This is a genomic window from Actinoplanes sp. GCM10030250 (assembly GCF_042666575.1).
Classification (GTDB): domain Bacteria; phylum Actinomycetota; class Actinomycetes; order Mycobacteriales; family Micromonosporaceae; genus Actinoplanes.
In genome coordinates, this window is sequence record NZ_JBHTDO010000018.1 from 1 (window position 1) to 115,343 (window position 115,343).

Sequence of the window (115,343 nt, forward strand, 5' to 3'; positions counted from 1 at the left end):
GGGTGGGACTCGTCGAGTGAGCCGTTCGGTGAACCGGTGTACGGCCCTCCGCCGGTCTGAGAGAGCGCCTGATTCACTCTGAGCGGCACTCACACCAAGCCGCGCTCAAGCCGAGTCGCACCCAAGCTGAGCCGCACTCACCCTGAGCCCCGCTGGTGGATCGCTGGTTGAAAATGTTTATCGCATGTCCGGAACTGTTTCCTTTCGTTGACATCACACATGTGACTGCGTCAATGTGGGCGCAACGTGTCGTTGATCGAAGGGAAACACTCGATGCCACGAACGCCCTTACGACCATTCCTGTTCGCCGTCCTGCTGGCCCTCTCCGTGTTCGTGGCGCCCGCGGGCGCTGCCACGGCCCAACCGCAACAAGCCGCCGTGCACGGTCTCAAGGGTGAGTATTTCCGGATGTCGGCGCCAGGTGCCCGCGACTTCGCCCAGCTCGGCGGCATCGTGCTCGACCCGAACATCGACCTGCCCGGCCTCGCCGGCACGTTCGAGTCGCTCACCGGGCGCACCGAGCACACGACCGCCCGCTGGACCGGAAAGATCACGGCGCCGGCGACGGGTGACTACACCTTCTCGATGATCGGGGACAACGGTTTCCGGTTCCTGATCGACGAGCAGCCGGTGATCGACCACTGGGTCGGTGACTGGGACGTCGAGCAGACCAGCGCGCCGGTGCACCTGGTGGGCGGTGAGGCGCACACCGTACGCATAGAGATGTTCCAGGATGTCGGCGGCGCCAACCTGTTCCTGCGGTGGGCGGGTGCCGGGCTGGAGAAGCAGCTCGTGCCCGAGTCGGCGTTCACCCCGCCGGACGGTTTCCAGGTCTTCCCGGTCACGTTCACCGTGGGGCAGGACGGTACGACGGTTGTCGCCGATTTCGACGACAGAATCAACGACGTCGCGCAGGTGACGCAGCATCTGGTTGTCGAGGTCGACACCACGCCGTTCCCGATCAAGTCGGCGCGCATCGACCGCCGCGACGCGACCAAGCTGGTGGTCACGCTCGCCGAGGCGATCCAGCAGGACCAGCGGGTTCGGATCAACTACGACGGTACGGGCGGACTGGTCGTCGGCGGCGAAACGGTTCCGCAGGTCATCCGCTCCGCGACCAACACCTCCACGCACCGCATGACCACGCCGTGGGGCGAGCGGCTCAACAGGAAGCACCCGCTGCCGGAATATCCGCGCCCGCAACTGGTCCGCGAGGACTGGCTCAACCTGAACGGCCCGTGGGAGTTCGCCGGCGCCGAGGCGGGTGAGCAGCCGGTCTTCGGCAAGGCGCTCGGCGAGCGGATCACCGTGCCGTTCCCGGTCGAGTCGCTGCTGTCCGGCATCGAGCGGCGCGAGGACCACATGTTCTACCGCAAGCTCGTCACCGTGCCGTCGGACTGGCGCAACCAGCGGATCAAGTTGAACTTCGGCGCCGTCGACTATCAGGCGAAGGTCTGGGTGAACGGCACGCTCGTCACCGAGCACACCGGCGGTTACACGGCCTTCACCGCCGACATCACCGACGCCCTGCGCGGCCGTGGTCAGCAGGAGATCATCGTCGGGGTCACCGACGTGACCGGGCCGAACCAGCCCAAGGGCAAGCAGTCGCTCAACCCGGGCGGCATCGTCTACGAGCCGTCGTCGGGCATCTGGCAGACAGTTTGGCTCGAGCCGGTCGCCCCGGTCGCCGTCGACCAGGTCATCAGTACGCCGGACGTGCCGACCGGATCGGTGATCGTGCGGATCGCGTCGGCGTCGAACGCGACAGCCACCGTCACGGCACGTGACAAGAGGGGCCGTGTCGCCGGCAAGGTCACCGGCCGGGCCAACACCGACCTGCGGCTGAAGATCGACAAGCCGCGCCTGTGGAGCCCGGACGACCCGTACCTCTACGACCTCGACGTCAAGCTGGGCAAGGACTCCGTGCGCAGCTACTTCGGCCTGCGCGAGGTGAAGGTCCAGAACGTCGGCGGCTTCCCGAAGCTCGTCCTCAACGGCAAGCCGGTCTTCTCCCTGGCCACCCTCGACCAGGGTTTCTGGCCGGACGGCCTCTACACCCAGCCCAGCGACGCGGCCCTGCGGTTCGACCTGGCCGAGACGAAGAAGCTCGGCTTCAACGCGGTCCGCAAGCACATCAAGGTCGAGTCCGCCCGCTGGTACCGGCACGCCGACGAGCTCGGCCTGCTGGTCTGGCAGGACTTCGTCTCCGCCGACATCAACAGCACCGCGGGTCAGGAGGCGTTCCTCAGCCAGGGCCGGGAGATGATGCGGCAGCTGCACAGCTTCCCGTCGATCATCGGCTGGATCGTCTTCAACGAGGGCTGGGGCGAGTGGAACCGGGAGGAGACCGGCCGCATCGCCGAGCAGGTCAAGGCCGCGGACCCGTCGCGCATCCTGAACGCACACAGCGGTGTGAACTGCTGCGCCTCCAAGGGTGACTCCGGCAAGGGCGACGTGATCGACCACCACGACTACGTCAACAACGATCCGCCCTATCCGGACGCGACCCGCATCGCCATGGACGGTGAGCACGGCGGCTTCACCCTGCGCACTCCCGGGCACATGTGGCCCGGCCCGCCGGCCGTGATCTACAGCGGCGTTCCGGACAAGGCCGCGCTGACCGCCAAGTACGTCGACAACACCGAGCGGTTCTACCTCGAGGCCGCCGGCGCCGAACTCTCCGGCTCGGTCTACACCCAGATCACCGACCTGGAGACCGAGCTCAACGGCCTGTGGACCTATGACAGGCGGGAAATCAAGGTCAACACCGCAGATGTACGGGCCATCAACCTCGAAGTTGTCGCAGCCGGAGCAACCGCCGGCGCCGACGCCACGTTCCCCGGCCGCGGCGACTGGTCCCTGGACGAGGGCACCGGCACCACCGCCCAGGACACCGCCGGCGACAGCGACCTGACGCTGACCGGCGACACGAAGTGGGCACCGGGCCTGTCCGGCACCGCCCTGTCCTTCGACGGTGACGGCGACTCCGCCGACACGGCCGCACCCGTGGTCGACACCACGAAGGACTACACGATCGCGGCCTGGGTCACGCTGGACAAGCTGCCCGGCAACTACGCCACAGCCGTCAGCCAGGACGGCCGCGCCCGGGAGAATCCCTTCTACCTCCAGTACGGGCAGGGCGCGTTCGCCTTCAGCACCCCCGGCGGCAACCGGGCGCGGCTGGCCGTCACGCCCGAGCTGAACCGCTGGTACCACCTGGTCGGCGTCCGCGACCACGCCACCGGCGAGGCCCGGCTGTTCGTCGACGGGCAGCGGGTGGCCGCGGTGCCGGCCGGTTCCGACGTGGTGAGCACCGGGCCGCTGTCGGTCGGCCGGGCGAAGTACGCGGGCAACCGGACCGACTACTGGTCGGGGTCGGTCGATCAGGTCCACGCGTACGACCGCGGCCTGACCGACGAGGAGGTGGCAGCGCTGTACTCGGCTGAAAAGCGCTGACACGACTTACCGGAAAACGGCTCACCTCACAGCTCGTGGGGTGAGCCGTTCCGCTTCGTGCGAACCCCAGCCGGCTCCCAGTGCTGCCTCACGGCGTTGAGACAGCACCCACGACCAGCCGAGGTTGTTCGGCCGGCTCTCGGCGGGGCCGGGCTCAGTAGGCGAAGGGCCAGCCGGCGGAGTCGTAGCCGAGGAGGTTGATGCCGAGGCGGGAGGCTCCGTTGTCGGCGTAGTAGTGGTAGACCAGTACGTCGGCGTCGGTGTCGGCGATGACGGCCTGGTGGCCGGGGCCGTGGATGCTGCCGTGGCCGGCCATGACCTGGGTGCCGCCACCGGAGCTCATCGTCTTGCCGCTGCGGTCGACGAACGGGCCGTTCGGGCTGGTCGAGCGGCCCACCATGATGCGGTAGGTGCTTGCGGCGCCCTGGCAGCAGCGGTCGAACGAGACCCACAGGTAGTAGTAGGAGCCGTGCTTGAACATGTGCGGTGCCTCGATCGCACCGCCGTTACGCCCGGCGATCAGGCGCAGGCTGGAGTCGGAGCGCAGGCCCGTCGACGGGTTCAGGGCGATCTGCTGGAGGCCGGACCAGAACGAGCCGAAGTTGAGCCACCAGCGGCCGTTGGTGTCGACGATCAGGTTCGGGTCGATCGCGTTGTAGTTGTCCGAGGTGCGGGACTCGATCACCAGGCCGCGGTTGGTCCAGCTGCCGGAGGCGCCGCTCGGGCTGGTGGCCAGGAAGATCGCCGACCGGTTCGAGCCGAACGTGGAGGCCGAGTAGTACATGAAGTACTGACCATTACGGTACGAGATGTCCGGCGCCCACAGGTTGGCGCTGCCACCGGTGTAGGTCGTGGTCCACGGTGCACCGCCGGGGAAGGCGGCACCGGCCTCCCGGAACGCGGTCCGGTCGGTGGACGTGGTCAGCCGGATGTTGTTACCGGTCTGCGCCACGATGTAGGTGCCGGCGGGCGTCTTGACCATCGTCGGGTCATGCGTTCCGGTAGCGCCCGACACCGCTCCCGGGTTGGGGTAGGAACCCGGCGGAGTGGTCGGTGTGGCCAGCGCGGCCACGGGTGCTGCCTGGTTCGCCGTGGTGCTGGTGCCGCTGAGCGGTTGCACGGCGGCTTCGGCGTGCAGTGCCACTGCGGACATCGCGACGACGACGGCGGCGACCGGTATGACGAGCTTCGCTCGCCGGGGAATCCGGTACTTCGGCATGGAGCCCTCCCTGTCAGCGCCCGTGCGACCCGGTCCCTCAGGGGGATGAGGACCGGGCGGCGAGCGCGGCGGATGTTAGCGTTCACAACGAACGCCAGGGTGCGGCCGACGCCCACGGAAGGCCCGGTGGGGACGGGCCGGAACGCCGAACAGCGCTGTGGGGTCTGGATCCGCTCAGTGCCCCAACGCTTCACGCGGCACTTAGTTTGCCTCCCGAACATTTAACTGTCAATCGAGTGATGTTGATGTGGCGGTCCGACTCGCCGCACACGGGCGTCGGAGCGCTGCTCGGGGGCGTTTACAGTCGGGGGCGGAATTTCGTCCCAGGCACCCGTCCTAGGCACCCGTCCTAGGCACCCGACCCAGCACCCGTCCTAGGCACCCGACCCAGGCACCCGTCCTAGGCACTCGCCCTAGGCACCCGACCCAGGCACCCGTCCGACGCACCCGGAGAGCTCTCTGTGAACTACCCGTTCGACATCGAGGAGATCTTCACCGGCGAAGGGGCGGGCGCCGTCCGGCTGCCGCGGCGGCAGAGCGGCAGCTCGCCGCAGGGCCTGGCCATCACGCTGCTGGCCGACTACACCGTGCGCACCGGAGCCTGGCTGCCGTCAGCGGCCATCGTGGCGCTGCTCGGCGAGTCGGGTGTGAGTGCCGCCGGCGCGCGGACCGCGATCAGCCGGCTCGCCCGCCGCGGCGTTCTGGAGAGCAGCCGGCACGGTCGTTACTCCTCCTACCGGCTCAACCGCGCCGTCGCGGCCCATCTGAGCGCGGGCGGAACCTGGGTCGTTTCGTACGGTGCCGGCACCGGCAGCTGGGACGGCTGGTGGACGCTGCTCGCGTTCTCGCTGCCCCAGGAGGCGGCGGTGCAACGGCGTGCGCTGCGCAATCACCTGCGGTGGACGGGGTTCGCGCCGCTCTACGACGCCCTGTGGATCTCGCCGCGGGAGTTCGCCGCGGAGGCCTGGACCGATCTCGCCGAGGTGAACCTGGACGCCGTGACGGTGTTCCGCGCCCGGCACGTAGATCTCAGCACCGGCGCCGGGCGTAATCCGATCGACGCCTGGGATCTGACTGCTATCGCGGCTGAATATGAGGCGTTCATCCAGCACTGGAGCACGGTCCTGCCGGGGGTGCGCGCCGGGCAGTTCGACGGGGCGCAGGCGGTACAGGCCCGGACGGCGGTGATGGACACCTACCGGCGGTTCTCCACGCTCGATCCGCAGCTGCCGGAGGAGCTGTTGCCGGCGGGGTGGCTGCGGCTGCCCGCGCGTGAGGTTTTTACCGCGGTCTATGACGGGCTGGCTGCGGTGGCCGGGGATCACGTGCGGGCTGTTGCCGCGGGTCACAGCAGCGGTACGGCGCCGGAGATCCACGCGAACACGGTTGCCGATCTGCTGGCGGGTGAGGTTTCCGGGTAGGCGCGGCCGGAGGCGGGCGGTACGCGGCGGTAGCAGGTGCCGGGGACAAGTGCCGGGGACAGGCGGGCGTCTTGACAACCGCCTATGTTAACGATAACACTCTCGCGGAACGGCTGGTTCAGATCCCCGAAACAGAGCCGTGATCGCGTCCCCCGCTGCGCATTGACGCCGATGACCGCCTGGACGCCACTCTCGCGTCTCTCCGGTCGCGTCGACCCGTCCTCTCGTACGAAAGCAGGTCTTTGATGTTGACTTTGTGGATTTTCACGGCTGCTCTGGGCACCGTGCTGGCGGGTGCGACCTTCCGACCGCTCCAGCGCTGTGCGGAATCCTGGTGCTGCCCTGGCCACCGTCATGTTCCGCAATCCCGGTGTCTCCCCCGCCGGTGGGAGTCGGCGGCATGAGCGCCCATCACAACCCGTTGGCCATCCTAGGAGGCTAGGTTCCAGCGGGGGCTCCTAGGATCGGCCCTCACTGGTATCGATATGCCGTCGCCCGACCGGCCGGGGACGAGCGACTCGGCTACTACGCGCTATTGCCGGCCCACCCAGGTGGCGACGCACGCCTCGTTGCCCTCCGAGTCGGCGAGAATCCACCACTTCGGCGCGTGCGCGTCGGAGACCAGGCGGCCTCCGGCGGCGAGGGCAGCGGCGACGCGCGCCTCGGCCTGATCGTGCGGGACGGCGACGTCGAGGTGCATGCGGTTGCGTTGTGGGCGCGGCGCGTCCATCTGCTGCAATCCGAGGCCGGGGCCGCGGCGCGCCGGGTCGGACAGGTAGTCGTCGCCGATCTGGCGATACCCGAGCACGGCACGCCAGAACGGCAGCACGTCCGCGCCGGCGAGCGCGTCGAGGGTGACGTGGACGAGCTGAACGGCGGCCGGGTCGGCGGGGATGTCCAGCTTCCTGGCGGCGGCGGAGATCCGCCGGGCCAGCGAGATGTCGCGCAGAGTCAGGCTGACGGTGACGCCGGTGCCCCGCAGGTCGATGGTGAGATGCTGCTGCTCGGCCTCGCCGGCGAGCCGGCCGATCTCGTCGACGAACGCGATGCCCTCGGCCAGCGAGCCGGTGGGGAAGTGGGCCGAGACCAGGTGATAGAGGGAGCGCCAGTCCTCGACACCATCAGCCGCGTGGAACTGCCCCGCCGTGATCTGCGCAGTCATGCCGGCGAACCTAACATCGGCGCGGCCGACCCGCTGACCGCCGATGGGTGTACCACCAGTGCATCCCAGTTCAGCGACCAGCGCCGTACCGTCGAGGGTGTGAACAACCGAGCCGAAGTGCACGACTTCCTCACCACGCGCCGCGCGAAGATCACCCCGGAGCGGGCCGGGATCCCGGCCGCCGGGCAGCGCCGCGTGCCGGGGCTGCGCCGCAGTGAGGTCGCCGCGCTGGCCGGAATGAGCGTCGAGTACTACGCCAAGCTCGAGCGCGGCTCGCTGGCCGGCGTCTCGGCGGGTGTCCTGGAGGCGATCGCCCGGGCGCTGCAGCTCGACGACGCCGAACGCGGTCACCTGATGCGCCTGGCACAGGAGGCCAACGGCACCAGCGCGCTGATCCGGCCGAGCCGCCGGCCCCGGCAGTGGACCGTACGGCCGAGCTTGTTGTGGACACTCGACGCGATCACCGCCCCGGCGATCGTGGTGAACCACCGGCAGGACCTGCTCGCCGCCAACCTGCTCGGCCGCGCCATGTACAGCGACGTCTACGCCACCGCCGCCGGTGTGCCGAACTTCGGCCGGTTCACGTTCCTCGACAGCGGCGCGCACCGCTTCTATCCGAACTGGAGCCTGGCCGCCGAGATGCTCGTGGCGAACCTGCGCACCGCCGCCGGCAAGGACCCGCACGACAAGGGCCTGCACGATCTCGTCGGCGAGCTGTCCACCCGCAGTGACGAGTTCCGCCGCCGCTGGGGCGCCCACAACGTGCGTATCCACGGCACCGGCGTCAAGACCTTCCACCACCACATCGTGGGCGACCTCGAACTCGCCTACGAGACGATGGACATGCGCGCCGAGGACGGCGCCAACCTGACCATCTACGCGGCCGAACCCAGCTCACCGACCGCACAGGCTCTCACCCTGCTCGCCTCTTGGGCAGCCACCAGCGAGATCGTCCCCGCGGTCTCGGACCGCTGACAGGCGTCCGGAGGACGTGCGAGGAGGTAACGGCATGGAATTCACACGACTGGGCCGGACCGGGCTCAGGGTGAGCCGCATCGGTCTGGGGTGCATGAGCTACGGCAGTGCCACGGCCGGCATGCACCAGTGGACGCTGGACGAGGACGCCGCCGCGCCGTTCTTCCGGCAGGCCGCCGAGCTGGGCGTGACGTTCTGGGACACCGCGAACGTCTACCAGGGCGGCACCTCGGAGGAGTTCGTCGGCCGGGCGATCACCAGGTTCTCCCGGCGGGAGGAGATCGTGCTCGCCACCAAGGTCAGCGGGAAGATGCACGACGGACCGGGCGGCAGCGGCCTGTCCCGCAAGGCGATCCTCGAACAGGCCGACGCCTCACTGCGACGGCTGGGCACCGATTACATCGACGTGTACTACCTGCACCGATTCGACGCCGAGACACCCGCCGAGGAGACCATGCGGGCCCTCGACGACCTGGTGCGGGCGGGCAAGGTCCGCTATCTGGGCGCGTCGTCGATGTGGGCGTGGCAGTTCGCGAAGCTGCAGCACACCGCCGCGGCAAACGGCTGGACGACGTTCTCGGCGATGCAGGACCAGTACAACGTGCTCAAACGCGAGGAGGAACGGGACATGATCCCGATGTGCCTCGACCAGGGTGCCGGCCTGACCCCCTACTCGCCGCTGGCGAAGGGCCGCGCCACCCGGCCCTGGGGACAGCAGACGGCCCGATCGTCGTCGGACAACGTCGCCAAGGCGTTCGACCGCGACGCCGACGAACAGGTGGTCAACGCCATCCAGCGAGTCGCCGAGGGCCGCGGCGTCGCGATGGCCCAGGTCGCTCTGGCCTGGGTGCTGTCCAAGCCCGTGGTCTCCTGCCCGATCGTGGGCGCCACCAAGCCGAACCACCTCCAGGACGCCGTCGCCGCTCTCGAGGTCGGCCTCACCGCCGACGAGGTCGCCGAGCTGGAGGCTCCCTACCAGGCGCAGGACAACTACTGGTGGTGATCGGCACCTGTCTAAACTGACGTCCCCCGGGCGTACCCCCGCCCCATGGACATCAGGGAGCGCCGATGGGAGAGAAGATCGGGCGGTTCCGCAGCGAGGAGGGCCGGGAAGCCTACGTCCGCGCCTATCACGTCGCGATGGCCACCCTCCCCGAACCGGCGGAGACCTTCGACCTCGCCACGTCGCTCGGCACAGTCCGGTCCTATCGATGGGCCGGGAACGATCCTCGTCTCACGCCCGTCGTGCTCCTTCCCGGCCGGAGTTCCGGCGTCCCGATGTGGGCCGAGAACCTGCCCGGCCTCCTGGAGTCCGGGCGCACGCTCATCGCCATGGATGCCGTCGGCGACGCCGGCCTGTCCGTGCAGACGGCACCGATACGGACCTCCGCGATGCAGGCGAGGTGGGTCGACGAGGCGCTCGAGGCGATGGGCATCAACAGGGCGAACACCGTGGGGCACTCCTTCGGGGGCGCCACAGCAGCCCTGCACGCCCTTCACCACCCGGCCCGAGTAGCGACACTCACGCTCCTCGAGCCGGTGTTCGTCCTGCGATGGCCACCGGCGTCCACGTTTTTCTGGGCAACAGTGTCGATTCTTCCCGGCCCGCGGAGCTGGCGGGACCACGCCCTCGCCGCCATCGGCGGGGTGAGCGTCGACGAGGTCCGCGCCGACTCCCCGGTCGGCACCATGATCTCGGCCGCCGCCCAGCAGTTCCGCGCCGACCTGCCGAATCCCCGGCCCCTGAGCGACGACAACCTCGCACGACTCACGATGCCGGCCTACGTCGCGATAGCCGGCGACCAGTCGCTGGCCGGCGGCGAGCGCGCGGCCGCACGCGCGCGGCACCTGCCCCACGCCACCGTCCAGGTCTGGCCCGGAACCACGCATTCCCTGCCGATGCAGGTCCACGAGCAACTCGCCGGCCGCCTCCGCGCCTTCTGGGACGCGAATCCTTGACCTAGGCCCACCACTACGTTCGATGTCGTTCGGTACAGGAGACAACGCCATGCCCCAGCATCAGACGATCATCATCACCGGCGCCAGCGACGGCATCGGTGCCGCTGCCGCCCGGCAGCTGGCCGCCGAGGGCACCACGCTCGTGCTGGTCGGCCGGTCACCGGCAAAAACTGCGGCTGTCGCCCGGGAGGTCGGTGCCGACCACTTCCTGGCCGACTTCACCGATCTGGCCCAGGTCCGTGAGCTCGCGGACCAGTTGCGAGCCGGGTACCCGCGGATCGACGTGCTGGCCAACAACGCCGGCGGCATCATGGGCGAGCGCGTGGTGACCCGTGACGGGTTCGAGAAGACGTTCCAGGTCAACCACCTAGCCCCGTTTCTGCTCACCACCCTGCTGCTCCCGACGCTGACCGCGAGCAAAGCCAAGGTCATTCAGACCGCCAGCGTCGCCGCGAAGCGGTTCGGCCGCTTCGACATCGACGATCTGCAGAACGAGAAGAACTACGAGCCGCAGGTGGCCTACGGCAACGGCAAGCTGGCGAACATCCTGTTCACCCGGGAGCTGCACCGCCGGTACGCGGCCCAGGGCATCAGCGCGGTGTCTTTCCACCCCGGTGTGGTGCGCAGCGGCTTCGCCAGCGACACCACCCACCTGATGCGGTTCGCCTATCACAGCCCGCTGAAGTACCTGATCACGATCAGCCCTGAGCGGAGCGCCCGTGAGCTGGTCCGGCTGGTCCGGGGCACGCCGGGCAGCACCTGGCAGTCCGGCGAGTACTACGAGAGGCGCAAGCCCGCCGCGTCCAGCGCCGCATCCCGCGACATGGACCTGGCCCGGCAGCTGTGGGACCGCAGCGCCCAACTGCTGTCCATCACCACGCCCTGACCCGCTCCCCCTGCCGAAAGGCCCTGCGCACAGGTGACCGTCGGGTGCGCCATCACGGCTATCAGCGCAGCACCCCCGAGCAGGCCGGGCTACCGTCCTTCGGCGGCACACGCCGGGTGGCCGGCCGGCGACGCGCTGCGGGTGCTCGCCAGCTGGGCCGCGACCCAGTCAATCCGCCGAGGCTCCCGCCGATCAACCAAGGTTGTAGAACGCTTCGGCTCATTGAGCCCGCACGGCTCGCATGGTAACGATGGATGTCGATGGAGTGCGTCGACATCCACAAGGGAGTGCCATGCGAGTCGCACGTCCGAGAAGAGCTGTCATCGCCGCCTTCGCGTGGCTGATCCTGACGCCGGTCGCCGCCGTCGCGCAGGAACCGAACACCAGCACCGCCGGCTCGCCGGCCCCCTGGTCCGACGCCTGGACCGGGTCGGCGCAGGGTGTCTACCCGGTCGGCTATTCGGTCGCCCAGCCCGGGCTGCCCGGACCGGCCGGCCCCGGCAACCAGGCGCCCCTGCTGACCGCCGCGTTCCCCGACAACCAGGCGCGGAACCAGACGCTGCGCATGATCGTGCACCCGAGCGTCGAGGGCACGAGCTGGCGCATCCGGCTGACGAACGAGTTCGGCACGCAGCCGGTGACCTTCGGCCGGGCGTACGCGGGCCTGCAGTCGAGCGGCGCCACCGTCAAGCCGGGCACCAACCGGCCAGTCACCTTCGCCGGCCGGCCGGCGGTCACGGTCGCGGCGGGCCGGACGGTGCTGAGCGACCCGGTGGCGATCAGGGTCACCGACGCGCAGGCGCAGCACCTCGCGGTCAGCTTGCACGTGGCCGGGGCCAGTGGACCGATGACCTGGCACGCGGCGGCGTTCACCACGTCGTACCTGACCGGCCCGAACGCCGGCAACCACACCGCCGACACCGGCGACGCGGCGTTCCCACACTCCACGACCTCGTGGTTCTTCGTCTCCGAGGTCCAGGTGCAGCGGCGGGACACCGCCACGGTCGTGGCGTTCGGCGACTCGATCACCGACGGCTTCTTCTCGACGGTGAACGGCGACGACAGGTGGCCCGACGTCCTGCAGCGCAGGCTGGACGAGCGGCGCCCGGGCCATCGCCGGATCTCCGTGATCACGGAGGCGATCGGCGGGAACATGGTCACCCGCATCGGGCGCACGCCGGGCGGCTGCACCCCCTGCGACGGCCCGCCGGCACTCGACCGGCTGAACCGCGACGTCCTCGAACGGCCCGGCGTGAAGGTGGTCATTTTGCTCGAGGGCATCAACGATCTGGGTGGCGGCGGCGCCACAGCGGAACAGGTGATCGCCGGCTACCAGGAGATCGTCCGGCGGGTGCACGCCCGCGGCATCAAAATCATCGGCGCCACCCTGACACCTTCCGCCGGCACCGCCTTCGGCCTCTACGGCACACCGGAAACGGACACCAAACGCAGAACAATAAACACCTTCATCCGTACGGGAGGAGTGTTCGACGGTGTCGCAGACTTCGCCGCGGTGACCGAAGACCCGGCAAACCCGGGCCACCTGCTGGCGGCGTACGACACGAACAGCTCCGCCGGCGGCCCCGGCGACCATCTCCACCCGAACCGGGCCGGCTTCCTCGCGATGGCCGGCGCCATCGACGTGGCCCAGATCGAACGGTTCGCCAAGGAGGCTAGCGGCAAGCGGGCCGCCTGAGGCGATCGGCCCAGGCGGGGCGCTGGTCAGAAACGGCCACGTGGCAGTCGCGCTTCACGCAGCGGCAGCCGCTCGCATTTGCGGGCGGCTGCCGCTCGCACTGCGGGTGGCTGCCGCTCGCACTGCGGGTGGCTGCCGCTCGCATTGCAGGTGGCGGCCGGCGGCGGTTGGTCAGACGCGGGTGGCGGTGACCAGGGTGGGGTTTTCATAGAAGTCGTTGCCGGCGATTGTCAGGGTTGTGCCGTCCCACTGGGTGTCGCAGGTCTGGCTTCGCTCCTCCAGCGCCCAGCCGAGGATGAACGCGCCGGCCGGGATGGTAGCCGGTATTCCGCTGCCCGCGAAGACGAGATCTTTCTGCGTGTACTCCACCTGATTTTCCGGCAAGCCGCGGAGGGTGACGGACAGGGCGTCCCCCGTGATCTTGTACTCCCCGCCGGCGCCGTAATCATCGAAGAACAGCCCCCGCTCGGCGCTCCACTTGCCGGCGCCGATGGTGAGTTCCCCGGTGGCGACCGTGGGCTTGTCGTAGCCGATCCGGGTGACCGTCGACGTCACCTTCCACTTGCCCGCCGCGAAGGCCTCCACCGCCAGGGCGGCGACCGTCGGGCTCTGCCCCGCCGACGTGCCCGGCGTCGTCTTGTTGCTGCACGCGGCGACCGTGGCCGCGACCGCGCCCAGCATCAGGTACTTGAGAGTGGCCCGGCGGCCGATCACTGACGAGGCCGCCCGCAACTGTCCGATCATCGAAATCCCCCCATGTTCCGACCACGTTGGACAGATGATACGAGTCTCCGAGGGTTGACCGTTAATTGCCGGTGGCCGGTCATTTATCAGCCCATTTTCTGTCCGGGGTTGCCCGCTGCCGGAACCCAGGCCGACAGACATGCTGAATGAGACCAACCCGGTGCACTGCACGCGTCAGCGCAAGACAGCTGAGCGGAAGCGCAAAGACGAACGATGGAGGTTCCCATGAACGCCCCTGTGATCGTCGGCTTCGACGGTTCCGCGACTGCCCGCGCCGCCGTCCACTACGGCGCCCGCGAGGCGCTGCGACGCGGTAGCGCCCTGCAGATCACCCACGCCCTGGGCTGGCCGGTCATCCTGCCGCCCTTCCACGCCGGCTACGACCTGCTCGGGCAGGGACCGCGCGTGGCGATGCTCGAGCTGCTGGCGAAGGCCGCGCACGAGGTCCAGGAGGAGCACCCTGATCTGGCGGTGAGCACCCGGCTGCTCGACGGCCCGGCCGGCGCGATCCTCGTCGACGCCTCCCGCGTGGCACAACTGATCGTCGTCGGGCACCGCGGGGCGGGCGGGTTCGCCGGGCTGCTGACCGGCTCGGTCGCCACCCAGGTCGCAGCGCATGCGCACTGCCCGGTCGTGATCCTGCGCGGGGATGATCACCTGTCCGACGACGGGCCGATCGTGGTCGGCACCGACGGTTCCTCTGGTTCCCGTGCCGCGGCCGAGGCCGCCTTCAGGCAGGCTCGGCTGCGCCGTACGGAACTGGTCCTCGCCTACCACTCCCCGCGCAAGAGCTCGGCCGGCGCGATCGCGACGAGCACCCTGCCGTTCTGGGCCACGGTGGGCGACTCCGCGGCGGGCGCGCACGGTGTGGGCGCGCGGTACCCGGACGTCGAGTACCGCACCGAGGTCATCACGGGTGAGTCGGCCGCCGCGGCGTTGATCGCTTTCAGTGAGCGCACCGGGGCCGGCCTGCTGATCGCCGGTTCTCGGGGGCTCGGCGGGTTCCGCGGCCTGGTGATGGGGTCGACGTCGCGCACCTTGATCGACCATGCGCCGTGTCCGGTGATGGTGGTGACGGCGGGCCACGACGCGGATCGCTGACCGGCCGTCACGTCGCTTCACTGATCCGGGGGCGGAGGTGCCGAGTTCCTCACGGACGAGCGCCACGAACTCCTCGTGGGCCGCGCGCATGCGGTCCTCGCCCTCGCGAACAGCCAGGTACCAGGCCTCAGCGGCGCGCCTCGGATCCGCGCTGCACGCCAGTTCCGGTTCAGATCTGTGTGGATCAGACCTCCGGGCCGCGGCCGACCGCCGATCAGGTCGCTTCCCGCAGCCAGGTGCGGCACAGCCACCAGGCGTTGGTGGCGCCGAAGGTGCTGACCGGGTCGATGCCGGTGACCTCGGCGAAGCGCTGAACCCGGTTGCGCACCGTGTTGGGGTGCACGAACAGCTTCCCGCCGGCGACGGTGACGTCCCGGTCGCTCTCCAGCCAGGTCAGGACGGCGCGCGCCACCGGCTCGGCGTTGGATCCGAGGGTGGCCCAGGCGCGCTGGTGCCGGTCGAGGAGCACCGCGGCCAGGTCCGCTCGTTCGGTGAGCGCGGCCAGCCACGCCACGTCGGCGATGTGGACCACCCCGGTGCGGCCGGTCGTTTCGGCGGCGGCGAGTGCGGCGGCGGCAAGGCGCTGTACGGGTGCCAGCTTCTCAGGCTCGGCAGGACCAGCGAGACCCGCGGTCGGCACAGGAGAGGAAGGCACAGGAGAGGAAGGCACCAGAGAGAAAGGCACCAGAGAGGAAGGCTCCCGTGACAGGACGCCGATGAGCAGGTCGTCAACAACAGCGCACAGCACCGGTAGATGTTCGCGCAGCGCTCGTTCAGCGCCCGGCCGGGTGACCAGCACCCACAGCCCGTCGGCGACCGGCAAACCCGCCTCCGCGACCGCCAGCGCAGCAGCCGAACCGCCCTGGAGCAGCCGCCGCAGAATCGCCGCGTCCCGCCCGCCCCGCTGTGGTTCCGTGCCGATCTTCGCAGCCCGGTGCGCGGTGATCAGCCGGGCCCGTACGGCATCGGCCCAGTCGTCGTAGAGCTCCCGCGCGTCGAGCAACCGGTCGGCCCCGACCCCTTCGGAGCCGGCGAGTTCCCGCGCCCGTGCCCAGATCGCGCGTTCGGCGACGTGGATGGCGCTGAGCACCGCCTCGATCGGAACACCCTGCCGGGCCCGGGTGACACCGAGTTCCTCGACGAACGACAGCTCGGCCTCGGTGGGCCCGCGCCGGGCGGCCAGGGCGCGAGTCGCGGCGACGAGAAGCGCCCGCGTGTGCCCGGCGATGTCGGACGGTGGCAGCCCCGCGACCTCACGCACCGTCGTGCGCACCCCGGCGATGACCGACGGCAGCAGGTCCTCGTCGCCCACGACCCGTTCGATGAGTTCGACCACGGCCGTCCAGTCGTCAGCGGGGTGCATGCCGCCATGCTGCCCTGGCCTTGTGGTGGCCCACAACTAGATCCCCGAACGGCATGGCCCGCACCATGTCCAGGCTCACCTGGCAGGACCTACGGTTTGGTCACCGCTACAACACCGCCAAGGAGAGATCGCATGGCCCCTCCCCCACGTGTCGCCGTGATCGGCGCGGGAGCCGCCGGCCTGGCCGCGGTCAAGGCCCTGCTCGACGCCGGCTGTGAGGTGACCGGATACGAGAGGGGTGACCGGCCCGGCGGCCTGTGGGCCGGGGAAACCTATGCCTCCCTGCACCTGAACACCAGCAAAGGCCGTACCGAGTTCGCCGACTTCCCGATGCCGGCCGACTGGCCCGACTACCCGTCGGCCGGCCGTGTCGCCGAATATCTGGCCGGCTACGCCGAGAGGCTCACACCGCACCTGCGGTTCGGGAGCACGGTCACCCACGTCGAACGCGACAGGCACTGGGTGGTGACGACCGAACCAGGTCACCGGCAACGGTACGACGCCGTGATCGTCGCCAACGGCCACAACTGGGATCCCCGCCTCCCCGATCCCGGCTATCCCGGCACGTTCGGCGGCACCCAGATGCACGCGCACGACTACCGCTCCTCCGACGTCTTCCGGGACCGGCGGGTGCTGGTGGTCGGGATGGGCAACTCAGCCATGGACATCGCCGTCGACGCCTCCTACACGGCGCGAGGCCCGGTGCTGCTCTCCGCCCGCCACGGCGTTCACATCGTCCCGAAATACCTGTTCGGCCGCCCCGCCGACGCGACCGGCGCCGCCCTCGCCGCCTTGCCGTGGCGCCTTCGCCAGCGCGTCGCCGAGACGATGCTGCGGCTGGCAGTCGGCACACCGCAGAGCTACGGCCTGCCCGCTCCCGCCGGCGGCCTGTTCCAGAACCACCCGACGATCAGCGACACGATCCTGCACCGCCTCACCCACGGCGAGGTGGCCGCACGTCCCGGCATCGACCGCCTCGACGGGGACCGGGTCGTGTTCACCGGCGGGACCGCGGATCCAGTCGACGTGATCGTCTGGGCCACCGGCTATCGGGTGAGCATCCCGTTCCTGTCGCCCCGCTGGCTGGGGCCCGATCCGGAACGCCTGCCGCTCTACCAGCGGGTCTTCCACCTCGACGACCCCAGTCTGGCCTTCGTCGGGCTGATGCAGTCCACCGGAGCGGCTCTCCCGGTCGTCGAGGCGCAGGCGAAGCTTGCTGCCGCGTACCTCTCAGGCTCCTATGCCCTTCCGCCCTTGCACGACCAGCAGCGCGCCGTCGCGCGTGCCCTGCGCGCCGCCGTCGAACGCTGGGGTGAGAACGCGCGCCCGCACATGCGCATCGACTTCGACCAGTACGTTGCCGGCCTGCCCCGGGAGATCGCGGCCGGCCGGAGTCGCCTCGTCCGCGGCGCGAGCCCGTTCAGCCCCGAGGAGACCCTGGTATGAGCACCCGCCGAGACCCCCGCGGCATGCGTGTCCTCGTCACCGGCGCGTCCGGGACGTTCGGCCGGGCGGTCAGCGCCCGGCTGGACGCGCTCGGCGCCCGCGTCGTCGGCCTGGACCTGGCGCCCCGCCCGGACGATCCGGCCTTGGTCCTGGCCTGCGACATCACCGACGACGACGCGGTGCCGGTGGCGGTGGACGCGGCGATCGGCCGGCTGGGCGGGCTCGATCTGCTGATCAACAACGCCGGGATCGGTGGGCCGGCCCCGGCCGAGCTGCCGCCGGGCGCGGAGGTGCGCCGGCAGCTCGACCTCAACCTGCTCGGCACCTGGCGGGTCACGGCCGCCTGTGTGGACGCCCTCGTCGCCTCGCGCGGCCGGGTCGTCATGGTGTCCTCGCGGATGGCGGTCATGCAGTTGCCGCTGGCTGCCGCTTACGGAGCGTCGAAGCGGGCGCTGGTGGCGTACGCGGATGCCCTCCGCCTCGAGATCGGCACCCATGTCGGTGTCACCTGCGTGTACCCGTCCGCCGTACGCAGTCCCATCCACGACTCGACCGCCGCGGCCGGGCTCTCGCTGGAGGGCATGAGCCGATACGAACCGCTGGAGGGCGTCGTCCGTACCGTTGTCAATGCCTCTTTGAGCGCTCGCCCGCGCCGAGACCTGCCCACCACCCGCCGGGGTGCCGTTGAATTCTTCCTGGCCCGCCACCTGCCCGCGCTGACCGACCGGATCGTCGCCCGCACGCTGGCACGCCGGGTCCGTTCCGGCGCGTTCGAGGGCGCCGACCTGGCCGCCGGCGTCGTCGCACGCCACCGGCCCGCCGGATGAGAACCAGGAGAAAGGACCTTTTAGCGTACGCCTCCGGCTCGATCGGCATGGGCGTGTGGGTGACCGTCCCCGGCCTGCTGCTCCTCTACTTCCTCACCCACACCCTCGGCGTCTCGCCGTTCCTGGCCGGCCTGACCCTGCTGCTGCCCAAGATCGTCGATGTGGTCGTGCATCCCTTGCTGGGCAGCCGATCCGACCGGGACGCACGCCGCACCGGCCACCGGCGCGGCATGATGCGCGTCGGCCTGCTGCTCGCCGCGGTGATGGTCGCGATGTTCACGGTCCCGGCCGGTCTGTCCGGCGCACCCGCGGCGCTGTGGGTCGGCGGCTGGTTCATCGCCGGCAACCTGCTCTTCGCGTGCTTCCAGGTGCCGTACCTGACCACACCCTCGGACCTGCGCATCGACTACCACGAGCGCACCCGCGTCTTCATGTTCCGGATGCTCTTCCTGACCCTCGGCCTGCTCGGCGCCGGTGTGGCGGCACCGGCGCTCGTCGCCGCGGGCGAGCGGGAGAACTACGCCCGGATGGCCCTGCTGCTCTCCGGTGTCATGGTCATCTCCGGCGTGGTCGCCCTGACCGGGGTGCGGCGCCTCACCGCCCACGCCGGTTTCCGGACGCCCGGCGAGAACGCCCACTCCGTCCGCGGTGACCTCGCGATCGCCTGGCGGGATCGCGACTTCCGGGCGCTGGCGCTGTCCTACCTGTTCACCGGCACCACCACGCACCTGTTCCTCGCCGCGCTGCCGTTCTACACCGAGTACGTCTTCGGCGACTCCGGCCTCACCGCCGTGTTCATGGGTGCGTTCCTCGGTCCCGCGGTCTTCGCCGGCCCCGTCTGGACGAAGGTGTCACGGCGGATCGGCAAGCAGCGCGGCCTGCTGATCTCCCAGGCGGTCTTCCTGGCCGGCTCCCTCGCCCCGCTGCTCGGCTACGGCACCGTACCGGCCGTCGCCGTGGTCGTCGTCCTGGGCATCGCGTTCGCCGGCCTCCAGCTGTTCGCCTTCTCGATGGTCCCGGACGCCGTCGCGGCGGCCGAGACGCGCGGCACGGCCCGGGCCGGCGCCTACACCGGCGTCTGGACGGCCACCGAGGCATCCGGCACGGCCATCGGGCCTTACCTGTACGCGGCGGTGCTCGCCGCCGGCGGCTTCGTCTCGACCACGGAAGGTCGCACCGTGGTGCAAGCGGACTCCGCCCACACCGCTCTGCTCATCGGTTTCACTGTGGTTCCGGCCGTGCTGATGGCTGCGGCGCTCACGTTCCAGCTCCGGTGGACCCTTGACCGAAGCGGAATGCCGGTCGGGTGATGGCCTCCACCCCGCCTGAGGGCGGACTCGTGGGATCGCTCAGGCAGTCGCGTGGGTCACGGGCCGGCTGGCGGCGTCAGTAGCCGGCGCTCCCGGGGTACGGCGGCCGGCGCGCAGGCTGCCGGCCACGCACAGAACGGCACCGAAGGCGAGCCAGGCCAGCAGGACAGTGAGCCCGTGGGCGGCGCCGTGGCCGTCGAAATAGGCGGTGGAGCGCAGCAGCTGCCCCCCGGCGCCCGGCGGCAGCAGCTGGCCGAGCGCCCCGGACCAGCCGGGCAGCATCTGCGGTGCACTCCCGATGCCGGAGAGCGTGTTGCCGACCAGCATCATGACCGCCGCACCGATCCCGAATCCGGCGTAGCCGAGTAGCGACTCCAGTCCGAGCAGGGTCAGCGAGATCGCGGCAGTACTGAGGGCGATGGCACCGGCATTGGCGAGATAGGACCCGTCGAGCGAGCCGAACCAGAATTGAAGGATCGCGGTCATCGCCAGGCCACCGGTGACGGCGAAGGCGACCGCGCCCGTGACGCGACGGCTCGCGCCCTTCAGCAGGTTGGTCAGCAGGACGGCGGCAAGCATGCCGCCCATGACCATCGGCAGGCCCGCCGCGGCCAGCCCGGCGCCGCGAGGGTCGTCCGCGGGCAGGGCGACGATGTCGCGGACGGCGACCTTCGTGGCGGTGCCCGACGACTGAGCCTCACCGAGGGCGGTCGCCACACCTTGCAGCGTCTGTGCGATCGAGGCGCTGCCGGCGGAGGCGGTGATCACCTGAGGGGTGCCGCTGCTGAAGTCGATTGCTCCGTACACCTCGCGGTCACGGATCAGTTCCTCGGCCGCGGAGGTGTCGGCGACACGGGTGATGTCGAAACCACCCGGCATCCGCTGATCGAGGACGGCGACGACCTGATCGGCCGCGGCGGCGGGACCAGCGACGGCGATCGGCACATCGTGCAGGGAGGTCCGCACCGACGGCCAGGCGAACGCGATGAGCAGGATGCTGATGATCACCGTGAGCAGGGCGACCGCTGCGCCCACCTTGGCCCATGGTGACGGCGCCGTGGCACCCGCGTCCGGCGTGACAGTCGTAGTCATGACCCCTCCAAGAGAATGAGTGTTCGTTTTTAGTGTGCCCAGGCGCCGCCTCGTTGTCAAGAATGAACGTTCGCTTTAAGGTTGGCCCGTGCCCCGGGTATCAGAGAAGTACCTCGCCGGCCGGCGCGCGGAGATCGTGACCGCCGCCGCGCGGCTCTTCGCCACCAACGGTTTCCACGCCACCTCCATGGCCGACATCATCAGCGCGGCAGACCTGTCCGCCGGCGCCGTGTACCGGTATTTCCGCAGCAAGGAGGAGCTGATCGCCGCAGTGGCGGAGACGGCTCTGACCACCGCCGACGACATCTTCACGAACCTGCTCGCCAACGGCGCCACACCCTCGCCCGCGCAGGCCGTGACGATGCTGACCGAAGGCATCAACGCCCGGGTCGCTCTCGACCCGGCGAGTAACGCCGACCTGACCCGCATCGGGGTGCAGGTGTGGGCCGAGGCGCTGAGGAACCCCGAGCTCGCCACACGGGCCAACACCGTCTACCTACGGCTGCGGGGCCACTTCGCCGAGATCGCCCGCCGCTGGCAGGGGGCCGGAAACCTGCCCGCCGACGCCGACCCGGACCAGGTCGGTGCCGCCATGCTCAGCCTCGTCCAGGGCTTCATGTTGCAACGCCTGCTGATCAACGGGACCGGAATTGACGGCTACCTGGCCGGCGTGAACGCCCTTCTCGCCACGCCATCCGCCTCCCGGCCCTCATCCTCGGCGACCGCCCACCTCACGGACTCGCCCACCTCTTCGACGGAAGCGGTGTGACCATGGGCGGATGAATCAGCGCATCCTCGTCACCGGCGCCCGCCGCGGCATCGGCGCGGCCCTAGCGGCCGGGCTCGCCCGTCCCGGCGTCACCCTGCTGCTGCACCACTTCGACGCCGCCGAGCAGGCCGACAGCGTCGCCCGGCAGTGCCGTGACCTCGGCGCCCAGGCCGAAACCCTCGACGCCGACCTCGCCGACCCCGCCGCCGTCGCCGGTCTCGCCGAGCGTGCCGGCGACGTGGACGTGCTGATCAACAATGCGGCCCGCGCCTCGAACGTCCCGATCGAGGCGATGACCGTCGGCGAATGGCAGGCCACCTTCGCCGTCAACATCACCGCGCCGATGCTGCTCGCCCAGCAGCTCGGCACCGCGATGGCCGAGCGCGGCTGGGGCCGCATCATCAACGTCGTGTCACCGACGGTCGTCCTGGGCGGCCCGTCCGGTCCCGCCTACGTGGCGAGCAAGGCGGCGCTGATCGGCCTGACCCGCTCGCTGGCCCGCGCCCTGGGCCCCGGCGGCGTCACCGTCAACGCCCTGTCCCCCGGCGCGATCCGCACCGAGGGCGAGGACGAACTCGAGGAGAGCGACCGCGCGGCCGGCCGGGGCGGGAACGATCATCAGGCGCCGGTGGTGGCCCGGCAGGCGATCCCGCGCACTCTGGTCCCGGAGGATCTGGTGGCGACCGTACGCCTGCTGGCCTCGGACGGCTCGGCCGCGCTGACCGGTCAGGTCCTCGAGGTCGGCGCCGGCCTGGTCTTCCGCTGACCGCGCTTCATCGGGCGATCTTGGGTGTTTCAGCACCCTCCGGTGTGGTCAATCATCCAAGATCTCCCGGATGTTCGCGCAGCGCGCGAGACATGAGCACCAGCGGCACCGCCGCGAGCGCGATCCCCGCGCCGACCAGCAGACCCGCCTCCTCGCCGGCCGTCTCGGTCAGCAACCCAGCGCACGCGACCGCCGTCGCGTGTGCCGCCAGGGACGCCGCTGTCAGCGTCGTGTAGCCACCGGCCTCCGTACCGGCCGGGATGTGCGCTGCCACCAGTGCGAAACACGCCGCGGCCAGCGGCCCGAGCAGCAGCCCGCCGCAGAACATCGCCACACCGAGCACGGCGAGCCCCGGCGCCAGAGCACATCCGATCACCGCGGCCGCGAGGCCTCCGGCCATCACTGCCAGCCGGCGTCCCGGCTCCCCCGGCCCCAGCCGCGCACCGCCGGCCACGACACCGATCAGGCTGCCCGTGGAAAGCGCCGCGTAGAGCCAGGTCGCTGACGACGGCATGCCGAAAGAAGCGGCGAGCGTCACGGCCGAGAACTGGACGCAGCCACCCACCGCGCCGACCATCGCGGCCAGAACCGCCAGCACACGGACGCCCGGACTGGCGAGCGCCCCCGCCGGCCCGGCACCGGCGGGCGAACCCGGCCGCCACCCGCGAGAGGCCCCGCTCGACGCCAGCAGCAGCCCGCCGGCCGCGAACAACAATCCGCAACACAGCACCCCACCGGCCGGACCCGCCACCGCCATGGCCGGGATCAGCAGCAGCGGCCCGGCCAGCACCGCGGACTCGAAGATCACCGAGGTCCACGCGTGAGCCGCACCCCGGAGCCGTTCCGGAGCCAGCCTCGGCCACAGCGCCCGCACCGCACCGCCCACCTGCGGCTCGCACGCGCCGGCAACGAAGGCGAGCAGCACCGGCAGCCACGCCGGCCCCCACCCCCGCACGGCGAACACGACGACGCAGAGGGCCGGAAGTTGCACCATCACTGCCGTGTTCAGCACCAGCGTCTGGCCGAACCGGTCCATCAGCCTGCCCTGAGCGAGGATGCCGGCTCCCGTGCCGAGGGCGAGCGCGCCCGCCACCAATCCGGCGAGGTCGTAGCGACCGGTGGAGGCCTCGACCAGCAGGACCATCGCCAGGCTCAGCGCGCCGATCGGCACCGAGGCGAGTGCGACGCCGGCGAGGGGTCGCGCGGCACCGGGGAGCCGGAGCACCTCGGCGTAGGAGCGCATGACGGCAGCAGGGGACGCGAGGACGCGCATTTCGCCGGTGACCTTTCAACGCAGTTCACCGGCGCCCCATGCGGGGCCCGCGCACGGAGCGGCGAATGCGCCGCGCCGAGGGGCACCGCGAGTATATCGGCGGGCCACGACGGGCGACCAAACCGTGCCGGGCGCTCGCGAACCTGCCGCGCTGTCCTCACATTCCGCGGAGCTCGGCCGATCGTGTTCCCCGTTGAGCAAGTGGGAGAGGCTGGGCATGGAGAGTCGGCGAAGTCGTTTGCGGAAGGCAGCCGTGCACGCGGTCGAACCGCTGCTGGCGCTGCCGGTCGTGCTCGCCCTGCATCCGTTCGGGCTGGTCGGGCATGCTCCGTGGGCTCTGACCATGGCGCCTTTCGTGCTGTTCGCGATGATGGAGCAGCCGGCCGTACTGGCCCGGTTGCGCCGCGGCCGGCTGGGCCGGTGGCCGTCACTGGGTGCGGTGCTGCACCTGCTCGTGGTGGGCTGGATCGTCTACGTCCTCGGGTGGGGCCCGGTCCTCCCGCTGGCCTTCGCACTGGTCGCCACCCAGCACATCCGCATCAGCGGAGCCTGGATGTGGCGTCCGATGGCCGCCTGGACAGCGTTGTGCATGGTCATCGGTCAAGCCGGGATCGCCCTGGATCTGGTGTTCAGCTACCTGTCGCCGGTCGCGTCGCAGATCGCCGGCCTGCTCGGGCTGATGCTCACCGTCTTCTTCATCCGCGTGCTCGGCCACTCCGCCGAGGGCCGCGAACAGGCCGAGGCCGAGGCCCGCCGCAACGCGGCCCACTTCCAGGAGCTGGTGCAGGACTCGACGGATGTGGTCGCCGTTCTCGGCGCCGACGGACTGCCCACCTACCTGAGCCCGGCGATCGTCAACGTCACCGGATACCCGCCGGAGGTCTACCACAACTCCTATCGGGAACACATCCACGACGACGACTCCGCAGCGATCGAGCAGGCTCTGCGGAAGGTCGCCGGGCAGCCGGGTGAACAGGTCGAGGTGCAACTGCGGGTTCGTCACGCCGACGGCGGCTGGCGGTGGCTGGAGGCGACCATGCGGAACCTGACCAGCAACCCCGCGGTGGAGGGCATCGTGGTGACCTATCGAGACATCACCACCCGCCGCGCACTGCAGGAGCAACTCGCGTACGAGGCCCGCCACGATCACCTGACCGGCCTGATCAACCGGGCCGCCTTCCTAGGCGGCCTCTTCGACGCCCCGCTGCACCGCGACGGCGACCATGGCCCGGCGGTCCTCTTCATCGACCTGGACGGCTTCAAACAGATCAACGACACCTACGGGCACCGGTACGGCGACGCCCTGCTCGTGGCCGTCGCGGGCCTGCTTCGGCGGTGCGTTCCGAGCACCGCCCTGGTCGGCCGGCTCGGCGGCGACGAGTTCGCGGTACTGCTGTGCTCAGTCGCCTCAGCCGGTCAAGCCGTCGCGGTCGCCGACCGCATCCTCACCGAGATGAAGACGCCGGTCGTCGTCGACGACACCGAGTTGCAGGCCCGCGCGAGCATCGGCATCGCGGTGACCGGCCCCGGCCTCAACGATCCAGCCGAGCTGCTGCACCATGCCGATCTGGCCATGTACGGCGCCAAGACCTGCCGCGGCCGGCAGGTGCGGGTGTACGACGCGGAACGGGCTACCGGCACCACCGTGGTGGCCCGAGGCAGAGAGGTCACAGCGTGGTCTGAAAAAGGCGCACATCAATGAACCGGCGATGTTACTGACTCGTAACCAATGCCGAGGAGGTGGCGCCGTGACCATGGCGGAACCGGAAACACACCCGAAGACGCATCGCGATCCTTCCCCGGCGCGCGGTGGGCGCCGCGGATGGATCGTCTGGACGGCAAGCGGGATCGCCCTCTGCGTGGCACTGAGCATGATGGCCTACACCCTGCCCCTGCCGATCCTCGACGGCTATCTGCGCGACCGGATCGTCGACCAGGTGAGCAGCCAGGTCTCCTGCCCAGGTGGGGCGGGAGTCCGCACCGAGGTGACCGTCGGCGGCGGGCCGCTGGTGCCGCAGGCGGTGCGGCAGCGACTGTCCGAGATCCGGCTCAGCGTGCCCGACGCGACCCTGAACGGGGTGCCGCACGCCAGCTTCACCGCCACGATGCGCGACGTCACCCAGCCATCCGGCGGCACCCACGTCGCCAGCATGGACGCCGCCATCACGGTCGGCTTCGATCACCTGCCCACGCCGGAGGGCGCGCCGCAACGTACCTATCAACGGGCCGACGACGGTGGCCTCTCCGTCGGCCTGGTCATACCGCCTTCATCGTCCGGCGGCGTCCGGGCCAAGCTGTTCATGACGATGCGGCTGCGCGGGGACACCGCCCAGTCGGTGCCCGAGCGCCTGGAGATCTTCGGCCGGTCCATCCCGGCCGATCAGGTGCGCGATCTGGCCGGCGGGGTGCGCAACCAGCAGCTTCCGCCGCTGCCGGACGGCGTCGCGTACCGATCGATCGTCCCCCGCGACGACGGCGTGCACATCGAGATCGGCGGCGTCTCCACCACGGCCCTGAACACCCTGCCCACCCAGGTCGGTGACCGCACCGTGTCCTACTCGGTGTCGAACGGCCTGCTCGGCATCAACACCAGCGCGATCGGGCTGCCGCTCACCATCCTCACCGAACCGGTGCTCGGCGGCGGCACGCTGACCCTGGTGCCACGCCGGGTGCGCCTGCTCGGCGCCGACCACGAACCCGACGCCGCGATCGCAAAGCTGGTGCTCGGCCAGATCGACCAGGAAGCCCTGAAGCGTGAACTGCCGGTCCTGCCCGACGGGGTGTCCTACCGGTCGGCGAGCGTCGATGTGCGGGGCATCAAGGTGGTCATCGGCGGAGTGACGACGCGGCCGTTCTCCGTGCTGAAACAGCCGGCCGGCGCCCCGACGGTGTTCGGCGCCGAGAGAGGCCTGCTGACCGCCACCACGACGCGCACACCCGAGGACGGCACCCCGGTCGTGCTGTACGGCCGGCCCGTGATCAAGGGCAGCACCCTGGACATCTCACCGGACCAGATCGAGATGTTCGGCGTCCGGTTCCCGGCCGTGAACGTCCTCGCGGAGGTCGCTCCGCAGGAGATGACGAGCGCGCTGCAGAAACTCCCGCCCGGTCTGACGTACGCGGGCGTCGAGGTGCTGCCGGACGGCCTGCGGATCCGCCTCACCGGCCAGGACGTCACGCTGCAACGGGGATCGCTCACCGGGAACGTTTGTTAACGAGCGGTCAACATATCGACAGTCATCTCGGTACAGTGGGCGGGCACGCTGGTCCGCACATCACGTCACGGGAGGAGCCACCATGAAGGAAACGACGACCGAGCTCGCGGAGATGACACCGGCCGAGCTGCAGGAACTGCTGGAGGACGAGCTGGGCCTGGCTGTCGGGGACACCGGCTGCGCCGCCTGGGCCGCCCCCATCCGTCAGGACTGACACCTTCACGTCAGGACTGAAACCTTACGACCGGCCGCGGCCGGTTCTCGCCGAAGGGCCGACGATGATCCGCGAGAAGGCTCCGAAGCAGAACGGCCGCGGCGCCCATCGGGAGGTGGGTGCCGAGCAAACCCTTGATCGGGTACGCCCACACCTGCGCCGCATCGGCATCACCCGGATAGCCGACATCACCTGGCTGGACCGCATCGGCATTCCGGTGCACAACGCGATCGTCCCGCGATCCAACGACGTCCTCTCGGTCTACACCGGCAAGGGCGTGACCCCCGCCGACTCGATGGCCTCCGCCGTCATGGAGGCCGTCGAACGCTACGCCGGCTGGCTGCCGATGCGCCCCGCCACCGTTGCCGCCTACAACGACCTGGACGTCCCGGCGATCCGCCCCGCCGACGTGAACATCGAGCTGCTCCCCCAGTACGCCGACCACCTGCCCATCCATTGGGTCACCGGGCACGACCTGATCAGCGGGGAGACCGTGCTGGTGCCGCAGAACGCCGTCACCTACGGCGGCGACACGGGCGCCCCGCCCTGCTTCCGGATCAGCGGCACCAACGGCCTGGCCTCCGGCAACACCGTCGAGGAGGCGATCTGCCACGCATTGTGCGAGGTGATCGAGCGGGACGCGCTGACCCTGTCCGAGATCGTCAGCGGCCGCCTCAGCCACATCCTCGCCGAGGGCCTGACCGGTTCCCGCGCGCCGGCCGAGCAGGTCGCCCGCCTGCGCCAGCTGCACCCGCACATCGACCCGGCCACCGCACCGCCGAGCGTGCAACGGCTGCTCGCCCGGTTCGCCCGCGCGGGCGTGCACGTCCGGCTCGTGTCCATCATGTCCGACCTGGGCATCCCGAGCATTCTGGCGGCGTCCGCCGAGGACAACGGACCGGCTACCTCGCAGGGCTACGGCGGTTATGGCACCCACCCGGACATCGAGGTCGCGATGCTGCGCGCGGTCACCGAGTGCGCGCAGTCGCGGGCGGTCGACATCCAGGCGATGCGTGAGGACATCAACCTGCCCGACGCCGACGTGCCCAAGCATCGCCATCACACCAAACGGGCCTCGGCGGTCGACGCCAACAGCTGGGCGTGGCGCCCGGCCCAACGGCAGGTGACTCTCGCCGAGCTGCCGTCGTATCCCGCCGACGACGTCGTCACCGACATCCGGCTGATGCTCGACCGGCTGCGCGCCGGCGGCCTGGAACGGGTGGTCGCCGTGGATGTGTCACCGCCCGACCTGCCGGTCTCCGTGGTCCGGGTGATCGTGCCGGGGTTGGAGTCGTGGGGCGTCGACCACTCCAAGTTGGGCCGCCGCGCGGCGGCCGCCTGGAACAGCGCTGTCCGCGAGCTGGTGGCGGCATGAGCCGGCCAGCTGTCTTCGCCGGGCCCAGCCTCTACGGCACTGACTCTCTGCAACGTGCGGACGTCGAGTTCCTGCCTCCGGTCCGCCGCGGCGACCTGGACCGCCTGCTGGCCCGGCCCGCGCCGCCGCGGGTGATCGGCATCGTCGACGGCGCGTTCTTCCAGAGCCTGAGCGTCTCGCCCAAGGAGGTGCTGCGCGCCGTCGACGCGGGTGTCACCGTCTACGGCTCGTCCAGCATGGGCGCGCTGCGGGCCGTCGAGTGCGCGCCCTACGGCATGTGCGGTGTCGGCCTGATCTACCAGGAGTACCAGTCCGGCCGCATCATGGCCGACGACGAGGTGGCCATGACGTACGACGAGGAAACCGGCCGCCCACTGTCCGAACCGCTGGTGAACATGCGCTTCGCCGTCGCCACCGCGGTGGCCGCGGGTGTGGCCGGCGAGGAGCTTGCCGACCGGTTCCTCACGCTGGCCAAGCAGCGCTACTTCCCCGAGCGGACCGTCGCCCTGGTCCTGCGCGACCTGGCCGAGGACACCGCGCCCCTGCGGCGATTCCTTGCCGAGTCAGCGCCCGACACCAAGCGCGACGATGCCCTGCTCCTGCTGGACATGGTCACCTCGGGCCGGCCGCCCCAGGTCCCGGCCGCAACGCTGAACTGGCCACCACCGGCCTGGTGACCGTCACCGAGCGGGCGCCATGTCAGCCGGTGCCCGGCGAATCAGCAGCGACAGCAGCCCGGCCACCATCGTCGCGCCGGCGGCCAGGACGAACGCGGCGAGCGCCCCCTCCCCGGACAGGTGGATCAGCTGGCCGGCGAACCCCGAGCCCAGCCCGTAGCCGGCCCACGTGGCAGCGCCCATCCACGCGTACGCCTCGGTCCGGTAATTGACCGACGCCGCCTCACCGAGCAGCAGCTGGTACATCGTGTCGCGCGGCCCGCCCAGCAGCCCCGCACCGAGCAGTGCCAGTCCCGCGACCAGCAGGATCGGCGCGACACCCGCGGCCGCCAGCAGCGCCGCCGACCCGAGATTGAGCACCGCCAGCTGCACCCGCGCGGACCCGCCCCGCGCCCGGCTGCCGTAGACCAGCGCGCTCACCACCGCCCCCAGCGAGATCGCACCGACCAGGATGCCCGCGGCGTCCCGCCGTCCCGCCGCCGCGGCGGCAACCGGCGCACCCACGACGATCGCCCCGAACGCCACCGCCTCCCCGGTGATGATCGTCAGCAGCACCCGCACCTGCCCGCTGGTCAGCGGACCCAGATAGTCGCGGCGCCCCACCGCCCGGGCGGCTCGCCGCCGCCGGAATGCCGGCACCCCGAGCAGCACCAGAATGCCCGCCGTCATCGTCGCCGCGACCAGCCCGAGCACCACGATCGGCTCGGTCAGCACCAGCAGCGCCGACACCACCACCGGCCCGAGCACGTAGAGGGCCTCGTTGAGCACCCCGTCCAGCGCGAACGCGGTGTGCAGCCGCTCCTCCGGCACGAATGACGGCCACGTCGCCCGCACCACCGGCCCGGCGGGCGGCGCGGTGACACCGAGGGCCACGGTGGCGGCGATCAGCGCCCCGGCCGGAAGATCAAGGGCAAGGGCGGTCATCAGTACGCCGTACGCGATCACATGTCCGGTCAGGCAGCCCAGCAGCACCCGGGAGGGCGCGTAGCGGTCGACCAGCCGGGCGGTGACCGGCACACACAGCGCAAGCGCCGCAGCGTAACCGGTCAGGGCGAGACCCGCGGTCGCGTACGAGCCGGTGGCGTCGGCAACCGCGAGCAGCACGGTGAGGGTGAGCATCGGCGGGGCAATGCGGGTGAGGACCGCGGCGAGCAGCAGCGCGGGTACGCCCGGAACGGCGAGCAGATCCCGGTAAGCACGCAATTCCGGACCCCCATGACCTACAACGACAACCGTCGATGCTAGTCGTTCCGGCACGGCCTCCACGCCTCGACCGGCCGCCGCGATGCCCGAACGGCCGATATGTCGGGCGGGCGCCCGGGTGAGAGCCTCGAAATGCATTTACTGATTTGAATGCGAAGCGGGGGCTCTCGTGCGAACCAGGATGCTGGGCGGAATCTTGACCGTGGCGCTGGGCGCCGGGACGGGCGCCGTTGCGCTTCCCGCCGGGATGGCGCAAGCGGCGTGGGCGGCGCCGGCGGTCAGCCTCGTCGGAGCGCGGACGTCGTTCTCCGCGGGCGGCTCCACCGGCACGGTCAGCGCGATCATGCCGGCCGGTGCCCGAACCGGCGACACGGTGATCGTGTCGGTGACCGCGGAACGCACCCTGAAGCCGACTCTGAGCGGCGTGTCCGGCCTGACCACCGTGCAGAGCGTCACCGACGACACCGCGGTCACCGCGGTGACGGCATACAAGACCCTCACCGCCGCCGACACCACCGCCACCGTGGTAGCCACCGTCACGACGATCCGGCGGATGTCGCTGGTGGTGGTCGTCTACCGCAACGTCGGCTCGGTGGTCACCGCGATCGGCGGCCCCACGGTGCAGGCCTCCGGCGCCACCGCGGTCACCGCGCCGCCGGTCACCCCGAACCGGAACAACGCCGTGCTGGTGTCGGTCACCAACTACCTGGTCCACTCCACTCCGTGGACCACCACGACCACCCCCGCGGGCGGCTGGACCGAGCGCGCCGACGTGATCAGCACCCACCCGAGCGCCTGGAACGCCGCGACCTGGCTGACCGAGCGCCGGTTGACCGGCGGCGCGGGCACCGCGCAGACGGGCGGCGCCGGCACCACCAGCTACACCGGCGGCGGGCGCTACTTCGCCAGCACGCTGGCACTCGGGCCGCGCACCGAGGCGGAGTACCGGTCCACGCTGGTCGCCGGCGTCGACCGGCCGACCGCTGACCACACCGGCGTGCTGCCGGACGTGCCGCTGGCCTGGCACGACAACGACCTGAAGATCAACGCTCCCGGCCTGTACCAGAACCTCGAGGTGGAGGGCCGGGTCCAGATCCGCGCCTCCGGTGTGACCCTGCGCAACGTCCGGGTGCACGGCGCCCACGACGTCCCCAACCCGCAGAGCTCCCTGATCGACGTCCTCGGCGACTACAGCAACGTGGTCGTCGAGCACGTCACCGTACGCCCCGACGTGCCGCACAGCGGATGGAACTCCGGCGTCACCGGCCACGACATCACCCTGCGCTTCGCCGACATCTCCGGCACGATCGACGGCGTCAACGTGTTCAACTTCGACGCCCAGAAGCGCCCGCTGCCCACCGGCACGGTCCTCGAGCACAACTACATCCACGACCTGGTGTGGTGGACCGCCGCCGTCCCCGGCGTCGTGCACCCCAGCGACCTGTTCTCCCACAACGACACGCTGCAGTTCCAGGGCGGCTACGGCACCGTGGTGCGCGGCAACGCCCTGCACGGCGGCCCGTACGCCAAACAGACCGGGCACTGGCGGGTGACCAACCCGAACACCGAGCCGTACGCCCTGGTGCCGCTGCACAGCCTCCCGGACGGCGGCCCCCACCTGCCACTGCCCGACCGGGGCACCGGCACCGAAGCGAACGGCCGCTACAACCAGGGCTCGCAGAACACCGTCATGATCAGCAGCAACAAGGACAAGATCCCCAACTACGGCTTCACCTTCACCGACAACTGGCTCTTCGGCGGCAACCAGTCGGTCAACGGCGCCGGCAACGCGTACGAGACGGGCCTGCACCTTGGCAGCTTCCTGCGCAACCGGTTCGACCGCACCCAGGGTGACCAGGGCAGCGGCGGCGACAACACGTGGACGCTCAGCTTCGGCGCGGCCTGGTCCGGCCACGTCACCACCGGCGCCGGCACCCCGAACCAGAACACCTACCTGGACAACGGCAACCCGGTCCGGGTCCGCTACTGAACCGGGCGTCCGGGTTCAGCCGCATTGAGGTGCGGTGCCGCTTCCGTTGTTGCGGAATGTTGTGGTGCCCAGGACCGCAGTGATGTTCCGCGGACACCAACGTTCCGCACTGATCTCCACCGGAGCGACCCGGACGAGAAGAGCAGCCGCATCGTCCCCGACGGGAGTGACCGGTGGGACAGAACCCACCACCATCAGCCCACGCCGGATCGGCGACATCGCCGCCGCCGCGCTGCACCTGACCCATTTCGAGTACAAACACCTGCCCGAATGAGCAATTTTCAACCTGACATCGGGCCTGAAGCCGCCGGGCCGTTGTCCGGCGCCGGCAGCCGAGGCCCTCGCCACGTTGAAAAAGGCTCAATGTTGCTGAGATCGCTTCAATGGAGCCGCCAAGCGCTATCGATAGTCAGCCAATTCAACCCTCACCACCGCTATGGACCACGTCACGAGATCCGCCGGAAGCCGATTCCCCAGCAAGTCGATCGACAATTCGCCGATTGAGGACTTGTGGTAGTGCATCAACTCCCCCCCAGTCTGGGGCGTCAAATCCCACACCTCAGCTATCCACCCATCAGATTCCCTGTCACTTAGCACAGTGATCTCAATAAGGGCATCGCCGTACTGGTGAACCGTCATGATCTAACTCTCCCTGAAGGAGTGGAGTACCCAGTCACCGACACCACCGGATTGCCGGAACTGCACGCCCCTGTCAGGCAGGAGAAATTCCTTCACATTGTCGCCGGCCCTATTGACGTAGCTTTGGGTTGCCGTTTTCGGATGCGTGAGAATGTCTTCCAGCGTGTCTTGCCCGACGCCGTTCCAGCCTTTCGGGTTTCGCGTTCCGGCAGGAACGGCCCACTGGCCATTATTCGTCGCCCGATTCCCATGCTTTTGCTGCTCGAATCCTGCACGAGTAAAGCCATTCTTGTCAGGCGCCTTACCTGCTGCTGCAAGGTCGTCGAGCGACGACCCGCAGTTGTGCACGAGCACCGGCGTGCTGTCGGCGAGCACATAGTACGTGTGGATGTCGGCGACCGTGAGGTTGTAGGCGATCAGGTCCTCGCTGTACGGCGACAGCGCGGTGACACCCACCGTCCCACCGGCCGGCGTCCGCAGCCGATCACCGATCCGCAGATCCTCGGCCCCGCGATAGGTCCCGCTGGTCGCCTCGTAGAAGGGGTGCCGATCAGTCGCCTCGACAGTCGCCCCGCCCTGCACGGTCACCGCGACCATCGCGTGCGGCCCACCGTGCCGGATCAGGTCAGTAACCGGTCTCGCGGCGGTCCGGCCCGTCCTCGCATCCGTCGCGACGACTCGATCACCCACCCGTACCGCCTTGATGGGTTTCTTCGTGCCGTCGGCCATCAGCACCGGAGTATTGCCGGTGAAGCTGTTGTCCGGGCACTTGCCCGGCCGGAACATGCTCTTGACCCGGCCGAGCATCGCCTGGGCCCGGCCGAGTTTCTTCTCGGCCTGGAACATGCCCTTCATGCCGTCGTACAGATCGCCGCCGAGTTTCCACAACAGCTTGGCGAGGGCTTTGCCCTTGCCCCACCGCACGGCGTATTTGGCGACCATTTTCGCCGCCATGCCGCCGATCGCGGACATCAGCAAGTTGACAGCGGTCTCCGCGCAGGCGCCGAACTCGCCCTTGGTGATGCAGTCCAGGCCGGCGCTGATGCCGAGTTCGTCCATCAGGACCTTGCCGAGCTTCTTGGCGGTCTCCACGAGCCGCGCCTTGATCTCGACGCTCTTCTGCCGGGCCGCGTTGAGGTTGCGCTGGGCGGTCTCCACGGCGGCCTTCTGCGCGGTGGCCGGCTCGTTGTTGTCGTAGCAGGTGCCGCTGCAGGCCTTCTCGGTGCCGGCCCGCATGCCGTCGTCGTGTTTGGTGCAGGCCGGGGTGCGGCACCAGGAGCCGGGCTCCAGCCCGGACGGGTCGCTCAGGGTGATCGGGTTGTTCTGGCTGTAGACGTACGGGTTGAACGTTGCCGGTGCTTCGGCGCGCATGACCGGGTCGACGGAGAGGAAGCGGCCCGTCGACGTGTCGTATTCGCGGGCGCCGAGATGTGTGGTGGCGGTGGCGGCGTCCTTCACACCGTCGACGTAGCCGCGCTCCCCGGGCCAGATGACCGGGGTGAAGCCGGTGCGCTCGGCGCCGAACGGGTAGTAGCGGCGGCGTTTGACGTCGGTGGCGGTGGCGAAGTCGGCGGAGAAAATGGGCGACTCGTGGTTGTCGCCGAGGACGGCGCGCAGACCGCCGCCGGATTGGCGCATCGCCACGGTACGCCCGTCGAACTCGTAGTACCGGGTGGCGCTGACGGCCCCGGTGCTCGTCGTGAGCTGCACCTCGGTGTTGTCCAGGTACAGCGTCTTCACGCCGCCCTCGGTGCGGATCAGCCGTTCACCGTCGGCGTCGTAGACGTACGCGCTGTTCGTGCCGTTGGTGGCCGCCGCCGAGACCCGGCCCTCCTCGTCCCAGGTGAAACTCTGGCCGGGCGCCTTGGTCATGGTGTTGCCGGACTTGTCGTAGGTGTACGCGGTGGTGGTCGCGGCGCCACCGGCCGGTGTGCTGACCAGGCTGGTGAGGGTGTGCGGCTGACCCTTCCCGGTCGAGCTGACAGCGGGATAGGTGTAGGCCCGGGTCGTGTCACCCCACGACGAGTAGACAGTCTCGGTCTTCCGGTTCCCGGCCGTGTCGTAGGTGTAGCCGTGCCAGTAAGGTGCCGGGCCGGCCAGCGCCGACCGGTTCGGTGCCGTGCTGCACGCGACGTTGGTGGCCGGGGTCCACGCCGCGGTCAGCTGCGCGGCGGCGTCGTACGTGTAGCACTGCTTCTCCGCGGTGGTGCCGCTCGCCGAAGGGCTGTCGGTGGCGGAGGTGACGTTGCCGCCCTTGTCGTAGGCGTAGCTGAGGCTGACGTCGTATCCGGTGGCGTTCTCCCGCTGGGCAGTCTGGCCGAGCAGCCGGCGGGTGCCCTCCTCGTAGGCGTACCCGAAGGAGATCCTCTTGCCGTCGCGCCCGAGCCCGTAGATCAGTCCTTCGCCGTAGGAGGACCGGAGCACTCCCCCGACGATGGACTCGGTGGCTGTCGAGGCGAGGGAGGACGGATTGCCGACCAGTGCGTCGTACCCGAAACGCAGTTGTTCGGTGCCGAGGCCCGCCTGCGGAACCGGCGGCAGGTCGGTGGTGGCCACCGACCCGTTCCCGGTGTAGCTGTTCTTCGTCTGGTAGGTGCCCTGGAGTGCCCCCTCGGCGGCCGGGATGACGATCTCGCCGCTCTTCGGCCGGTACGCCTCGTCGTACTCGGTGATCCGCTGGACGTACTGCTGCCCGTTGACGTAGCGGGTGGAGGAGACCGGTTTTCCCTTGGCACCGGCGATCGAGTCGTAGGTGCGCGAGGTCAGCTGGGTCCCGCTCGCGTTCGTCCTGCGGGTCTCGGTCACCCGGCCGAGCAGGTCGTATCCGGTCCAGATGGTCTGCCCGCGGGCGTCGGTGCTGGTGACGACCTGGTCGTTCTCGTTGTAGGTCATCGTGGCGACGCCCTTGTCCGGGTCGTCGGTCCTGATCAGCCGGCCGCGCTTGTCGTAGGCGTAGTCCCAGCTCGCCCCGGATCCGGCGGTGAGCTTGGTGAGCCGGCTGAGGGCGTCGTAGGTGTACTTCGTCTCGTCGGTGGCCCCGGCCGGGCTGTTGCCGGCGTAACGCCACAGCGCGGTGGTGCGGCCCCGCGCGTCGAACCACGTGGTGGTGGGCTGCTGTCCGTCCGGCGGGTCGACGGTGACATAGCTGCCGCCGTAGCTGGTGCTGGTCCGGTACTTCTCCGCGCCGGCCGACATGAACACGTCGAGCGTCGGGCGTTCGGCCTGGTCGTAGGTGATCTGGTGCCAGGCGGACTTCTGCACGTCGGTGAGCGCGACGAGGGTCCCCGCCGGTGCGCCGTCGGCGTAGTACGGGCCGCCGGTACGCACGGCCAGGCCGCGGGAGTCGTATTCGGTGTCGCTGACGATCCGGCCGCCGGCGGCGGTGGCCTCGGGGGACTGGGCCTGCCTCGGCCGGAGCATGCCGTCGAAGATCTCGTACTCGGTCCGGTAGGTGGGCGGTTCCACCTCCGCCGCGACGATCTCCTGGGACCACACGTAGGACGGCTTGCTCTTGGTGACGGAGTAGCCGAACCTCATGCTCGGTGTGTTCGGGTAGGCCGTCTTGGCGCGCGAGGGTGTCCACATCGCGGTGAGCCGGCCCAGCCCGTCGTAGGCGAGCGAGGTGGCCCGGTTGTTGATGTCGAGTTCGCGGACCGGCACGCCCCAGGCCGGGTTCACCTCGCTGGTGGCCTTGTTGCTCAGCGGGTCGGTGGTGGTCACGGTCACGGTCCCGCCGGGATGGGTCTGCCCGGTCACGGCGAGCTGGGTGTACGCCGTCTGTGTGGTGCGGTCCATCGCGTCGGTCGAGGACTTGACCCGGCCGTACGCGTCGTAGGTGGCCTTGGACCGTACGCCGAAACCGGCCTCCCCCAGCTGCTGGACCTCGGTGACCAGGCCTTTGACCGGCGTGTCGCCGTAGGCGCCGCCGTCGAGGAGGCTGCGCGAGTGGGCGACCGGCGTGGCACTCGCCGCGCTGCCGCACGCGGTCCCGAACTGCTTCTCCTCGCTCGCGGTCGCGGTGATCCAGGCGGTGGTGTTGCGGACGTAGGCGTACTGGCTGCACATGTCGTCGGCGGTCGTGCTCGTGTCGCCCTGGTCGTCGATCCGGCTGGTGGTGCCGTAGACCGGGTCGGTGGTCACGGTGACCCGCGTGTGCCGCTCGCCCGCGCCGAACACGGTCGTGTACTCGTCGGTCACACCCGCGCCCATCAGCGTGGCGGTCTTGGTGCCGGAGGTGGCGGTGGGCGCGCTGATCCACGGCTTGTTGATCGTGGTGGAGACCCGGTCGGCACCGTTGAAGACCTCGGTCTCCAGGGCCGTGCCGTTGGCCCGGTCGGCGTCGAGGGTCTCCGTGTTCGTGGAGTCCTTCACCTTGACCGCCGGCACGGTGGAGCCGTTGGCGGCCCGGTTGCCGTCCATGCCGCGCAGATAGGTGGTGCGGGTCAGGGTCTTGGGCGTGCTGGAGTCGCCGCGGCGGACCTCGACCTTGCCGTAACCGCGCCAGTCCGACCAGGTGCGGTGCCGGGGCGGTGTCATCTCGTTGTCGTCGTAACGCCAGGCGGCGTCGCCGAGATAGGCGATCGAGGTGACCGTGTCGACGGCGCCGCCGACCTGGTCCTTCTCGTTGACCTGGGTGACGACGTACTTGTAGAACCAGGTCAGGGTGGGGTTGGCCGCGCCGACCGGTGTCCAGTACGAGGGGTAGCAGCGGGTGGTGTTGGTGGCCGGGGACGACGGCAGGGTGCTGCTGCTGCACAGGCGCCCGGCACCGACGGTGGTGTCGTAGGTGGGGGATATCTCGCCGCCGGTCTCGTTCTTGATCAGGGTGAGCCGGGGTTTCCACATCACCGGGCCGTCGATCAGGCCGGTGACCCGGTTGCGGAACGACTCGTAGGCGAAGGTCACCGCCGGCATCGCCGTGGTGGCGCCGTACCTGCCGGTGTGGGTGATGCCTTTGAGCTGGAGCCCGCCGGACGAGCCGTCGGCCGGGTCGTAGAAGTCCTGCGCGAAGTCCCACTGTTCGACCGGGGTGTGCTGGTTCGCCACGGTGAGGATGTTGGTGACCACCGAGGTCAGCCGCCGGCGGGAGAAGAAGGTGGGCGAGCCGTTGGTGCCGCAGGAGGTGGCCGAGGTACAGATCTGGTCGAACGGAACGTCCGGCCAGCGGGCCGCGTTGGCCGCGGTGAGCTTGGCGGGCGCGCAGTCGAAGACATCGGGTACCGGGGTGCAGCGCTCCGCCGTGGTGAACTGGACCAGGGCCGGCGCCTTCGCGGCCTCGGTGGTGGTGCGGGTGCCGTAGGAGATCTCCGCGAGGTGACCCCCGGCGGTGTAGGCGACCGGCTTGGCCTCGCCGGACATCGCCGCCTGCTGCTGGTAGCGGTTGGTCTCCCGGGTGTACTTGTAGGTCATCGTGTTGCCGTTCACGTCGATCACGTGGTCGACGTACCAGCGCCACGCCTGGTCGCAGAACGAGTCCTTGAACGCCGCCGCCCGGCAGGGCTCACCCGCCTGGTTGCCGGCCACCGGCACCGTCCAGGTGGCGTTCGAGTCGGACCGCTTGCCGAAGAAGTACTGGGTGCCGTCGGAGGTGGTCAGCTTCCAGTGCTCGCCGTCGTTGTCCGGGCTGCCGGCCGCACCGGTGACCCGCTCGATCCGTGACCCGTCGTCATTGACCAGCCGGTACTTGCCGGTCGCCGCGTCCCTGATGACCTCGCCGGAGTGGCCGGCCAGCGCCAGCTGCACGTCATCGGTCTTGTAACACAGGTCGCCGGTCTTGACGCTGTTGTTGCCGCCCGCCTGGTCCTCCTGGCAGGACACGTAGTTGCGCTCGATGTAGCCGGTCGTCAGGTCGAACCCTTCACCGAGCCAGGACGGCTGGGCGTTGGTGGAGGCGGTCCGGCCGTCCACCGAGCCGGAGTCGTAGGAGATGCTCAGCTGCGGTGCCGGTCCGTTGATCCCGGGCGGCACGCGCAGCGGGTATGACCAGGAGAACGACCCGGACTGTGAGCCGGCGCTCCAGGTCGACGACGGTGCCAGCGGGGTCGCCGTGTAGGAACCGGCGGATCCGGAGGCGCCGGCGACCATGGCCAGCACGGTGGGTGACTTCCGCAGCGTCACCGCGGCGTGGGCCACCCGGGCGCCGTCGGCCTGCGAGCCGGGCAGCACGGTGGATTGCCGGCAGGCGGCAACGCCGGGGGTGGTGAGCGCGCAGGCGGGCAGCGACACCAGGTGCAGGCGGGTGGCCCATCCGCCGCCGACGGCCGAGGCGAACGACGAGCCGTCCACCGCTACGCGCACTTCGTCCCGGTCGGTGCCCGCGCCGGCCCGATCCAGTTGCAGGAGCAGGCCGGTGAGACCCAGGCGGTCAGCTGACGCTTGCGGCAAAACCTTTGTGCGTACGCCTAAAAGCCCTTGATCTGCGTCGTGAGCCGCCGCCGGGCGTGTCAGCCGGACCGGCAGCGAGCCCGCCCCCTGTTCCTTGCCCGCCGGAAGGTTCACGGTGGCCTCGCCCGGCGCGGGCCAGGCCACCGGCCGGACGACGGTGGGCTGCACCTGCGGCTGCAGAGGGCCGCGCACCCGGCCGGCCACCGGGCGCACATCGAGGGGCGTCTCCTTCGGCGCCCGCGCCGGGCCGTTCGGCTTCGGGCCCGCCTGGGCCGGTTCCTGTACGGCGAGCAGCGTGCCTGTCATCACGACGGCGAGCCCGAAGGAGATCCGCCGCACTGTCGAGTTCCGCATCGGGGCTCCTCTGGCCTACGGGGTGACGACCGGCGGGTAACGCCACTGCTCGCGCTGGGTGGCGTCGAAGAGCCCGGCAGCGGTCACCGCCTCGTCGATCGCGCCGTGGAAGTAGCCGGCGACGCCCCAGTTCTTCGCCTCACCGGCGATCCGCACGTAGGACGTGGTCGCCCGGGACGGGTGGTAGGCGCCGCCGAAGGTGGCCGAGTCGTCGATCTCCGACGGGTCGGTCTCGGTGACGGTGTACAGGTGCAGCTCGATGTCGCCGCTCTCCAGGTTCTCCAGGGTCGCCGTGCCCTGAACCCAAACACCTGCCTCGACGATGCGGCGGCTCGGCACGGCGACAGCGACCGTCCCGTCCGGTTTGTAGAGGGTCGCGGTGAGCCTCGGCGCGACCGGACCGGCCGTACCGGTGGCGTCCTTCGGCCCGGCGATCGACTGGACGGCCAGGCTGAACGAGGCGTTGCCGGTGTCGGCGTCCTGCGCGATCAGTACCCGCTTACCGGTGACGGTGGTGGGCCGCGCCCAGATGCTGACGGTGAAGTTCTCCCCGTTGACCGGCCCGGCCTGACCGATCCCGAAGCCGGAGGCGTCAGTGCCGTTGAAGACCATCGCCGAGCCGCCGGCCATCGGATATCCCGGCGAGTTCCAGGAGACGCCGCCGTTGGTGAACAAGCCGTTGGCCGCGCTCTTCTGGTTCGCGCTGGTGGTGCCGGTGCCCTCGTCGAAACGCCACCAGTCCCGCGCCTGTCCCCCGGCCACCATGATCGGGTTCTCGCCGCCGCCCCACACCGCCGGTGAGCCGCGGTTGCCCGCCGCGTCGTACGCCCACACCCGCAGCAGGAACGGCCCGGCGGCCCGCAACCGGACAGTGGCCTTGCCGTCGAAGACCGGCACCGGCCCCTCGGTCGGGACGTCGTTGCCGATCGCCCACCGGTACTGGGTGACGTCGGTGCCGCCGCCGGTGAAGTGGAACCGCACGTCCTGACCGACCTGGAAGGTGCCGCCGTCGTACCAGATCAGCGGCGGCGCGGGCGCCGTGTTGTCGACGGTGAAGTTGCACCAGCTGGTCCACCCGCCGGTCAGCGGCGGTGTCTGATTGTCGATGGTCCGGGCGATCCAGGTCCACGAGCCGGTGGCCAGGTTCGGCATCTGCTGGCGGAACGTGCTGCCGGACGCGCCGGGGCCGACGGTCCACCGGTGGGTGTAGGACGAGGCGCCGCCCTTCCAGATCTGGAACTCCACCCTCAGCTGGTTGGCGGTGTTGTCCGGGTCGGTCGCCTTCACTTGCATGATCGGCATGTCCAGGGCGGGCACCGCACCGCCGCACTTCACCGGCGGCGAGGTCATCTGCGGCGCCGACGGCACGTTCGGAACGGTGTTGTAGACGACCTCGAGGGTGGCCTCCCTCTGGGTGAACCGCCGCCACCCGTTGCTGGTCGTCTCGTCGGCCGCCCGCATCATCAGCGTCGTGGTCGCCCAGTTCGACAGCACCGACTTGATGACCTGGTTCGTCACGTTGAAATCGATCATCGAGCCGCCCGGGCTGCATCCGGGCCGGCCGGCCGTCGCCAGGTTGCGCTCGGTGTAGGGCAGCCCGCTGGTGGACGGCTGGTTGTTCCAGGTGGTGTTGCTGCTGATGCCGTTGCTCAGCCACACCTGCATCCGGTTGGTGGTACAGGTGTAGGCCCACACCTGCTTCGCCCGGAACGTCGACGAGACGATGGTGCGCCCGGGAACCCGCAGACGGGAGGTGTCGTAGGCGAAGTACAGCCGTTTGAGGTGCGTGCCGTCGGCCGCGGTGCTGACGTAGCCCATGCCCTCGTCGGCGTTGTTGTCGCCTCTGCCCCAGTCGTAGCCCGGCGAGCTGGGGAAGGAACGGTTCACCATCGTCCAGTGCGGCCGGCCGGCGTTGAACTGGGGGTCGATGAAGACCGGGAACACGGTGGCCGGGTCGGTGAGAAGGGACCGGTCCGGGCGTACGGTGACCGCCGCCCTGTCGACCGCAACGCCCATCACCGCGGTCCGGTTGCCCTCGACCGGGCCGATCGCCGACGCGTGCCCGGCGCCCACCGCGGCCGCCGAGCCGGAGCGTGAGTCCCACATCGTCGGCGCCGCCCCGGACAGCAGGCGCAGCCCGGTTCGGTCCCGAACCTCGACGCCGCCTTCGCGGGTGCGGCCGGCGGCCAGGCCGGCACCGGACAGGCCGAACCGCAGCGCTGCCAGGGCCGGGTTCGCGGCGGCGGTCCGGCTCTTGACCACGACGACCTCGCTGAACCCGGCGGTGTTCGCGGTGATCACCAGGTCTACGCCGGGCAGCACCTCACGGTAGGTCGCGGCCGGGCCGGCCAGGTCCGGCGCCGGCAGCGTCATCGGCGCGCCCAGGCCGAGGTGGGCGTTGCCGTCACTGACCCGGGCGAGGGGTCCCCGGCCGCCTGGGGAGAACGCCATGTCGACCAGGGCGGCGCGTGGGCCGATTGTTCCGTCCGCGCGGCGTACCAGGGTGGCGTCTGCTGCGGTCCAGCCGGCGCCCTGACGGATCCGCACCGGTGAGGAGGCCATGACGACGGCGGTGGTGCCGTCGGGGTTGGCGTAGGTGGTGTCGTACTCGGTCCGCGATTTCTGCACCTCGGCCCGCTGCCCGGAGCGGCGTGCGGTGTCGTACGGGGTTTCGGCCCGTGGCGCGGGTGCGGCGGGCGGTGCGGCCGCGGCGGGTTCGGCGGCTGTTGGCACGCCGATCGACGCGATGATCATCAGCAAACTCAGGGCCGGCTTCATCGGCACGAGACACACTCCAGCTGAACGTCGTTGCGTATCGGCCGGGGGGAGCGCGACGTGGATGACCATCGATCTGGGTGAATCGGATGATGGTGCGCCACCACGACGCTTGTCAATGCCCAGATCCGGTAGCCGACGACGGCCCACTTCCACGCGTCCGTGCGTGTTGCCGAGAAGTGCGGTTTCCTCCAGGTCCGCGACTTCATGTCCGAGACCGACAGGCAACCCGACGGAAGCCCGGTCACCATGCGGCTCTACGTCCACGACGTGTGACCCCCAGCCGCCGGCCAACCGCCCACCGCCTTCCGCCGGCTCTTGTGGCCAGCTGGCCGTGAGAGGGGTCCGGCGGGCCGTCAGGCCCCGCTGAGTGCCAGCCGACACGAGCAGCTGGGCGTGAGAGGGGTCCGGCGGGCCGTCAGGCCCCGCTGAGTGCCAGCTGGGCGTGAGAGGGGTCCGGCGGGCCGTCAGGCACCGCTGAGTGCCAGCCGAGGTGAGCGGCTGGGCGTGAGAGGGGTCCGGCGGGCGGCCGGGGCCCGCTGAGAGCCAGCTGGGTGTGAGCGGGGGTGCGGGTGCGGGAGGGGCGAGTTGCGGGAAATCCTCAGACGGCGGCGTGGCGCGACGATGGGCAATCAGGATGAGCCTCCACCCGCTCGCAGCGAGAAGGAGTGGCCGCAGGTGTCGCGACCTTTCACCCTCGGTGTCCTGACGCCCTTCATCGGTGGCTGGTATTTCGGCGGGCTGCTCAGTGGCATCACCCGGGTAACCAACCGCAACGATGCCGCCATGGTCGCCGTGCACACCCTCGACGCCGGCACCGAGCAGGGTGAGGTGACCGATCCCCCGTCCACGGGGAACCACATCGCCACGGATCACGCCGACGGTTTCATCGTCATCATCAACGCGGCGCGGGCCGACTATCTCGCCCAACTGCGGGACTCCGGCACGCCGGTGGTGACGCTCAGCCACGACTATCCGGGCCTCGGCTGCCCGCTGGTGCTGCCGGACAACACCACGGGCATCCAGGAGGCGGTCGCACACCTGATCGAACACGGTCACCGGCGGATCGCGTTCGTCGGATACCTCGGCGCCGACGACGTGCGGCTGCGGCACCACGGATATTCTCAGGCGCTGCTGGATCACGGCATCACCCCCGACCCCGGCCTGGTCTTCCGGGCGCCGGACAACATGAGCGAGGGCGGTGAGGAGGCGGCCCGTTCGATGATCGCGGCCGGCCTGCCCTCCACCGCGGTGATCACCGGCACCGACGCGAACGCGATCGGGATGATGCGGGTGCTCACCGCCGCCGGCTACCGGATACCGGCCGATCAGGCGATCATCGGCTTCGACGACATCCAGGCAGCGTCGTACTGCAATCCACGGCTGTCCAGCGTCAAACAGCCGGTCGAGGAGCTTGGCGCGACCGCCGCGGAAATGCTGTTGCACCAGCTGCGGACGGGGCGGGCCGCCGCCGGGCAGCGCCAGTACGTCGATACGAAGCTGGTGGTCCGGGAGTCCTGCGGCTGTGTCGGCGGCGCTCCGGAGACCCAGCTCCCGCCCGATCTGGCCACCATGCTGACCGGGCCGATGAGCCCGGACGCCCGGCACGACCTGGTCCGGGACCTGAGTGGCACCCGGCCGGAAGAACTGCTCGGGATCGCACACCAGGTGCGCGAGACCGCCCGTAACGCGCTGGGCAGCCTGGGCTTCGACGCACCAGCCCGGCAGCACGCGGTGACCAACGTGGGCGAGCTGATCCTGTCCCTCATGGAGGCGCAGGGCCGGGCCCAGTACGCCGACTCGGATTTCCTCCAGCAGTCGGCCGGCATGCAGTACGAGGTCAGCTTCGGCCTGCTGCGCAGCTACGAGGAGGATCCGCGGGGATTGGGCTGGTTACGCCGTACCCCTGTCTGGGCTGGATGTCTTGCCCTGTGGCGCCACCCTGGAGAGCCATCCGGACCCGGGCGGTCGCTCGAGGTGGTGGGCACGTTCTGCCAGGACGACGACGCGATGGTGGACCACCGTGAACCGCTCGCCGGGCTGGTCGGCTCGACAGTGCCGGTCGCCGCCTTCCCACCGCCCGAGCTGCTCGACCTCGCCCGCAGGCACCCGCAACGGGCATTATTCGTGGCGCCGGTGAAGGTCGATGACAACGACTGGGGGCTGCTGGCCGTCATCGACGGCATCGGGAGCAGGGTGAGCAGCGGGCGCGAACCGCTGAATCAGTGGGCGGCGCTGCTCACCGTCGCCCTTCAGCATCAGGCCGTGCTCGGCGCCCTGCGCATCCAGGAGGAGCGGTTCCGCATCGCCGCCCTCTACGATCACCTGACCGGGCTGCCCAACCGTGCTCTGTTCGTGCAGCGCCTCGGCGAGGCCGTCCAGCGATGCGGCGGCCCGAGTGGCAGCCGATTCGGGGTGCTCTTCCTGGACCTCGACGGCTTCAAGCTGGTCAACGACAGCCTCGGCCACGACGCGGGCGACCGGCTGCTGGTCCAGGTGGCCGGGCGGATCTCCGAGCAGTTGCGGGTGTGCGACACCGCGGCCCGCTTCGGCGGCGACGAGTTCCTGCTCCTCGTCGAGGACGTCGACGAGCCGGGCACGCTGGAGGAGATCGCCGACCGGCTGCAAACCGTGCTGTCCCAGCCGTACCACCTGGAGGGACACGACGAGACCGTGGTGGTAGGCGCCAGCATCGGCATCACCGTCGGCACCTCCCGCTACCGGAACCCGGAGGACGTCCTGCGGGACGCTGACATCGCCATGTACACCGCGAAGTCCCGCCGCAAGGGCTCGTACGCGATCTTCGACGAGGCGATGCACACCCGCGTCGTCGACCGCCTGCGCATCGAGACCGACCTGCGCGCCGCGCTGGAGAAGCGTGAGTTCGAGCTGTACTACCAGCCGATCGTGGAGCTGCGTACCGGCCGGGTCCAGTCGTTCGAGGCGCTGCTGCGCTGGCGGCATCCGGGCCGGGGGGTACTGGCTCCGGACCGGTTCCTTCCGGTCGCCGAGGAGGCGGACCTCATGCAGCCGATCGGACAGTGGGTCCTGGAGGAGTCCTGCCGGCAGCTGGCCACCTGGCAGCGGGAGGCCGATCGCCCGGAACCCGCCCATCTCGCGATCAACCTGTCGGACCGCGAATTCTGGGGCCCCGGCCTCATCGACAACATCGCGGCCTGCCTGGCGGTGCACGACCTTCCGCACGGCAGCCTCGCGGTCGAGATCACCGAGGGTGTCCTGCTGCGCGACGCCGGCGAGGCGCGCCGGATCCTGGACCGGCTGCACGCGCTCGGGTGTGAACTGCACATCGACGACTTCGGCACCGGCTTCTCGTCGCTGGAGGCCCTGCTCAAGCTGCCCATCGACGCCCTGAAGATCGACCGGTCGTTCGTCGCCGGCCTGGGCCACGACCCCAAGAGCGAGGAATTGGTGAAGACCATCCTGCGGATGGGCCGCAACCTCGACCTGGACCTGATCGCCGAGGGCATCGAGACCGAGGAGCAGCGCCGAATGCTGTTCGACCTCGGTTGCACCTACGGTCAGGGGTACCTGTTCGCCAGGCCGGCGACGCCAGAGGTCGCCATCACCATGATCACGAGCACCGCCGCCGTCTGAAGCCTCACGTCACTGGCGCCTCACCTCACTGACGCCTCACCTCACTGTTGTGACGGCGGCGCGGCGGCGACCATGCCGACGAGCCGGGCGCGCAGATCGGCGGCGTTCATCGGCCGGGCGAAGTGGAAGCCCTGGGCTCGCTCGTAACCCAGCTGGGTCACGCGGGCCGCCTGCTCAGCGGTTTCGACCCCCTCGGCTACCGCCTCCAGGCCGAACGCCCGGGCCATCTGGGCCACCGCGTCGGCGATCGCGTCCGAGCCGCCGTCCGGCATGAAGGAGCGGTCCAGCTTGATCTGGTGCACCGGGCACGTCGCGAGCAGGGTGAGCGTGGACGCTCCGGTGCCGAAGTCGTCAAGCGACAGCCGTACGCCCAGATCTCGCAGCTCACGCAGGTTGTCGCTGGTCACTCCCCCGCCGACAGCGACCGATTCGGTGATCTCCACGGTCAGCCGGCGGGCCGGTAGCCCGCTGTCGCGCAGCGCTGCCGCGACCACGGCCGGGAAGCCGGCCTCGCGCAACTGCCGGGCCGACACGTTCACCGACACCGTCAACTCGCCGGGCCAGGTCGCCGCCTCGCGCGTCGCGGCCCGCAGCACCCAGGCGCCGAGCTCGATGATCAGGCCGGTCTGCTCGGCGGTGTCGATGAAGGCGCCCGGCCCGAGCAGGCCCTCGATCGGGTGCTGCCAGCGGACCAGTGCCTCGGCACCGGTGATCCGGCCCTCCGGCAGCGTCACCACCGGCTGGAAGAACGTCACCAACTGGTCCTCGAGGATCGCCGTACGCAGGGCGGCGGCCTGCCGGCTGCGCTCGGCACCCCGGGCCTCCATTCCCGGGCGGTACCGTTCGTAGCCGCCCTCGCCGCGCTCCTTCGCCTCGTACATCGCGATGTCCGCCTGCCGGAGCAGGTCACCGGCGTCGTCCCCGCCGCGGCCGTCGACAACCCCGAAGCTGGCCCGCACGATCATCGGCTCGCCGTCGATCACGGCCGGCTCGAGCAGGGCCGCCGCGATCCGGGTCAGTACCTGGTCCACGTCCGTGCCGGCCGAACCGTCGAAGAGGATGGCGAACTCGTCACCGCCGAGCCGGGCGACCGTGTCGGCGGCCCGTACGCCGGCCCGCATCCGCTCGGCGACGTGCACCAGCAGCGCGTCGCCGGTGGCGTGCCCGAGGGTGTCGTTGACGATCTTGAAGTCGTCCAGGTCGACCAGCACGATGCTGACCTGCTGGTCCCGGCCCGCCCCGTTCACCGCCGCCGCGACCCGCTTGCCGAAGAGCGCCCGGTTGGCCAGGCCGGTGAGCATGTCGTGGCTGGCCTCGTAACTGAGCCGGTCCTGCACCTCACGCGTCTCGGTGATGTCCCGGGCGTTGCTGACGATGCCGTCCACGCTCGGCTCGCCGGTCAGGTTCGCGCTGATCACTTCCAGCCAGCGATACGTACCGTCGGCGTGCCGCAGCCGCATCTGATACGTCGCCGTGTTGCCGGGTGCGCCGGCCACCGCCGCCATCCGCTCGGTCACCGCCGCCAGGTCGTTCGGGTGCACCCGCAGCGCCAGGCCGGTGCCGATCATGTCGTCCGGGTGCGAGCCGAGGATGCCGTGCGCAGCCGGGCTGACGTAGGTCAGCGCCCCGCCGGGACCCGCGATGGTGACCATGTCGGTCGAGTTCTGGACCAGCAGCCGGAACCGCTGCTCCTGCACGCCGATCCGGGCCAGCAGGGCGTCGTTCTGCCGGAACGCGATCAACTGGCGGATCACCACGAGCGCGGTCAGCGTCACCGCGACACCGTCGATCAGGATGCCGTTCCCGGTACCCCGGATGTTGTGGTAGGCCACCAGGCCGTCGACCGCCGCGATCGCCACGTACGGCATCAGGCTGTAACCGCGCGGCGCGCGCCGCAGCCGGTCGCCGGCCGCGGTGTCCACCACCTGCACCCGGGCGCCGACCGCCGCCGCGTACGCGGCCAGCGGAAGCACCACCACCAGCAGGTTGCCGCCGGGCTGCCACGGGTGCAGGAAGGCGATCGCCGAGCCCAGCCCACCGATCAGCGCCGACGTGCCGATCCAGTAGAGCCCGTGCCGGGCGAACGAGTCGACCCCGGCGAGCACCACCCTGGCGGCCAGATAGACCCCGTTGAGACCGGCCCCCATGATCACGATCGCGGAGAGCACCCCGGCCACGGTGACCGTGCCATCGGCGAACTGGGCGGACGCGACGAAGTGCCAGAGCAGCAGACCGGCCGCGCACGACAGAGTGCCGAGGTCCAGCCGGACCGCCAGCCTGCGGGCCCGGCCCCGGGCACTGAACGGCAGCCCGAGAAGCGGCCACGTGAGAACCAGGCCGCCGACGGCGTGCAGCACCACGGAGAACGGCAGCAGCCAGCCGCCCGCGCCGAGCTCGGACAGGACGCGCAGTCCCGCGACGCCGACGAACATCAAGATGCCGACCTCGGCGGTACGCCAGTAGCGGCGCACCACAGGCGCGGACGCGGGGTCCGCCCGCACCCGGCGGCACAGCAGCAGGGTGGGAACGATGACCGCGATCAGGAGCAGCCAGTTCACCCAGGCGGGCCACAGCGGGCCGGTGCGCTCCTGCACCAGGAACGCTGCGACATCGATGACCGTCAGGGCCGTTACGGCCTGGAACGCCCGGTCGGCGAAGAGCGGCAGACGGCCGGGCGTGTAGGGCACGCCCTACCATCGACGCCGCCGCACCGTACTTGAGATGCCGTTCGGGAGCACCGCCCTGTTCAAGCGATCTTGGACATCTGAACCGGCCATGACCGGTCTATTTGTCCAAGATCTATCTATGAACCGCGATCCCGGGCCGCTCTCGACGCCCACCTGACCGAACTCCGCGACCTGATCACCCACCACGGCTGACCCAGGTCCGGCTGGCTGTGGGTGCTGTGCCCGGCGCCGCGAGTCAGCACCCACAGCCAGCCACCGTGATCCAGCGCTCAGCCGAGGGCTCGCGGGCGCGCCGTCTGAGCGGCGAAGGTGCCGGTGATCCAGGCCGGATCGGTGATCGCGGTACCCACCACCACCGCCGCCGCACCAGCCTCCAGAGCGGCACGGACGTGGCCGGGCAGGTGGTAGCGGCCCTCAGCCACGATCACCGCCGACGGCAACGCAGCCGCCAGAGCGGCGACAAGCGACAGGTCAGGCCCGTCGGCCTGAGCGCTGTAAGGCGTGTACCCGGACAGGGTCGTGGCGATCAGATCAGCGCCCGCCTCGGCGGCCGCAACGCCCTCGACCAGGGTCGAGACGTCGGCCATCACCAGGCCGCCGGCCGCGTGGACAGCTTCGACCGTACGGTGAAACGGTGCACTGTCCGGGCGCCGCCGCATGGTCCCGTCGGTGGCCACGACGGCCGCGCCCGCCTCCAGCACCTCCAGTGCGTCGCCGACGGTGGGTGTGATGAACACGCCCGACGCGCCACGCTTGGTCAATCCGATGACCGGCACGGTCACGGCCGCGGCGACCGCCCGGACGTCGGGGACGCCGCCCACGCCACCGCACCTCACCGCGGTCGCGCCGCCGAGGACCGCGGCCCGGGCCATCCGGGCGATGGTGGGTGAGTCCCGCAGCGGGTGGTCCGGGCCCGCCTGGCAGGACACGATCAGGCCGCCGCGGATCGCCGCGACGAACTCGCCGATGGTCATACCCACGTCTCGTTCCTCATCTCCCTGGCCAGTTGAGCGGCTCCCAGCAGCGGCGCGTCCGCGCCGGTCCGAGGCACCAGTACCGGCACCGAGCGCAGCGGCGGCAGTGCCTCGGCGTGGAAGGCCTCGCGGACCGCCGCGTCGAATCCGGTGATCCCGTGCACCACTCCCCCGCCGAGGGTCACCGCGTCGACGTCGACTGCCGCGACCAGCCCGGCGAGTGTTCGCCCGAGCAGGTTCGCCGCGGACCGGATCACGGTGGTGGCGTCCTCCTCGCCGGCGCGCATCCGTGCGGCGACCTCGGTCAGCGGCAGCACCGGGGCCGAGGTCATCCGGGCGTACGCGGCGGCGATCGCCGGGCCCGCGGCGACCGCTTCCAGGTGGTCGTACCGGCCGCATCCGCAGGGCAGCGCCCCCATGGCCGGGACCAGCAGATGGGCGATCTCGCCGGCCACCGCGTGCGGGCCCGGCAGCGGGCGGCCGTAGCGCAGCAGTGCTCCGCCGACGCCGGTGCCGACGGAGACGTGCAGCACGCTCGGGCAGCTGTGCAGCGCGGGGTCGCGGATGGCGCCGAGGGCGGCGGCCCGCACGTCGTTGGCGACGGCGACCGGCAGGCCGACCCGGTCGGCGAGCCGGCTGCGGATCGGGGTTCCGGCCCAGCCGGGCAGGATGTCGGTCGCCGAGCGCACCACCCCGGCGGCGCTGTCGATCACCCCCGGTGCGCCGACGCCGACGGCCCGCACGCGGCGGCCGAACTGTTCGGCGCGAGAGCGCAGCGTGGTGATGAGCTCGGCGGCGACGCTCAGGATGGCGGGTGCGCCGCCGGGAGTGTCGACCTGGAGCCGTTCCCGGATGACGTCGGTGTCGTCGACGAGGGCGGCGGCGATCTTCGTACCGCCGATGTCGACGGCGATCACCTCACCGACCTCGCTCACACCAGCCCCGCGGCGATCAGCGTCCGGCGCACGTGGTCGATCTCCGGCTCGTTCAGCGGGATCTGCGGCGGCGCGGTGACCGCGTGGTCGATGATCCCGCGCAGCTGGAGCGCGGCCTTGAAGGCACCGAGCGCTGACGAGCCGCGACCCATCCGGGCGGGCGGGGCCGCGCGGACGATGCGCATCAGGCGCAGCAGCCGCTCCTGCTCGCGGACGGCCAGGTCCCAGGCGCCGGCGCGGGCGTGGCGGTAAAGGGTGGCGTAGCCGTGCGGGTCGACGTTGCCGAGGCCGGGTACCACGCCGTCGGCGCCCATCCGCAGGGCGCTGTCGACGGTCAGTTCCGAGCCGGTCAGCACGCTGAAGGTGGTCAGCCCGGCGTCGTTGCGGGCCACGAGCAGGTCGCGCAGGCTCCCGTCGTCGCCGGTGGAGTCCTTCAGGCCGGCCAGGACACCGTCGGCGGCCAGGCGCAGCAGCATGTCGTGGTCGAGGTTGCTGTGTACGGAGACGGGCAGGTCGTAGGCGTACAGGGGTGCCTCGCACTGCTCGGCGATGCTGCGCAGGTGCACCTCGATCTCGGCGGGGTGGGTGCGGGTGTAGAACGGCGCGGTGGCGACGATCCCGGCGCAGCCGGCCCGCACGGCCCGGCGGGCGTGGTCGAGGACCCTCATGGTGGTCATGTCGATCACGCCGATCAGCACCGGCACCTGCCCGGCGACGTGCCGCAGAACGGTGTCGACGACCACGGCCCGGTGGCTGTCGGGCAGGAAGGCGACCTCGCTGGACGAGCCGAGGATGAACAGTCCGTCGACACCGCCGGCGATCTGGAAGTCGACGAGCCGCCGCAGTGAGTCGACGTCGACCTCGAAGTCCGGGGTCAGCGGGGTGCACACCGGGGGGACGACGCCGGTCAGGGCCGGTGCGGCGCCGCCGGGGAACGCGGTGGCGGTGGTGGTGGCCGTGATGGCGGTCATGCGTGCTCCTGAACGGGCAGATCAGAGGGGTCGGTGATGGGGTGGAAACAGCGGTACCGGTCGGCCGGGTCGGCGTCGTCGGTGGCGTACGGCGGCATCTCGGTCGCGCAGACGTCGGTGGCGCGCCAGCACCGGGTGCGGAACGGGCAGCCCGACGGCGGGTTGACCGCCGACGGGACGGGCCCGGTCAGCGGGATCGGGCGCATCGGGGTGAGCAGGCCGGGCGCGGCCGAGAACAGGGCTTGGGTGTACGGGTGGCGCCCGTTCTCGATGCGGGCGGCGGGTAGTTCCTCGACGACCCGGCCGAGGTACATCGTGACGATCCGGTCGGAGACCCGCCGGACGGTCTGCAGGTCGTGGGAGACGAACACCATGGCCAGACCGAGCCGGGTACGCAGATCCAGCAGCAGGTTGAGGATCTGCGCCCGTACCGACACGTCAAGTGCCGAGGTGGGTTCGTCGGCGACGAGCAGGGCCGGTTCCAGTGCCAGGGCCCGGGCGATGGCGACCCGCTGCCGCTGGCCGCCGGACATCTGCCCGGGCAGGGCGTCGCGGGCCGAGGCGGGCAGCCCGACCAGGTCCATCAGCTCGGTCACCCGGTCACGGCGGTCCGCGGCGGCACGCCACCGCTGCACGTCCAGCGGGTCGGCGATGATCCGCTCCACGGTGAGGCGGCGGTTCAGCGACGTGGCCGGGTCCTGGAACACCATGCCCACCAGCCGCCCGATGTGCTGCCGGCGCCGGGTCGTGCTCAGCGCCCAGATGTCCTCGCCGCCGATGCTGACCGTGCCGTGGGTCGGGCGCTGCAGGCCGACGAGCACCTTGACCAGCGTGGACTTGCCGCAGCCGGATTCGCCGACCACGCCGAGCGTCTCGCCCGGCGCGATCGTCAGGTCGGCCCGGTTCAGGGCGTGCACCCGGGCCCGGTTGAAGGCGGAGCCACCCGGCGCGCGGAAGTCGACGCTGACCTCGCTGAGGTGTGCCAGTGGCTCTCGGCGTTGTTCAGTCATTGACGGTCACCTTCTCGGCCTCGACCTGGGCGGGGTGATGACAGGCGGCCGGATGCCCGTTGACCTCGGCCAGCGGCGGCCGCTCCCGTACGCAGACCTGGGTGGCCATCGGGCAGCGGTCGGCGAACCGGCAGCCGGCCGGGAAGTCGGCCGGTGACGGCACGGTGCCGCGGATCTGGACCAGCCGGGGTGCCTGCGCCTCGAGCGAGAGCACCGAGCCGAGCAGCCCGCGGGTGTAGTGGTGGGTGGGCGCGGCGAGCACCTCGGCGGTGCGGCCCTCCTCGACGATGCGGCCGCCGTACATCACGGCGATCCGGTCGCAGACGTCGCTGACCAGTGCCAGGTCGTGCGAGACCAGGATCAGCGCGAAGCCGAGCTCGGCGCGCAGCCGCAGCAGCAGCTGGATGACCTGCGCCTGCACCGTGACGTCCAGTGCGGTGGTCGGCTCGTCGGCGACAACCAGTTGCGGGTCGCGGGCCAGCGCCATCGCGATCACCACCCGCTGCCGCTGGCCGCCGGACAGCTCGTGCGGGTACGACGACAGGGTGCGGCGCGGGTCGAGCCCGACCAGCGTCATCAGGTCCTCGGCGGTACGGGTACCGCCACGCCGGATGACCTGTTTGAGCTGTGCCCGTACGGTCATCGACGGGTTGAGCGCGGACAGCGCGTCCTGATAGATCATTGCGATGCGCCGCCCCATCACCTGCCGCCGTGCCGCCCCGCCCAGCGTGAGCAGGTCGGTGCCGGCGAACTCGATGGTTCCGCCGGTGCGCGAGCCACGCGGCTGCAGCCCCATCACGGTCAGCGCGGTCAGCGACTTGCCGCACCCGGACTCACCGATCAGCCCCAGCACCTCACCGGGACGCACGTCGAAGCTGATCCCGTCGACGATGTCCACGCCCTGGTGGCTGCCGGCGAAGCCGATCCGAAGGTCGCGGACCGACAGGATGGGCCGCTGGGCGACCGGCGGGCGGGCGGTGGCGGCCAGCCTGGCAGCGGCCTTCGCCAGGCCGGGCAGCTCGACGGCCGACTCGCGCTCGGCGTCCGGCAGCTCCGTCGCCGCGGGCCCGGCTCCGGCGCGGCGCCGGCCGGCGGGTGCCGCCCAGGCGTCCGAGATGCCCTCGGCCAGGATGTTGAGGCACAGCACGGTGATCAGGATCAGCAGGCCGGGGAAGAACGTGGCCCACCAGCCGCGGCTGGCGAGCAGCTGCTGACCGTAGGCGATGACGCTGCCCCAGGACGACGGGCCGGCCTCGGGCTGCAGCCCTCCGCCGATGAACGACAGGGACGCCTCGAAGACGATCGCGTTGGCCACCATGACTGTCGCGTACACCAGGATCGGCGCCGCGCAGTTGCGGGCGACGTGGCGGACCAGGATGTGCCGCCGGCCGGCGCCGATCACCCGTTCCGCGGCGACGTAGTCCTCCTGGTACTGGGCGGCGACGTTGGCCCGCACCAGCCGGGCGATCTGCGGGATCAGGACGAACCCGATCGCGCCGACCAGCACCGTGACGCTGTCGCCGCCGTAGGCGACGACCAGGATCGCGGCGAGCACGATGGTCGGGAACGCCATCACCACGTCGAGCAGCCGCATGACCGTCTCGTCGACAAGCTTGCGGCTGGTCGCCGCCAGCGCGCCGAGCAGCGCACCCAACACCAGCGCGAGGCCGGCGGACCCGAAACCGACAACGAGCGAGCGGGGGGTGCCGGCGACGAGCCGGGAGTAGACGTCGCGGCCGAGCCGGTCGACGCCGAACCAGTGGTCGCCGTTCGGGCCGGTCGACGGTGCGGCCAGGGCCACCTGCGTCGGGTCGTGGCGGATCAGCCAGGGTGCGGCGATGCCGACAGCGACGACGAGGAGCAGGAAGCCGAGGCAGATCTTCGCCGTCAGCGGCAGGCGCCGGTATCCGGCGGCCACCGCGGTGGCGTATCGGGTGATCATCAGTGGGCTCCTCGGAGGCGGGGGTTGGCCGCCAGGTACAGCAGGTCGACGACGAGGTTCACCACGACGAAGCCGAGCGCGATGGTGATCACCACGCCGCGGGCCAGGCCGATGTCGTTCTGCTGGACCGCGCTCATGATCTGGGTGCCCATGCCGGGCAGCGTGAAGATCGTCTCGATGATCACCGCGCCGCCGATCAGGTAGCCGACCTGCAGACCGAGCACGGTCAGCGGGGTCAGCAGGGCGTTGCGCAGCACGTTGCGGCCGACCACGACGATCGGCGGCAGGCCGGCACCGACCGCGGTGCGCACATAGTCGCGGTCCAACTCCTCGACCATCGACGTGCGCACCACCCGGGCCAGCGCGCAGCCGGTCGGCACCGCCAGCGCCAGGGCGGGCAGGATCAGGTGCTGGAACCAGCCGGTGGCCGATTCCGACGGGGCGACGTAGTGACCGCTGGGCAGCGGCCCGCCGCCGATCGTGGACAGCTGCTGGATGAGCAGGATGGCCAGCCAGAACGACGGGATGGAGATGCCCGCCATCGACAGCAGCCGGGTGACCTGGTCGGGCCACCGGTCGCGGTAGAGCGCGCCGGTGATGCCCAGGGCCAGCGCCAGCACCACGGCCAGGGCCACACCCAGGGCGGTGAGCTGCAGGGTCACCGGGAGGGCGGCCGAGATGATGCCGCTGATCGGCGCGCTCAGCGAGTAGGTCTGGCCCAGGTCGCCGTGCAGCAGCGCCCACAGGTAGTCGGTGTAGCGGACCAGCAGCGGCTGATCCAGGCCGTTGGCCTGGTTGAACGCGGCGACCTGCTCGGCTGTCGCCTGTTCGCCCAGCACCGAGAGCGCGGCGTCGTTCGGCGACAGCGCCATGATCAGAAAGATGAACAGGATGATGCCGAGCATGAGCGGGATCAGCGCCGACAGCCGCCGCAGGATGATGCCGAGGAATGCGTCCACCCGATGCTCCTTTCCTTGTCGGTGCGCGGCCGCCCGGAGGCGGCCGCAGCTTCGAACCGCGAGATCACGTCAGGGTCATCCGCGCGACGAGCCGAGGAAGTAGAGACCGGTGGTGGCGGCACCCTGGAAGTCCTTGATCTTGGCCGGGTCGAACGCGGTGATCATCTTGGCGTGAAAGACCGGGTAGAGCGGTGCCTCGTCAGCGATCAGGTCGAGGGCCTGCTTCCACAGCGCGGACTGCTCGGCGCCGGACGACTTGGCGGCGTCCTCGATGAGCTGCGCGCACTTTCCCGCCTCCGGGGCGGCGGCCCAGCGGTGCCGGTTCTTCGTCCAGGTCTCGTTGAGGTAGAACCAGCGAAGCAGCAGGTCCACGTCCGGGCCGAAGACCGTGGGGTCACCACTGGCCGCGAGGACCCGGAAGCCGGCGCCGGGCACGATGGTGCCGTAGACCGCCGAGGAGGGCTTGGTGTTGAGGGTGGCGGTGACCCCGATCGCCTTCCAGGCGTCGATCAGCACCGGGGCGCTGTCCTTGACGAACGCCGCGTCGGTGGTGACCAGCTCGAACGACAGGTTGCTGACGCCCGCCGCGGCGAGCAGGCTCTTGGCCTTCTCCGGGTCGTAGCCGTAGACGGTCGCGGCCTTCTGGTACGCGGCGTTTCCCTCGTCCAGATAGCTGGTCGCCGGCGTGGCGTACCCCTGCAGTGCGGTTTGGATCAGCTTCTGGGTGTCGACCGCGTAGTGCAGCGCCTGGCGCACCCGCTTGTCGTCGAACGGCGCGGCGGTGCAGTTGAACATGAGGAAGAGCTGGTTGAAGGCCTGCTTCTCCTCGACGGTGCGGCCGTTGCCGACGGCTTCGACATCCAGGTAGGGCACCGCCTCGATGGCTTGCGACGATCCGCCCTGCAGGTCGTTGAGGCGTGCGGTGTTGTCCGGCGTGGTCCGCAGCGTGATCTTCTCGACCTTCGCCGGTCGCGGGCCGTTGTAGTTCGCGTTGACCGCCATCACCACACCCGCGGTGGCGTTGGCACTGACCACGGTGAACGGGCCGGAACCGATCGGGGCCGTATCGAACGCCTTGCTCGCGGCGGCGTCACCGGTCTTCGCCTTCGGCACGATCTTGATCACGGCGATGCGCTGCGGGAAGAGGCTGAACGGGGACTTGAGCCTGAACTCGACGGTGCGCGGGTCCTTGGCGGTCACCGCGTCGACGAAGGTGATGAAGCTGGCCATCAGCGACGCGTTCGCCGGGTCGAGGGCCCGCTGGAAGGACCAGGCCACGTCGTCGGCGGTGACCGGCGTGCCGTCGGAGAACTTCGCACCCTCGCGCAGGGTGACGGTCCAGGTCAGGTTGTCCGCACCGGCCGTGGGCAGGGCGGCTGCCAGGGCCGGGTACGGCTGCCGAGTGATCGGGTCGAGGTCGACCAGGGCTTCGAAGACGTGCTGGTTGACAGTGGTGGCGACCGCGCTGGAGGCGTTCATCGGGTCGAACCCGCTGGACAGGGTGAAGGCCAGGGTGGCCTCGATGGTCTTGCTGCCGGTGCCGGAGGAGTTGCTGTCGCTGCCGCCGCCGCAGGCGTTGAGACCCGCGGTGACGGCCGTGGCCGCACTCAGGATGCCGGCGTAGCGCAGCAGGTTGCGACGGGACACACCTTTGTTATCCATCAAGCTTCCTTAACGTCACGAGAATTATAGGACGTCCTACGTCCGACGTACTGTGTATGCGGTACCTTAAGAGCGAGCCCGCACAGGGTCAAGAGCGCCCGGAGGACCCATCCGTGACCAAGCCGCATCGCCCCGCCGTCAACCAGGATTGGCACGCCGACTCCCCCAGCGAGGAGACAACGGCGGCAAACCGCACCCTCCGGGGACACGACAGCCGGGGAAACACCGCACCCGCGAAGCGGCGGGCCACACCCGGGGCCGGCACCGCACGGCGCCCGAGCCGCACCGACGAGGTGCAGCAGCGGATCAAACAGCTCATCCTCGAACGCGGCCTGGCCGCCGGTGAGCCGATGCCCACCGAGCTGGAACTGCTCGACGAGATCAACGTCAGCCGCAACTCGCTGCGCGAGGCGCTCAAGGCGCTCCAGGCCGTCGGCATCGTCGAGATCCGCCACGGCTTCGGGATGTACGTCGGAACCATGTCGCTGGTCTCGCTCGTCGACGAGCTCACCTTCCACGGCCGCATGTCGCTGCAGGCCGGGCGCAACGACCTGCGCCACCTGGTGCAGATCCGCGAGGTCCTCGAGTTCGGCCTGATCCAGCAGGTCATCCAGCAGAACAGCGACGGCACTCCCCCGGTGAGCGAGGAACTGACCGCGGTGATGGACCGGATGGAGGCCGAGGCACGCGCCGGCGGCGTCAGCACCGCAACCGACAAAAGATTCCACGAGCTTCTGTACGAGCCTCTCGGCAACCCGCTCGTCACCCAGCTGCTGTCGGCCTTCTGGGACGTCTACCACGCCCTGCACGCCGAACTCGACGAGGCGGACGAGTCACCGGCCGAGATCGCCGCCCGCCACCGCCGGGTCTTCGACGCGGTCCGAGCCGGCGACGTGAACGAGTCGATCACCGCCCTGACCGAGCACTTCAGCGGCATACGCCGGCGCCTCAGCCCGCCCGAGCACAGCTGACGAGAATCCGCCGACGTTCCGCTGCGTCGGTGAACCGTGCGGCCTATCGTCGGATAAATGCGGAAAGTCATTGTCCTGCCGGTGACCGCGACCATGATCGCCGTGCTGGGGGCGCCGGCCACGGCCGGGCCGCCCGGCCCGGAGCAACTCCGGGACAAACTGCTCACCGCCGCTGAGCTGCCGGCGGGCTTCACCGCCGGCGAGAACACGGACGACACCAGAAATTTCGAGTACTACATCCCCTGCACCGAGGGTGAGGTGGTGACCGAGTACACGCCCGTGCCCACGGTGGTGCAGTCTGTCGGAACCGGGCGCAGCCGGGCGATCCGAGCCGAGCTCGGCCGGCCGGGCAGCCAGGCCGCCCACGAGTTCGTCCAGGGCTTCGCCGACATGCCGATCGTGTGCCCGGACTGGTCGGACGCGATGGCGGAGGACGAGCACCATCACTCCCGCCTGCCGCTTCCGGCGCTCGGCGACGCCTCAGCCGCCATGATCACCGTCATCGACGGCGCGACAACTCAGGAGGGCGAGCGGGTTCCACCGGAACGCATGCTGACCGCCGCCGTGGCGGTCGGCGATCTGGTCGTCCACTTCGAGATGCACGAGATCACCGAGGCCGACGACGCCGACTTCGTCGAGTTCGTCACCGCCGGGTCGAAGAAGCTCACCCAGGCCGAATGACGGTCGTAGCGATCTCCCTGCGCCGCCTCACGCGGCGGGAGCGGCCACCGCCACCGGCCTCGACCGGTCCGCGGTGCCACCGTCACCCAAAGCGCCGGAGCGCCCCGCACCCCAGCAATAGACCTTGGCGGCGCCGGTGAGCCCGCACGTGTGGTCCTCCCCCGCGGCGAGCTGGGTGAAGGCCACACCGGCTGGAGCTTGCACCGCCACCGGCCTCGACCGGTCGTCAGTCCCGCCGTCGCCCAGAGCGCCGGAGCCGCCCGAGCCCCAGCAGTAGGCTCTCGTGTCGCTGCCGAGTCCGCACGTGTGGCCGTTACCGGCGGCGAGCTGGATGAAGCTCACCCCAGCGGGGGCGCTCACCGCCACCGGCCTCGACCGGTCGTCGGTCCCGCCGTCACCCAGAGCGCCGGAGCCCTCCTCACCCCAGCAATAGGCCTGGTGGTCACCGGCGAGCCCGCAGGTGTGAAATCGGCCGACGGCCAGCTCGGTGAAGATCACCCCAGCGGGGGCGTCCACCGCGACCGGGCTCAACTGGCCGACTGTGCCGCCGTTGCCCAACTGACCGTAGACGCCGTTGCCCCAGCAGTAGGCCTTGGTGTCGGCGCCGAGACCGCACGTGTGGACGCCGCCGGCGGCGAGCCGGGTGAAGGTCACTCCGGCCGGGGCATTCACCACCTCCGGAGTCATCTGACGTACGAGGTCGGCGTTGCCCAGCTGACCGTAGTCTCCGTCGCCCCAGCAGTACGCCCTGGAGTCACCGGCCAGCCCGCAGGTGTGTTCGTCCCCGGCGACGAGTTGGGTGAAGACCACTCCGGCGGGGGCTCTCACCGCCACCGGACGCGCCTGGTCAGCGACGCCGCTGTTTCCTAACTGACCCTTGTATCCCCGGCCCCAGCAGTAGCTCTTGGTGTCGTTGCCCAGCCCGCACGTGTGGCTGCCCCCGGCAGCGAGCTGAGTCAGGGTGACCCCGGCGGGGGCCTCGACCGCCGTCGGCCGCGTCTGGCTGACGACGCTGCCGTTGCCCAACCGGCCGTGATCACCCTCGCCCCAGCAGTAGGCCTTGCCGTTGCCGTCCAGCTGGCAGGTGTGGCTGTTACCGGCGACCAGCCGGGCTGCGGAACCGTCCGTTCGCTGCGGGCCGGCCGGTCCGGCAGCCATCGCCGCCAGTATCGTCAGCGTTCCGGCCATCGCCACGGTGGAAGTCAGCACACGGCAACTCGATCACGGCCCGGGCGATCCGGGAGTCCCGTCAGGCGCCTCTCACCCGGCCGGGGCAGCCACGGCCACCGGCCTCGACTGGTTCGCGACGGCGCTGTTGCCCAGCAGACCCCCGGACCCGGAACCCCAGCAATACCCCTTGGTGTCACCGGCCAGCCCGCACGTGTAGTCGCCGCCGGCGGCGAGCCGGGTGAAGGTCACCCCGGCAGGGGCATCGACCGCCACCGGCCTCGACCGGTTCACGCTGCCGCCGTCGCCCAGCGCGCCGGAGCTTCCTGCACCCCAGCAGTAGGCCTTGGTGTCGTCGCCCAGCGCACAAGTGTGGTCGCCGCCGGCGGCGAGCTCGGTGAAAGTCACCCCATCGGGGGCGCCGACCGCGGTCGGCCTCAACCGATTCGCGGCCCCGCCGTCGCCCAGGGCCCCGGACTCGCCCTCACCCCAGCAATAGGTCACGGTGTCGTTGCCCTGCCCGCACGTGTGGCCGCCGCCGGCAGCGAGCTCGCTGAAGGTCACCCCGGCCGGAGCGTCCACCGCCACCGGACTCCACCGGTACACGACGCTGTTGTTGATGCCCAGCCGACCGTGATCACCCCGTCCCCAGCAGTACGCCCGGCCATCGCCGGTCAGCCCGCACGTGTGGTCGCCGCCCGCAGCGAGCCGGCTGAAGGTCACCCCGGCCGGAGCGTCCACCACCACCGGCCTCGACTGGCCCGCGACGCCACTGTTGCCCAGCCGGCCGTAGTCGCCGCGTCCCCAGCAGTACGCCCGGCCCTCGCCGGCCAGCCCACACGTGTGGTCGTCACCCGCGGTGAGCTGCCTGAAGGTCAGCCCCGCGGGAGCGTCCACCGCTACCGGCCGCACCCGGTCCGCGCTGCCGCCGTCGCCCAGCTGACCCATGTCGCCCCTGCCCCAGCAGTACGCCGTGACGCCGCCGGCCAGCCCGCACGTGTGGCCGTCACCGGCAGTGAGAGAACTGAAGGTGACTCCGGCCGGAGCGTCCACAGCCGCCGGACGCGCCCGGTTCGAGGTCCCGCCGTTTCCCAGCTGACCATGTGCCCCAGAACCCCAGCAGAGGGCCTTGCCGTCACGGGCCAGCATGCAGGTGTGGGAGCTGCCGGCGGTCAGCCGAGCCCCGGAGTCGTCAGAGGGCTGAGCCGGAGCCGGCCCGGCAGTCATCGCCGCCAGTACGGTCATGGTCCCGATCATCGACATGGTTGTTGTCAGCACGCGACAGACCCGATCACGGCGCCGCAGACCGCGGGCGGAACTGTAGGGCTTTCACCTATGCGGGGGACGGTCTGGTTCGGCCGCGAGACAGATCGAGCCCACGTTCGGTGACCGATTGATCAGCGCCCGTGCTTCCATGGGGCTGCGACCGCTGTCCCGGCCGCCGGAGGGACATGGTGCGACAGGTGAAATGGTGGGCGCTGGTGTCCTCCGCAGCCGCCCCCGTGGTGCTGATCGGCGGCTGGACGCTCGCCGCACAGCGCCAACCCGACGGCTTCGACAGCACGGTGGACACGATCAGCGCCCTGGCAGCGCGAAACGCCACCGACCGCTGGCTGATGACCGCGGCCCTGCTCTGCGTAGGCATCTGCCACGTGGTGACCGCATCAGGCCTGTCCCGGGCCGCCCCGGCCGGGCGGATCATCTTCGGTCTCGGCGGGGTGGCGACCATGCTCGTAGCCCTGTTCCCTTCCCCCACCACCGGCTCCGCACCGGAGCACGCCGTCTCCGCCGGGATCGCGTTCGCCGCCCTCGCGGTCTGGCCCGCCTTCGCCTGGCGCCGTCGTGACAGCACCCCACCCGCAGCACAGCCATTCGCCCTGCGGCCGATCGCGTCGTTCACCGCCGCCCTGGTGCTGCTCTGGCTCGTCGCATGGTTCACCGTGACCCTCGGCACCGGCGGCCCGGTCGGCCTGGCGGAACGCCTCGCCGCGGGTGCGCAGGCATGCTGGCCGTTCGCCGCGGCCCTGTCCAGCCGCCTCGCCTCCTACTCCACGGCTCGCGGCACGGCCCGCATGTAGAGGAAAGGCGGGAGCCCGAGATCCACCCTCGAGCCCCCGCAGCGCCGTCAGCGCGGTGTGTACGTGATAGCCGGCTGAGGCGGCGTCGCCATGTTCGCGCCGAGGAAGTAGTCGACGTGGTGGGACTGCATGTAGCCCTTGAGCGTCATCGCGTTGCGGTACGCCGGGTTGTGAGCCAGCGTGTACAACCGGGTACTGCTCGCCACATTCGTGGTGAAAATGATCAGCTCACTGAACGCCGCGTTGGTGTACACGACCTCTTCCCGCCAGTCACCGAGGATGTCCCCCGCAAACGTCGGCCCGCTCTGCGCCGCCGTCACCGCACCGAAGTTCCACGTGCTGACCAGCCGGGGCACACTGCCGCTCGCGCTCGGCGCGGCCGGGTTCCACTTCTCGATCTTCCCGGCGTTGAGAAGTTCCATCGTGGTGTCGCCGTCCCACCACAGGCCGAGCTGGGGCCACGGCGCCAGCGACTTGTTCGGTTCGGCGAGCCTGTTGGCGGGCGCGTTGTAGAGACCGGAGAACGACCACACCTCGTAGCCGGGGTTGCGCGGGTCGATGTCACCGGCCATGCCGCGGCCGACGTCACCGACACCGGACTCGACGTGCTTCCAGATGATCTGACCGGTACCGGCGTCGTAGTAGTACTCCCGCAGGCCGCTGGCGTTGTCCTGCTGCACGCCGTAGCCCTGCAGTCCGGCCCGGTTCGGGTCCATCTTGGCGATGTGGAACCGGTCGCCGTGCACGACACCCTGCGGGCCGAGGGTGTAGCGCAGCTTCCCGTCGCCGTTGAGGACGAATCCGATCTCGGCGATCTCGTCCCGGCCGTCACCGTCGACGTCGATGATGCGGGTGTTGTGGCCGTCGGGCAGGTCCTGGTTGCCGCGCAGGAACTTCCACTGCATGGTCACGGCACTGCCGGTGAACCGCCAGGCGGTGAACATCAGGTTGAAGGCACCACTGCCGACGCGGTTCTTCGTGTACGAGACAAGGCTCGGATTCACACCGTCGAGGTGCCCCACCCCGAACCGGGCCATCATCGGCCCGTCGGCCAGATAGTCGGTCGGCATCGCGGCGGTGGCCCGCGGCGCACCGGTCCGCCCGTCGAGGATGGCCACGAACTGCCGGTTGTTGTCCGCGTTGGTGAACGTGGTGCCGTTGCCGAAGCGGACCCCGTTCGCGATCCGCACCGCGACCTCGGCCCGCCCGTCGCTGTCCAGGTCGTACACGGTCACGCCGTCGTTGTGGCCCACGTCGATGGTGGCCGAGCCGCCCTCGATGTTGTCCTGGTTGGTGCTGTTCGGGCCCATGTTCATCGACCACAGGAACGTCCCGTTGCTCCGGTAGGCCTCGATGCTCTGCGGCGACGTCTGCCGGTCGATCACATAGTCGTACTCGCCGTCGCCGTCCAGGTCACCGGTCCACACGAACTTGACCGCTCCACCGGCGCGCAACGGCACCCGCACCACCGGCTCGACCGCGTTGTTCGCCTTCAGCGTGAACACGCCGCTGGCGGCCTGCTCAGCGCCGCCGATCACCGGGCGGACCCGGTAGGTGTTGGCCTGCGCCGCGTTCGCTGACGTGTCGGTGTAGTTCGTGCCGCCGGTCAGCACCGACGCGTTCAGCTTGACCTCGGCGCCACCGGCGGCGGACCGGTACACGTTGAATCCGATGCCGGCCGGGTCGAGGCCGAGCAACCGCCAGCTCACCAGCACGCTGCTGCTGCTCGCGCGGACCGCCACGACGCCGCGTCCGAGACTTTCCATCTTCCGGCTGCCCGCTGCCGCCGCGACGATCGCGGGTTCGGTGGTCGCGGCCGAGGGCAGCGCCGCCACCACGACGGCCGCCGCGGGAACCAGCAGGCCGGCCGCTGCGGCCAGGAGCCGGACCGGTAACCGGCGACGGGGATGAGGGTGGGACATGACGAACCTCTTTCACGGGGAACTCGGCGTCCGGCCGCCACCGGACGCGGGGGATGTCCCGAGGTGGTCCGGCCGGCAAGGGGGATTTCGGCCGGCCGCCACAGTGGCCTTGATGACCACAGTGCCGGGCCGCGGGGAGCTTCACGGCGGTGCAACCGTTTTACTCATCTGCGATCGCACCACGAGCCTTCGACGTCTGTCAATTGGCATTACCGCAGCAAGTTCTCGTTTCAGCGCCGCCGAGCGATCCTGCAAGCGTTTACCGTCACCACCTTCAGATGGACAACCGCGAGACTCCGCCGGGCGTCGGCGCAGGGGTTAAAGTGGAATACAGCCAGCGCATGGCGGATAGGAGCCTTCCGTGACCAGCTACCGCGTTGACGGCGACTGCTCGACGCCGCACCTGCACATCGACGCCGAGCCCGAGCCGGACGGTTCGATCCGCGTCGCGCTTACCGGCGAGCTCGACGGCGAAGAGGTCGACTTCCTGCGCAGCACCATGGCTGACGTGGTGCGGCATAACGCACCCGCTCCGATCCACGTCGACGCCGGCCGTCTGACCTTCGTCGACTCCGCCGGCATCCGTGCCCTGCTGACCTGCCGCCGGACGATCGACCAGGCCGGCTCACGGATGTCGATCCCCCGGGTCAGCCCGAACGTCTTCCAGGTCCTGGAGATCACCGGCCTGCTGGACGTCCTGGGTGTCGTCGAGCAGGTCGACGAGCTGCGCGCCGAACCGCGTTACCACCGGACGAGCTGACACCGCCGGGCCCACCGTCGAACGGATCAGGCGATCTTACGGCGGTAGACCGCCATCGCGACCAGACAAACCACGACCGTGATGCCGGCGCACCAGCCCAGGGCGAACCAAGCCATCGCTCCGTCCACGGAGGTCGCCCCCAGCCCGGCGATCGTCGCGACCCACGTCAGCGCCAGGGTGAACAGCAGGAGGATGCCCGCCACCGCGAGCCACGCCACTGCCGTAGGACTTGTGCAACCCCGTCGACGGTGATCACTCGCAGAACACCTGAACCTTCGCGCCCGGGTCGTCGACGTCGATGGTGACCTCGTCCAGCTGCTCGATGAGCTCTTCGAGGTGCTGCGGCTTGAGCTGGGTGAGGTCGATCGGCAGCCCGGATCTCTCCAGCTCCTCGTTGGCCCTGGTCAGTGCCTGCGGCGGGATGAGGCTGGTGAGCTTGACCCCGGCACGGAGCAGCTGGAGCGGAACCCGGACGTTGATCCGGCTGGGCCCCTCGCCCTCGCCGTTGTCCTCCGAGTTCACCACCACCCGCAGGTATTTGGGCCGGGCTCTCGCGACGGTCACGTCCGGCGGCGGCGGGACGGGCTGCTCACGCTGGACGGCGTCGATGAGCCGCTCGGCCTCGTCCGCGGTGATCTTCCCGGCAGCCAGCATCTCCAGGATCTGGCGGCGCTGTTCGTTCATCGGTGCTTCCTCTCGTTCATCTGATGTGGATCTTCAAGCCGAAGTGGTCATCCTCGATGTCGAGCCGGGTGCCCGGCAGCGCCCGGAGCAGCCCGCTCGCGCCACGCAGCGCTCCGGTCAGGCTGACCTTGAAAATGAGGCAGGCGACGAAAGCGGCCGACACCAGCAGCGGCAGCAGCACCAGCAGGACCGGAACGACCGGGACGAACAACCGCAGCCAGCTCCCGTCACGGCGACGGTGGCGGACCGTCACCAACTGCGGGATCACCGTGCCCTCTGCAGGTCGGCCAGCGCCTCCTGAACGGTGATCTCCCCACGCTGGAGGCGGTCGATCACCTCAGCACCGGCGGTCACCTCAGCACGGGCGGTCACCGGCTCGCCGTCGGCAGCGTCGAGATGCTCCGCGAAGTCGAGGCGCCCGGCGATCCGGTTCAGCCGCGACTTGATCGTCGGATAGCTCACCCCGAATATCCGCTCCATCTCCTTGATCGAACCGTGCGCCCGCACGAACGCGGCCACGAACACCTGGTCGTCGACGCTGAGCTGCGCCAGCTGCGGCGGCTCGAACCGGCCCTCGATCACCACACCGTTGCCACCGAGCCGCACCCGCTCGACAGTGAACGGCTTCCCCTGCGTCAGGTCGGTCAGTTCCTGCCAGTCCACCGTCGGCTCCTCGCATCTCGGCAACCTTGCCTGACTCAATGTCTACAGCAACAATCTGAAGACCTCAAGGGGCCAGACTTGATTTTCTTAATACAACAATCAAAGGAATCAAGATCATGGTGTACGCGCACCGCAGCGTCCGCCACCCGCGAGCAGCCCGCGTGCCGCTCGCGAGCAGCCCGCGATCAGCCGTTATAGGCCAGACCTATGTTTTGGATAGGAGAACGGTCTTGGACCCTCCGGCCGCGGTGTTGCCACAGTGCTAACACCCGGTCTCAAGGAGGCGGCATGGCATCCCCGACTTCCCGCGAAGGCGACACTCCGATTCCGGACGAGGTCGCCGGCACCCGGACCGACGTCGAGCAGGCGCTTCTCGGCGGCAGCACCTACCGCAGCCTCGGCGAGCAACGGCTGTCGCCGGCCGAGGAACGGTTCGAGAGGGGGCGCCGCCTGGTCGGCTGGTTCCTGGCACCGGCGGTCGCGCTGTTCTTCGGCGTGCTGCCCCTGGACCTGGAGGGTTCACAGCAGACGCTGGGAGCGGTCCTGCTCGGCGTGATCGTCCTGTGGATCTGTGAGCCGGTGCCGACCCCATTCGGCGGGCTCATCGGCGTCGCGGCGATCATCCTGCTGGGCGTGGCCCCCGCTGCCGACGTGCTGGATCCGTTCGGCTCCACGACGGTGTTCACGTTCATCGGCGCGTTCATCCTCGCCCAGGCGATGCTCAAGCACGGCGTCGCGCAGCGGCTCGCGTTCTTCGTACTGGCACTGCCCGGTGTCGGCCGGTCGACGACCCGGATCATCCTCGCCTTCGGCGCGATCACCTGCGTGGTTTCGGCGTTCGTGTCGAACACCGCGACAGTGGCGATGCTGATGCCGACCGCGATCGGCATCCTGGCGGTGATCGCACGGCTGATGCAGGACCGGGGCGTCGTGCGGGCCGATTTCGACCCGACACGGATCCGGGTGGGCGCCGCGCTGATGCTGATGCTCGCCTACGGCGCCAGCGTCGGTGGCCTGCTCACCCCCGTCGGCGCACCGCCGAACCTGATCGGCCGCGGCCTGATCGAGGAGGCCACCGGGCAGCGCATCTCCTTCGCCCAGTGGTCGTTGACGGCCCTGCCCATCTGCGCCGCGATGTTCGCGGTCCTCGGGGTCGTCCTGCTGCTCCTCAACCGGCCCGAGGTCCGCCGCATCGACGGCGTCGAGGAGTACATCAAGGCGCGGCGTGCCGAGCAGGGACCGCTCAGCCGGGCGGAGAAGAACACCATCGTCGCCTTCGTGTTCACCGTGGGCCTGTGGCTCGTACCGGCGGTGGTCGGCCTGATCGCGGGGACCGGCTCCAGCGCGTACTCCGTGGTCGACGACCGGCTCGACGAAGGGGTGGTCGCCGTACTCGGCGCCTCGCTGCTGTTCATCCTTCCGGTGAACTGGTCCCGCCAGCAACCGACGATGACCTGGCGCGACGCGAGCGAGATCGACTGGGGCACCATCCTGCTGTTCGGCACCGGCATCATCTTCGGCGCCATGCTCTCCTCCACCGGCCTGGCGAAGACCATCGGGGAACAGGCCTCGAGCTTCCTGGGACTCGGCAGCGCCTTCGCCATCACCGCCTTCGCCGTGGTCCTGGCCATCATCGTCTCGGAGACCACCAGCAACACCGCGTCGGCCGCGGTGGTCGTGCCGATCATCATCCCGCTCGCGATGGCCGCCGGCGTCGATCCGTTCGTCCCCGCGCTGGCGGCGACGTTCGGCGCCTCCTTCGGTTTCATGCTGCCCGTCTCGACGCCGCAGAATGCCATCGTCTACGGCACCGGATGCGTGCCCATCACCCGAATGATCCGCTCGGGTATCGCCTTCGACATCATCGGCGCGATCCTCATCATCACGCTGCTGCCGGTCATGGCACAGATCACCGGCATCGGCGGCTGATGACCGGCGTACTGACGAACCCGCCGTCTCGTCGCCACCGGGAAAGACCGTTAGGTTGATGTCGATGGACGTCCGCCAGCTCCGGTACTTCCTCGCCGTCGCCGACGCGGAGAGCTTCAGCAAGGCCGCCGAACGGCTCTACATCGCGCAACCGTCGATGTCGCAGGCGATCGCCGGGCTGGAACGTGAGCTCGGCGTCGCCCTGTTCCACCGTGTCGGTCGCGGCATCGTCCTCAGCGACGCGGGCCGCCGGCTCCTGGCACCCGCCCGTCAGGTCATCCGCGATCTCGCGACCGCACAGGCCACAGTCGACGCCGTCAGGGGCATCGCCAGCGGCCGGATCGACCTCATCACGATGCCGTCACCGGGCATCGAACCCCTGTCATCGATCATGCAGCGCTTCACCGGCGCGTACCCCGAGGTCACGGTCAGCATCGACGCGGCGTTCGTACCGGACGACGTGATCGACGCTGTCCGGACCGGAGCGGCCGAGATCGGCCTGCTCGGTGCCCCCGCCGCGATTCAGCTCGCCGACCTCGCCGTCACCGCCCTCGAGGACCAGCCCCTGGTCCTGGTCACGGCGCCCGGCGGGCCGTTCAGCGACCGTAGCCACATCACCTCCGCGGACCTGGACGGCCACCGGCTCATCGGCTCACAGCCAGGCTCCCTGATGCGGCACCTGGTCGACGACATCCTCGACCGTGGCGTCAAGGCGCACCTCGTCGCCGAGGTGGCCCATCGCACGTCCATCCTGCCGCTGGTCCTGGCCGGGGTCGGCGATGCCATCCTGCCGTCCAGCTGGTCCGATCTGGCCCGCCGGGCCGGCGCCGACGTGCTGCCGATCCGTCCCGTCTCCTACCTGCACATCGCCCTGGTGAGCCGGCGGGCTCAGCTCACCCCGGCCGCCCAGGCGTTCCTGACCATCGCCGCGGGTTGTGGGCCCAGCAACAACAGCGAACCGCCCGGTCCATAGGCCCCGCCTATCCACCGGATCGAAACCTGGTCTTGGACGTAGGTAAGTCGGGGCCGGTTACATGGGCGTGACGCCGCGCAGTGATGAGGTTGACGATGACGGAACGGATTTTCAGGATCGCCGCTATCCCGGCCGACGGTGTGGGCAAGGAGGTTGTGGCCGCCGGGCGCACGGTTCTCGACGCCGTCGCCGGGCAGTCGGGTGGGCGGTTCGCGTTCGAGTGGGACGAGTTCCCCTGGGGCTGCGAGTACTACGGGAAGACCGGCCTGATGATGGACCCGGACGGGCTGCGCACGCTGACGGCGTACGACGCCATCTACTTCGGTGCCGTCGGATGGGGCAACGTCCCCGACCACATCAGCCTGTGGGGCCTGCGCCTCAACATCACCCAGAACTTCGACCAATGGGCCAACGTACGCCCGGTCAAGTTCCTGCCCGGGGTCCGGAGCCCGCTGCGCAAGGCCGACGAGGTCGACCTGGACTGGGTGGTCGTCCGGGAGAACAGCGAGGGCGAGTACGCCGGGTTCGGCGGCCGCAACCTCAGCGGCCGGGGCCCCGGCAACGAGGTGGCACTGCAGACCGCGCTCTTCACCGACAAGGGCAGCGAGCGGATCATCCGCTTCGCGTTCGACCTGGCACGCACCCGGGCGGTCAAGAAGGTCTCCAGCGTCACCAAGTCCAACGCCCAGCAGTACGGCATGGTGCTGTGGGACGAGGTGTTCCAGCGGGTGGCCGGCGACTACCCGGACGTCGCGACCGAGAGCGTGCTCGTCGACGCCATGAGCGCCAAGTTCGTGCTGCGCCCGGAGGACCTGTCCGTGGTGGTCGCCTCCAACCTCAACGCCGACATCCTGTCCGACCTCGGGTCGGCACTCGCCGGGAGCCTGGGCCTCGCCGCCAGCGCCAACCTCAATCCGGAACGCCGCTTCCCCAGCATGTTCGAACCGGTACACGGCTCCGCACCCGACATCGCCGGTCAGGGCGTCAGCAACCCGATCGGCGCCATCGCCAGCGGCGCGCTGATGCTGCACCACTTCGGACTCACCGAGCAGGCACAGCACCTCGAGGACGCCATCGCCGCGGCGACCGGCGCGGGAGTGCTGACCCGTGACGTCGGCGGAACGGCCACCACCGCGGAGATGACCGCCGCCGTCATCGCCCATCTGCACACCGGTAAATGATCAAGAGACAAACCGGCAAAGGGTACGCGGAACTCGTTTCACCGTTTTCGCGGCTCTCCGGGGCGAGATCACCTGATCACGCGGGTTGCCATCGGCCACTTCTGCCTCATCGGTGGACCGTCATCACCGGTCCCGGCGACGCGGCCCTGACCTCGCCGCCGCGCGCCTAGCCTGAACGGCATGTCGTATGTTCCCACTCGCGACGGCCGCAAGAACCGCAGCGCCGCAGGCCGGGCGCCGTCCGTACCCGACCGGCTCGACGACCTCCACGGCCACAGCATCGGCCTCCTCGAAGTGCCGCATCACATGGCCGCCGGGCACCGCAGCCGGCGCCGCTACGATCTCGACGATCCGGCCCAGTGCCGGCACGCCTACCAGCAGGTGCTCTGTGAGGCGGCGAACTGCTGCGAGGTGGAGGACCTGCTGAACCCGGCCCTGCTGCGCCGGGTCTGGCGCGACCTGCACCTGCCCTCCAAGATCCGGGAGGCCTGGGAGGAGCGGCACCCGAGCCTGCGCCGCACGCGTGTCGCCAAGGCGGCACCGGCCACCGGCGTGAGCTCCGGTGGTGCCGCGCCCGCACCGGCCGAGGGCGGCCGCACCACCACGCGCGGCTTCGCCCGGCGCGGCCGGGTCCTGGTCGCGAAGTCCGTCGCCGGGCCACCACGGGGCAGGTGAGATTCAGTCCACTTCGGAGCGATACACCCATCGACACACCCAGCCGGGAACAGTGGAAATTCCCGTCAGCAACTAACGTGGGTGCCATGGCTTCGTTCAACGACACGGTGATCGACACATTCAGGGCCAACGACGGGGTGCTCGGCGGCCATTGGGAGGGCAAGACCACGCTGCTGCTGCACACCCCGGGCCGCAAGTCCGGCAAGAACTTCGTCAACCCGCTCGTCGCGGCACCCGACGGCGACTCGTACCTGCTCTGCGGCAGCGCCGGCGGTGCACCCGGCGACCCGCAGTGGGTCGCCAACCTGGAGGCCGTCGACGGCCCCGTCACCATCGAACTGGGCGCCGACACCCTCCAGGCGAACCACCGGGTCGCCCGCCCCGGCCGCGACGCGGACTGGGAGCGCCTCTACGGCCTCTGGCGCGCCTACTGGCCCGACGCCGCCGACTACGAGACGAAGACCGACCGCAAGTTCCCGATCGCCGTGATCACGCCCCTGCGCTGACCGCGCCGCGCAGCCACCCCTTCCCGGCACGTCCGGCGAGTGGGTGGCCGGCGGCGGCCGCCGCGTCGTGGCTGGGCGCGGGCGTCAGGCGCCGCGCAGCACGTCCCGGAGATCGGCCAGTTCCGTGACCGTGGGCAGGCCCACCAGGTGACGTCCCACGTCGAGGGCGTCGCGGGCGGTGAATCCCGGCCGGCTGAACCGCTGGGCGCAGTCGCGACCGAGCCGGTAGGTGAACAGGGCGTTGAGCGTCGAGTTGAGCGCCACCACCGCGGGGACACCGGCCACCGGGAAGGCGGCGATCAGCGGCAGCGCCAGCCAGGTCAGAATCTTCGAACCCAGGGTGTACGCGGCCACGCTCGCCAGCGCCGAGGTGACCAGCTTGGTGATCGTGGCCGGGGAGACGGTGGCGCCGGACCGGCGGGCGACGACGGTGACCATGCTGGTCCAGATGGCGGCCATGCCCGTCTCGTCGATTCCGGGGTGGAACAGGCCCGGCACACCGAGCCCGGCCGCGGCAAGCGTGGCCTTACGGATCGCCGACGTGGCACCCGGGTCCAGCTCCGCCGGCAGCAACTTCGGTGCGGACTTCGTCATCCCCTGAGGTTCGCGACAACCGGGCCCGGCCGCGCCGGGAACTTCCCCAGGTTCCGCAGCCGGTCAGGATCGTCGCAAAGCCTCGATCGGCTCGATCCTGGCGGCGCGCAGGGCCGGATAGAGGCCGGCGAGCAGGCCCACGACGGTGCCTGCCAGCGGTGCGGGCAACACCATCCAGGTGGCCAGGATCGCGGTCCAGCCGCGGGCGAGCGCGGTGCCGACCACGACGATGACCGCCAGGCTGGTGCCGAGGACACCGCCGACCGTGCCGACGATCGCGGATTCGGTCCAGAACTGCAGGGCGATGTGCCGTGGCCTGGCACCCAGCGCCCGCCGCAGGCCGATCTCGCCGGTGCGCTCCAGAACCGCGACGAACGTGGTGTTGGCGATGCCGACCGCGCCGATCACCAGGCTGATGCCGGCCAGCAGCAGGAGCAGCGAGTCCAGGTCGGACGCGACGCTCTCACGCAGATTCCGCGGGTCCAGCGGCTGGGCCACCGTGAACTGCGCGGGAGCGTCCGGTCGCAGCGCGAGCGAGACCTGCCCGGCGACCACCCCGGCGGCGCCCACCCTGGTCTCGACCAGCATCTTCGCCGGTTCCCGCGGCGGACCGTAGGCAGGACGCGCCGTCCCCGACGGAATGGTGATGCCGAGCAGCAGTTCCGGCAGCCGCTTCAGATCGGCGACCACACCCATGACGGTGTACGGGGTGCCGTTGATGAAGATCACCGGGTGCTGGTCCGGGCGGGAGATGCGCAGCCTGCGTGCCACGCTCTCGCCGACCACGGCGACCCGCTCGCCCCGCCCGTTGTGGAAACCGTCGTAGAGGCGCCCGGTCCGCAGCACCGGGCGTGCCGCCGCCAGCGCACCGGGGTCCGCCGCGTAGAGCGGGATGTCGCCGCCGTCGCCGGGCAGACCCGGTACGCCGGTCACGGACGGCTCCTGCAGCGGCAGCTTCCAGTAGACGCCGGCCTCGGTCACGCCGTCGATCCGTTTGACCCGCTGCTCGGCGTCGGCGGGGAAGCTGATCGGCGGCCTTCCGGGACCGCCCCGCTCGGCGGGACCGGCGTCCTCGACGGTCACCTCGGTGGCGGCGAGCTCGGTGAACCGCTTGTCGATCTGGCCGTTGGCGGTCGCGGTGAGGCCGAGGACCGCCACGAACGCGCCGATGCCCAGCACGGTGCCGAGCATGGTCAGCATCGAACGGCCGGGGCGTTGCAGCATTCCCGCTGTCGACTCGGCGAGCAGGTCGCGCAACGGCAGGCGCGACGGTTCGGTGACCCGTGGTGGCTTACTCACTGACGATCCCGTCGCGGATCGTGAGCGTACGCTGCCCCCGCCCGGCGACCTGCGGATCGTGGGTGATCAGGATGATGGTGAACCCCTCGTCGTGCAGGCCGGTCAGCAGTTCGAGCACCACCGTGGCGGTCGCGCTGTCCAGGTTTCCGGTGGGCTCGTCGCACAGCAGCAGGCTGGGCCGGTTGACGAGCGCCCGGGCGACCGCGACCCGCTGCCGTTCCCCGCCGGACAGGGTGGTCGGCAGCGCCTGCGCCCGGTGCGACATCCCGACCCGCTCCAGCGCCTCGGCGGCGTTGGCGTGGCGCCGCGCGGACGGCAGCCCGGTGTAGAGCTGCGCCAGCGTCACGTTCTCCAGCGCACTGCGGTACGGCAGCAGGTGGAAGGTCTGGAACACGAAGCCGATCCGCCGCGCGCGCAGCGCCGTCCGGTCGGCCTCCTTGAGACCGCCGGCGTCCACACCGTCCAGGTGATAGGTACCGCAGGTGGGCCGGTCCAGCAGGCCGACCACGTTCAGGAACGTGGACTTACCGGACCCGGACGGGCCGACCACGGTGACGAACTCGCCCGCGCGGACCGCGAGGTCGGTCGGTGCCAGCGCTTTCACCGGCTGGGGGCCGGGGTACGTCAGTCCGGCGCCCCGCAACGCGACCACCGCATCGGTCATCGGCGTGTTGATCATCGGCTCACTGGTCATTGACTCAGCACGACCTGGTCGCCGGGTTCCAGCTGCCCGTTCACCGGCGCCACCTCGACGAACCCGTCACCGGAGATCCCGGCGTCGACCTCGACACGCCGCTGGGCGCCGTCACCGTCGGCGACCGTGACCACCGTGCTGCCGTCGGCGGCGGCGCTGACCGCGGACAGCGGTACGACGAGCACCTCCCCCTCGGACCGGGCGGCGGTGACGGTCACCCGGACGTCGAGGCCGTGCCAGGTGCTGGCCAGAGCCTTGGCCGGTTTGACGGTGATCGGGACGAACGGCGCCGCGGACTCGTCGTCGGGTTTCGCGGTGACCTCACCGATCGCGCTGATCACCCCTTCGGCGTCGGCACCCAGCGACTCGGCGGTCAGGCCGACCGCCATGCCCTCCCGCAGCGCCTCGGCGTCCTGCGGCGGCACCTTCGCGGTCACCGCCAGATCGCCGGTCGCCACCGTGATCAACGGTTCCTTGACCGGATCCCCGAGACCCGCGCCGAGCTTCGAGACCGTGGCGGGGAACGCCGGCAGGAACAGGACCTCGGACGACGGCACCATCGGCCCGGTCTCGGCCACCAGGTCGGCCAGATCCTGGCGGGCCCGTTGCAGGGCCCGCTTGGCCTGCGCTGTCGGGCGCGCGGCAACCGCCTCCTGGGCCGAGGTGACCGCGTCCTGCGCGGCACGCAGCGCCTCACGCTCGTCCGCCCCGTCGTCCCCAGCGGTGGTGGCGGGCGCGAACCCGGCACGGTCGTAGAGTTTCTCCACGGCCCGTTTGGTCGCCGCCCCGAAGTGCCCCTTGTCGTCCCCGCCGCCGTAGAACTCCAGCTTGCGCAGCGCGGCCTGGAGTTGCGCGACGTCCTCACCCTCGTCGCCGGGCCGCAGGTCGCGATAGGCCGGAACCTTTCCCTGCAGCGCGATCAGCGGCCGCCCGGAGACGCAGAGCAGCATCTTGCCGGGCCGGACCGTCGCGCCGGCCCTGGTCTTCACCGCGGTGACCACGAGTGCGCTCGCCCGCTGCGCCGAGACCGGCGTCATCTGCACCTGCCGCACCGAGCCGACCTGACCGCGGACCACCACCGTGGAGGCCAGCACCCGTTTCTCCACGGGACTGGTCAGGGCGGTGCGGTCCGGCGGCTGCGCCTCGGCCCGCTGCTGCGCGGGCGACTTCACGAAGGCGGCGCCGGCCACCCCGCCGACCGACACCAGCGCGGCACCGGCGGCGATCAGCGCGAGGGCTCGGCCCCTGCGGTTCACCGCTCCCCCATCACCCGGGCACCACGCCCGGTCAACGGTCCTCCGCCACAACCTGCGCGGCGTTGCGGGCATGGGCCTGCCAGTACTCGCGGAGCACGGTCAGCGCCTCGGAGTTCTGCTCGTACGCGCGCTTCTGGTAGGCGACCTCCACGGCAGCCCTGATGTTGATCAGGTTGACCTCCTTCTTGCAGGCCACGTCGGCGACGGCAACGGTGATCTCCCGGCCGGTCGGCTTGTCCGTGACGAAGGCGGGGTCGTTGACGGCCTTGCCCGGGTCCGCGTAGTCGAATCCGGAGCGGCGCATGCACTCGCTCCACTTCGTGAACACGTCCTGCACCCGACTGTCGGCCTCGGCCCGGTCGAACGACTCCTGGCGCAGCCGGTCACCCAGCCGCGGATCCGGCACCTCCGGCGTGCCCTCGGCGAGACGGCGGCGGGTCTCTCCCGCGCAGCCGCCCTCCGGAACGGGCTGCCCGCCGTAGGTGCGGGGCCCCTCACCGGCGGCCACCGACTCGTACGCGGCGGACGTCTCACCCGACGGAGCGGCCGGCTTGGGTGACTCGACGTCGGCGGGCAGGTGGTAGCCGTAGCCCTTGGCGGACGCCGCGTCAGCCAGCCCGTACCGGCGCTCGATGCCCTGCACCTTCGGCGTGGCGGCGTCGGCGGCCGGATCGGCGGGCGGCGTGAACCCGAACTTCTTCATGCACTTCTCGAAGAGCAGCTTGTTGGCCTGCAGAACGGTCTGCCGGGACACCCCGTACGCCTTGTGCTCGTCGAGCGGCAGCGCGAACGCCCGCAGATCACCCACCTCGACGACCTCGATCCGCGGCTCCCCGCCCTCGTCAGCCGCCTCGCCGGCGGCGCACGCGCCCAGCGACAACGCGGCAAGTGCCAGAACGGCGGGCAGTGCGCCCGCCCTGAATCCCCCGTGCATGCGATCTCCTGACGACACGCGTGATGGCCCTCCGATGTGGAGGGCCATCACGTAAGCCTGAACTTTTCTACAGCATTACGAACGATCCGTCAGCACTGATTCGATCAGCACTGATTCGATCAGCACTGATTCGATCAGCACTGCGAGGGGCCGAGCTTGAAGTGCGAGGAGGCGACGTCGTTGTAGCCGATCATGTAGTTGACCGACTCGTTCGGGTACGCCTCCCACTCACTTCCGGTGAAGTAGTGGCCCGTCGTCATGACGAAGCAGTACGTCCCGTTCATGTTGCGGTAGGAACTGATCGCGTCGTAGAGCCGGTAGCCGTTCGCGAACGTGTCACCGTCGTGATAGGTGTCGTTGTCCCCGTTGGACTTGTACTCACCGCCGCTACGATCCTCGTTCTGGTACGCGCAGAAGTAGGGGCTCGAACAGGCGGCGGAGGCGGGACTGGCGACCCACCCGGAAACGCCGACTGCTAGAACCGTGGCGGATGCGGCCATGACGAATCTGCTGAGCACAAGCAACTCCCCGTGGATGCACAGCGTGGCCGACCTCTTATCGGCCATCAGCTGAGGTCGATGTCTGGTCGCCCCGGACGGTAGCAGCGCACCACCCCTCGATCAACAACCCGATCCGCCTCGTCAGGCATTCGCGCAGCTCAATGCTCCGGAATTGCTCCACCGACGTCACGTCCACGATGGACTGTCAGAACCATTGCGATTCGACGGCCGGATGGGGAAGCTGGTCCCATGCCTTTCGCCGGTGAGCCCGCCGCCGACCGGGCCGACACCTTCACCCTGGCCGTCGACTACTTCGATTGGTTCGGCAGCGTCCTGCCGCGCCGCCTGGAAGGGCTGCCCTTCGAGCAACAGGCCGCATCGGCCGTCCCGACCGGCTGGTCCGCCCTCGGCCTGCTGAAGCACTCCGCCGCCACGCGCCGCTTCTGGATCCGGCACGTCTTCGCGGGCGAGGACGTGGACTTCACCTGGCCCGGCTCCCCGGAGCTCGAATGGCAGGTGACGGCCGACGACACGGCCGAGCGAATCACCGAGTTCTTCCGCGCCGAGCAGGCTCACGCCGTCGACGTACTGCGACGGGGCGATCCCAAGGACGTCGCCGCACGCGATTTCGGCACCGGGGTCCGCCCGACGCTGGCCTGGGTGCTGCTGCACCTTCTGCAGGAGTCCGCGAGGCACGCGGGCCACCTCGACATCAGCCGCGAACTCACCGACGGCACCACTCACCTGGACTGAGACACCACACGTCAACGGTGCAGGGTGGGCTGGCGGAAACAGACTTCTTCGGGTCTGTCACCGGCTGACGCCTGCATGCGGAGCTTCTGACCTCCGGCTACGGCGAGGCTGACATCCTGAGCCGTTCCGTACGTCAGTTGCTCTGGCTCGAAGATTCTCTCGCCGCCGATGACCTCGACGAATGCCCTGGTGCGGGCCTCCCGATCCGTGTCGGCGCCGTCGCTCACGCCCACCCGCACAGTGATCTTCACGAATCCGTCAGGGACCGTGAACTCCACCCTTCCGTAACCGTCGGCAGGCGGTGTGATCATCACCGACTCTGCCAGGCCCAGGCCCCCTCCGGTCTGACATGTTCCCACTCGGGCGTCCTTGAGCGCGGCAAAAGCCGGTGCCTCCACCACCCGCAACGACGACGCCTCGGAGGGCTCCGGCGGTGGTGGTGGCTGCTGAATCGTCGGCTGAGTTGCCGGACCGGCCGATTCATTGCCGGGCGTGGACGCTGTCCGGGAGACAGGACCTCCGGTCGTCGGCGTCAGCCCGGGACTGGTCGCGACGGCTGAAGTCGGTCCGAAGGGCGCACCGGTCGGCGTTTTGATGGCTGCCGGAGCAACCGACACACAACCCGGCGATGCGCAGTGCGACGCCGGATCCGCGCGGTGTCGCCACATATAGGTGACACCCATGGCACCGGCTACGACGGTTACCGCTACACCGAGGGCCGCACCCGACTTGGCGTAGTGATTGTGCTGCACGGCGCCGTCACCGAGTTGGACACCCTTGGCCTCGCGCGCGTCGACGTTCGCCACCGGGCCGGCCGGCACAGGTACGTCAGAACGAGTTGTGCTGGGTGGCGTTGTCACCGATCACCACGCCTTTCGCCCGGCGTGCGTCCACAACATATCTGCCAGCCGCTGCATCGCCGGGCGGACCGGCGGCGCCGACGCGTTTACTGCCAGAGTTGTGCCAGGTGAGGTGCTGTTTGATCTCCCTCGAGACAAAGAGCGCCATCGTAGTGATCAACTTCATTGTCGGATTCACCGCGACATTATTACGCCGGAAGTCACCGAGACATCAACTGGCCACCCGCTGAGGGTGGCTCCGGTCATCGCGGAAGGCCGAAGTGCTCGGTGAGCGCCGCGCGCAGCGTGCCGGCGTCCCCGGCAGACCAGGCGGCGAAGCAGTCCGGGCGTACGAGCAACGCGGTCGCGGTCGTGCCCTCCAGCCGGCCGGTGACCACGTCGACCCGGTCTTTCCACGGCGCGACGACCTCGGCGTAGGTGCCCGTGGAGTCCAGCAGCAGCGGCCGGGCGGTGCGGGTCAGCTCGGCGAGGCGGATCGGGCCGTGCTCGCCGTGCACCACCACGTCGGGGGCGCAGCGGCCGGCGAGGGGGTCGGCCGGGTCAGCGGGGTAGCGGATGTCCGCGCCGGACATCAGCGCCGCGATGTGCCCCGTCACCTCCGGCTTGCGCAGAAGTTCGGCGAAGAGTTCCCGCAGGCCGGTGATCTCGTCGCCGGGTGCGATCAGCGCCGACTGCGCCTGGGTGGACATGACGACCCGTTCGGCGACGGGGCGGCGCTCCGTTTCGTACGTGTCGAGCAGTCCCCGCGGTGCCCAGCCGCGCACCGTGGCGGCGAGTTTCCAGCCCAGGTTGACGGCGTCCTGCAGGCCCAGGTTGAGCCCGGGGCCGCCGATCGCCGGGTGCACGTGCGCGGCGTCACCGACCAGCAGCACCCGGCCGGCGCGGTAGCGGCCGGCGATGCGGGTGTTGCCGCCGGTCAGCCGCCGCAGCAGGCCGGGGCCGTCGGGCTCGCCGACCGGGACGCCGGCGCCGAGCACCCGGGTCACGCTGGCGCTCAGCTCGGCCAGGCTCATCGGGGTCTCGTCGCTCGCGGGCGCGTCAGGCCACTCCGTCGTGCTCAGGATCGCCGGGCGGCCGGGGAACGGGGCCCAGGCGATCAGGCCGCGCGCGGTGCGGGTGTGCTGGAACGGCGGGACGACGCCGTAGCCGGGAACGCGCAGGCCGCCGGTATCGGGGTCGAGCGACGACGCGGGGATCGTCACGGTGGCGGTGCGGGAGACCGACCGGTCGTTGGTGACGCCGGGGAAGTCGATGCCGGCGAGGCGCCGCACCGCACTGTGGCCACCGTCGGCGCCGACGAGAAACTGGGCGGTGAGCTGCGTACCGTCGGCGAGGCAGACCTCGACCGCGTCGGGGCGCCGGCGGAGGTCGACGACCTCCTGGCCGCGGCGCACGTCGACACCGAGCTCGGCCGCCCGGGCGGCGAGGCCGGCTTCGAGCTGGGCCTGCGGTACGCCGAGCACGTAGTGCGGATTCTCCTCGAGCATCGTCAAATCCAGTGGGAAGGCGCCGAAGACGAAGCCCGGCCGCGGTGCCGGCGGGGTGCTCTCCCCGCTGAGCCGCGCGTAGAGGCCGCGCCGGTCGAGCAGCCGGACGACCTGGCCCACGAGTCCGTTGGCGCGGGGCTCGCCGGTGGGTGCGGCGTGCCGTTCGAGGACGACGGCGTCGACGCCGGCGAGGGCCAGTTCGCAGGCGAGCATGAGGCCGTTGGGCCCGGCTCCGGCGATCAGGACATCGATCATGATCGTGATCCCTTCGGGGTGTGCGCCATCGCCACGGCGGGCGCGGCGCGCAGCCGGCCCGCCGCGGGGTGTGACGCGGCTGGAGACGTGAGTGAGGCAGTACCGGGAACCAGGGTCGGTGCGGCGCTTCAGCGGGGCGGCGCTGGAAGACCGGCGGCGACCTGGGCAAGGGCGTCGGTGATGAGTTGCTCGATCGGAGTGGGCGGCTCGGCGCTGTCGAGATAGTGCTGCGTGGCGACCTCGACGGCGGCACTGGCGGCGGCCGCGACGAGCCTCGGATACATGTCGGTGGCGAGGTCGGTGCCGGTGCGCTCGGCGACGGCGGCGGACAACTCGGCCTGGGCGATCGCGACGGCGCGCAGCTGCTCGCCGTGCAGAGCGGGCTCGGCGAGCATGGCGCGAACGCCGGCCACCCACTGGGCGTGTGCGGGAGTGGGCATCGCCTCGACCTCGGGGCCATTGGTGAACTGCTCCAGCGCAGCGGCGGTGAGCGCCGCCCAGAGCGGCTCGCCGGCGGGGCGCTCGCGCAGCGCGGCCGCGGTGCGCAGGCTGCGGTCGAGATGGCGCGAGGCGATCGCCTCGGCCTTGCTGGAGAAGTAGTTGTTGAACGTCCGCGGGGAGACACCGGCCGCCTCGGCGATGTCCTCGACGCGGACGTTGTCGTAACCGCGCTCGGCGGCGAGGTGGATCGCGGCCCAGCCGAGCGCCGCCCGTGTCTCGGCCTTCTTGCGCTCCCGCAACCCCGTCATGCCACCACACTAGCAATGATTGCGTGCCACGCAAAGATGCGTGTCACGCAAATTTCGGGGATCTACCGGCCGGAACGCCGGGCTCGCTGCCACACCTCTGCTCGGATGGCAGGCCAGCGCTGCTGGAATGCCTGCTGGGCGTACCACAGGGTGTCCGTCGGGCAGGATTGGTCGCGGGCGCCGGTCATCGTCGCCGTGAACGCTTCGACGGCGCGCATGCGGTGGTAGTGCCGTCGCCGCTCGGGTGACATCCCCGGGCTGGCGTCGACGTTCTGCAGCAGCCGCGATCGCAGCAGCCGCAGCTGATCCGACAGTTCCTCGCCGGCCGGCCACTCCCGCGACAGCGCGGCGAGCACGGCGAGCACGGCGCCGGCCCCGGGTTCACCGCGGAGATCCTGCTCATCGGCGAGCACGCCGAGAAGCCACCGCAGCGTCTCACGCTGAGTGGCCTCACCGGCGAGCAGCAGCGTGGTCACCAGGTCGGGATCAGCCGAGCCGAACAGGCCCGGCGGCTGGGGGTCGTCCGGGACCGGCGTGCGCAGGACCACGGTGGCGTGGGGCTCATCCAGCCAGGCGGGATCCAGCCTGATGCCGGTGCGCCGTTCCACGAAGGCCAACTGGGCCGGGTAGCCCAGATCGTCACGCAGCGCTGCACGGTCCGCGTCAAGGGCAGTGGGCTGCACGCCGGTGGGCTCGTCGTCGTCGAGGTGCTCCAGCCGGGTCAGTACCCGGCCGAAGGCGGCGTAGGACACGGAGCTGCGCCCGTTGGCATCGCTCCACCACGAGCTGTGCACGGACGCGCCGTCGGACAACCAGCGCAGGGCCTCGTCGCGGGTGCCTTCCCATCCGGCGGTCTGGCCCATCACCACGGCGGGTCCCACCCGGCGCAGGTGCACTGTTCCGTCTGGTTCCTCGAAGTCCCATCCGGCCACCTCCGCGACGTCGGCCGGATCCCCGCCGAGCCGCCGCACGACCTCCGCGACGCTGACCGGCTTGGTCACCGGCTGAACGACCGTCCAGCACCACGGGAAGTCGCTCAGGTCCGGCTGCGCGTCGAGCATCCGCTGGTACCAGGCCACGTCGTCGTCAGCCACGAGCATCCCCTCCGGACCGGTGATCGGGCGGCCCGAGCGCAGGCCCAGGACTTCGGAATGCTCCCACGATGTCCTGCCTCGGTCCCGTTCAGGGGAAGGCGGCGGCGGGCAGGACGCGGCCACGGACCTCGCCCAGGCCGATCACCGAGCCGCCCGCACCGGGTGCGGTCGCGGTGATCACCACTTCGTCGCCGTCGGTGAGGAACGTCCTGGTGGAGCCGTCCGGCAGCGACAACGGCTCCTTGCCGCCCCACGACAGCTCGATCAGGGATCCCCGCTGGCCGACCCGCTCACCGCTGATCGTCCCCGACGCGTACAGGTCACCGGTACGCAGCGACGCACCGTTCGCCGTCAGATGGGCGAGCATCTGCGCGCCGGTCCAGTACATGCCCGCGAACTCCGGCCGCGACACGACATGCCCGTTGAGCCGTACCTCGAGGTGGACGTCCAGGCCCCACGGCGGTGTCCGCGCGTCGTCGAGGTAGGGCTGCAACGGCTCGGTGCGAGCCGGCGGCGCCACCCGGGCCGCTTGGAGTGCGGCCAGCGGCACCACCCACGGCGAGACCGACGTCGCGAACGACTTGCCGAGGAACGGCCCGAGCGGCACATATTCCCAGGCCTGGATGTCCCGGGCGGACCAGTCGTTGACCAGGCACACCCCGAAGACGTGCTCGTCGAACGCGCCGAGACCCACCGGGCGGCCCAGCGCCGAGGAGGTTCCGACCACGAACCCCAGTTCGGCCTCGATGTCGAGACGCTGCGACGGACCGAAAGTGATCTCCCCGTCGGGGCTGCGGCGCTGGCCCGAGGGGCGTACCACCTCGCTGCCGGAAACGATCACCGTGCCCGCGCGCCCGTGATAGCCGATCGGCAGGTGCTTCCAGTTCGGCGTCAGCGGATCCTGGCCGGGCCGGAACATCTTGCCCAGGTTCGTCGCGTGCTGCTCGGACGCGTAGAAGTCGACGTAGTCGGCGACCGTGAACGGCAGGTGCAGCACGGCGCCGCGCGCCGGAAGCAGGTGCGGTTCAACCCGATCGCGGTGGGCGGAATCGGTCAGCCAGTCGGTCACTGCCGCGCGCACCGCCGCCCACGCCTGCGGCCCGGCGGCCAGCAGGGTGTCGAGCGACGGTCCGGCGACGTGCCGCGCCAGGTCAGGAGCCAGATCCTGGACGGCCGGAGCAAGGTCGAGGATCATCTCCCCGATCGCCACACCCACCCGCCGGTCCGGTGCCGCGGCGGTGCTGAACACCCCGTACGGCAGGGTGCCGGCGCCGAACGGATGGTCCACCGCGACCCCGAGCCAGGCCGCGGGAGTGACAGCCGCTGAAGTGACAGCCGCGGGAGTGACAGCCGCGGGAGTGACAGCCCCTGAAGTCGCAGCCGCGGGTGTGACACTGGTCAACGCAGTTCCTCCGGGAGTAGGCCGTGATGCAGCAGACCGTTGACCGGCTCGCTGATGCTGCAGGTGCCGAAGCTGACGAAGTGGTGCCGTACCGACTTGGCGAGCGGCTCGTCGATGGCGGCGACCGCCCGCGCCACCCGCTCCGCGTCCTGGTCGGCGAGCGTCCGCTCGATGTCGTAGCCCTGCAGTGCCCGGGCGGTCGCCAGCAGCACGTTCAGGAAGCCGTGATGCTCAAAACCGGTCACCGGATCACGGTGGCGAACGGGGTCGTGCAGGCCCGCGGTGAGTTTGAACGCGATGCCGCTGCGGACCGCCGACCACAGGGCGCCGGCCAGGTCCGGCTCCGCCGGGAACGCTTCCGGCCGTACCCCTCCGGTCCTGATCTTGATCCGGAGGCCGTCACCGGCCAGAGCCGCCGCCCGGGGCACGGTGATCTCCCCGCAGGGAAGCTCCACATAGGTGGGAATCGCGCCGCCCGGCGCGCCACCCGGCACCTCGAGGGCGACCACGTCGATCTGCGGCGCCGTGGGGATCTCGGCGTCGGGACCGGGAAGGATCAGCGACACCGCCAGCGGGGGCCCACCGTCGGCAGCCTCCACCAGGTCGTCCCAGCGCGCCGACGCGCACACGAACGGGCCGAGCAGCGGCGCGACCGGCGACGACTGGCGCTTGCGGTGCGCCGCCACGGCCTCGGGCAGCGGTACGTTGCCGGGCGGGAAGATCGCCGCGTCGTCGAACAGGCCGCGGAACAGGGTGGTCACGAGCGCGGTCCGCGGCCGGCCCAGGTCCACGCGTAGACGCCGTCGTCGCTCACCTGACCGGCCTCGCCCAGGCCCAGCGGCCGGAACGTGTCGACCATGACGGCGAGTTCCTCGAAGCTCTCCGCGCCCAGGCTGGCCTCGATCGCGGCCGGCTGCGGGCCGTGCGGATAGCCGCCGGGGTGCAGCGAGACGGAGCCGACGTTGATCCCGGAGCCCTTGCGCGCCTCGTAGTCGCCGCCGACGTAGAACATCACCTCGTCGCTGTCGACGTTGGAGTGGTAATACGGGACCGGCACCGCGAGGGGGTGGTAGTCGACCTTGCGGGGGACGAAGTTGCAGATCACGAAGTTGGTGCCCTCGAAGACCTGGTGCACCGGCGGCGGCTGGTGTACGCGGCCGGTGATCGGCTCGAAGTCGGCGATGTTGAACGCGTACGGATAGAGGCAGCCGTCCCAGCCCACCACGTCGAACGGGTGGTGCGGTGTCACGTGCACCGAGCCGGCCAGTCCCGCGGGCCCGTCACCCCGGTGCTTGATGTAGACCTCGGCGTCCTGCTCGTCGACCAGCCGCGGAGCGCCCGGAAGGCGCAGGTCGCGCTCGCAGTAGGGCGCGTGCTCCAGGAACTGGCCGTACCGGGACAGGTACCGCTTCGGCGGGGCGATGTGGCCGTTGGCCTCGACGACGTAGAGCCGCAGCGGCTCGCCGCCGGACGGCACCCAGCGGTGCGTGGTCGCCCGCGGGATGATCACGTAGTCGCCGCTCGCCACCTCCAGGTCACCGAAGACCGTCTCCACGGTCCCGCTGCCGGCCTCGACGTAGGCGCACTCGTCGCCGGTGGCGTTGCGGTAGAGCGGCGACGGCGTGCCCGCCACGACGTAGTTGATCCGCACGTCGGCGTTGCCCAGCACGAGCCGGCGGTCACGAACCGCGTCGCAGGACTTCCACTCCTGGCCCTCGAACAGCTGATGCAGCTTCAGGTGCCGGGGCAGCAGCGGGTGGTTGGAGACGGTCGCCTGGTCCGGCAGCTGCCAGACGCGGGCACCGACCACCGCCGAGGGGACGTGCCGGTGATAGAGCAGCGACGAGTCGGAGGAGAAGCCCTCCTCCCCCATCAGCTCCTCGTAGTAGAGGGCGCCGCCGGGGTCGCGATGTTGCGTGTGCCGTTTGGCCGGGATGCTGCCGGCCCGCTGGTAGTGCGCCATCAATACCTCCCTGGAAGCGCCCTCGTCACGTCGTCGTCCCGGTCAGAAGTTGCCGCGCCGCTCCTGCTCGCGCTCGATCGCCTCGAACAGGGCCTTGAAGTTTCCCTTGCCGAAGCCCAGCGAGCCGTGCCGCTCGATGAACTCGAAGAACACCGTAGGCCGGTCACCGATCGGCTTGGTGAAGATCTGCAGCAGATAGCCGTCCTCGTCGCGGTCGACCAGGATGCCGCGCTTCTGCAGCTCCTCGATCGGCACCCGGACCTCGCCGATGCGGGCCCGCAGCTCGGGGTCCTCGTAGTACGAGTCCGGCGTGTTGAGGAACTCGATGCCCTCCTCGCGGAGCACGTCGACGGTGCGCAGGATGTCGTTGGTGGCCAGCGCCAGGTGCTGGGCGCCCGGGCCGCGGTAGAACTCCAGGTACTCGTCGATCTGCGACTTCTTCTTGCCCATGGCCGGCTCGTTGAGCGGGAACTTGACCCGGTGGTTGCCGGAGGCCACGACCTTGCTCATCAGAGCCGAGTAGTCGGTGGCGATGTCGTCACCGATGAACTCGGCCATGTTCGTGAAGCCCATGACCCGGTTGTAGAAGTCGACCCACTCGTCCATGTTGCCGAGCTCGACGTTGCCGACGATGTGGTCGAGCGCCTGGAAGACCCGCTTCGGCGCGCCGTCACGCTTGCGGAACGAGGAGGTGCGCACCACGTATCCGGGCAGGTAGGGGCCGGTGTAGTGGTCGCGGTTGACGAGGGTGTGCCGGGTGTCGCCGTACGCCGCGATGGATGCCATCCGGACGGTGCCGTGCTCGTCGGAGATGTCGTGCGGCTCGACCAGGACGGTGGCACCCTGCGCCCGGGCGTGCTCGACGCACTTGTCGACGTCCGGTACCGCGAGGGCGATGTCGGTGATGCCGTCACCGTGCCGGGCGTGGTGGCCGATGATCGGGCTGTCCGGGTCGACACCACCCTGGATCACGAACCGGACCGCGCCGCTCTTGAGCACGAACGACACGTGGTCCCGGTTGCCGGTCTCCGGCCCCGAGTAGGCGACCAGTTCCATCCCGAACGCCGACTGGAAGAAGTGCGCGGTCTGCGTGGCGTTCCCGACGGCCCACACGATCGCGTCCCACCCGGTGACCGGGAACGGGTCGCTGCCCGAGTCGTACTCGACGAGGCCGACGAGCTGCTTGAGCGTGTCGAGGTCGAGCTCGGCGAGCCGCTCCTCGTTGGTGAGCGTGTCATTGATGGACATGGTGCTGGTCTCCCCTCAGCTGGGCGGCTGACGAGGTCCAGCTTTGGCGAAGCCGCTGTGCTGCACAACACGCACAGTTTTCGCCGGGCAGTTTGCTCAGATCGCCTCCCCGAAGGGGGCCCACGCTGGACAACCTGCCCACTGACGGCAGCGGCCTCACCCGAGCCGGGTGAGGCCGCATTCGACGTGCCGGGTGTCAGCGCAGAGTGTCGATGTCGATGACGAAGCGGTACCGCACGTCCGAGGAGAGCACCCGCTCGTACGCGTCGTTCACCTGGTCGGCGCCGATCACCTCGACCTCGGGCGCGATGCCCCGCTCGGCGCAGAAGTCGAGCATCTCCTGGGTCTCGGCGATGCCGCCGATGCTGGAACCGGCGAACGTCCGGCGGTTGCTGAACAGCGAGAACACCGGCACCGCCAGCGGCTCCGGCGGGGCGCCCACGCTGACCAGCGCACCGTCGAGCCGCAGCAGGCCCAGGTAGGCGGCCATGTCGATCGGCGCGCTGACCGTGTTCAGGATCAGGTCGAAGCTGTTCTTCAGCGCCTCGAACGTCGCCGGGTCCTTGGTGGCGTAGTAGTGCTCGGCACCGAAGCCCAGCCCGTCGTCCTTCTTGCCGAGCGTCTGCGACAGCACGGTGACCTCGGCACCCATGGCGACGGCGAGCTTGACGCCCATGTGACCGAGACCGCCCAGCCCGACGACGGCGACCTTCTTACCCGGGCCGGCCTTCCAGTGCGCCAGCGGCGAATAGGTGGTGATGCCGGCGCACAGCAGCGGAGCGGCCGCCTCGTACGGGATCGACTCGGGCACCCGCAGCACGAAGTCCTCGTCCACGACGACGTGCGTCGAGTAGCCGCCCTGGGTGATCGTGCCGTCGCGGTCGACACCCGCGTACGTCCCGGTGTTGCCCTTCAAGCAGTACTGCTCCTGGCCCGCGCGGCAGTTGTCACACTCACGGCAGGAGTTGACCATGCAGCCGACACCGACCCGGTCACCGACGGCGTGCCGGGTGACCTCGGCACCGGCCTCGGCGACCCGGCCGACGATCTCGTGTCCGACGGTCAGCGGGTAGGCCACCTCGCCCCACTCACCGCGCACGGTGTGGATGTCGGAGTGGCAGATGCCGGCATAGCGGATTTCGATCAGGACATCGCGCGGCCCCAGGTCCCGCCGCTCGACCGTGGTGCGGACGAGCGGGTCGGTGGCAGAGGGCGCGGCGATGGCAGCGACGGTGAGAATGATGTCCTCCGATGGTTGGAACTCAGCTGTTACAGGGTTCCCACAGGAACCCGTCGCAATCGTGCTACCGGCCGGTGCCCTTCGACGTTACGACGCCATCCGCCGGCCTACGAGGCACTGCTGGTACACCCCTCGCTCGTTCTCCCGCCATGCCTCCATGAAAACGGCTCAACTCCGCGCCGATCCGGCCGACAATTTCTTGCGATACCGCAACCACCTGAACCGCCCACCACCAGGGGAGACGCCGACGTGCCGCGCCTGCCGCTAGCGAACCGCAGCACCTGGCTGCTGCTCGTCACCGCGGCCATGGTGCTGCTCAGCGCCGCCTGGGTGGCCGCCGGTCTCGTCCACGTCTGGGCTCATCCGCTGCTGGGATGGCTGCCGCTGCCGGTGACCTCGATCCTCGGCGGGCACGCCTGCTGGACGGCGAGCCGGCAGACCGAACTCGACGCCGGCACCCGCCGGTTCTGGCGGCACATGACGGTCGCGAGCGCGCTTCTGACCGCCGGTATCGTCGCCAACATCGTCGACGCCACCGGCGGGCCGGCACCCTCCCAGCGGATCGGCGCGGTCACGCTCGCCGCGTACGTCTCGGTCCTCGGTCTGGTGATGTGGGCGCTGCTGCGCCTGCCCTCCTGGCAGCGCAGCCGCAGTGACTGGAGCCGCTTCGGCATCGACGCCGGCATCGTGCTGCTCACCGTCGGCGGGCTCGTCTGGCACTTCTCGCTGCGCAACCACCAGCAATGGGCCACCCAGACCGGCGGCGCCGGCGCGATGCTGGCGATCACCGCGGTGGCGTTCGTGTCGATGGCCACCTTCGTCAAGGTCGCCTTCGCCGGTGCCGGGCGCCTCGACCGCCGCGCCATCTACATCCTGGCCATCGGCAGCGCCGCGAGCGGCGGCTTCGGAAGCCTCTCCCCGCTGCTGATCGACCGGCCGTACCTGTCCACCAGCCTGGTCTCCGTCCCGCTTGCCGCGTTCAGCGTCCATCTCGCCGCCGTCAGCCAGCAGCGCGCCGGCAACCGGGAGCCGCGGCCACGTTCCGCCCGGCGGCGCATCAGCGTGGTCCCGTACCTCGCCGTGGCCATCGCCGACCTCCTGCTGCTCACCACCGACATCGGCGACCCCGCCCAGACGCGGACCATGGAGGCCATCGTCGTGGCCCTCACCGCGCTCGTGGTGCTCCGGCAGGTCATCGCGCTCCGCGACAACCAGCGCCTGCAGGACCGGCTCACCCACCAGGCGACCCACGACAGCCTCACCGACGCCGGCAACCGCGCCCTGTTCGAGCAGCACGCGGAGCGGCTCCTCGCCGACGGCAGCGCGTTCCACGTCGCCCTGCTGGACCTAGACGACTTCAAGGCCGTCAACGACCGGCTCGGCCACCGCATCGGCGACCAGCTCATCCAGGAGACGAGCCGGCGCCTCACCGCGGCCCTCGGCGGCAACGGCACGGTGGCCCGTCTCGGCGGCGACGAGTTCGCGCTGATCCTGGTCACCGGCGACACCGACGACCCGGATGCGCTGTTCCAGCGGCTGCTCCACGCCGTCGAGCAGCCCGCACACCTGGACGGCAACATCCTGACCACCGGAGCCAGCCTCGGCATCACCGCAGCCCACACCGGCGACGACCCTGCCGAGCTGCTGCGCCGCGCCGACGTGGCCATGTACGACGCGAAGGCCGCCGGCGGCCACCGCTGGCAGTGGTTCGACCCGTGCATGGACCAGGCCGCCGACGACACCGCCCGGCTCGGCGCGGACCTGCGCCGGGCTCTGGACAGCGACCAGTTCTTCGTGCTCTACCAGCCGATCGTGAGCCTGCCCGCCGGTGTTCCGGCCGGCGCCGAGGCTCTGCTGCGCTGGCAGCACCCCGAGCGGGGCCTCGTACCTCCGGACGTGTTCATCCCGATCGCCGAGCGCATCGGCGTCATCCACGAGCTCGGCGCCTGGGTCCTCGAGCAGGCCTGCCGCCAGAGCGCCGACTGGACCCACCGCTTCGGTACCGCCGCACCGGCCCGCATCAGCGTCAACGTCTCCGCCCGCCAGCTCGCCGACCCCGGCTTCGTCGACAGCGTGGCCGCCACCCTGTGCTCCACCGGCGCCGACACCAGCCGCCTGCTGATCGAGGTGACCGAGACCGCCGTCCTCAACGCGGACACCGCCGTCGAGCAGCTGCACCGCCTCAAGGCGCTGGGCCTGCGCATCGCCCTCGACGACTTCGGCACCGGCCACTCCTCGCTCAGCCTGCTGCTCACCTGCCCGGTCGACGTCCTCAAGGTCGACAAGTCCTTCGTCAGCGGCGACACCGCCGGACAGGCCGGCGCCATCATCGTCAAGAACATCATCGGCTTCACCACGGACTTCGGCATCGACGCCGTCGCGGAGGGCGTGGAGACCGCCGACCAGGCCGAGCGCCTGTACGACGTCGGCTACCGCCTGGCCCAGGGCTACCACTTCGGCCGCCCGATGTCCGCCGACGCCTTCGAGGCGGTCTTCACCAGCGAGCGCACCGTGCCCACCCCGGTGGCGTAGCGGCCCGTCCCGATGCGTGACCACCGGTATCCGGCGTCCATGGCAGGATCTCTCGCGTGCAGATCGGGATGCTCGGGCCGTTCGAGGTCCGTACGGACGACGGCGCCCTCGCCGACGTACCCGGCGCCCGCCTGCGCGGCCTGCTCATCGCCCTCGCCCTCGAACCGGGCCGGGTGGTGCCCAAGTCCACGCTCGTCGACTGGATCTGGGGTGAGAGCCCGCCCGCCGACGCCACGAACGCCCTGCACCGGCTGGTCTCCCGGCTGCGCAAGGCGCTGCCCGGCGGCTCCGTCGAGGGCCACACCGACGGCTACCGCCTCGCCGTTTCGCCGGACGCCGTGGACGCCGTACGTTTCGAGCGCCTCGTCACCGCGAGCCAGGTCCGCGGCGGCGGCGACCCGGAGCGGGTGCGGCTGCTGCGCGAGGCCCTCGCCCTGTGGCGGGGAACCGCGATGCAGGACGCCGGGCTGCCCGACAGCACGGCCCTCGGCGCGGCCGTCACCCGGCTCGACGCCCTGCGGGTCAGCGCCCTGGAGGATCGCTTCGAGGCGGAGTCCGGGCCGGAGCTGATCACCGAGCTGACCGGCCTGGTCGCCGCCCATCCGGTGCGCGAACGCCTGGTCGCCGCTCTGATGCGCGCCCTGGCCGCGGCCGGCCGCGGCAACGAGGCGCTGCAGCTCTACCAGCGGACGCGGGAGGCCCTGGCCGACACCCTGGGCGCCGATCCGTCGCCGGAGTTGTCGGCCCTGCACGTCGCGCTGTTGCGCGGTGATCAGGGCCGCCGGCCGCGGGAGCGCAGGACCAACCTGCGGGCGGAGCTGACCAGCTACATCGGCAAGGGCTCGGACGTGGACGCGGTCTGTGAGCTGGTCGCCGGGCATCGGCTCACCACGCTGATCGGGCCGGGCGGCTCGGGCAAGACGAGGCTGGCCACCGAGGCCGGGCGCACGCTGCTCGGCGACCTGCCGGACGGTGCCTGGCTGGTGGAGCTCGCCCCGATCGGCGCCGACGGTGACGTGGCCCAGGCGACGATCACCGGGCTCGGCCTGCGGGACGCCCTGCTCAGTGGCGCGCCGGGCGCCGAACTGACCGACCGGCTCATCGCGGCGATCCGCGACCGGGACGCGCTGCTGATCCTGGACAACTGCGAGCACGTGATCGAGGCCGCGGCGGCGTTCGCCCACCGGGTCCTCGGCGAGTGCCACCGCCTGCGGATCCTGGCGACCAGTAGGGAGCCGCTCGGCATCACCGGTGAGGCGCTGTGGCCGGTGGAGCCGCTGGCCGTGCCGGGACGCGACGCCGGGCCCGCGGAGATCGAGTCCTCGCCGGCCGTACGGTTGCTGCGCGACCGGGCCGGCGCGGTCCGCAAGGACCTCGCGCGGGACGCCGCGACGTCGGCGACCATCGTGCGGGTCTGCCGGGCGCTGGACGGGATGCCGCTGGCCATCGAGCTGGCCGCGGCCCGCCTGCGCACCATGTCGCTCGATCAGCTGGCGCACCGGCTCGACGACCGCTTCCGGCTGCTGACCGGCGGCAGCCGTACCGCCCTGCCGCGGCACCGGACCCTGCGGGCGATGGTCGACTGGAGCTGGGAGCTGCTCACCGAAGCCGAGCGGGTGGTGCTGCGGCGGCTCTCGGCCTTCTCCGGCGGGGCGAGCCTGGACGCCGCCGAGCAGGTGTGCGCCGGCGACGGCGTCGCGCCGGAGGACGTGCTCGAGCTGCTCACCTCGCTCACCGAGAAGTCGCTGCTGGTTCCCGCGGGCGACGGCGTACCGCGCTACCTGATGCTCGGCACGATTCTGGAGTACGCCCGGCTCCGGCTGGCCGAGGCGGGTGAGACGGACCTGGCCCGGCAGGCGCACCTCGCCTACTTCACCGCGTTCGCCGAGACCGCCGAGCCGCACCTGCGCCGTGCCGAGCAGCTGCGGTGGCTGGCCGCGCTGGAGGCCGAGCACGACAACATCGGTGCGGCGATGCGGGGCGCGCTGGCGGCGGGCGAGGCACATGCCGCGATGCGGCTGGCGGCGGCGGCCGGCTGGTACTGGTGGCTCAGCGGGCGCAAGGCCGAGGGCATCGAACTGATCCTCGCCGCCACCGAGACACCGGGCGAGGTCAACGACGAGATCAAGGCCATCGTGTACGCGCTCGTGGTGCTCTTCGCCGGATCCGGCCGGGCCGACGCCCGCCAGGCGGCGGAGTGGATTCACCAGGCGTACCGGCTGGCCCGCCGCAGCGGCTCCACCAATCCGATTCTGGGCCTGGTGGTCCCGCTGGAGCGCATGCTGCGGGAGCCGGACGCCTTCCTGCCCGCGTGGGAGCCGCTGCTCGCCGACCAGGATCCGTGGGTGCGCGCACTGGCCCGGCTGCACCTGGGCAAGATGCGGATCATGCTCGGCCACGCCGGCCGGGACGCGGACGCCTACTTGGAGATGGCGCTCGCCGAGTTCCGGGCACTGGGCGAACGGTTCGGGATCTACTTCGCGCTGACCGAGCTGGCCGAACGCGTTGCCACCCGGGGCGAGTTCGCCGCTGCGTGCGCCTATTATGACCAAGCGATCACCGCTCTGACCGAGGTCGGCGCCCTCGAGGACGTCATCCCGATCCGGTCGCGGCAGGCCCAGCTCCACCGGCTGCTGGGCGACGAGGAGGCAAGCCGGGCCGCGATCGCGGAGGCGCAACGGTACGCGGATCGCGTCACCTGGCCCGACTCGCTCGCCGAGCTGGCCCTGTCGAAGGCGCAGCTCGCCCGGTGGGCCGGCGACACCGAGGAGGCCCGCCGGCAGCTCGGCGCCGCGACGGCCCTGCTCGGCGAGAAGGCGGGTGCGAGCGTCCGCGGGTACATCACCGACCTCCTCGGCTATCTCGCCGAGGATCTCAGCGAGGCGCGGCAGCACCGCGTCGCGGCGTACGAGGCGGCCACCGAGGCCGGACACGCACCGCTGGTCGCGCAGGTCCTCGTCGGTGTCGCCGATCTCGCGCTGCGCCAGGAGCAGTACGAGCAGGCCGCCCGGCTGCTGGCGGCGAGTGCAGCGGTGTGCGGCCTGCGGGACCGTTCCCACCCGGACGTGGACCGGATCGAGCAGGCAGCACGGCGCCGCCTCGGCGACACGGGGTTCGCCGAGGCGGCTCGGGAGGGCGCTGAGGCAGGCTGGAGTCAGCTGGCCGGGGTCACGCTCGCTTCTTGAAGGTGGCCGATGCCCACAGGTAACCGACGACCGCGATCCCGGTGCACCAGGCGAGGGCCGCGATCAGGTCACCGGTGGCCGGCGAGCCGTTGAGGAAGCCGCGCAGGGTCTCGATGATCGGGGTGAACGGCTGGTACTCGGCGAACTGCCGGACGCCCGCGCCCATCTTCTCGGCCGGCACGATGGCGCTGCTGAAGAACGGCAGCATGACCAGCGGCACCGCGGCCATGCCCGCCGTCTCCGGAGACTTGGCCGCCAGACCCAGCGCGATGGTGAACCAGCCGGCCGCGACACCGAGCAGCACGACGATGCCCGCCACACCCAGCCAGTCGAGGAAACTCGCGGCCGGGTCGAACCCGAGCGCGAACGCCACACCGACCAGGGCGGCGATGGCGATCACGTTGGTCAGTACGCTGGCGACGACATGGCCGGTCAGTACGGCACCCCGGGACACGTCCATCACCTTGAACCGGTTGATGATGCCCTTGGTCATGTCGGAGTTCACCGACGTCGCGACGGCGCCGAGCCCGTAACAGACGGCCAGCAGCATCAGCCCCGGTGTCGCGTAGTCGATGTAGTCCACGCCGACGTCGAACGCGTCACCGAAGACGTACACGAACATCAGCATCATCACGATCGGCATCAGGACGGCGTTGAACACCGACGTCGGGTTCCGGGCGATGTGCTTGAAGTTGCGGCGAAGCATCACCAGCGAGTGCGGTTGGGTGCTCATTTCGCGTCCACCTCCGTGGTACGGCCGGTCAGGGCCAGGAAAACGTCGTCGAGGTTCGGGGTGTGCACCGAGAACTCCTCGGCGCCGAGCGCGTGCTCGTCGAGCCGGTCCAGCAGGGCCCGCAGGGACCTCGTCCCGGCGTCGCTGGGCACGTTCAGGGTCAGGCTCTCGTCGTCCGGGGTGGACTCCGGGAAGAGCCGCACGGCCGTGGCCAGCTCGCCGGCGGTGGCGAACCGCAGCCGGACGTGGGTGCCGGGGATCTGCCGTTTCAGCTCACCCGGGGTGCCCTGTGCGACCAGCCGGCCCTGATCGAGGACCGCGATCCGGTCGGCGAGCTGGTCGGCCTCCTCGAGGTACTGCGTGGTCAGGAAGACGGTCACCCCGCCGGCCACCAGCTCGCGGATGATCTCCCACATCGTGCGGCGGCTGCGCGGGTCCAGGCCGGTCGTCGGCTCGTCCAGGAAGATGATCCGCGGGTCGCCGACGAGCGTCATGGCCAGGTCCAGCTTCCGGCGCATGCCGCCGGAGTAGGTCGACACCGGCTTCTGCGCGGCACCCGCCAGGTCGAAACGCTCCAGCAGCCCGGCGATCAGCCCGGCCGAGCCGGTCCGCTGCAGGTCCGCCATCAGCTGGAGGTTCTCCTGGCCGGTCAGCAGCTCGTCGACCGCCGCGAACTGGCCGGTCACCCCGATCCGCGCCCGCACCGCCCGGGCCTCGGTGGCCACGTCGTGCCCGGCGACGCGTACCGTGCCGGCGTCGGCCTTCATCAGTGTGGACAGCACGTGCACTGTCGTGGTCTTGCCGGCCCCGTTCGGGCCGAGCAGGGAGAAGATCGTGCCGGACGGAACCGTCAGGTCGATACCGTCGAGCACGGTCTTGGTACCGAATGCCTTCCGCAGGCCGGAAACCTCAATCGCTGAACCTGTCATGCGCTCACGATCACGGCCCGCTCTGACACTCCCCTGTCACGCCTCTGACACGCCCGCCGCCACCGCGCCCACCCGCGACTGCGATGCTGGAGCGATCATGAAGATGGGCATCATCGGCCAGGCCGCGGTCCTGTTCGCCGTCACTACTCCGCGGGGTAGGCGCGGGTCTCGGTCGCCTTCACCGCCACCCACAATTCCCGGCCCGGTTCCAGCTGCAGCTGGGCGGCCGCGGCCGGCGTGATGTCGGCGGCCACCGTGATCGGCCCGTCGAGGCGTACCCGCAGGTTGTCGCCGTGCTGCTGCAGATCCGCGAGGACAGCCGGCCACGTGTTACGCGGGCTACCGTCCGGCTGACGCACGTGCAGGGCGACCGCCGACGGCGGGAACGCCACGAACGCCGCACCCTCCACGGTGTCCGTACTGGTCAGAGCGAACCCGTCGGCAAGCTCGACAGTGTGGCCACTTCCCCGGCCGCGGTAGAGGTTGAGCCCGACCAACTGGGCGACGTAGTCGGTGCGGGGCCGGGCGGTGATCGTGGAGGCGTCGCCCTCCTGCACCACCCGGCCGTGTTCAATGATGATCAAACGGTCCGCGAGGACCAGGGCGTCGAGCGGGTCGTGGGTGACGAGCAGCGTGGCGCCCGGGTGGGCGGCCAGGTGCCGGCGCAGTTCGGCGCGCGTCTCCAGCCGGGTACGCGCGTCGAGCGCGGCCAGCGGCTCGTCGAGCAGCAGCAGAGCGGGTCCGACGGCGAGCGCCCGGGCCAGCGCGACCCGCTGCGCCTGCCCGCCGGAGAGCTGCCGGGGTTTGCGCCGCCCGTGCTCGGTGAGACCGACCCGGTCCAGCCAGCGATCGGCGGTGGCGTGGGCGGTACGCCGGTCCACACCGTGCCGGCGCGGTCCGAAGGCGACGTTGTCGCGGGCGCTCAGGTGCGGGAACAACAGGTAGTCCTGGAAGACCACACCGACCGGGCGCTCCTCCGGCGGTGTCCACAGCCGGCTGTCCGGCCGGTCCAGGTCCCGCCCGTCCAGGGTGAGGTGCCCGCCGGAGAGCGGGGTGAGGCCGGCCAGCGCGCGCAGGGCGGTGGTCTTGCCGGCACCGTTCGGCCCGAGGAGCGCGACCGTCTCACCGCGGGCGATGCGCAGCACGACGTCCAGCAGGAATGTTCCACGCTGAACAACTAGGCGCGCATCAACGAGATCGGTCACGGCGCTGTCAGCCAGCGGTCGCGGAGGCCGGCCAGGATGGTGACCGAGACGACCAGCAGGATCAGGCTGAGCACCACGGCGCCCTCCAGGTCACCGCTCTCCATGGTCTGGTAGACAGCGAGCGGCATGGTCTGCGTGATACCCGGATAGTTACCGGCGAAGGTGATCGTCGCGCCGAACTCACCCAGCGCCCGCGCCCAGCACAGCACCGCACCGGCCGCGATCCCCGGCGCGACCAGCGGCAGCGTGACATGCGTGAAGCTGGTCCAGCGGGTCGCGCCCAGGGTGGCCGCGGCCTCCTCGTACCGGGTGTCGGCGCCGCGCAGCGCACCCTCGACGGCGATCACCAGGAACGGCAGGGCGACGAAGGCCTCCGCGATCACCACACCGGCCGTGGTGAACGGCAGCGTGATCCCGAACGTGCTGTCCAGCCACTGCCCGACCAGGCCGCGCCGTCCGAGCGCCAGCAGCAGCGCGATGCCACCGACCACCGGCGGCAGCACCAGCGGAACGGTGATCAGGGCCCGGACCACGCGCCGGCCGGGGAACTCGACGCGGGCCAGCAGCCAGGCGAGGGGCACGCCGACGGCCAGGCAGACCACCGTGGCGACGGTCGAGGTGAGCAGCGACAGACGCAGCGCGGTGACCACACCGGGTTCGGTGAGCCGCTGCGGCAGCGTCGACCAGGGCGTGCGGGCGAGCAGGCCGGCCAGCGGCAGAACCAGGAAGATCAAACCAACAAGAGCAGGCAGAAGCAGGGGTACGGGTACCCGAGCCGTTGTCCGCGGCCTCCTCTTCCGCACGGCCTCCCCGGAACTCCGCACGGCCTCCCCGGAACTCCGCACCACCTTTCCGGAACCGCTCACGCTGCTCAGGGCGCCTGGAATCCGGCGCCGGTGAGGACCTTCGTCCCCTCCCCGGAGAGCACGTAGTCGACGAACGCCCGCGCACCCGCCGGGTTCCTCGCGCCGTTCAGCACCACGATCGGGTAATCGTTGACGGCCTCGGCGGACTCGGGAAACTCGACCGCGTCGACGTCGGCCGCCGACGCCTTGGCATCGGTGCGGTAGACCAGAGCGGCGTCGACCTCACCGAGCTTCAGCTTCGACAGGGCCGCCTTGACGTCCTGCTCCAGGGTCACCGGCGTCACCGCCACCCCGGCCGCCTCGATCACGGTGTTCGCGGCAGCACCGCACGGCACCGCCTCCGCGCACAGGGCGACCTTGAGGCCGGCCCTGCTCAAGCCGGCCAGCCCGGTGACACCAGCCGGGTTTCCCTTGGCGACCGCGATGACCAGCTGGTTCCTCGCGAACACGGCGGGCGGGCCGGCGCCGGTGACCAGGTTCTTCGGCGACGCGGAGGCGAACACGTCGGCCGGTGCGCCCTCGTTGATCTGGGTCGCCAGACCGGAGCTGCCGCCGAAGTTGAACGTCACGGTGGTACCCGGGTGCGCCGCCTCGAACTGCTCGCCGATGGTCGTGAACGACTCGGTCAGCGACGCGGCGGCGAAAACGGTCACTGAACCGCTCACGGCACCGGCGCTCTCGCCCGTACCCGATCCGGGGTCTTGATCTGGGCCCGCGCCGCCGCACCCGCCCAGACCGAAAATGGCCAGGGCGCTAAGCCCTGCCGCCGCCGCGCGCCATGCCCTCAACCGTGCCTCCCCCGCGATGCCCCGGAACGCTCGACAACGACCGTTGTCGATTTGACGACCGCCACGGCAACGGAGCCGACCTGCAGTTCCAGCTCGTCGACGGCCTCCCGGCTCATCAGCGACACCAGCCGGAACGGCCCCGCCTGAATGTCGACCTGAGCCATCACGGTGTCCTTGACGACCGCGGTCACGATCCCCCGCAGCCGGTTGCGCGCCGACGACGTGTCCGATCGCTCATCCGGCTCGGCGGCCTGCGCCCGCGCGAACGCCGCCAGCTCGACCCCCTCGATCAGCCGATGCCCGTGCTCGTCCCGGACCGCCGCCAGCCTGCCCGCGTCCACCCACCGCCGCAGCGTGTCGGAGCTGACGCCCATCAGCTCGGCCGCTTCCCCGATCCTGAACGTCGTCACGCCACCCACCCTAGCCTCCGACAGATGCGAGGCGAAAGGGTCACTCATGCTTGCACATGCGGGCGTGCCGTTTGACGGTGCCCGCATATGCATCATCCGCACCCGACCCTCCGCCCGGGAGCCCGATGTCGTAGTCTGGCCGACTTTGCTCTACACGGGAGGTTGAGATGGCGAAGTACCCGCAAGAGATCACGGAGCGTTTCCACGGTTCGCCCGAGCAGATGGCGATCGCGCTGGTGGGCGAACCGCCGACCAGGTGGGAGACCATCGTGCTCGAGGAGTACGACCCGGCTTGGGCACAACGGTTCGACACGGCGAGCGGTGCGATCCGGGACGTGCTGGGTGACCTGGTGATCGATGTCGGACATGTCGGCTCGACTTCGGTGCCGGGCCTGGCAGCGAAGCCGATCATCGACATCGACCTGCTCCTGGCGGACAGCGAGGACGAATCCAGCTACGTCCCCGCCCTGGCGACGCTCGGCTACCGCCTGATCCTGCGGGAACCCTGGTGGTACGGGCACCGGATGCTCGTCGACGCCGCCGAGGACGTCCACCTGCACGTCTGGCCGCGAGGCGCCCCCGAGCCGATCCGGCACCAGCTCTTCCGGGACTGGCTGCGCTCGCACCCCGAGGACCTGGAGTTGTACGCCTCGGTCAAGCGCCGCCTCGCCACGGAGACGGCGCACGATCCGGGCAGCTACAGCCTCGCGAAGAACGACGTCATCGACGACATCTACGCACGGATCTTCGCGGCACCCTGACCATCGGGCTCATCGCCTCCCTCTCGGCCGTCAGGCTCCCCGCCGCCCTCTCGGCCGTCAGGCTCCCCGCCGCCCTCTCGGCCGTCAGGTTTGTTGGCGTTTGTTCGGCGTCGGGAGGGCGGCAGCGAGCCGGTCGACCTGATCGCGGATCTCGGGCACTGCTGTCGCCTCCCACAGGGTTCCGCGACGCAGTGGCCCGGCCAGCCAGAGACCCGGCTGAGCCTGGCCGCCGGCGTCGAGCACCCGCCCGTCGGCGTCCGTGTCCACACCCAGCCCGTGCGGTCCCGGCCGCACCAGGCCGCCGACGAGCAACCCGGTCAGCAAAGGCCCCGCCGCTCCCGGCAGCGGTCCCTGCCCGGTGGCCCCAGGCAGCGGTCCCTGCCCGGTGGCCCCCGGCAGCGGTCCCTGCCCGGTGGCCCCCGGCAGTCGTCCCGGCCCGGTGGCCCCCGGCAGTCGTCCCGGCCCGGTGCAGAGGACGACCGCGCCGTAGCGGCGTGGCGCCTCCCCCGTGACCTGCACACACAGGCCACCGGCCGGATGCGGGGTGACCGAGCGGAGGTGTCCGGAGCGCACCCGCAGCCGGCCGTCCGCACGCAGGGCCGCGACCCGGGCGGCCACCGGTGGGGCCATCCGGTGCCGGTGCACCTCCCAGTACCGGGCGACATGGCGCAGGAACCGTTCCCGGGCGGCGCTGTCGAGGCCGGACCACAGCCGGTCCGCCTCCCGGCGCACCTCCTCCACGATCGCGGTCCAGTCGATGCCCGCGGCGGCCGCCTCCCGCAGGCTGCGCAGCAGCGGCCGCAGGTTCGGTGAGCCCGGCAGGTCGAGCGAGACCCCGGGTGCCGGGCGTTCCGGGTGGTGGAGCGGGAGCAGGCCGTGCCGGGACAGCGCCTCGACCGGGACATCGCGACCGCCCTCGGTCAGCGTGAGGGCCACGTCGATCGCGGTCAGGCCGGTGCCGATCAGCAGCACGGGCTGGTCGGGTGGCACGGCGTCGAGAGCACCGGCCGCCCAGGGGTCGGCGACGAACTCGGCACTGCGGTGGGCGGCGTCGGTGATGCCGGCCGGGCGATGCGGCGGCGGGTTGCCGAGTGCGAGGACGACGTGGTCGGCGCGGACTTCGGCACCACCATCATCCCGTACGCGGAAACCGTCACCCTCGGGCCGGATGGCGGTGGCCACGGCGAGCCGGTGCCGGAACCGGTCACCCGCCGCCGCCGCGGTACGGGCGAATTCGTCGGCGAGATAGTCCCCGTAGCGGGCGCGGGACAGGAAGGTGGCCGGCTCGACCGGCAGCCCCCGCGCGTGACTCCAGCGGACGAGATGCAGGGGGTCGCCCGGCTCGACGCTCATCGACGTCGCCCTGGAGTTGAGCACGTGCCACGGCTCGGCCGCGCCGTAGGCGACACCGCGGCCGGGGCGGCTCTCCGGCGAGACCAGAACGGCCCGCCAACCGGTACGGCGCAGCACCGCACGAATGACGAGTGCACCCGTGAATCCGCCGCCGACGACCGCTACCACGCCGGGCCGCGGGTGCGACCGGCTGCCCGCGGCGGGCCGGCGAACGGCGGTGCTGGTCACTGAGCGACCTGCTGCGTACAGATGCTGGACATTCACGTCCTCCCGGAGCTCGACACCTTCCCTACTCAACCACAACGCCTATGGGTTTGATAGGTTATTCAGACGCACCGCGTGTCGCTCTGCCGGTTCGGCTGGCACTGGCCGGGCTCCCAGAAGCGAGTAGTCTAAGCTGATCAACGACATGAGTGTGACCACAGCCCGCGCGGCGGGAGGCGTCATCCGCCTCCGGGTGCGCGGCGACATAGACCTGGCTTCGTCCGACCTTCTGCTGGAAGCCATCGACGACGCCCTGGCCGAGCAGGACCTGCAGGAACTCCTCGTGGACCTGGCCGAGGTGCCCTTCTGCGACTCCACCGGCATCGCGGCGCTCGACAAGGGCTACGGCGCGGCCGCCGGCCGGGGCGTGCGCTTCCAGATCACCGATCCGCAGCCCATCGTGTACCGCGTACTCGAAATCGTCGGCATCCGCCAGGCACTGATGGGCGCCGCCTGATCGCAGCGCCGCCCGCCGCCTTTGAACGAAGACTCCGCTGCCTTTGCGCACCGCCCCACGAGGCGATCTACGTCACCGCACGTCCCTTATCGGAACGAAAGCCGCATCCGCGCGGTTGCTGACTGTCGTGACGCTTGCTTTCGCCGTCCTCGGGGACTCCATCGCCTACGGCCAGGGCGCGTCCCGGCCGTCCGACACGATCGGCACGCGCCTGGCCGCTGACCTGGGACGTTCCGGCACACCCACCGACCTCCGCGTGTTCGCGGTACCCGGCGCGGACAGCCGGGGACTGGCCGCCCAGGTCCAGCGCGCAGTGACCTGGAGGCCCGGCGTAGCGCTGATCATCATCGGAGCGAACGACCTCACCCACTTCGTGCCCACACACCAGGCCGCCGCGCTGCTCGGTGACGCCGTCCAGCGGCTGCGCGTGGCGGGTGCCGAGGTTGTCGTAGCACCGGCACCCGACCTCAGCGTCGTGCCGTGGGTGCCGCAGCAGATGCGAATGCTCGTACAGGCCGGCAGCCGACTGCTGCGCCAGGAGCAGACCCGTGCGGCGCTCGCGGCCGGCGCCCGGATAGCCGACATCAGCGGCACGTCCGCCTCAGCGTTCGCCGCCGATCCGGCACTGTTCAGCGCCGACCACTTCCACCCGTCCAGCGCCGGTTACGCCGTCATCACCGCCGCCCTCCTCCCCACCGTCCGCGACGCCGCCACCTCCACCCAGCCCGCCGGCTCCCACGCGCCCTAGCCCCGCCCCAGCCCCGCGCCACCCCCGGCTGGCTCCCAGAGCCCCTCGATCACCGCGAGGCAGCACCCACGACCAGCCGGATCGGGGGCGCGGGGGCGTGTGGTGGGTCACGGCTGGCTCCCAGAGCCCCTCGATCGCCGCGAGGCAGCACCCACGACCAGCCGGATCGGGGGCACGGGGGCGTGTGGTGGGTCACGGCTGGTTAGGGCCGGCGGTGGTGGGGCATAGGAGGTGTGAACGGAAGGGGTTGTTCACCCCAACGGACGAAGTACAGGGAAGGCTTTCGATGACCACCTACGACAGCACTGTCGGTGCCCGACAGAACATCGCCGCAGGTTCCGACGCTCTGCGCGCCGACGTCGACGCCACCCAGGATCGGCTGACCGGCTCGCGGGTGAAGCAGGCACTGAACCGTACGAAGGCTACGGCCACCTCCGCGACCGCGCAGGCCGGTCAGACGGCTCGCAAGCGTCCCGTCGTCACCTCGGCGGCTGCGCTTGCCGTCGCCGCCGTGGCCGCGACCAGCGTGATCGGCGGCCGCAAGATCGCTGAGGCGCGCCGTCCTCGCAGCCGCTGGGAGCGCCTGATGGACCGCGTTCCCACGCAGCGCCTGCTCAGCCGTTTCCGCTGACGATCGGATTCGCAGCAAACAACCGCCGCCCGGCAATGCCGGGCGGTGGTTTCAGTTGACGGCGCCCATGGCCGAGACCCCAGTCCGGTTGACGGCGGCCAGTGTTCGAGACCAGGTTTCAGTTGACGGCGCCCATTTGTTTGACGTGTTTGAGGACCGGCGCGGATTCGATGCGCTCGACGCCGTCGAGCATGCCCAGGCGTTCGGTCACGTAGCGGTAGTAAGCCGGCATGTCCTGGCAGACGGCGATCACCTGGAGGTTCGTGGGGCCGGTGGTGGCGGCGGCGAAGACGATCTCCTCGTGGTCGGCGAGGGCTCGGCCGACGGTGGCGACGCGGGACGGTGCGACGGAGAGCCAGAGCAGCACGGTGGCGCGGAAGCCGTACAGCTCGGGTTCCATCTCGACGTCGGTGTAGAGCGAGCCCGAGCTGAACAGCTCCTGCACCCGGCGGCGGACCGTCGACTCGGGCCAGCCGGTTGCGGCGGCGAGGTCGGTGTAGCTGAGGCGGCCGTCGCGGGAGAGTGCCTCGATCAGGGGCGTGTCGGCGTCGGTGAGGTGGGCGGTCGACTGCGGATCTGCTGACCACTGCGGGGTCAGTGCCTCGATCTGGCCGGCGGAGAGTGCCACGTCGCGGCGGTCCGGGCCGACCGCGCCGCCGACGTAGTGGTGGATCACGCAGTGCGCGCTGACCGCGACCAGGCGCGGCGTGCGCGGGAGTTTCTGCAGGAGGAGCGCCTCCCGGTCGGCTGAGGCGGGCACGCGTACGTTGCACGCGATCTCGGTGCCACCCGAGGTGATCGACACCCACCCGGTGTCCGGCCGGCGCGCGAGGGCGGTGGCGATCGCCAGGGCCGCATCGGGCGTTGCCCGGAGGCGGAGCATCCACATCTCGTACCCGAGCTCGATGGGGTTGGGCAGGCCGACCACCCGCAGGCCCGCCTCGTCGCGCAACCGGCGATAACGCCGGGCGACCGTCTGGTCGGAGACGCCCAGGACCGCGCCGATCTCGCGGAAGCCGGCGCGGCCGCTGATCCGCAGCGCGTGTGTCACCTGCCGGTCCAGCTCGTCGATTTCCACCGCTGGAGCCTAGCCGGTGTCGAGATCCGCAGGAATCGGGTTCGCGGCGCGCGAAGGAGTCCGGAAGGGCGGCATTCTGCTACGCATGCGCAAATGGTCACCCCTGATCGCGATCTGCCTCGGCACCTTCCTGCTGCTGGTGGACGTCACCATCGTCGTCGTCGCGCTGCCGGCCATCGGCGACAAGTTCGGGGCCGGCTACGCCGACCTGCAGTGGGTCCTCGACGGGTACGCCCTCGCGCTCGCCGCCCTGCTGCTGGGCGCCGGTTCGCTCGCCGATCGGTACGGGCGGCGCCGCACGTACCTGATCGGTATCGGCCTTTTCGCTCTCTCCTCACTGCTGTGCGCTGTCGCACCGAACGAGCAGGCGCTGATCGCCGCCCGGATTCTGCAGGGCGCCGGTGGCGCGGCGATGTTCGCCACCACGGTGGCCCTGCTCAACGTCACCTACCACGGCCGTGACCGGGGTGTCGCGTTCGGCGTCTGGGGCGCCGTCAACGGCGCCGCCGCGGCTGCCGGGCCGCTCGCCGGTGGCCTGCTCACCGAGCACTTCGGGTGGCGCTGGATCTTCCTGGTCAACCTGCCGATCTGCGTTGCCGCCGTCTGGTTCACGGTGCGCAGCGTCGCCGAGTCGAAGGCGCCCCGAGCGGGCCGGTTCGACCTGCCCGGCACGATCAGCTTCACGGTGGCCGCGGGCGCGGTGACGTACGGCCTGATCCGCGCCGGCGAAGCCGGCTGGACCGACACCGTCGCCCTGACCGCCTTCGCCGCCGGTACGGCCGCCCTGCTCGCGTTCCTCGCCGCCGAACTCCGCTCCGACCACCCGATGCTGGACCTGTCACTGTTCCGCCGGGCGCCGTTCGCCGTGCTGATCGTTGCCGCGTTCCTCACCCAGGCCGCCGCCTTCGCCTACCTCCCGTTCACCACGGTGTGGCTGCAGCAGGTGCTCGGCAACGGCCCGGTCGACGCCGGCCTGGTCGGCGCGCTGCCGATGGCCGTCGCCTCGCTGGTGGTCGGCGCGGCTGCCGGGCGGCTGCTGCAACGGGTGTCGCCGCGCTGGACTGTCGGTTTCGGTCTGCTGCTGATCGCGGCCGGTGACCTCATGCAGGCCCGCCTGGACGCGGACAGCACCGGGACCGCGCTGATCCCCGGCCTGATCGTGGCGGGTATCGGTGTGGGCGCGGTGCTGCCGTCGCTGTCGTCGGCGGTGCTGGGCGAGGTGCCGCGGGAGCGCAGCGGCATGGCGGGCGGTGCGCTGAACACGTTCCGGCAGTTGGGGTTCGCGCTCGGGGTGGCGGTGTTCGGGACGATCTTCGCGCACCGGGTGAGCGACGGGCACGGGCAGCCGGCGGCGTTCGCGGACGGGCTGAACGCGACGCTGACGGTGGCGGCGGTGGTCGCGCTGGTCGGGGGCGTGCTGGTCCTGGCCGTGGTGCGGCACCACCCGGTTCCGGCGTCCGGCCCGCAGGCCCCGGCTCCCAGCCCCACGCCCGCCCCTTCCCACGCCTAGGGCACGGTCCTCGCTTGACCCGGCTGGCTCTCAGAGTCGTCCCGCAGCCCCAAAAACCCCCTCACGCCCAGCTGGAACAACCGGCTGGGCGTGAGGGGGGCCTCCACGCCCGAAAAGCACTTCTGGGAGCCAGCCGGAACAGCCAGCTGGGCGGGAGAAGGGCCTCTGCGCCCGAAAGGCACCCCTGGGAGCCAGCTGGGATAGCCGGCCGGGCGGTGAGGTGGCGGAACGGTTCATTGACAGGGTTCTTTGTCGAGCTGAGGATGGGAGCGCTCCCACTCCTCATCCCGGAGGCTGTCTTGCAAACCAAGTCCGTGTGGCGCACCGTCGCGAGCACCGTTCTGCTCGCCGCGGTCGCCGCCATCTCCCCCGCGCCATCGGGCGCCCAAGCTGCCGCACCCGCCACCGACGTCCGCGTGGACATCGACGCCCGAGCCGGGCTCGCCTCCGTCGGCAGCGCCGCCCTGGGCGTCAACCACGCCATCTGGGACTCCCAGCTCGGCACCCCCGCCGTATCCGACCTGCTCAAGGACGCCGGCGTCCAGATGGTGCGCTATCCCGGCGGCTCCTACGCCGACATCTACCACTGGCGTGACCACACCGCGCCCGGCGGCTACGTCGCCCCGGACACCGACTTCGACACGTTCATGGCGGGCGCCAAGCGCACCGGCGCCGAGCCGATGATCATCGCGAACTACGGCACCGGCACCGCTCAGGAGGCCGCCGACTGGGTCCGGTACGCCAACGTCACCAAGGACTACGACGCCACCTACTGGACGATCGGCAACGAGAACTACGGCAACGGTCACTACGGTTCCGCCTGGGAGGCCGACGAGCACGCCGACAAGAGCCCCAAGGAGTACGCGGCGAACGTCGTCGCCTACTCGGAGGCGATGAAGGCCGTCGACCCGAGCATCAAGGTCGGCGCCGTGCTGACCATGCCCGGCAACTGGCCGGACGGCATCGTCGGCACGGGTGACCAGGGCAGCTGGAACCAGGAGGTGCTGACCCGGGCCGGTGCGGCGATCGATTTCGTGGACGTGCACTGGTACCCCGGCGGCACCACGCCCGCCGAGACGCTCACCAAACCGGCGCAGATCCAGGACGCCGTGGCGCTGCTGCGCCAGCAGATCGACAGGTTCGCGGGCGGTCAGGCCGGCCGGATCGGCATCAGCATGACCGAGACCAACGTCGAGATCGGCCGTAACACCCAGCCGGGCGCGCTGTTCCTGGCCGACGTCTACAGCGGCCTGCTCGCTCAGGGCGTCTTCACCGTGCACTGGTGGAACGTCCACAACGGTCTCGGCGATGTCACCGAGGTCGCCGGGCACACCGACTACGACGACTACGGGCTGCTGTCCAGCGGCAACTGCAACGCCGACAACACCGTGTGCCAGCCGCCGCTCAACACGCCCTTCGCGCCATATCACGCTCTCTCTTTGATGGGCGACTTCACGCGTACGGGTGACCAGTTCATCGGTACGGGCAGCAACAACGCCCTGGTCAGCTCCCACGCGGTGCGCCGGGCCAACGGCGACCTCGCGGTCCTGCTGATCAACAAGGACGAGTCCGCGGCGCATACCGTGGCGCTCAACTACAACGGCTTCACCCCGGCCGCGGGCACACCGTCCGCCGTCACGTTCGTCAACGGCGCCGACGGCGTCACCACCGCCCCGGCCGGTACGGCGGGCACGCAGACGCTCGCCCCGTACTCGATCACGCTCGTCACCCTGAAGCCGGCTCGCGTCGAGGCGGCCGCGCCGAAGGCACCGGGCAGGCCGTCCGCCACCGTGACCGACCGCAGCGCGACGATCTCGTGGCCGGCCTCCGCCGCGGGCGTCAAGTACGAGGTGTACCGGCAGAACGGCGGCATCAGCGAGCTGCTCGGCGAGACCACCGGCACGTCCCTGACCGCACGCAACCTGGAGCCGGGCCGCCGGTACACGGTGAACGTGCTGGCCCGCGACAACGCCGGCCGCCTCTCCCCCGCCTCACCGCCGCTGACCTTCACCACCGGCAGCCCGGCAAGCTCGGCCTGCACGGTGACGTTCCGCGACGTCAACGACTGGGGCAACGGGTACGTGGGCTCGGTCGACATCACCAACAACGCGGCGGCCGCCGTCAGCGGGTGGACGCTCACGTTCACCTGGCCGACCGCGTGGCAGAGCCTGAACAGCGGGTGGAACGCCACCTGGACCCAGGACGGCCGTACGGTCCGCGTGACCAGCGACGCCGCCCTGGCACCCGGTGCCTCCACGAACGTCGGCTTCGTCGGCTCCTACAGCGGACCGAACGTCCTGCCGGCAGCGTTCACCCTCAACGGAACCGTCTGCACCGTCGCCTAGGTTGATCTTCTGCACCAGCGCCTAGCTTGCAAGGACGGGCCGGCCCGCGATCGGGCCGGTCCGCCCGCCGTATGACCGTTATCGGTCCGACGGCCCCAGCAACCGCACCCAGCTCGACGCCAGCTCGTCGAGCATCCGGGCGTGATCGATGTGCCAGTTCGCGGTGTCCCAGTGGTGGGCGACGTAGTCCAGCTCCGCCACGGCGAGCACGCCCCGGAAGCGCCGCACGGCGGGGTCGAACCGGTCCGCCCGGTTCAGCCCGTCCTCCACGTCGCTGACCGCCTCGTCCAGCCAGCGCACCACCAGATCGCGCAGGTCGGGCTCCACCACCGCGGCATCCCGGCCGATCCGCATGATCGGCCGGATGTCGGGCCAGCGCTCGGCCGAGGCCCGGATCCAGGCGCCGATCGACTCCGTGCTGCCCTCGGCCACCGCGGCCACCAGGTCGAGCGCGGTGGAACCCTGCTCAGCCAGGCGGCTGCGCTGCAACCGCTCGTTGAGCTGCTCGCCGATCAGCGCCTTCATCAACTCCCCGCGGGACGGGAAGTACGCGTAGAACGTCACCCTCGTCGTGCCGGCGGCACTGGCGATGTCATCGACGGTCGTCGCGGCGTACCCCTTCTCGACGAATTGGCTGAGCCCGGCCTCTAGCAGCAGGCGCCGGGTCATCTCCTTCTGCGCCTCACGGAGTTTCGCCACGCGCCTCACCTTAGGGCACCCTTCACAGCGAAGGCGCAGCTTACAGAGCGATCAACCACCCGCCCTGGTGTCAACTCACATGACACCTTGCTCACACTCGGCCGGCGTGATCACTCCGAGACAGACGGAGTCGTTCACGTTCACCAGACCCACTCGGCCCGACCCGAGCGGCGGTGCTGCTGACGCTGGCGGCCCCCGCACAGCACCGGCGAGGTGGCGGCGGCGCTGGGCCTGGCACCCGCCACTGGCTCCCACCACCTGACCCCCCTTCGCGACGCGGGTCTGGCGGCGGCGGTTCGGGACGGTCGGCGGCTGCTCTACCAGCGCACCGCGCTGGGCGATCAGCTCGGGATGAGCGCCGGGACGCGGCTCGCACAGTCGTCGTACTCGGTGCTCGCTCCGCCGGGCCGACCGCCTCCCGGCCGCCGAGGCCTTGCGGCCTTCTCTTGCCGGACGGCAGTCGCTGCGCCTCGTGCCTGCTCCGCGGACGTTACGGCTAACGCGTGCAACCAAAGCCACACGTTACGGCTAACGCGTGCAACCAAAGCCACACGTTAGCCGTGACGTGTGCAGCTGGATCTAGAGGCGCCCGGCAGCGAAGGCAGCCGCCCGGCTCGCGTCGCCGGTGTAACTCAGGTGTGCCAGCACGCTCGTGCCCAGGGGATCGCACACCACGTCGCGGTTCGCGCAGATGTCCAGGGTGCGCTCGGCGTACACGCCGGTGATGCCGCGCCCCAGCTTCCGCAGCGGATATCCGAAGACCAGCACGGCCGCGACCCGGGGCTGGACCGACGCCGGGATGGTCGCCACGACCGGCCCGCCGACGGCCGCACCCTGGGAGCTGATGCCGAGCGAGTTGCCGACCACGTTGGCGCCCTGGGAGTACCCGACCAGCACGAACCGCTGGCTCGGACACGCCTGCGCCTGTTCCGACACGTGCTCGACCAGCGCCCGGTTGCCCGCGGTCGGAGAGCCGGCGCTGGTGCTGGCGGGATAGTCGACCGCGTGGCTGGACAGCGTTGTGCCGGTCAGCCGCCGCTGGATAGCGGAGTACACCGGGTCACCGACGATGAGGCCCAGCGTGCCGGGCTCGCCGGTGCCCCGGGCGACGACCACGTCGACCTGCGTACAGGGTGCGGCGGCCACGGCCGGGCTCGCCGCCGTCACGGCGCCGCCGGTTGCCAGCAGCGCGGCGGCCACGAGGGCGTTGATGTGCCGCCGCCTGCCGCCCGGGAGGGAAGTGCTCATGCCGGATCACCTCTACTTCGTCTGCGGGATGGTGGAGACAGAAGCTAATGAGTGGGGCGATCACGGCGATACTCACGCGAATGAGGGTATTGGCGCCGGAGAATGTCACGGCGGTGCGCTTCCCAGGGCGTCCGCGCTGGTGAGAACATCGATGTTCGTCTACGTATTAAACGAGGGGCGGACCATGGCTGTGGTACGCGGCCGGCGGCCACCCGTGATCCGATGATCACGGTGCGGAACGTCGAGTCGCTGCGCGCGGACGTTCTCGGAGCGGTACCGGAAATGGTCCGCGAGATCCAGGAGAACGTGCCCGAGTACGGGGCGCTGGACGACCCGTACGCGGCCAGGCAACTGCGCAGCGGCGTCGACCTGGCACTCCGGCGTTATGTCGAGCTCATCGACAAGCACCTCACCCCGGGCGCGGCCTTGAACGGCGGCGGCCAGGCCGTCGACTGGCGCGAGATCTACCGATCGGCGGGCGCGTGCGAGATGCGGGCGGGCCGCAGCCTGGATGGACTGCACGCGGCCGTCCGGATCTGCGCGCGGGTCGCCCACCGGCGGTTACGGTCCCTCGCGGGAAGCCAAACACTGCCGTCCGACGTCGTGGCCTGGCTCGCCGAAGCGATCTTCGACAACATCGACGAGATAGCCCGGGCGTCGGCCGAGGGATACACCCGGGCGCAGACCGCCGAGGCCGGCGAACTGGATCGACGCCGCCGCCGGCTGCTCGACCTGCTCACCGCCGACCCGCCACCCTCGGAACAGGCGCTCACCGCCGCAGCCGCCGCGGCCCACTGGCGAATACCTCGCCGTGTCGCCGCCGTGGCCGTCGACGGCACCGGCTCACCGGCCCGGCCGCCGCTTCTCCCACCCGAGTTCCTGTCCGCCTTCGATCAGAGCGAGCCGTTCCTGCTCGTACCCGATCCGGAAAGCCGAACCCAAATGCGCTCTGTCGTCAGCGGCCTGGCCCGCCACGATGCGGCAGTCGGCCTGCCGGTGCCCCCTCTGGAAGCGGCCAGGTCGTTGCGCTGGGCCCGCCAGGCCCTGGAGCTGGCCAGAAGCGGCCGCATCCCCCACCAGCCGATCATCTGGTGCGCCGACCACATGACCGCACTCGTCGTCTTCCAGGACGAACCGTTGCTGGCGGTATTGGCGGAACGCCGCCTCGCCCCACTCGCCCAGTTGCCCGGCAACAAGCGTCAACAGCTAGCCGAAACCCTACTGTCGTGGCTGAGCCTGAACATGAACGCCAACAAGGTCGCGGCCCAACTTCACCTTCACCCGCAAACGGTACGCCAGCGCCTCCGCCACCTGACCGACCTCTTCGGCACCCAGCTCAACGACCCGCAGTCACGTTTCGAGCTGGAGATCGCCCTCCGCGCCGCCTGCTCCCGCCCCCACTGAGATCAACGCACGTTGGGGGCGCGTTCGGGGCCTTGGGCGGGGTACTCAGCGAGCAGGGACCGCGTGTAGGCAGCAGCGGTCAAAGCGGCGTAGCCCTGCCAGCTGTCGGACTTGGAATCGTCGCCGAAGTCGGAGATGCCGCGAACCATGAACCACGACCTGCCGGTTCGGACAGCACCGGCGGCGATACCGGCACCCTCCATCTCGAGGGCCACGACCTCGTATTGGCGCGCCAGCTCGGCCCTGATCCTGGAACTGCGCAGAAGCATGTCAGTGCTGCCGATGGCGGCCCGATGAACAGTGGGATCGTCAGCGTCGCTGTCCGGGCGCATGAAGGACGGAATAGCCGCCAGTCGGTGCACAGTCTCCAGCCACGGCATCGCCCCGGCGGCCTCACTCGCCTGCAGGCGACGATCGGCCGCCAGCAAGAGTGTCGACGGCGGTGTTCGCCCCAGCGGCCGCGGCTCCGGGCCATCCGCCGTGCGTGTGTGGCCGAAGTCGACGATGCCATCGGTGGCAACGACGATGTCACCCAGCCGAATCTCCTCCTCGCCCGCGGAGCGCCGAATACCGGCGGCGATACCGCAGATGATCACGAGGCGGAGACCGGGAAACGACCGGGCCATGGTGGTGGCGAGCGTCGCCGCGGATCGGGTCCCGTCCGGGGGGAGCGTCGCCAGAACGACGGTGTGCTCATGCCCTGGTTCCGGGCCCGGCACCGATCCGAGGACATAGCGAGTCGGATCGCCAGCGATCATTGTCGGACGGGCGTCGTCGAGAACGGATCGCACCGCATGTGCCTCGACGGGGAGGGCCGTGATGATGCCGACCGTCGCATCGAGAGCAGAACGAGGTGAGACCGGGTCGGCGGTGGACAGGGCGCCGGTTGTGGAGGCTGCCCACTCGGGATCAGGCGACGGAAGCCGATCACCGAAGGAGCCCGCCGTCGATACGAGAGCCCGCAGATAGGCCGCGACGCATGCTCTGGCCGGACCGTCGTTCGGCGTGCCCTGGACCACGAACCAGCTGAGGCCCTGGGCGTCGGCCGCTGCCGTGATCGCCGGAGAAAAACGATCGACGACCACACCGGGCTCGGCGAACTGGTTCGGCCCGACGAAGGTGGCGGTCCTGACCGTGGGCACCGCCCCTGTCTCATGCGCAGGCCACACCACGGCGGCCGGTATCGCCGGGCCGGAAGCAGCCGACAGGAGCCCATAGTCGATCCCGGGAACCTGCGACATCCCCTCGCTCCCGGCGACGACCCTTCTCGCAACGACGATTTCGTAGGCTTCAGGATCGGAATCGGCCGGGAACGTACCCGCCACGATGATCGTCCGCAGTTCGGGGAATTCGCGGATGAGCTCATCGACAACCCGGTCCGCGGAAGCACCTTCGTTGACAGCCGCGAGCACCACCCCGTGGCCGTGGTCCGGATCAATCTCGCTGGGTATGACACCGACCTGGCATTTCAGCGAGCGAAGGAACCGATAGTCGAACACCTCGTCGATGACGTCGTCCAGCAGGTCATTCGGGGGCCCGGGTTCGGTCACGATCGCCACGGTGATCCACGGGATCGCCGTCGGTGGTGGTGCGGGCAGAAGGGCGGTCTGCTGCTGGAGCAGCCGATTCTCCATCGCGACGAACCAGCTGTGGCCCAGCGCCGTGCCGACCTCAGCGGAAGCCTCCTTCTCCCGCTGCAGCCACTCGTGCGCGCGCTCAGGATCCAGCAGGCTCAGCGCCGTAAGCCGCTGCGCGTTCTCCAGTTCCGGCAGCGCGTGCCAGGCCGCGGAACGGTCCGTGTACTGCTCCAGCAGGGCCGCCACCCGCCCCAGCCGGTCACCGCCGAACTCGGACACCAGCTCGCTGAGCAGGGTGTTCCGGAGCGCCGGATCAACCTCGTAAAGCCCCTCGCCGATCTCCCGGACCACCGGCGACAGCAGCAGGGCGGCCTCGGTCTCGTACGGCAGCGGCACCGGGATGTCGACGAAGAAGTTCACCCGCAGCAGGTTGAGGAAGCGGGCATCGAGAGCGACCGGGACGGCTGCGTGCCGTGCGAGATCGACCGCTCCGGGCGGGAGGCCGCGGATCGCCTCGGTGAGGGCGCCGGTGGTCACAGCGGCTGTTCCAACGGGATCGGGCGGCCGCGCAGCACGTTGACGGCACGGTACATGCCGGTGCGGGTGAGGGGGAACATCGGCAGGTGGCGGGACAACTGGCCGGCGGTGGTGCGGGACCAGAGTCGCGGGGCGACCGGGTTCAGCCAGACCAGCCCGCCGGTGGCGGCCCGGACCGCCTTGCCGAGGGCCACCGTGTCGAGCAGCCGCGGCGTGTTGAGGCCGCCCCGGGCGGCACCGGCGTCGCTGACGACAACTGTGCTGGTCGCCCGGGTGGCCGACGACAGGATGCCGGCCAGCTCCACCGGGTCGGTCAGCTCGGGGTCGCGGTAGACGCGGCCGCTGGTCAGCGGGCGGATCTCGTCGAGGATCGGGTCGAGGGCGGGGCTGAACGGATCAGGCAGCGCGGCGAGGGCATCGTGGCTGGCGCTGCGGCCGGCGGTGTTGTGAAAGTAGGCGACCGTGAAGACGTCGAACCGGCCGGCGCGTTGCATGGCCTGCCGGATGTGGTCGACGTAGTCGTGGAACGGCGCCATCGAGCCGTGCCGGTCGATCAGCAGCAGCAGGCGTGTGGCGTTGCGGCGGGCTGCGACGAGCACCGGTGGGGTCCGCACACCGCAGCGGGCCCGCAGGGTGAGGGTGGCGTCGACGTCGAGTTCGACGGGCGGGCCCTGCCGGGTGGGGCGGCGCAGCGCCCGCCACACCTGGACGATCTCGCGGACGGTCAGTGGGTATGACGGGGCCAGCACCAGGCTGGTGTCGCGCCGGCCGGTACGCGGGGGCGGGTGGGCCAGGCCGGGAAGTCCCCACAGAGCGGGTTCGGGCCGGGCCGGTTCGGGTGCCTGCTCATCGGATGACGCGACTTCGGCCTCGTCGCCGTCTCCGGTGTCCGGGTCCGCGTGGCCGTCCGGTGCCTCGCCGGCGCCGGGCGCCGACCATTGCGGCGTGCCGACCCGCGCGAACGCCGCGCCGATGATGTCGGCTTCGACCGGCGACTTCGCCCACAGGGCCAGGCACAGGCGCTGGAGATCAGTGTCGGAGGCCAGCCCGAACCCCGCGGCCAGGGCCCGTTGCAGGTCCAGGCAGTCGTCCACACCGATCTGCAGTCCCCGCCGGCGTAATTGGCCGATCAGCTCGTACAGGAAGGGTGGTGTGGTGGTCACCGCCCGGCCAGCCAATCCGCGACCCGCAGCTGGTCGGTGTGCTGTTTGATCAGGGCGCCGGCTGCCGGCAGGCGGACGATCTCGTCGGCGGGGGTGTCTGTCGCCTGCAGATAGCCGATCCAGTCCAGCAGTTCGCTGAGCCCGGGCTTCTTGGCCAGATCCAGCTCTCGCAGTCGCAACAGCATGGCGACGGCGTTGTCGCTCAGCTCGCCCTTCGCGATGCCGTGCAGGCCGAGGATCGTGTCTAGGTCGCCGGGCGAGTCGGGGAAGCGGACGTAGTGGAAGATGCAGCGGCGGAGGAAGGCGCTGGGCAGCGCCTTCTCCTCGTTGTTGGTGACGATGATGATCGGCCGCAGGGTGACCTGGCCGGCGGGTACGGCGTACCGCGCCCCCGGCAGCTCGGCGATCTCGAAGCTGAGCTGGTCGAGCTCGCGCAGCAGGTCGTTGGGGAAGTCGATGTCCGCCTTGTCGATCTCGTCGATCAGCACCACCGACCGGCGGCCGTACCCGGCCCGGACGATCGCCCGTCCGAGCGGGCCGAGCCGGACGTAGACGGAGTCGTCGCGGGCCCGGTCCAGCTGTACGTCGTAGAGGCGGCGGACCGCGTCGAAGGTGTAGAGCAGATCCTGGCCCCGGCTGGTGGACTTGATGTAGGCCTGCTCCAGGGGCAGTCCGAGCGCGTAGGCGACCGCGTGCGCCAGCCGCGTCTTCCCGGCACCGGGGTCGCCCTGCAGCAGCAGCGGGCGCCCGAGCGCGATCGCCAGGTTCACCGCGTTCTCCAGGTCGGGTCCCGCGACGTACGGTTCCCGGTCCACCGGGATGAGATCGGGATCCTCGGCGGCGATCGGATCCGCCCACGGGTCCTCGATCATCTGCGGGTCCGGGGCCTCGTCGACTCCGCCGAAGCGGACGGAGAGGTCGGCGGCGTGTCGGGTCAGCACTGGATCTCCAGCTCTTCTAGGTGGCTGAGCAGCCCGTCCGGGTCGAGCCGGACCCGTTCGATGTAGTGCTCGAGAACCTCGTAGGTCAGGCGCAGGTCCAGGGTGTTGCCGTCCTCCGGCACCACGCGGACCTGTTCCACGATGGCGGTCGTCCAGGGTTCGGCGAGCGACCTCGGCCACCGGCGTACGGCCACCACGTGGCGGGCCCATTCGGCGACGTCCCGCCGCTGGACCGCCGGCGACTCCAGCTCCGTGACATGGTCGGGGAACCCGTCGGCGGGCCGGCCGACGAAGAACAGGATGAGCCGCTTGCGGGGCTTCCCGCAGGCGGTACGGACGCGCTTCCACAGCTCGTCGACCAGGGCGGTGTCGGCGTTGTCGACAAGGATCGGGCAGACGACGTTGGTGCCCTCGA

91 protein-coding genes and 3 pseudogenes (1 of these 94 running past the window's edge) are annotated in these 115,343 nt (G+C 70.6%); 40 read left to right on the forward strand and 54 right to left on the reverse strand.

The window, feature by feature from the left end:
* Positions 1-273: 273 nt before the first annotated feature.
* Positions 274-3,456: a LamG-like jellyroll fold domain-containing protein gene (locus tag ACFQV6_RS22625; protein ID WP_378029543.1), complete on the forward strand. Its 3,183-nt coding sequence runs from the start codon at positions 274-276 to the stop codon at positions 3,454-3,456.
* Positions 3,457-3,610: 154 nt separating this feature from the next.
* On the opposite strand, the gene ACFQV6_RS22630 is transcribed toward ACFQV6_RS22625, so the two are convergent.
* Entirely contained in the window at positions 3,611-4,675 is a 1,065-nt protein-coding gene (locus ACFQV6_RS22630; protein ID WP_378029544.1) for an arabinan endo-1,5-alpha-L-arabinosidase, read from the reverse strand.
* A 461-nt stretch (positions 4,676-5,136) separates the two neighbouring features.
* On the opposite strand from ACFQV6_RS22630, the gene ACFQV6_RS22635 reads away from it, so the two are divergent.
* Positions 5,137-6,096 carry a PaaX family transcriptional regulator C-terminal domain-containing protein gene (locus tag ACFQV6_RS22635; RefSeq protein WP_378029545.1) on the forward strand — a complete coding sequence of 320 codons (960 nt, stop codon included), beginning with the start codon at positions 5,137-5,139 and terminating at the stop codon, positions 6,094-6,096.
* Positions 6,097-6,628: 532 nt separating this feature from the next.
* Here the strand turns inward: ACFQV6_RS22635 and ACFQV6_RS22640 are convergent.
* The gene (locus ACFQV6_RS22640; protein WP_378029546.1) at positions 6,629-7,258 is read right to left on the reverse strand and encodes a VOC family protein; all 630 of its coding nucleotides are present in this window, start codon (positions 7,256-7,258) and stop codon (positions 6,629-6,631) included.
* Between the two features lie 99 nt (positions 7,259-7,357).
* On the opposite strand from ACFQV6_RS22640, the gene ACFQV6_RS22645 reads away from it, so the two are divergent.
* From ACFQV6_RS22645 to ACFQV6_RS22665, 5 genes are all read left to right on the forward strand, one after another.
* Complete coding sequence (locus ACFQV6_RS22645) at positions 7,358-8,233, forward strand: helix-turn-helix transcriptional regulator (protein ID WP_378029547.1); 876 nt, start codon at positions 7,358-7,360, stop codon at positions 8,231-8,233.
* 34 nt (positions 8,234-8,267) lie between these two features.
* Positions 8,268-9,236, forward strand: coding sequence for an aldo/keto reductase (locus tag ACFQV6_RS22650; RefSeq protein ID WP_378029548.1), 969 nt, complete (start codon positions 8,268-8,270; stop codon positions 9,234-9,236).
* A gap of 65 nt (positions 9,237-9,301) precedes the next feature.
* Positions 9,302-10,192: an alpha/beta fold hydrolase gene (locus tag ACFQV6_RS22655; protein WP_378029549.1), complete on the forward strand. Its 891-nt coding sequence runs from the start codon at positions 9,302-9,304 to the stop codon at positions 10,190-10,192.
* 49 nt (positions 10,193-10,241) lie between these two features.
* A complete protein-coding gene (locus tag ACFQV6_RS22660) occupies positions 10,242-11,078 on the forward strand; it encodes an SDR family NAD(P)-dependent oxidoreductase (RefSeq protein WP_378029550.1) in 837 nt (278 codons plus the stop codon).
* Between the two features lie 292 nt (positions 11,079-11,370).
* A complete protein-coding gene (locus ACFQV6_RS22665) occupies positions 11,371-12,774 on the forward strand; it encodes an SGNH/GDSL hydrolase family protein (protein WP_378029551.1) in 1,404 nt (467 codons plus the stop codon).
* A 171-nt stretch (positions 12,775-12,945) separates the two neighbouring features.
* On the opposite strand, the gene ACFQV6_RS22670 is transcribed toward ACFQV6_RS22665, so the two are convergent.
* On the reverse strand, positions 12,946-13,518 hold the full coding sequence (locus ACFQV6_RS22670) for a hypothetical protein (protein WP_378029552.1): 573 nt from the start codon (positions 13,516-13,518) through the stop codon (positions 12,946-12,948).
* A gap of 225 nt (positions 13,519-13,743) precedes the next feature.
* Here ACFQV6_RS22670 and ACFQV6_RS22675 point away from each other — a divergent pair, with 225 nt between their 5' ends.
* Complete coding sequence (locus tag ACFQV6_RS22675; protein ID WP_378029553.1) at positions 13,744-14,619, forward strand: universal stress protein; 876 nt, start codon at positions 13,744-13,746, stop codon at positions 14,617-14,619.
* Positions 14,620-14,833: 214 nt separating this feature from the next.
* Here the strand turns inward: ACFQV6_RS22675 and ACFQV6_RS22680 are convergent, their stop codons facing one another.
* Complete coding sequence (locus tag ACFQV6_RS22680) at positions 14,834-15,982, reverse strand: helix-turn-helix domain-containing protein (protein WP_378029554.1); 1,149 nt, start codon at positions 15,980-15,982, stop codon at positions 14,834-14,836.
* A 132-nt stretch (positions 15,983-16,114) separates the two neighbouring features.
* Here ACFQV6_RS22680 and ACFQV6_RS22685 point away from each other — a divergent pair, with 132 nt between their 5' ends.
* The 3 genes from ACFQV6_RS22685 to ACFQV6_RS22695 are packed head-to-tail and all read left to right on the forward strand — an operon-like array spanning position 16,115 to position 19,565.
* Positions 16,115-17,428 carry a flavin-containing monooxygenase gene (locus ACFQV6_RS22685; protein ID WP_378029555.1) on the forward strand — a complete coding sequence of 438 codons (1,314 nt, stop codon included), beginning with the start codon at positions 16,115-16,117 and terminating at the stop codon, positions 17,426-17,428.
* Positions 17,425-18,255, forward strand: a complete 831-nt coding sequence (locus tag ACFQV6_RS22690) for an SDR family NAD(P)-dependent oxidoreductase (protein WP_378029556.1) — start codon at positions 17,425-17,427, stop codon at positions 18,253-18,255. The genes ACFQV6_RS22685 and ACFQV6_RS22690 overlap by 4 nt, the downstream gene beginning before the upstream one ends.
* Positions 18,252-19,565 carry an MFS transporter gene (locus tag ACFQV6_RS22695; protein WP_378029557.1) on the forward strand — a complete coding sequence of 438 codons (1,314 nt, stop codon included), beginning with the start codon at positions 18,252-18,254 and terminating at the stop codon, positions 19,563-19,565. Before ACFQV6_RS22690 ends, ACFQV6_RS22695 begins: the two co-directional genes overlap by 4 nt.
* A 39-nt stretch (positions 19,566-19,604) precedes the next feature.
* Here ACFQV6_RS22695 and ACFQV6_RS22700 read toward each other — a convergent pair whose 3' ends face one another.
* On the reverse strand, positions 19,605-20,657 hold the full coding sequence (locus ACFQV6_RS22700) for a hypothetical protein (RefSeq protein WP_378029558.1): 1,053 nt from the start codon (positions 20,655-20,657) through the stop codon (positions 19,605-19,607).
* A gap of 88 nt (positions 20,658-20,745) precedes the next feature.
* Between ACFQV6_RS22700 and ACFQV6_RS22705 the strand changes: the two genes are divergently transcribed.
* Together ACFQV6_RS22705 and ACFQV6_RS22710 are read left to right on the forward strand one after the other, a co-directional pair.
* The gene (locus ACFQV6_RS22705) at positions 20,746-21,426 is read left to right on the forward strand and encodes a TetR/AcrR family transcriptional regulator (RefSeq protein WP_378029559.1); all 681 of its coding nucleotides are present in this window, start codon (positions 20,746-20,748) and stop codon (positions 21,424-21,426) included.
* A 10-nt stretch (positions 21,427-21,436) separates the two neighbouring features.
* A complete protein-coding gene (locus tag ACFQV6_RS22710) occupies positions 21,437-22,192 on the forward strand; it encodes an SDR family NAD(P)-dependent oxidoreductase (RefSeq protein WP_378029560.1) in 756 nt (251 codons plus the stop codon).
* A gap of 52 nt (positions 22,193-22,244) precedes the next feature.
* Here the strand turns inward: ACFQV6_RS22710 and ACFQV6_RS22715 are convergent, their stop codons facing one another.
* Complete coding sequence (locus ACFQV6_RS22715) at positions 22,245-23,465, reverse strand: hypothetical protein (RefSeq protein WP_378029561.1); 1,221 nt, start codon at positions 23,463-23,465, stop codon at positions 22,245-22,247.
* 253 nt (positions 23,466-23,718) lie between these two features.
* Between ACFQV6_RS22715 and ACFQV6_RS22720 the strand changes: the two genes are divergently transcribed.
* The 5 genes from ACFQV6_RS22720 (at position 23,719) to ACFQV6_RS22740 (ending at position 28,946) form a co-directional block, all read left to right on the forward strand.
* Positions 23,719-25,167: a diguanylate cyclase domain-containing protein gene (locus ACFQV6_RS22720; RefSeq protein ID WP_378029562.1), complete on the forward strand. Its 1,449-nt coding sequence runs from the start codon at positions 23,719-23,721 to the stop codon at positions 25,165-25,167.
* 52 nt (positions 25,168-25,219) lie between these two features.
* On the forward strand, positions 25,220-26,680 hold the full coding sequence (locus ACFQV6_RS22725) for a DUF2993 domain-containing protein (protein WP_378029688.1): 1,461 nt from the start codon (positions 25,220-25,222) through the stop codon (positions 26,678-26,680).
* 82 nt (positions 26,681-26,762) lie between these two features.
* A complete protein-coding gene (locus ACFQV6_RS22730; RefSeq protein WP_378029563.1) occupies positions 26,763-26,894 on the forward strand; it encodes a hypothetical protein in 132 nt (43 codons plus the stop codon).
* Positions 26,895-26,958: 64 nt separating this feature from the next.
* Complete coding sequence (locus tag ACFQV6_RS22735) at positions 26,959-28,269, forward strand: YcaO-like family protein (protein WP_378029564.1); 1,311 nt, start codon at positions 26,959-26,961, stop codon at positions 28,267-28,269.
* Positions 28,266-28,946: a TfuA-like protein gene (locus tag ACFQV6_RS22740; protein ID WP_378029565.1), complete on the forward strand. Its 681-nt coding sequence runs from the start codon at positions 28,266-28,268 to the stop codon at positions 28,944-28,946. The genes ACFQV6_RS22735 and ACFQV6_RS22740 overlap by 4 nt, the downstream gene beginning before the upstream one ends.
* 3 nt (positions 28,947-28,949) lie before the next feature.
* On the opposite strand, the gene ACFQV6_RS22745 is transcribed toward ACFQV6_RS22740, so the two are convergent.
* Positions 28,950-30,149: an MFS transporter gene (locus ACFQV6_RS22745; RefSeq protein WP_378029566.1), complete on the reverse strand. Its 1,200-nt coding sequence runs from the start codon at positions 30,147-30,149 to the stop codon at positions 28,950-28,952.
* A gap of 169 nt (positions 30,150-30,318) precedes the next feature.
* Here ACFQV6_RS22745 and ACFQV6_RS22750 point away from each other — a divergent pair, with 169 nt between their 5' ends.
* Positions 30,319-32,139: a hypothetical protein gene (locus tag ACFQV6_RS22750; RefSeq protein WP_378029567.1), complete on the forward strand. Its 1,821-nt coding sequence runs from the start codon at positions 30,319-30,321 to the stop codon at positions 32,137-32,139.
* A gap of 642 nt (positions 32,140-32,781) precedes the next feature.
* Here the strand turns inward: ACFQV6_RS22750 and ACFQV6_RS22755 are convergent.
* Complete coding sequence (locus ACFQV6_RS22755) at positions 32,782-39,516, reverse strand: polymorphic toxin-type HINT domain-containing protein (protein WP_378029568.1); 6,735 nt, start codon at positions 39,514-39,516, stop codon at positions 32,782-32,784.
* Between the two features lie 15 nt (positions 39,517-39,531).
* Positions 39,532-42,294 (reverse strand): DNRLRE domain-containing protein, encoded by a 2,763-nt coding sequence (locus ACFQV6_RS22760; RefSeq protein WP_378029689.1) that lies wholly within the window; start codon positions 42,292-42,294, stop codon positions 39,532-39,534.
* Between the two features lie 675 nt (positions 42,295-42,969).
* Between ACFQV6_RS22760 and ACFQV6_RS22765 the strand changes: the two genes are divergently transcribed.
* Positions 42,970-45,906, forward strand: coding sequence for an EAL domain-containing protein (locus ACFQV6_RS22765; protein WP_378029569.1), 2,937 nt, complete (start codon positions 42,970-42,972; stop codon positions 45,904-45,906).
* Positions 45,907-45,947: 41 nt separating this feature from the next.
* Here ACFQV6_RS22765 and ACFQV6_RS22770 read toward each other — a convergent pair whose 3' ends face one another.
* The 8 genes from ACFQV6_RS22770 to ACFQV6_RS22805 all read right to left on the reverse strand — a co-directional run bounded on the left by ACFQV6_RS22770 (position 45,948) and on the right by ACFQV6_RS22805 (position 57,046).
* Positions 45,948-48,593 carry a putative bifunctional diguanylate cyclase/phosphodiesterase gene (locus ACFQV6_RS22770; RefSeq protein WP_378029570.1) on the reverse strand — a complete coding sequence of 882 codons (2,646 nt, stop codon included), beginning with the start codon at positions 48,591-48,593 and terminating at the stop codon, positions 45,948-45,950.
* A gap of 269 nt (positions 48,594-48,862) precedes the next feature.
* On the reverse strand, positions 48,863-49,567 hold the full coding sequence (locus ACFQV6_RS22775; protein WP_378029690.1) for a putative N-acetylmannosamine-6-phosphate 2-epimerase: 705 nt from the start codon (positions 49,565-49,567) through the stop codon (positions 48,863-48,865).
* On the reverse strand, positions 49,564-50,502 hold the full coding sequence (locus ACFQV6_RS22780; protein ID WP_378029571.1) for an ROK family protein: 939 nt from the start codon (positions 50,500-50,502) through the stop codon (positions 49,564-49,566). Before ACFQV6_RS22780 ends, ACFQV6_RS22775 begins: the two co-directional genes overlap by 4 nt.
* On the reverse strand, positions 50,499-51,473 hold the full coding sequence (locus ACFQV6_RS22785; protein ID WP_378029572.1) for a dihydrodipicolinate synthase family protein: 975 nt from the start codon (positions 51,471-51,473) through the stop codon (positions 50,499-50,501). Before ACFQV6_RS22785 ends, ACFQV6_RS22780 begins: the two co-directional genes overlap by 4 nt.
* Positions 51,470-52,483 (reverse strand): oligopeptide/dipeptide ABC transporter ATP-binding protein, encoded by a 1,014-nt coding sequence (locus ACFQV6_RS22790; RefSeq protein WP_378029573.1) that lies wholly within the window; start codon positions 52,481-52,483, stop codon positions 51,470-51,472. The genes ACFQV6_RS22785 and ACFQV6_RS22790 overlap by 4 nt, the downstream gene beginning before the upstream one ends.
* Positions 52,476-54,425: a dipeptide/oligopeptide/nickel ABC transporter permease/ATP-binding protein gene (locus ACFQV6_RS22795; RefSeq protein WP_378029574.1), complete on the reverse strand. Its 1,950-nt coding sequence runs from the start codon at positions 54,423-54,425 to the stop codon at positions 52,476-52,478. The genes ACFQV6_RS22790 and ACFQV6_RS22795 overlap by 8 nt, the downstream gene beginning before the upstream one ends.
* Positions 54,425-55,384 (reverse strand): ABC transporter permease, encoded by a 960-nt coding sequence (locus ACFQV6_RS22800; protein ID WP_378029575.1) that lies wholly within the window; start codon positions 55,382-55,384, stop codon positions 54,425-54,427. Before ACFQV6_RS22800 ends, ACFQV6_RS22795 begins: the two co-directional genes overlap by 1 nt.
* Positions 55,385-55,459: 75 nt before the next feature.
* Positions 55,460-57,046 carry an ABC transporter substrate-binding protein gene (locus tag ACFQV6_RS22805; RefSeq protein ID WP_378029576.1) on the reverse strand — a complete coding sequence of 529 codons (1,587 nt, stop codon included), beginning with the start codon at positions 57,044-57,046 and terminating at the stop codon, positions 55,460-55,462.
* A 113-nt stretch (positions 57,047-57,159) separates the two neighbouring features.
* Here ACFQV6_RS22805 and ACFQV6_RS22810 point away from each other — a divergent pair, with 113 nt between their 5' ends.
* On the forward strand, positions 57,160-58,017 hold the full coding sequence (locus tag ACFQV6_RS22810; RefSeq protein ID WP_378029577.1) for a FadR/GntR family transcriptional regulator: 858 nt from the start codon (positions 57,160-57,162) through the stop codon (positions 58,015-58,017).
* 57 nt (positions 58,018-58,074) lie between these two features.
* A complete protein-coding gene (locus tag ACFQV6_RS22815; RefSeq protein WP_378029578.1) occupies positions 58,075-58,698 on the forward strand; it encodes a hypothetical protein in 624 nt (207 codons plus the stop codon).
* 27 nt (positions 58,699-58,725) lie between these two features.
* On the opposite strand, the gene ACFQV6_RS22820 is transcribed toward ACFQV6_RS22815, so the two are convergent.
* Positions 58,726-59,907, reverse strand: coding sequence for an RCC1 domain-containing protein (locus tag ACFQV6_RS22820; protein WP_378029579.1), 1,182 nt, complete (start codon positions 59,905-59,907; stop codon positions 58,726-58,728).
* Between the two features lie 51 nt (positions 59,908-59,958).
* On the reverse strand, positions 59,959-61,110 hold the full coding sequence (locus ACFQV6_RS22825; RefSeq protein ID WP_378029580.1) for an RCC1 domain-containing protein: 1,152 nt from the start codon (positions 61,108-61,110) through the stop codon (positions 59,959-59,961).
* Between the two features lie 206 nt (positions 61,111-61,316).
* Here ACFQV6_RS22825 and ACFQV6_RS22830 point away from each other — a divergent pair, with 206 nt between their 5' ends.
* Positions 61,317-61,943, forward strand: a complete 627-nt coding sequence (locus ACFQV6_RS22830) for a DUF998 domain-containing protein (protein ID WP_378029581.1) — start codon at positions 61,317-61,319, stop codon at positions 61,941-61,943.
* Positions 61,944-61,990: 47 nt separating this feature from the next.
* On the opposite strand, the gene ACFQV6_RS22835 is transcribed toward ACFQV6_RS22830, so the two are convergent.
* Positions 61,991-63,865 (reverse strand): hypothetical protein, encoded by a 1,875-nt coding sequence (locus ACFQV6_RS22835; protein WP_378029582.1) that lies wholly within the window; start codon positions 63,863-63,865, stop codon positions 61,991-61,993.
* A gap of 361 nt (positions 63,866-64,226) precedes the next feature.
* On the opposite strand from ACFQV6_RS22835, the gene ACFQV6_RS22840 reads away from it, so the two are divergent.
* Positions 64,227-64,625, forward strand: a complete 399-nt coding sequence (locus ACFQV6_RS22840) for an STAS domain-containing protein (RefSeq protein WP_378029583.1) — start codon at positions 64,227-64,229, stop codon at positions 64,623-64,625.
* 26 nt (positions 64,626-64,651) lie between these two features.
* Here the strand turns inward: ACFQV6_RS22840 and ACFQV6_RS22845 are convergent.
* The 4 genes and pseudogenes from ACFQV6_RS22845 to ACFQV6_RS22860 all read right to left on the reverse strand — a co-directional run.
* A pseudogene (locus tag ACFQV6_RS22845) lies at positions 64,652-64,843 on the reverse strand (hypothetical protein); the annotation flags it as partial.
* Between the two features lie 34 nt (positions 64,844-64,877).
* Positions 64,878-65,309 (reverse strand): hypothetical protein, encoded by a 432-nt coding sequence (locus ACFQV6_RS22850; RefSeq protein ID WP_378029584.1) that lies wholly within the window; start codon positions 65,307-65,309, stop codon positions 64,878-64,880.
* Positions 65,310-65,325: 16 nt separating this feature from the next.
* Positions 65,326-65,577 carry a hypothetical protein gene (locus ACFQV6_RS22855; protein ID WP_378029585.1) on the reverse strand — a complete coding sequence of 84 codons (252 nt, stop codon included), beginning with the start codon at positions 65,575-65,577 and terminating at the stop codon, positions 65,326-65,328.
* Positions 65,574-65,972: a DUF2089 domain-containing protein gene (locus tag ACFQV6_RS22860; RefSeq protein WP_378029586.1), complete on the reverse strand. Its 399-nt coding sequence runs from the start codon at positions 65,970-65,972 to the stop codon at positions 65,574-65,576. The genes ACFQV6_RS22855 and ACFQV6_RS22860 overlap by 4 nt, the downstream gene beginning before the upstream one ends.
* Positions 65,973-66,260: 288 nt before the next feature.
* Here ACFQV6_RS22860 and ACFQV6_RS22865 point away from each other — a divergent pair, with 288 nt between their 5' ends.
* The 5 genes from ACFQV6_RS22865 to ACFQV6_RS22885 all read left to right on the forward strand — a co-directional run bounded on the left by ACFQV6_RS22865 (position 66,261) and on the right by ACFQV6_RS22885 (position 71,236).
* A complete protein-coding gene (locus ACFQV6_RS22865) occupies positions 66,261-67,901 on the forward strand; it encodes an SLC13 family permease (RefSeq protein WP_378029587.1) in 1,641 nt (546 codons plus the stop codon).
* A gap of 58 nt (positions 67,902-67,959) precedes the next feature.
* Entirely contained in the window at positions 67,960-68,874 is a 915-nt protein-coding gene (locus ACFQV6_RS22870) for a LysR family transcriptional regulator (protein WP_378029588.1), read from the forward strand.
* A gap of 95 nt (positions 68,875-68,969) precedes the next feature.
* The gene (locus ACFQV6_RS22875) at positions 68,970-70,055 is read left to right on the forward strand and encodes a tartrate dehydrogenase (RefSeq protein ID WP_378029589.1); all 1,086 of its coding nucleotides are present in this window, start codon (positions 68,970-68,972) and stop codon (positions 70,053-70,055) included.
* 180 nt (positions 70,056-70,235) lie between these two features.
* Entirely contained in the window at positions 70,236-70,730 is a 495-nt protein-coding gene (locus tag ACFQV6_RS22880) for a hypothetical protein (protein WP_378029590.1), read from the forward strand.
* An 86-nt stretch (positions 70,731-70,816) separates the two neighbouring features.
* Entirely contained in the window at positions 70,817-71,236 is a 420-nt protein-coding gene (locus ACFQV6_RS22885) for a nitroreductase/quinone reductase family protein (protein ID WP_378029591.1), read from the forward strand.
* An 84-nt stretch (positions 71,237-71,320) separates the two neighbouring features.
* Here ACFQV6_RS22885 and ACFQV6_RS22890 read toward each other — a convergent pair whose 3' ends face one another.
* From ACFQV6_RS22890 to ACFQV6_RS22915, 6 genes are all read right to left on the reverse strand, one after another.
* Positions 71,321-71,830 (reverse strand): hypothetical protein, encoded by a 510-nt coding sequence (locus ACFQV6_RS22890; RefSeq protein ID WP_378029592.1) that lies wholly within the window; start codon positions 71,828-71,830, stop codon positions 71,321-71,323.
* A 63-nt stretch (positions 71,831-71,893) separates the two neighbouring features.
* Positions 71,894-73,129 carry an ABC transporter permease gene (locus ACFQV6_RS22895; protein WP_378029593.1) on the reverse strand — a complete coding sequence of 412 codons (1,236 nt, stop codon included), beginning with the start codon at positions 73,127-73,129 and terminating at the stop codon, positions 71,894-71,896.
* Positions 73,122-73,823, reverse strand: coding sequence for an ABC transporter ATP-binding protein (locus ACFQV6_RS22900; RefSeq protein WP_378029594.1), 702 nt, complete (start codon positions 73,821-73,823; stop codon positions 73,122-73,124). Before ACFQV6_RS22900 ends, ACFQV6_RS22895 begins: the two co-directional genes overlap by 8 nt.
* Entirely contained in the window at positions 73,820-75,079 is a 1,260-nt protein-coding gene (locus ACFQV6_RS22905; RefSeq protein ID WP_378029595.1) for a peptidoglycan-binding protein, read from the reverse strand. The genes ACFQV6_RS22900 and ACFQV6_RS22905 overlap by 4 nt, the downstream gene beginning before the upstream one ends.
* Before the next feature lie 31 nt (positions 75,080-75,110).
* Positions 75,111-76,013 (reverse strand): hypothetical protein, encoded by a 903-nt coding sequence (locus tag ACFQV6_RS22910; protein ID WP_378029596.1) that lies wholly within the window; start codon positions 76,011-76,013, stop codon positions 75,111-75,113.
* A 134-nt stretch (positions 76,014-76,147) separates the two neighbouring features.
* Complete coding sequence (locus ACFQV6_RS22915; protein WP_378029597.1) at positions 76,148-76,531, reverse strand: peptidase inhibitor family I36 protein; 384 nt, start codon at positions 76,529-76,531, stop codon at positions 76,148-76,150.
* Positions 76,532-76,762: 231 nt separating this feature from the next.
* On the opposite strand from ACFQV6_RS22915, the gene ACFQV6_RS22920 reads away from it, so the two are divergent.
* Positions 76,763-77,266 carry a DinB family protein gene (locus ACFQV6_RS22920; protein WP_378029598.1) on the forward strand — a complete coding sequence of 168 codons (504 nt, stop codon included), beginning with the start codon at positions 76,763-76,765 and terminating at the stop codon, positions 77,264-77,266.
* Between the two features lie 11 nt (positions 77,267-77,277).
* Here ACFQV6_RS22920 and ACFQV6_RS22925 read toward each other — a convergent pair whose 3' ends face one another.
* The 10 genes and pseudogenes from ACFQV6_RS22925 to ACFQV6_RS22970 form a co-directional block, all read right to left on the reverse strand.
* On the reverse strand, positions 77,278-78,072 hold the full coding sequence (locus ACFQV6_RS22925; RefSeq protein ID WP_378029599.1) for a hypothetical protein: 795 nt from the start codon (positions 78,070-78,072) through the stop codon (positions 77,278-77,280).
* A 22-nt stretch (positions 78,073-78,094) separates the two neighbouring features.
* Positions 78,095-78,304 (reverse strand): hypothetical protein, encoded by a 210-nt coding sequence (locus ACFQV6_RS22930; RefSeq protein ID WP_378029600.1) that lies wholly within the window; start codon positions 78,302-78,304, stop codon positions 78,095-78,097.
* Between the two features lie 64 nt (positions 78,305-78,368).
* The gene (locus ACFQV6_RS22935) at positions 78,369-79,868 is read right to left on the reverse strand and encodes an FAD-dependent monooxygenase (RefSeq protein ID WP_378029601.1); all 1,500 of its coding nucleotides are present in this window, start codon (positions 79,866-79,868) and stop codon (positions 78,369-78,371) included.
* A gap of 128 nt (positions 79,869-79,996) precedes the next feature.
* Positions 79,997-80,617, reverse strand: a complete 621-nt coding sequence (locus ACFQV6_RS22940; RefSeq protein ID WP_378029602.1) for a TetR/AcrR family transcriptional regulator — start codon at positions 80,615-80,617, stop codon at positions 79,997-79,999.
* A 62-nt stretch (positions 80,618-80,679) separates the two neighbouring features.
* Entirely contained in the window at positions 80,680-81,711 is a 1,032-nt protein-coding gene (locus tag ACFQV6_RS22945; RefSeq protein ID WP_378029603.1) for a hypothetical protein, read from the reverse strand.
* 88 nt (positions 81,712-81,799) lie between these two features.
* Positions 81,800-83,014, reverse strand: a pseudogene (gene fahA, locus ACFQV6_RS22950) (fumarylacetoacetase); the annotation flags it as partial.
* Positions 83,015-83,109: 95 nt separating this feature from the next.
* Positions 83,110-83,874 carry a hypothetical protein gene (locus ACFQV6_RS22955; RefSeq protein WP_378029604.1) on the reverse strand — a complete coding sequence of 255 codons (765 nt, stop codon included), beginning with the start codon at positions 83,872-83,874 and terminating at the stop codon, positions 83,110-83,112.
* On the reverse strand, positions 83,871-85,076 hold the full coding sequence (locus ACFQV6_RS22960) for a homogentisate 1,2-dioxygenase (protein WP_378029605.1): 1,206 nt from the start codon (positions 85,074-85,076) through the stop codon (positions 83,871-83,873). The genes ACFQV6_RS22955 and ACFQV6_RS22960 overlap by 4 nt, the downstream gene beginning before the upstream one ends.
* A 42-nt stretch (positions 85,077-85,118) precedes the next feature.
* On the reverse strand, positions 85,119-86,318 hold the full coding sequence (hppD, locus tag ACFQV6_RS22965; protein WP_378029691.1) for a 4-hydroxyphenylpyruvate dioxygenase: 1,200 nt from the start codon (positions 86,316-86,318) through the stop codon (positions 85,119-85,121).
* 202 nt (positions 86,319-86,520) lie between these two features.
* Positions 86,521-87,564 carry an NAD(P)-dependent alcohol dehydrogenase gene (locus ACFQV6_RS22970; RefSeq protein ID WP_378029692.1) on the reverse strand — a complete coding sequence of 348 codons (1,044 nt, stop codon included), beginning with the start codon at positions 87,562-87,564 and terminating at the stop codon, positions 86,521-86,523.
* 249 nt (positions 87,565-87,813) lie between these two features.
* Here ACFQV6_RS22970 and ACFQV6_RS22975 point away from each other — a divergent pair, with 249 nt between their 5' ends.
* Both ACFQV6_RS22975 and ACFQV6_RS22980 read left to right on the forward strand, forming a co-directional pair.
* Positions 87,814-90,096: a putative bifunctional diguanylate cyclase/phosphodiesterase gene (locus tag ACFQV6_RS22975; RefSeq protein ID WP_378029606.1), complete on the forward strand. Its 2,283-nt coding sequence runs from the start codon at positions 87,814-87,816 to the stop codon at positions 90,094-90,096.
* Between the two features lie 56 nt (positions 90,097-90,152).
* The gene (locus ACFQV6_RS22980) at positions 90,153-93,281 is read left to right on the forward strand and encodes a BTAD domain-containing putative transcriptional regulator (protein WP_378029607.1); all 3,129 of its coding nucleotides are present in this window, start codon (positions 90,153-90,155) and stop codon (positions 93,279-93,281) included.
* On the opposite strand, the gene ACFQV6_RS22985 is transcribed toward ACFQV6_RS22980, so the two are convergent.
* The 6 genes from ACFQV6_RS22985 to ACFQV6_RS23010 all read right to left on the reverse strand — a co-directional run bounded on the left by ACFQV6_RS22985 (position 93,265) and on the right by ACFQV6_RS23010 (position 98,212).
* Complete coding sequence (locus tag ACFQV6_RS22985; RefSeq protein WP_378029608.1) at positions 93,265-94,014, reverse strand: ABC transporter permease; 750 nt, start codon at positions 94,012-94,014, stop codon at positions 93,265-93,267. The genes ACFQV6_RS22980 and ACFQV6_RS22985 overlap by 17 nt on opposite strands.
* Positions 94,011-94,943, reverse strand: coding sequence for an ATP-binding cassette domain-containing protein (locus ACFQV6_RS22990; protein WP_378029609.1), 933 nt, complete (start codon positions 94,941-94,943; stop codon positions 94,011-94,013). The genes ACFQV6_RS22985 and ACFQV6_RS22990 overlap by 4 nt, the downstream gene beginning before the upstream one ends.
* A gap of 143 nt (positions 94,944-95,086) precedes the next feature.
* Positions 95,087-96,148: an ABC transporter ATP-binding protein gene (locus ACFQV6_RS22995; protein WP_378029610.1), complete on the reverse strand. Its 1,062-nt coding sequence runs from the start codon at positions 96,146-96,148 to the stop codon at positions 95,087-95,089.
* A complete protein-coding gene (locus ACFQV6_RS23000; RefSeq protein ID WP_378029611.1) occupies positions 96,145-96,972 on the reverse strand; it encodes an ABC transporter permease in 828 nt (275 codons plus the stop codon). The genes ACFQV6_RS22995 and ACFQV6_RS23000 overlap by 4 nt, the downstream gene beginning before the upstream one ends.
* A 47-nt stretch (positions 96,973-97,019) precedes the next feature.
* Positions 97,020-97,802, reverse strand: coding sequence for a molybdate ABC transporter substrate-binding protein (modA, locus tag ACFQV6_RS23005; RefSeq protein WP_378029612.1), 783 nt, complete (start codon positions 97,800-97,802; stop codon positions 97,020-97,022).
* The gene (locus tag ACFQV6_RS23010; protein ID WP_378029613.1) at positions 97,799-98,212 is read right to left on the reverse strand and encodes a molybdopterin-binding protein; all 414 of its coding nucleotides are present in this window, start codon (positions 98,210-98,212) and stop codon (positions 97,799-97,801) included. Before ACFQV6_RS23010 ends, modA begins: the two co-directional genes overlap by 4 nt.
* Before the next feature lie 167 nt (positions 98,213-98,379).
* Here ACFQV6_RS23010 and ACFQV6_RS23015 point away from each other — a divergent pair, with 167 nt between their 5' ends.
* Complete coding sequence (locus ACFQV6_RS23015; RefSeq protein WP_378029614.1) at positions 98,380-98,973, forward strand: GrpB family protein; 594 nt, start codon at positions 98,380-98,382, stop codon at positions 98,971-98,973.
* Positions 98,974-99,057: 84 nt separating this feature from the next.
* On the opposite strand, the gene ACFQV6_RS23020 is transcribed toward ACFQV6_RS23015, so the two are convergent.
* Entirely contained in the window at positions 99,058-100,554 is a 1,497-nt protein-coding gene (locus ACFQV6_RS23020) for an FAD/NAD(P)-binding protein (RefSeq protein ID WP_378029615.1), read from the reverse strand.
* 181 nt (positions 100,555-100,735) lie between these two features.
* On the opposite strand from ACFQV6_RS23020, the gene ACFQV6_RS23025 reads away from it, so the two are divergent.
* From ACFQV6_RS23025 to ACFQV6_RS23035, 3 genes are all read left to right on the forward strand, one after another.
* Positions 100,736-101,047, forward strand: coding sequence for an STAS domain-containing protein (locus ACFQV6_RS23025; protein WP_378029616.1), 312 nt, complete (start codon positions 100,736-100,738; stop codon positions 101,045-101,047).
* 127 nt (positions 101,048-101,174) lie between these two features.
* Complete coding sequence (locus tag ACFQV6_RS23030) at positions 101,175-101,795, forward strand: SGNH/GDSL hydrolase family protein (RefSeq protein ID WP_378029617.1); 621 nt, start codon at positions 101,175-101,177, stop codon at positions 101,793-101,795.
* A gap of 286 nt (positions 101,796-102,081) precedes the next feature.
* Positions 102,082-102,426 carry a hypothetical protein gene (locus tag ACFQV6_RS23035; RefSeq protein ID WP_378029618.1) on the forward strand — a complete coding sequence of 115 codons (345 nt, stop codon included), beginning with the start codon at positions 102,082-102,084 and terminating at the stop codon, positions 102,424-102,426.
* Positions 102,427-102,544: 118 nt separating this feature from the next.
* Here the strand turns inward: ACFQV6_RS23035 and ACFQV6_RS23040 are convergent, their stop codons facing one another.
* Positions 102,545-103,504 carry an Lrp/AsnC family transcriptional regulator gene (locus ACFQV6_RS23040; RefSeq protein WP_378029619.1) on the reverse strand — a complete coding sequence of 320 codons (960 nt, stop codon included), beginning with the start codon at positions 103,502-103,504 and terminating at the stop codon, positions 102,545-102,547.
* A gap of 85 nt (positions 103,505-103,589) precedes the next feature.
* Here ACFQV6_RS23040 and ACFQV6_RS23045 point away from each other — a divergent pair, with 85 nt between their 5' ends.
* On the forward strand, positions 103,590-105,014 hold the full coding sequence (locus ACFQV6_RS23045; RefSeq protein ID WP_378029620.1) for an MFS transporter: 1,425 nt from the start codon (positions 103,590-103,592) through the stop codon (positions 105,012-105,014).
* Between the two features lie 299 nt (positions 105,015-105,313).
* Complete coding sequence (locus tag ACFQV6_RS23050; protein WP_378029621.1) at positions 105,314-107,359, forward strand: cellulose binding domain-containing protein; 2,046 nt, start codon at positions 105,314-105,316, stop codon at positions 107,357-107,359.
* Positions 107,360-107,437: 78 nt separating this feature from the next.
* Here the strand turns inward: ACFQV6_RS23050 and ACFQV6_RS23055 are convergent, their stop codons facing one another.
* Positions 107,438-108,058, reverse strand: a complete 621-nt coding sequence (locus tag ACFQV6_RS23055) for a TetR/AcrR family transcriptional regulator (protein ID WP_378029622.1) — start codon at positions 108,056-108,058, stop codon at positions 107,438-107,440.
* Positions 108,059-108,265: 207 nt separating this feature from the next.
* Here ACFQV6_RS23055 and ACFQV6_RS23060 point away from each other — a divergent pair.
* Positions 108,266-108,616, forward strand: a pseudogene (locus tag ACFQV6_RS23060) (winged helix-turn-helix domain-containing protein); the annotation flags it as partial.
* 21 nt (positions 108,617-108,637) lie between these two features.
* On the opposite strand, the gene ACFQV6_RS23065 reads toward ACFQV6_RS23060, so the two are convergent.
* Positions 108,638-109,306 carry a cutinase family protein gene (locus tag ACFQV6_RS23065; RefSeq protein WP_378029623.1) on the reverse strand — a complete coding sequence of 223 codons (669 nt, stop codon included), beginning with the start codon at positions 109,304-109,306 and terminating at the stop codon, positions 108,638-108,640.
* A gap of 222 nt (positions 109,307-109,528) precedes the next feature.
* Between ACFQV6_RS23065 and ACFQV6_RS23070 the strand changes: the two genes are divergently transcribed.
* Positions 109,529-110,710, forward strand: coding sequence for a PucR family transcriptional regulator (locus ACFQV6_RS23070; protein ID WP_378029624.1), 1,182 nt, complete (start codon positions 109,529-109,531; stop codon positions 110,708-110,710).
* A gap of 2 nt (positions 110,711-110,712) precedes the next feature.
* Here ACFQV6_RS23070 and ACFQV6_RS23075 read toward each other — a convergent pair whose 3' ends face one another.
* The 4 genes in view from ACFQV6_RS23075 to ACFQV6_RS23090 are tightly spaced (each overlapping or abutting the next) and all read right to left on the reverse strand, a layout consistent with a single transcriptional unit that may run on beyond the window.
* Complete coding sequence (locus ACFQV6_RS23075) at positions 110,713-112,824, reverse strand: hypothetical protein (protein ID WP_378029625.1); 2,112 nt, start codon at positions 112,822-112,824, stop codon at positions 110,713-110,715.
* Complete coding sequence (locus ACFQV6_RS23080) at positions 112,821-113,987, reverse strand: hypothetical protein (RefSeq protein ID WP_378029626.1); 1,167 nt, start codon at positions 113,985-113,987, stop codon at positions 112,821-112,823. The genes ACFQV6_RS23075 and ACFQV6_RS23080 overlap by 4 nt, the downstream gene beginning before the upstream one ends.
* The gene (locus tag ACFQV6_RS23085) at positions 113,984-114,928 is read right to left on the reverse strand and encodes an AAA family ATPase (RefSeq protein WP_378029627.1); all 945 of its coding nucleotides are present in this window, start codon (positions 114,926-114,928) and stop codon (positions 113,984-113,986) included. Before ACFQV6_RS23085 ends, ACFQV6_RS23080 begins: the two co-directional genes overlap by 4 nt.
* A protein-coding gene (locus tag ACFQV6_RS23090) for a serine protease (protein WP_378029628.1) crosses the window boundary here: on the reverse strand, positions 114,922-115,343 show its 3' end. It continues 844 nt past the right edge of the window; the window shows 422 of its 1,266 coding nt (coding positions 845-1,266); its start codon lies beyond the right edge, outside the window; its stop codon occupies positions 114,922-114,924. The genes ACFQV6_RS23085 and ACFQV6_RS23090 overlap by 7 nt, the downstream gene beginning before the upstream one ends.

What these genes read in the sequence shown, in the direction of transcription:
- ACFQV6_RS22625 (WP_378029543.1), top strand. Translation starts at nt 274, where the DNA reads ATGCCACGAACGCCCTTACGACCATTCCTGTTCGCCGTCCTGCTGGCC.
- ACFQV6_RS22630 (WP_378029544.1), bottom strand. Translation starts at nt 4,675, where the DNA reads ATGCCGAAGTACCGGATTCCCCGGCGAGCGAAGCTCGTCATACCGGTC.
- ACFQV6_RS22640 (WP_378029546.1), bottom strand. Translation starts at nt 7,258, where the DNA reads ATGACTGCGCAGATCACGGCGGGGCAGTTCCACGCGGCTGATGGTGTC.
- ACFQV6_RS22650 (WP_378029548.1), top strand. Translation starts at nt 8,268, where the DNA reads ATGGAATTCACACGACTGGGCCGGACCGGGCTCAGGGTGAGCCGCATC.
- ACFQV6_RS22655 (WP_378029549.1), top strand. Translation starts at nt 9,302, where the DNA reads ATGGGAGAGAAGATCGGGCGGTTCCGCAGCGAGGAGGGCCGGGAAGCC.
- ACFQV6_RS22660 (WP_378029550.1), top strand. Translation starts at nt 10,242, where the DNA reads ATGCCCCAGCATCAGACGATCATCATCACCGGCGCCAGCGACGGCATC.
- ACFQV6_RS22665 (WP_378029551.1), top strand. Translation starts at nt 11,371, where the DNA reads ATGCGAGTCGCACGTCCGAGAAGAGCTGTCATCGCCGCCTTCGCGTGG.
- ACFQV6_RS22670 (WP_378029552.1), bottom strand. Translation starts at nt 13,518, where the DNA reads ATGATCGGACAGTTGCGGGCGGCCTCGTCAGTGATCGGCCGCCGGGCC.
- ACFQV6_RS22675 (WP_378029553.1), top strand. Translation starts at nt 13,744, where the DNA reads ATGAACGCCCCTGTGATCGTCGGCTTCGACGGTTCCGCGACTGCCCGC.
- ACFQV6_RS22680 (WP_378029554.1), bottom strand. Translation starts at nt 15,982, where the DNA reads ATGCACCCCGCTGACGACTGGACGGCCGTGGTCGAACTCATCGAACGG.
- ACFQV6_RS22685 (WP_378029555.1), top strand. Translation starts at nt 16,115, where the DNA reads ATGGCCCCTCCCCCACGTGTCGCCGTGATCGGCGCGGGAGCCGCCGGC.
- ACFQV6_RS22690 (WP_378029556.1), top strand. Translation starts at nt 17,425, where the DNA reads ATGAGCACCCGCCGAGACCCCCGCGGCATGCGTGTCCTCGTCACCGGC.
- ACFQV6_RS22695 (WP_378029557.1), top strand. Translation starts at nt 18,252, where the DNA reads ATGAGAACCAGGAGAAAGGACCTTTTAGCGTACGCCTCCGGCTCGATC.
- ACFQV6_RS22700 (WP_378029558.1), bottom strand. Translation starts at nt 20,657, where the DNA reads ATGACTACGACTGTCACGCCGGACGCGGGTGCCACGGCGCCGTCACCA.
- ACFQV6_RS22710 (WP_378029560.1), top strand. Translation starts at nt 21,437, where the DNA reads ATGAATCAGCGCATCCTCGTCACCGGCGCCCGCCGCGGCATCGGCGCG.
- ACFQV6_RS22715 (WP_378029561.1), bottom strand. Translation starts at nt 23,465, where the DNA reads ATGCGCGTCCTCGCGTCCCCTGCTGCCGTCATGCGCTCCTACGCCGAG.
- ACFQV6_RS22725 (WP_378029688.1), top strand. Translation starts at nt 25,220, where the DNA reads ATGGCGGAACCGGAAACACACCCGAAGACGCATCGCGATCCTTCCCCG.
- ACFQV6_RS22730 (WP_378029563.1), top strand. Translation starts at nt 26,763, where the DNA reads ATGAAGGAAACGACGACCGAGCTCGCGGAGATGACACCGGCCGAGCTG.
- ACFQV6_RS22735 (WP_378029564.1), top strand. Translation starts at nt 26,959, where the DNA reads ATGATCCGCGAGAAGGCTCCGAAGCAGAACGGCCGCGGCGCCCATCGG.
- ACFQV6_RS22740 (WP_378029565.1), top strand. Translation starts at nt 28,266, where the DNA reads ATGAGCCGGCCAGCTGTCTTCGCCGGGCCCAGCCTCTACGGCACTGAC.
- ACFQV6_RS22755 (WP_378029568.1), bottom strand. Translation starts at nt 39,516, where the DNA reads ATGCGGAACTCGACAGTGCGGCGGATCTCCTTCGGGCTCGCCGTCGTG.
- ACFQV6_RS22760 (WP_378029689.1), bottom strand. Translation starts at nt 42,294, where the DNA reads ATGAAGCCGGCCCTGAGTTTGCTGATGATCATCGCGTCGATCGGCGTG.
- ACFQV6_RS22775 (WP_378029690.1), bottom strand. Translation starts at nt 49,567, where the DNA reads ATGACCATCGGCGAGTTCGTCGCGGCGATCCGCGGCGGCCTGATCGTG.
- ACFQV6_RS22785 (WP_378029572.1), bottom strand. Translation starts at nt 51,473, where the DNA reads ATGACCGCCATCACGGCCACCACCACCGCCACCGCGTTCCCCGGCGGC.
- ACFQV6_RS22790 (WP_378029573.1), bottom strand. Translation starts at nt 52,483, where the DNA reads ATGACTGAACAACGCCGAGAGCCACTGGCACACCTCAGCGAGGTCAGC.
- ACFQV6_RS22795 (WP_378029574.1), bottom strand. Translation starts at nt 54,425, where the DNA reads ATGATCACCCGATACGCCACCGCGGTGGCCGCCGGATACCGGCGCCTG.
- ACFQV6_RS22805 (WP_378029576.1), bottom strand. Translation starts at nt 57,046, where the DNA reads ATGGATAACAAAGGTGTGTCCCGTCGCAACCTGCTGCGCTACGCCGGC.
- ACFQV6_RS22815 (WP_378029578.1), top strand. Translation starts at nt 58,075, where the DNA reads ATGCGGAAAGTCATTGTCCTGCCGGTGACCGCGACCATGATCGCCGTG.
- ACFQV6_RS22825 (WP_378029580.1), bottom strand. Translation starts at nt 61,110, where the DNA reads ATGACCGTACTGGCGGCGATGACTGCCGGGCCGGCTCCGGCTCAGCCC.
- ACFQV6_RS22830 (WP_378029581.1), top strand. Translation starts at nt 61,317, where the DNA reads ATGGTGCGACAGGTGAAATGGTGGGCGCTGGTGTCCTCCGCAGCCGCC.
- ACFQV6_RS22835 (WP_378029582.1), bottom strand. Translation starts at nt 63,865, where the DNA reads ATGTCCCACCCTCATCCCCGTCGCCGGTTACCGGTCCGGCTCCTGGCC.
- ACFQV6_RS22850 (WP_378029584.1), bottom strand. Translation starts at nt 65,309, where the DNA reads ATGAACGAACAGCGCCGCCAGATCCTGGAGATGCTGGCTGCCGGGAAG.
- ACFQV6_RS22865 (WP_378029587.1), top strand. Translation starts at nt 66,261, where the DNA reads ATGGCATCCCCGACTTCCCGCGAAGGCGACACTCCGATTCCGGACGAG.
- ACFQV6_RS22870 (WP_378029588.1), top strand. Translation starts at nt 67,960, where the DNA reads ATGTCGATGGACGTCCGCCAGCTCCGGTACTTCCTCGCCGTCGCCGAC.
- ACFQV6_RS22875 (WP_378029589.1), top strand. Translation starts at nt 68,970, where the DNA reads ATGACGGAACGGATTTTCAGGATCGCCGCTATCCCGGCCGACGGTGTG.
- ACFQV6_RS22880 (WP_378029590.1), top strand. Translation starts at nt 70,236, where the DNA reads ATGTCGTATGTTCCCACTCGCGACGGCCGCAAGAACCGCAGCGCCGCA.
- ACFQV6_RS22885 (WP_378029591.1), top strand. Translation starts at nt 70,817, where the DNA reads ATGGCTTCGTTCAACGACACGGTGATCGACACATTCAGGGCCAACGAC.
- ACFQV6_RS22890 (WP_378029592.1), bottom strand. Translation starts at nt 71,830, where the DNA reads ATGACGAAGTCCGCACCGAAGTTGCTGCCGGCGGAGCTGGACCCGGGT.
- ACFQV6_RS22900 (WP_378029594.1), bottom strand. Translation starts at nt 73,823, where the DNA reads ATGACCAGTGAGCCGATGATCAACACGCCGATGACCGATGCGGTGGTC.
- ACFQV6_RS22910 (WP_378029596.1), bottom strand. Translation starts at nt 76,013, where the DNA reads ATGCACGGGGGATTCAGGGCGGGCGCACTGCCCGCCGTTCTGGCACTT.
- ACFQV6_RS22920 (WP_378029598.1), top strand. Translation starts at nt 76,763, where the DNA reads ATGCCTTTCGCCGGTGAGCCCGCCGCCGACCGGGCCGACACCTTCACC.
- ACFQV6_RS22935 (WP_378029601.1), bottom strand. Translation starts at nt 79,868, where the DNA reads ATGATCGATGTCCTGATCGCCGGAGCCGGGCCCAACGGCCTCATGCTC.
- ACFQV6_RS22940 (WP_378029602.1), bottom strand. Translation starts at nt 80,617, where the DNA reads ATGACGGGGTTGCGGGAGCGCAAGAAGGCCGAGACACGGGCGGCGCTC.
- ACFQV6_RS22960 (WP_378029605.1), bottom strand. Translation starts at nt 85,076, where the DNA reads ATGGCGCACTACCAGCGGGCCGGCAGCATCCCGGCCAAACGGCACACG.
- ACFQV6_RS22985 (WP_378029608.1), bottom strand. Translation starts at nt 94,014, where the DNA reads ATGAGCACCCAACCGCACTCGCTGGTGATGCTTCGCCGCAACTTCAAG.
- ACFQV6_RS22990 (WP_378029609.1), bottom strand. Translation starts at nt 94,943, where the DNA reads ATGACAGGTTCAGCGATTGAGGTTTCCGGCCTGCGGAAGGCATTCGGT.
- ACFQV6_RS23015 (WP_378029614.1), top strand. Translation starts at nt 98,380, where the DNA reads ATGGCGAAGTACCCGCAAGAGATCACGGAGCGTTTCCACGGTTCGCCC.
- ACFQV6_RS23025 (WP_378029616.1), top strand. Translation starts at nt 100,736, where the DNA reads ATGAGTGTGACCACAGCCCGCGCGGCGGGAGGCGTCATCCGCCTCCGG.
- ACFQV6_RS23035 (WP_378029618.1), top strand. Translation starts at nt 102,082, where the DNA reads ATGACCACCTACGACAGCACTGTCGGTGCCCGACAGAACATCGCCGCA.
- ACFQV6_RS23045 (WP_378029620.1), top strand. Translation starts at nt 103,590, where the DNA reads ATGCGCAAATGGTCACCCCTGATCGCGATCTGCCTCGGCACCTTCCTG.
- ACFQV6_RS23065 (WP_378029623.1), bottom strand. Translation starts at nt 109,306, where the DNA reads ATGAGCACTTCCCTCCCGGGCGGCAGGCGGCGGCACATCAACGCCCTC.
- ACFQV6_RS23070 (WP_378029624.1), top strand. Translation starts at nt 109,529, where the DNA reads ATGATCACGGTGCGGAACGTCGAGTCGCTGCGCGCGGACGTTCTCGGA.